The sequence below is a fragment of the Pseudomonas sp. B1-22 genome, from assembly GCF_050474425.1.
GTDB lineage: Bacteria > Pseudomonadota > Gammaproteobacteria > Pseudomonadales > Pseudomonadaceae > Pseudomonas.
The window spans coordinates 510,871-621,564 of record NZ_JBCHVH010000003.1 but is presented as its reverse complement, the minus strand read 5'-3'; the positions used below and the strand labels follow the sequence as shown (position 1 = coordinate 621,564).

The 110,694-nt window shown below is 66.2% G+C and carries 103 protein-coding genes and 1 pseudogene (2 of these 104 cut by a window edge); 55 read left to right on the top strand and 49 right to left on the bottom strand.

What is annotated here, in order from left to right; translation table 11 throughout:
• From selB to ACQ5BL_RS14735, 7 genes are all read right to left on the bottom strand, one after another.
• On the bottom strand, positions 1-1,667 hold the 5' portion of the coding sequence (gene selB, locus ACQ5BL_RS14765; RefSeq protein WP_243804523.1) for a selenocysteine-specific translation elongation factor. 400 nt of this gene lie to the left of the window's left edge; only the first 1,667 of its 2,067 coding nucleotides appear in the window; its start codon is at positions 1,665-1,667; its stop codon lies beyond the left edge, outside the window.
• Positions 1,664-3,070 carry an L-seryl-tRNA(Sec) selenium transferase gene (gene selA, locus ACQ5BL_RS14760; RefSeq protein ID WP_243804522.1) on the bottom strand — a complete coding sequence of 469 codons (1,407 nt, stop codon included), beginning with the start codon at positions 3,068-3,070 and terminating at the stop codon, positions 1,664-1,666. Before selA ends, selB begins: the two co-directional genes overlap by 4 nt.
• A gap of 195 nt (positions 3,071-3,265) precedes the next feature.
• Positions 3,266-4,198, bottom strand: coding sequence for a formate dehydrogenase accessory protein FdhE (fdhE, locus tag ACQ5BL_RS14755; RefSeq protein WP_243804521.1), 933 nt, complete (start codon positions 4,196-4,198; stop codon positions 3,266-3,268).
• 144 nt (positions 4,199-4,342) lie between these two features.
• A complete protein-coding gene (locus ACQ5BL_RS14750; protein ID WP_243804520.1) occupies positions 4,343-4,969 on the bottom strand; it encodes a formate dehydrogenase subunit gamma in 627 nt (208 codons plus the stop codon).
• A gap of 72 nt (positions 4,970-5,041) precedes the next feature.
• Complete coding sequence (gene fdxH / locus ACQ5BL_RS14745; RefSeq protein ID WP_243804519.1) at positions 5,042-5,974, bottom strand: formate dehydrogenase subunit beta; 933 nt, start codon at positions 5,972-5,974, stop codon at positions 5,042-5,044.
• An 8-nt stretch (positions 5,975-5,982) separates the two neighbouring features.
• Positions 5,983-9,060 carry a formate dehydrogenase-N subunit alpha gene (gene fdnG / locus ACQ5BL_RS14740; protein ID WP_243804518.1) on the bottom strand — a complete coding sequence of 1,026 codons (3,078 nt, stop codon included), beginning with the start codon at positions 9,058-9,060 and terminating at the stop codon, positions 5,983-5,985.
• A 186-nt stretch (positions 9,061-9,246) separates the two neighbouring features.
• Entirely contained in the window at positions 9,247-9,399 is a 153-nt protein-coding gene (locus ACQ5BL_RS14735; RefSeq protein ID WP_243804517.1) for a hypothetical protein, read from the bottom strand.
• A gap of 195 nt (positions 9,400-9,594) precedes the next feature.
• Between ACQ5BL_RS14735 and ACQ5BL_RS14730 the strand changes: the two genes are divergently transcribed.
• From ACQ5BL_RS14730 to ACQ5BL_RS14720, 3 genes are all read left to right on the top strand, one after another.
• On the top strand, positions 9,595-11,616 hold the full coding sequence (locus ACQ5BL_RS14730) for an NADPH-dependent 2,4-dienoyl-CoA reductase (RefSeq protein WP_243804516.1): 2,022 nt from the start codon (positions 9,595-9,597) through the stop codon (positions 11,614-11,616).
• Positions 11,617-11,695: 79 nt separating this feature from the next.
• Entirely contained in the window at positions 11,696-11,974 is a 279-nt protein-coding gene (locus ACQ5BL_RS14725; protein ID WP_243804515.1) for a type II toxin-antitoxin system RelE/ParE family toxin, read from the top strand.
• Positions 11,975-11,989: 15 nt separating this feature from the next.
• Positions 11,990-12,277: a HigA family addiction module antitoxin gene (locus ACQ5BL_RS14720; RefSeq protein WP_243804514.1), complete on the top strand. Its 288-nt coding sequence runs from the start codon at positions 11,990-11,992 to the stop codon at positions 12,275-12,277.
• 111 nt (positions 12,278-12,388) lie between these two features.
• On the opposite strand, the gene ACQ5BL_RS14715 is transcribed toward ACQ5BL_RS14720, so the two are convergent.
• A complete protein-coding gene (locus ACQ5BL_RS14715; protein ID WP_243804513.1) occupies positions 12,389-12,793 on the bottom strand; it encodes an SRPBCC family protein in 405 nt (134 codons plus the stop codon).
• Between the two features lie 90 nt (positions 12,794-12,883).
• On the opposite strand from ACQ5BL_RS14715, the gene ACQ5BL_RS14710 reads away from it, so the two are divergent.
• The 3 genes from ACQ5BL_RS14710 (at position 12,884) to ACQ5BL_RS14700 (ending at position 14,410) form a co-directional block, all read left to right on the top strand.
• Positions 12,884-13,333, top strand: coding sequence for a DMT family transporter (locus tag ACQ5BL_RS14710; protein ID WP_243804512.1), 450 nt, complete (start codon positions 12,884-12,886; stop codon positions 13,331-13,333).
• A 42-nt stretch (positions 13,334-13,375) separates the two neighbouring features.
• The gene (idi, locus tag ACQ5BL_RS14705) at positions 13,376-13,924 is read left to right on the top strand and encodes an isopentenyl-diphosphate Delta-isomerase (protein WP_243804511.1); all 549 of its coding nucleotides are present in this window, start codon (positions 13,376-13,378) and stop codon (positions 13,922-13,924) included.
• 84 nt (positions 13,925-14,008) lie between these two features.
• Positions 14,009-14,410 carry a YkgJ family cysteine cluster protein gene (locus ACQ5BL_RS14700; protein ID WP_243804510.1) on the top strand — a complete coding sequence of 134 codons (402 nt, stop codon included), beginning with the start codon at positions 14,009-14,011 and terminating at the stop codon, positions 14,408-14,410.
• A gap of 3 nt (positions 14,411-14,413) precedes the next feature.
• Here ACQ5BL_RS14700 and ACQ5BL_RS14695 read toward each other — a convergent pair whose 3' ends face one another.
• The gene (locus ACQ5BL_RS14695; protein ID WP_243804509.1) at positions 14,414-15,304 is read right to left on the bottom strand and encodes a hypothetical protein; all 891 of its coding nucleotides are present in this window, start codon (positions 15,302-15,304) and stop codon (positions 14,414-14,416) included.
• Positions 15,301-16,023 carry a hypothetical protein gene (locus ACQ5BL_RS14690; RefSeq protein ID WP_243804508.1) on the bottom strand — a complete coding sequence of 241 codons (723 nt, stop codon included), beginning with the start codon at positions 16,021-16,023 and terminating at the stop codon, positions 15,301-15,303. The genes ACQ5BL_RS14695 and ACQ5BL_RS14690 overlap by 4 nt, the downstream gene beginning before the upstream one ends.
• 172 nt (positions 16,024-16,195) lie before the next feature.
• Here ACQ5BL_RS14690 and ACQ5BL_RS14685 point away from each other — a divergent pair, with 172 nt between their 5' ends.
• The 3 genes from ACQ5BL_RS14685 (at position 16,196) to ACQ5BL_RS14675 (ending at position 18,834) form a co-directional block, all read left to right on the top strand.
• Positions 16,196-17,545, top strand: coding sequence for an MATE family efflux transporter (locus ACQ5BL_RS14685; protein ID WP_243804507.1), 1,350 nt, complete (start codon positions 16,196-16,198; stop codon positions 17,543-17,545).
• 97 nt (positions 17,546-17,642) lie between these two features.
• Positions 17,643-18,098 (top strand): DUF2214 family protein, encoded by a 456-nt coding sequence (locus tag ACQ5BL_RS14680; protein WP_243804506.1) that lies wholly within the window; start codon positions 17,643-17,645, stop codon positions 18,096-18,098.
• 118 nt (positions 18,099-18,216) lie between these two features.
• A complete protein-coding gene (locus tag ACQ5BL_RS14675) occupies positions 18,217-18,834 on the top strand; it encodes a hypothetical protein (protein WP_243804505.1) in 618 nt (205 codons plus the stop codon).
• Here ACQ5BL_RS14675 and ACQ5BL_RS14670 read toward each other — a convergent pair.
• The 3 genes from ACQ5BL_RS14670 to ACQ5BL_RS14660 are packed head-to-tail and all read right to left on the bottom strand — an operon-like array spanning position 18,825 to position 20,913.
• Positions 18,825-19,670, bottom strand: a complete 846-nt coding sequence (locus ACQ5BL_RS14670; protein ID WP_243804504.1) for an arylamine N-acetyltransferase family protein — start codon at positions 19,668-19,670, stop codon at positions 18,825-18,827. The two genes, ACQ5BL_RS14675 and ACQ5BL_RS14670, sit on opposite strands and share 10 nt — an antisense overlap.
• A gap of 23 nt (positions 19,671-19,693) precedes the next feature.
• Positions 19,694-20,176 (bottom strand): cupin domain-containing protein, encoded by a 483-nt coding sequence (locus ACQ5BL_RS14665; RefSeq protein WP_243804503.1) that lies wholly within the window; start codon positions 20,174-20,176, stop codon positions 19,694-19,696.
• Positions 20,173-20,913, bottom strand: a complete 741-nt coding sequence (locus ACQ5BL_RS14660; protein ID WP_243804502.1) for an NAD-dependent epimerase/dehydratase family protein — start codon at positions 20,911-20,913, stop codon at positions 20,173-20,175. Before ACQ5BL_RS14660 ends, ACQ5BL_RS14665 begins: the two co-directional genes overlap by 4 nt.
• A gap of 187 nt (positions 20,914-21,100) precedes the next feature.
• Here ACQ5BL_RS14660 and ACQ5BL_RS14655 point away from each other — a divergent pair, with 187 nt between their 5' ends.
• The gene (locus ACQ5BL_RS14655) at positions 21,101-21,661 is read left to right on the top strand and encodes an NADPH-dependent FMN reductase (RefSeq protein ID WP_243804501.1); all 561 of its coding nucleotides are present in this window, start codon (positions 21,101-21,103) and stop codon (positions 21,659-21,661) included.
• An 80-nt stretch (positions 21,662-21,741) separates the two neighbouring features.
• On the opposite strand, the gene ACQ5BL_RS14650 is transcribed toward ACQ5BL_RS14655, so the two are convergent.
• Together ACQ5BL_RS14650 and cbpA are read right to left on the bottom strand one after the other, a co-directional pair.
• Positions 21,742-22,044, bottom strand: a complete 303-nt coding sequence (locus ACQ5BL_RS14650) for a chaperone modulator CbpM (protein ID WP_243434417.1) — start codon at positions 22,042-22,044, stop codon at positions 21,742-21,744.
• Positions 22,041-22,997 carry a curved DNA-binding protein gene (gene cbpA / locus ACQ5BL_RS14645; protein WP_243804500.1) on the bottom strand — a complete coding sequence of 319 codons (957 nt, stop codon included), beginning with the start codon at positions 22,995-22,997 and terminating at the stop codon, positions 22,041-22,043. The genes ACQ5BL_RS14650 and cbpA overlap by 4 nt, the downstream gene beginning before the upstream one ends.
• A gap of 260 nt (positions 22,998-23,257) precedes the next feature.
• Here cbpA and ACQ5BL_RS14640 point away from each other — a divergent pair, with 260 nt between their 5' ends.
• Positions 23,258-24,694, top strand: coding sequence for a PLP-dependent aminotransferase family protein (locus ACQ5BL_RS14640; RefSeq protein ID WP_243804499.1), 1,437 nt, complete (start codon positions 23,258-23,260; stop codon positions 24,692-24,694).
• A gap of 248 nt (positions 24,695-24,942) precedes the next feature.
• Here ACQ5BL_RS14640 and speA read toward each other — a convergent pair whose 3' ends face one another.
• The 4 genes from speA to ACQ5BL_RS14620 all read right to left on the bottom strand — a co-directional run bounded on the left by speA (position 24,943) and on the right by ACQ5BL_RS14620 (position 29,558).
• A complete protein-coding gene (speA, locus tag ACQ5BL_RS14635; protein WP_207882458.1) occupies positions 24,943-26,856 on the bottom strand; it encodes an arginine decarboxylase in 1,914 nt (637 codons plus the stop codon).
• A gap of 258 nt (positions 26,857-27,114) precedes the next feature.
• A complete protein-coding gene (locus ACQ5BL_RS14630) occupies positions 27,115-27,486 on the bottom strand; it encodes a translation initiation factor Sui1 (RefSeq protein ID WP_243804498.1) in 372 nt (123 codons plus the stop codon).
• A 465-nt stretch (positions 27,487-27,951) separates the two neighbouring features.
• Positions 27,952-28,491 (bottom strand): NUDIX hydrolase, encoded by a 540-nt coding sequence (locus ACQ5BL_RS14625; protein ID WP_243804497.1) that lies wholly within the window; start codon positions 28,489-28,491, stop codon positions 27,952-27,954.
• 2 nt (positions 28,492-28,493) lie between these two features.
• A complete protein-coding gene (locus ACQ5BL_RS14620) occupies positions 28,494-29,558 on the bottom strand; it encodes a DUF2333 family protein (RefSeq protein WP_207882452.1) in 1,065 nt (354 codons plus the stop codon).
• Between the two features lie 286 nt (positions 29,559-29,844).
• On the opposite strand from ACQ5BL_RS14620, the gene ACQ5BL_RS14615 reads away from it, so the two are divergent.
• Complete coding sequence (locus tag ACQ5BL_RS14615) at positions 29,845-31,452, top strand: response regulator (protein WP_243804496.1); 1,608 nt, start codon at positions 29,845-29,847, stop codon at positions 31,450-31,452.
• A gap of 121 nt (positions 31,453-31,573) precedes the next feature.
• Positions 31,574-33,541 carry a methyl-accepting chemotaxis protein gene (locus ACQ5BL_RS14610; RefSeq protein WP_243804495.1) on the top strand — a complete coding sequence of 656 codons (1,968 nt, stop codon included), beginning with the start codon at positions 31,574-31,576 and terminating at the stop codon, positions 33,539-33,541.
• Between the two features lie 121 nt (positions 33,542-33,662).
• Here ACQ5BL_RS14610 and speB read toward each other — a convergent pair whose 3' ends face one another.
• Together speB and ACQ5BL_RS14600 are read right to left on the bottom strand one after the other, a co-directional pair.
• Positions 33,663-34,625 (bottom strand): agmatinase, encoded by a 963-nt coding sequence (gene speB, locus ACQ5BL_RS14605; RefSeq protein WP_243804494.1) that lies wholly within the window; start codon positions 34,623-34,625, stop codon positions 33,663-33,665.
• 97 nt (positions 34,626-34,722) lie between these two features.
• Positions 34,723-35,820, bottom strand: a complete 1,098-nt coding sequence (locus ACQ5BL_RS14600) for a polyamine ABC transporter substrate-binding protein (protein ID WP_430293174.1) — start codon at positions 35,818-35,820, stop codon at positions 34,723-34,725.
• Between the two features lie 110 nt (positions 35,821-35,930).
• On the opposite strand from ACQ5BL_RS14600, the gene ACQ5BL_RS14595 reads away from it, so the two are divergent.
• The 25 genes and pseudogenes from ACQ5BL_RS14595 to ureC all read left to right on the top strand — a co-directional run bounded on the left by ACQ5BL_RS14595 (position 35,931) and on the right by ureC (position 63,321).
• Positions 35,931-36,839: a LysR family transcriptional regulator gene (locus ACQ5BL_RS14595; protein ID WP_243804492.1), complete on the top strand. Its 909-nt coding sequence runs from the start codon at positions 35,931-35,933 to the stop codon at positions 36,837-36,839.
• A gap of 137 nt (positions 36,840-36,976) precedes the next feature.
• The gene (locus tag ACQ5BL_RS14590; protein ID WP_243804491.1) at positions 36,977-38,830 is read left to right on the top strand and encodes a protein-disulfide reductase DsbD; all 1,854 of its coding nucleotides are present in this window, start codon (positions 36,977-36,979) and stop codon (positions 38,828-38,830) included.
• A gap of 156 nt (positions 38,831-38,986) precedes the next feature.
• Positions 38,987-39,430, top strand: a complete 444-nt coding sequence (gene aroQ / locus ACQ5BL_RS14585) for a type II 3-dehydroquinate dehydratase (protein ID WP_207882439.1) — start codon at positions 38,987-38,989, stop codon at positions 39,428-39,430.
• Positions 39,431-39,454: 24 nt separating this feature from the next.
• Positions 39,455-39,922, top strand: a complete 468-nt coding sequence (gene accB, locus ACQ5BL_RS14580; protein ID WP_207882437.1) for an acetyl-CoA carboxylase biotin carboxyl carrier protein — start codon at positions 39,455-39,457, stop codon at positions 39,920-39,922.
• A 17-nt stretch (positions 39,923-39,939) separates the two neighbouring features.
• On the top strand, positions 39,940-41,289 hold the full coding sequence (gene accC / locus ACQ5BL_RS14575) for an acetyl-CoA carboxylase biotin carboxylase subunit (RefSeq protein ID WP_207882435.1): 1,350 nt from the start codon (positions 39,940-39,942) through the stop codon (positions 41,287-41,289).
• A 176-nt stretch (positions 41,290-41,465) separates the two neighbouring features.
• On the top strand, positions 41,466-42,344 hold the full coding sequence (gene prmA, locus ACQ5BL_RS14570; protein WP_243804490.1) for a 50S ribosomal protein L11 methyltransferase: 879 nt from the start codon (positions 41,466-41,468) through the stop codon (positions 42,342-42,344).
• A gap of 59 nt (positions 42,345-42,403) precedes the next feature.
• A pseudogene (locus tag ACQ5BL_RS14565) lies at positions 42,404-42,475 on the top strand (MJ0042-type zinc finger domain-containing protein); the annotation flags it as partial.
• A 426-nt stretch (positions 42,476-42,901) separates the two neighbouring features.
• A complete protein-coding gene (locus ACQ5BL_RS14560) occupies positions 42,902-44,086 on the top strand; it encodes a DUF3426 domain-containing protein (RefSeq protein ID WP_430293183.1) in 1,185 nt (394 codons plus the stop codon).
• Positions 44,087-44,308: 222 nt separating this feature from the next.
• On the top strand, positions 44,309-45,316 hold the full coding sequence (gene dusB, locus ACQ5BL_RS14555; protein ID WP_207882432.1) for a tRNA dihydrouridine synthase DusB: 1,008 nt from the start codon (positions 44,309-44,311) through the stop codon (positions 45,314-45,316).
• Positions 45,313-45,633, top strand: a complete 321-nt coding sequence (gene fis, locus ACQ5BL_RS14550; protein ID WP_026078947.1) for a DNA-binding transcriptional regulator Fis — start codon at positions 45,313-45,315, stop codon at positions 45,631-45,633. The genes dusB and fis overlap by 4 nt, the downstream gene beginning before the upstream one ends.
• A gap of 87 nt (positions 45,634-45,720) precedes the next feature.
• On the top strand, positions 45,721-47,322 hold the full coding sequence (gene purH, locus ACQ5BL_RS14545; protein ID WP_207882430.1) for a bifunctional phosphoribosylaminoimidazolecarboxamide formyltransferase/IMP cyclohydrolase: 1,602 nt from the start codon (positions 45,721-45,723) through the stop codon (positions 47,320-47,322).
• A gap of 218 nt (positions 47,323-47,540) precedes the next feature.
• Positions 47,541-48,830, top strand: coding sequence for a phosphoribosylamine--glycine ligase (gene purD / locus ACQ5BL_RS14540; RefSeq protein WP_243804488.1), 1,290 nt, complete (start codon positions 47,541-47,543; stop codon positions 48,828-48,830).
• 128 nt (positions 48,831-48,958) lie between these two features.
• Positions 48,959-51,748 (top strand): hybrid sensor histidine kinase/response regulator, encoded by a 2,790-nt coding sequence (locus tag ACQ5BL_RS14535; protein WP_243804487.1) that lies wholly within the window; start codon positions 48,959-48,961, stop codon positions 51,746-51,748.
• 336 nt (positions 51,749-52,084) lie between these two features.
• Positions 52,085-52,678 carry a MarC family protein gene (locus ACQ5BL_RS14530; protein ID WP_207882424.1) on the top strand — a complete coding sequence of 198 codons (594 nt, stop codon included), beginning with the start codon at positions 52,085-52,087 and terminating at the stop codon, positions 52,676-52,678.
• A gap of 237 nt (positions 52,679-52,915) precedes the next feature.
• Positions 52,916-54,184 carry an urea ABC transporter substrate-binding protein gene (gene urtA / locus ACQ5BL_RS14525; RefSeq protein ID WP_081515601.1) on the top strand — a complete coding sequence of 423 codons (1,269 nt, stop codon included), beginning with the start codon at positions 52,916-52,918 and terminating at the stop codon, positions 54,182-54,184.
• A 91-nt stretch (positions 54,185-54,275) separates the two neighbouring features.
• On the top strand, positions 54,276-55,862 hold the full coding sequence (urtB, locus tag ACQ5BL_RS14520) for an urea ABC transporter permease subunit UrtB (protein ID WP_243804486.1): 1,587 nt from the start codon (positions 54,276-54,278) through the stop codon (positions 55,860-55,862).
• Positions 55,863-55,986: 124 nt separating this feature from the next.
• Positions 55,987-57,066 (top strand): urea ABC transporter permease subunit UrtC, encoded by a 1,080-nt coding sequence (urtC, locus tag ACQ5BL_RS14515; RefSeq protein ID WP_243804485.1) that lies wholly within the window; start codon positions 55,987-55,989, stop codon positions 57,064-57,066.
• Positions 57,063-57,917, top strand: a complete 855-nt coding sequence (urtD, locus tag ACQ5BL_RS14510) for an urea ABC transporter ATP-binding protein UrtD (RefSeq protein WP_243804484.1) — start codon at positions 57,063-57,065, stop codon at positions 57,915-57,917. Before urtC ends, urtD begins: the two co-directional genes overlap by 4 nt.
• Before the next feature lie 172 nt (positions 57,918-58,089).
• A complete protein-coding gene (gene urtE, locus ACQ5BL_RS14505) occupies positions 58,090-58,788 on the top strand; it encodes an urea ABC transporter ATP-binding subunit UrtE (RefSeq protein WP_243804483.1) in 699 nt (232 codons plus the stop codon).
• A 77-nt stretch (positions 58,789-58,865) separates the two neighbouring features.
• Positions 58,866-59,318: a GNAT family N-acetyltransferase gene (locus tag ACQ5BL_RS14500; protein WP_243804482.1), complete on the top strand. Its 453-nt coding sequence runs from the start codon at positions 58,866-58,868 to the stop codon at positions 59,316-59,318.
• A gap of 280 nt (positions 59,319-59,598) precedes the next feature.
• Complete coding sequence (locus ACQ5BL_RS14495) at positions 59,599-60,432, top strand: urease accessory protein UreD (protein ID WP_243804481.1); 834 nt, start codon at positions 59,599-59,601, stop codon at positions 60,430-60,432.
• 1 nt (position 60,433) lies between these two features.
• Positions 60,434-60,736, top strand: a complete 303-nt coding sequence (gene ureA, locus ACQ5BL_RS14490) for an urease subunit gamma (RefSeq protein ID WP_207882408.1) — start codon at positions 60,434-60,436, stop codon at positions 60,734-60,736.
• A 43-nt stretch (positions 60,737-60,779) separates the two neighbouring features.
• Positions 60,780-61,286: a GNAT family N-acetyltransferase gene (locus ACQ5BL_RS14485; RefSeq protein ID WP_207882406.1), complete on the top strand. Its 507-nt coding sequence runs from the start codon at positions 60,780-60,782 to the stop codon at positions 61,284-61,286.
• Positions 61,283-61,588, top strand: coding sequence for an urease subunit beta (locus tag ACQ5BL_RS14480; RefSeq protein WP_243804480.1), 306 nt, complete (start codon positions 61,283-61,285; stop codon positions 61,586-61,588). The genes ACQ5BL_RS14485 and ACQ5BL_RS14480 overlap by 4 nt, the downstream gene beginning before the upstream one ends.
• Before the next feature lie 32 nt (positions 61,589-61,620).
• Positions 61,621-63,321: an urease subunit alpha gene (ureC, locus tag ACQ5BL_RS14475; RefSeq protein WP_243804479.1), complete on the top strand. Its 1,701-nt coding sequence runs from the start codon at positions 61,621-61,623 to the stop codon at positions 63,319-63,321.
• Between the two features lie 195 nt (positions 63,322-63,516).
• On the opposite strand, the gene ACQ5BL_RS14470 is transcribed toward ureC, so the two are convergent.
• The gene (locus ACQ5BL_RS14470) at positions 63,517-63,783 is read right to left on the bottom strand and encodes a DksA/TraR family C4-type zinc finger protein (RefSeq protein ID WP_207882400.1); all 267 of its coding nucleotides are present in this window, start codon (positions 63,781-63,783) and stop codon (positions 63,517-63,519) included.
• Positions 63,784-64,148: 365 nt separating this feature from the next.
• Positions 64,149-65,012: an isocitrate lyase/PEP mutase family protein gene (locus tag ACQ5BL_RS14465; RefSeq protein ID WP_207882398.1), complete on the bottom strand. Its 864-nt coding sequence runs from the start codon at positions 65,010-65,012 to the stop codon at positions 64,149-64,151.
• A 207-nt stretch (positions 65,013-65,219) separates the two neighbouring features.
• Here ACQ5BL_RS14465 and ACQ5BL_RS14460 point away from each other — a divergent pair, with 207 nt between their 5' ends.
• The 3 genes from ACQ5BL_RS14460 to osmE all read left to right on the top strand — a co-directional run bounded on the left by ACQ5BL_RS14460 (position 65,220) and on the right by osmE (position 67,263).
• A complete protein-coding gene (locus ACQ5BL_RS14460; protein ID WP_243804478.1) occupies positions 65,220-66,485 on the top strand; it encodes an Hsp70 family protein in 1,266 nt (421 codons plus the stop codon).
• Between the two features lie 129 nt (positions 66,486-66,614).
• Entirely contained in the window at positions 66,615-66,833 is a 219-nt protein-coding gene (locus ACQ5BL_RS14455; RefSeq protein ID WP_243804477.1) for a hypothetical protein, read from the top strand.
• 91 nt (positions 66,834-66,924) lie between these two features.
• The gene (gene osmE, locus ACQ5BL_RS14450; protein ID WP_243804476.1) at positions 66,925-67,263 is read left to right on the top strand and encodes an osmotically-inducible lipoprotein OsmE; all 339 of its coding nucleotides are present in this window, start codon (positions 66,925-66,927) and stop codon (positions 67,261-67,263) included.
• On the opposite strand, the gene ACQ5BL_RS14445 is transcribed toward osmE, so the two are convergent.
• Positions 67,260-67,694 (bottom strand): termination factor Rho, encoded by a 435-nt coding sequence (locus ACQ5BL_RS14445; RefSeq protein ID WP_243804475.1) that lies wholly within the window; start codon positions 67,692-67,694, stop codon positions 67,260-67,262. The two genes, osmE and ACQ5BL_RS14445, sit on opposite strands and share 4 nt — an antisense overlap.
• 111 nt (positions 67,695-67,805) lie before the next feature.
• On the opposite strand from ACQ5BL_RS14445, the gene ACQ5BL_RS14440 reads away from it, so the two are divergent.
• On the top strand, positions 67,806-68,261 hold the full coding sequence (locus tag ACQ5BL_RS14440; protein WP_207882392.1) for a GyrI-like domain-containing protein: 456 nt from the start codon (positions 67,806-67,808) through the stop codon (positions 68,259-68,261).
• Here the strand turns inward: ACQ5BL_RS14440 and ACQ5BL_RS14435 are convergent.
• Positions 68,255-70,339 carry an AsmA family protein gene (locus tag ACQ5BL_RS14435; protein WP_430293173.1) on the bottom strand — a complete coding sequence of 695 codons (2,085 nt, stop codon included), beginning with the start codon at positions 70,337-70,339 and terminating at the stop codon, positions 68,255-68,257. The two genes, ACQ5BL_RS14440 and ACQ5BL_RS14435, sit on opposite strands and share 7 nt — an antisense overlap.
• 432 nt (positions 70,340-70,771) lie before the next feature.
• Between ACQ5BL_RS14435 and ACQ5BL_RS14430 the strand changes: the two genes are divergently transcribed.
• Positions 70,772-71,269, top strand: a complete 498-nt coding sequence (locus ACQ5BL_RS14430) for a hypothetical protein (RefSeq protein ID WP_243804473.1) — start codon at positions 70,772-70,774, stop codon at positions 71,267-71,269.
• A 329-nt stretch (positions 71,270-71,598) separates the two neighbouring features.
• The gene (locus ACQ5BL_RS14425; RefSeq protein WP_207882389.1) at positions 71,599-72,045 is read left to right on the top strand and encodes a phage infection protein; all 447 of its coding nucleotides are present in this window, start codon (positions 71,599-71,601) and stop codon (positions 72,043-72,045) included.
• A 112-nt stretch (positions 72,046-72,157) separates the two neighbouring features.
• On the opposite strand, the gene ACQ5BL_RS14420 is transcribed toward ACQ5BL_RS14425, so the two are convergent.
• Positions 72,158-73,468, bottom strand: a complete 1,311-nt coding sequence (locus ACQ5BL_RS14420; RefSeq protein WP_207882388.1) for an MFS transporter — start codon at positions 73,466-73,468, stop codon at positions 72,158-72,160.
• A gap of 209 nt (positions 73,469-73,677) precedes the next feature.
• Between ACQ5BL_RS14420 and ACQ5BL_RS14415 the strand changes: the two genes are divergently transcribed.
• Together ACQ5BL_RS14415 and ACQ5BL_RS14410 are read left to right on the top strand one after the other, a co-directional pair.
• Positions 73,678-73,920 (top strand): DUF6868 family protein, encoded by a 243-nt coding sequence (locus ACQ5BL_RS14415; protein ID WP_243804472.1) that lies wholly within the window; start codon positions 73,678-73,680, stop codon positions 73,918-73,920.
• A gap of 103 nt (positions 73,921-74,023) precedes the next feature.
• Complete coding sequence (locus tag ACQ5BL_RS14410) at positions 74,024-74,239, top strand: hypothetical protein (protein ID WP_243804471.1); 216 nt, start codon at positions 74,024-74,026, stop codon at positions 74,237-74,239.
• A gap of 6 nt (positions 74,240-74,245) precedes the next feature.
• Here ACQ5BL_RS14410 and ACQ5BL_RS14405 read toward each other — a convergent pair whose 3' ends face one another.
• Positions 74,246-75,322 (bottom strand): fatty acid desaturase family protein, encoded by a 1,077-nt coding sequence (locus ACQ5BL_RS14405; protein WP_430293172.1) that lies wholly within the window; start codon positions 75,320-75,322, stop codon positions 74,246-74,248.
• A 14-nt stretch (positions 75,323-75,336) separates the two neighbouring features.
• Entirely contained in the window at positions 75,337-76,437 is a 1,101-nt protein-coding gene (locus tag ACQ5BL_RS14400; protein WP_243804470.1) for a ferredoxin reductase, read from the bottom strand.
• Positions 76,438-76,601: 164 nt separating this feature from the next.
• On the opposite strand from ACQ5BL_RS14400, the gene ACQ5BL_RS14395 reads away from it, so the two are divergent.
• The 5 genes from ACQ5BL_RS14395 to ACQ5BL_RS14375 all read left to right on the top strand — a co-directional run bounded on the left by ACQ5BL_RS14395 (position 76,602) and on the right by ACQ5BL_RS14375 (position 80,020).
• Positions 76,602-77,237, top strand: coding sequence for a TetR family transcriptional regulator (locus tag ACQ5BL_RS14395; RefSeq protein ID WP_243804469.1), 636 nt, complete (start codon positions 76,602-76,604; stop codon positions 77,235-77,237).
• A 279-nt stretch (positions 77,238-77,516) separates the two neighbouring features.
• Complete coding sequence (gene ureE, locus ACQ5BL_RS14390) at positions 77,517-78,017, top strand: urease accessory protein UreE (RefSeq protein WP_243804468.1); 501 nt, start codon at positions 77,517-77,519, stop codon at positions 78,015-78,017.
• 84 nt (positions 78,018-78,101) lie between these two features.
• On the top strand, positions 78,102-78,779 hold the full coding sequence (locus ACQ5BL_RS14385; protein WP_243804467.1) for an urease accessory protein UreF: 678 nt from the start codon (positions 78,102-78,104) through the stop codon (positions 78,777-78,779).
• Positions 78,780-78,789: 10 nt separating this feature from the next.
• Positions 78,790-79,404 carry an urease accessory protein UreG gene (gene ureG, locus ACQ5BL_RS14380; protein ID WP_243804465.1) on the top strand — a complete coding sequence of 205 codons (615 nt, stop codon included), beginning with the start codon at positions 78,790-78,792 and terminating at the stop codon, positions 79,402-79,404.
• A 43-nt stretch (positions 79,405-79,447) separates the two neighbouring features.
• Positions 79,448-80,020: a HupE/UreJ family protein gene (locus ACQ5BL_RS14375; RefSeq protein ID WP_243804463.1), complete on the top strand. Its 573-nt coding sequence runs from the start codon at positions 79,448-79,450 to the stop codon at positions 80,018-80,020.
• 197 nt (positions 80,021-80,217) lie between these two features.
• Here the strand turns inward: ACQ5BL_RS14375 and ACQ5BL_RS14370 are convergent, their stop codons facing one another.
• The 9 genes from ACQ5BL_RS14370 to amaB all read right to left on the bottom strand — a co-directional run bounded on the left by ACQ5BL_RS14370 (position 80,218) and on the right by amaB (position 90,985).
• Positions 80,218-80,982, bottom strand: a complete 765-nt coding sequence (locus tag ACQ5BL_RS14370) for an SDR family oxidoreductase (RefSeq protein WP_243804461.1) — start codon at positions 80,980-80,982, stop codon at positions 80,218-80,220.
• A gap of 514 nt (positions 80,983-81,496) precedes the next feature.
• Positions 81,497-82,420 (bottom strand): ornithine cyclodeaminase family protein, encoded by a 924-nt coding sequence (locus tag ACQ5BL_RS14365; protein WP_243804459.1) that lies wholly within the window; start codon positions 82,418-82,420, stop codon positions 81,497-81,499.
• Positions 82,421-82,516: 96 nt separating this feature from the next.
• Positions 82,517-83,233 carry an ABC transporter ATP-binding protein gene (locus tag ACQ5BL_RS14360; protein ID WP_207882371.1) on the bottom strand — a complete coding sequence of 239 codons (717 nt, stop codon included), beginning with the start codon at positions 83,231-83,233 and terminating at the stop codon, positions 82,517-82,519.
• A complete protein-coding gene (locus ACQ5BL_RS14355) occupies positions 83,230-84,102 on the bottom strand; it encodes an ATP-binding cassette domain-containing protein (protein WP_207882369.1) in 873 nt (290 codons plus the stop codon). Before ACQ5BL_RS14355 ends, ACQ5BL_RS14360 begins: the two co-directional genes overlap by 4 nt.
• On the bottom strand, positions 84,099-85,400 hold the full coding sequence (livM, locus tag ACQ5BL_RS14350; protein WP_243804670.1) for a high-affinity branched-chain amino acid ABC transporter permease LivM: 1,302 nt from the start codon (positions 85,398-85,400) through the stop codon (positions 84,099-84,101). Before livM ends, ACQ5BL_RS14355 begins: the two co-directional genes overlap by 4 nt.
• Positions 85,401-85,405: 5 nt before the next feature.
• Complete coding sequence (locus ACQ5BL_RS14345; protein ID WP_152226536.1) at positions 85,406-86,320, bottom strand: ABC transporter permease subunit; 915 nt, start codon at positions 86,318-86,320, stop codon at positions 85,406-85,408.
• A gap of 225 nt (positions 86,321-86,545) precedes the next feature.
• On the bottom strand, positions 86,546-87,679 hold the full coding sequence (locus ACQ5BL_RS14340; protein WP_207882364.1) for a branched-chain amino acid ABC transporter substrate-binding protein: 1,134 nt from the start codon (positions 87,677-87,679) through the stop codon (positions 86,546-86,548).
• Positions 87,680-88,080: 401 nt separating this feature from the next.
• A complete protein-coding gene (gene amaA / locus ACQ5BL_RS14335; RefSeq protein ID WP_243804457.1) occupies positions 88,081-89,364 on the bottom strand; it encodes an L-pipecolate oxidase in 1,284 nt (427 codons plus the stop codon).
• Between the two features lie 130 nt (positions 89,365-89,494).
• The gene (gene amaB / locus ACQ5BL_RS14330; protein ID WP_279577148.1) at positions 89,495-90,985 is read right to left on the bottom strand and encodes an L-piperidine-6-carboxylate dehydrogenase; all 1,491 of its coding nucleotides are present in this window, start codon (positions 90,983-90,985) and stop codon (positions 89,495-89,497) included.
• 119 nt (positions 90,986-91,104) lie between these two features.
• Between amaB and ACQ5BL_RS14325 the strand changes: the two genes are divergently transcribed.
• Both ACQ5BL_RS14325 and nadE read left to right on the top strand, forming a co-directional pair.
• Positions 91,105-92,001, top strand: coding sequence for a LysR family transcriptional regulator (locus tag ACQ5BL_RS14325; RefSeq protein WP_243804455.1), 897 nt, complete (start codon positions 91,105-91,107; stop codon positions 91,999-92,001).
• A gap of 98 nt (positions 92,002-92,099) precedes the next feature.
• Positions 92,100-92,927 (top strand): ammonia-dependent NAD(+) synthetase, encoded by an 828-nt coding sequence (nadE, locus tag ACQ5BL_RS14320; RefSeq protein WP_207882356.1) that lies wholly within the window; start codon positions 92,100-92,102, stop codon positions 92,925-92,927.
• A gap of 50 nt (positions 92,928-92,977) precedes the next feature.
• On the opposite strand, the gene trhA is transcribed toward nadE, so the two are convergent.
• Together trhA and azu are read right to left on the bottom strand one after the other, a co-directional pair.
• Positions 92,978-93,604 carry a PAQR family membrane homeostasis protein TrhA gene (trhA, locus tag ACQ5BL_RS14315; protein WP_207882354.1) on the bottom strand — a complete coding sequence of 209 codons (627 nt, stop codon included), beginning with the start codon at positions 93,602-93,604 and terminating at the stop codon, positions 92,978-92,980.
• A 121-nt stretch (positions 93,605-93,725) separates the two neighbouring features.
• Positions 93,726-94,172, bottom strand: a complete 447-nt coding sequence (azu, locus tag ACQ5BL_RS14310; protein WP_243804453.1) for an azurin — start codon at positions 94,170-94,172, stop codon at positions 93,726-93,728.
• A 369-nt stretch (positions 94,173-94,541) separates the two neighbouring features.
• On the opposite strand from azu, the gene ACQ5BL_RS14305 reads away from it, so the two are divergent.
• Positions 94,542-95,129 carry a TIGR00730 family Rossman fold protein gene (locus ACQ5BL_RS14305; protein ID WP_243804451.1) on the top strand — a complete coding sequence of 196 codons (588 nt, stop codon included), beginning with the start codon at positions 94,542-94,544 and terminating at the stop codon, positions 95,127-95,129.
• A 7-nt stretch (positions 95,130-95,136) separates the two neighbouring features.
• Here ACQ5BL_RS14305 and ACQ5BL_RS14300 read toward each other — a convergent pair whose 3' ends face one another.
• The 9 genes from ACQ5BL_RS14300 to ACQ5BL_RS14260 form a co-directional block, all read right to left on the bottom strand.
• The gene (locus ACQ5BL_RS14300; protein ID WP_243804448.1) at positions 95,137-95,571 is read right to left on the bottom strand and encodes a type IV pilin protein; all 435 of its coding nucleotides are present in this window, start codon (positions 95,569-95,571) and stop codon (positions 95,137-95,139) included.
• Positions 95,568-99,680, bottom strand: coding sequence for a pilus assembly protein (locus tag ACQ5BL_RS14295; protein WP_243804445.1), 4,113 nt, complete (start codon positions 99,678-99,680; stop codon positions 95,568-95,570). The genes ACQ5BL_RS14300 and ACQ5BL_RS14295 overlap by 4 nt, the downstream gene beginning before the upstream one ends.
• Positions 99,681-99,695: 15 nt before the next feature.
• A complete protein-coding gene (locus ACQ5BL_RS14290) occupies positions 99,696-100,229 on the bottom strand; it encodes a pilus assembly PilX family protein (protein ID WP_243804443.1) in 534 nt (177 codons plus the stop codon).
• Positions 100,226-101,026 carry a PilW family protein gene (locus ACQ5BL_RS14285; RefSeq protein ID WP_243804441.1) on the bottom strand — a complete coding sequence of 267 codons (801 nt, stop codon included), beginning with the start codon at positions 101,024-101,026 and terminating at the stop codon, positions 100,226-100,228. Before ACQ5BL_RS14285 ends, ACQ5BL_RS14290 begins: the two co-directional genes overlap by 4 nt.
• Positions 101,027-101,036: 10 nt before the next feature.
• Positions 101,037-101,549 carry a type IV pilus modification protein PilV gene (gene pilV, locus ACQ5BL_RS14280; protein WP_243804438.1) on the bottom strand — a complete coding sequence of 171 codons (513 nt, stop codon included), beginning with the start codon at positions 101,547-101,549 and terminating at the stop codon, positions 101,037-101,039.
• A gap of 250 nt (positions 101,550-101,799) precedes the next feature.
• Entirely contained in the window at positions 101,800-102,645 is an 846-nt protein-coding gene (locus tag ACQ5BL_RS14275) for a mechanosensitive ion channel family protein (RefSeq protein WP_207882337.1), read from the bottom strand.
• A gap of 110 nt (positions 102,646-102,755) precedes the next feature.
• Positions 102,756-103,880, bottom strand: coding sequence for an SO2930 family diheme c-type cytochrome (locus ACQ5BL_RS14270; RefSeq protein WP_243804436.1), 1,125 nt, complete (start codon positions 103,878-103,880; stop codon positions 102,756-102,758).
• Positions 103,877-105,121 carry a parallel beta-helix domain-containing protein gene (locus ACQ5BL_RS14265; RefSeq protein ID WP_243804434.1) on the bottom strand — a complete coding sequence of 415 codons (1,245 nt, stop codon included), beginning with the start codon at positions 105,119-105,121 and terminating at the stop codon, positions 103,877-103,879. The genes ACQ5BL_RS14270 and ACQ5BL_RS14265 overlap by 4 nt, the downstream gene beginning before the upstream one ends.
• A 188-nt stretch (positions 105,122-105,309) precedes the next feature.
• A complete protein-coding gene (locus ACQ5BL_RS14260; RefSeq protein WP_243804432.1) occupies positions 105,310-107,565 on the bottom strand; it encodes a YgiQ family radical SAM protein in 2,256 nt (751 codons plus the stop codon).
• A 197-nt stretch (positions 107,566-107,762) separates the two neighbouring features.
• Between ACQ5BL_RS14260 and ACQ5BL_RS14255 the strand changes: the two genes are divergently transcribed.
• Entirely contained in the window at positions 107,763-109,634 is a 1,872-nt protein-coding gene (locus tag ACQ5BL_RS14255; protein WP_243804429.1) for a GGDEF domain-containing protein, read from the top strand.
• Here the strand turns inward: ACQ5BL_RS14255 and alr are convergent, their stop codons facing one another.
• A protein-coding gene (gene alr, locus ACQ5BL_RS14250) for an alanine racemase (protein WP_243804427.1) crosses the window boundary here: on the bottom strand, positions 109,635-110,694 show its 3' portion. The gene runs 17 nt beyond the window's last position; the window shows 1,060 of its 1,077 coding nt (coding positions 18-1,077); its start codon lies off the right edge, out of view — the gene reads right to left on this strand; it ends in the stop codon at positions 109,635-109,637. It abuts the gene before it with no gap.

The following is a 110,694-nucleotide window of genomic DNA, read 5'->3' as shown; positions in this document are numbered from 1 at the left end:
CGGGCGAGTTTGCGCAGCAGCAGGCGCACGTCGCCCTCCTCCACTGCCAGCTCGCGGGCCAGGTCGCGTACCCAGGGCGGATCGAAAGCGCCAGCCAGCAATAGCGGTCGGACGCGTTCGTGCAGGCGTTCGTCGGCTTCGCCCAGTTGCACACGGTGGTCGGGCAGGTGCAGCCAGGGGCCGCTGCTGTCGATGCGCTGGTCGGCCAGGAGGCTTTCCAGCAGGGCGATGAAGATCGGGCGTTCGAGCTGCGAAAAGGCGTAGCGGCGCAGGCGGTCGCGGTCGGGGCCGAGTTCGTCGGGAGATTCGGTGTGAAAGCGCTGCAGGGCCTCGATCACCTGCTGTTGCAGGACCTTCCAGCGCTCGGCCGCGAACAAGCGCGGGCCGAGACGGGTGCTGATCTCGACCAGTTCCGCAGGCAGCTTCCAGCTCGCGCGCGGGCGGTTGAATTGCCGCGCCAGCAACGTCGGATCGAGTCCATTGCTGGCGTGCACCAGCAGGGTTGGCAAGGCACTTTCCAGGCTCTCGCCCTGCAAGGCGCGCAGTTGCTCCAGACGCTCCGGACTGCGACGGTTGCGCGCCGGGGCGAAGGGATCGAGCACCCGCCCGCCGCCAAGGGTGCGCTGGGCGGACTGGTCGCGCAGCACCAGGCGGTCGCCGTGGACAGCATGGCTTGGAGCATTCAGGACAAGCTGCGCGAAGGCATGCTCGCCGAGCTGCAGGCGCTCGCCTTCGAGCAGTGCGACGCGGCCAGTGATGTCCTGCGCGCCCAGGTGCACATGCACCGGAGTCCAGTGGGTGAAGGCGCGTGTCTCGCTGGGCAGCAGGTGCAGGTCGATATCGATGCGCGTGGTGGGTGCGTGCAGCTCCGGAGCGACCAACCAGTCGCCTCGGTGAATCTGGTCGAGGCTCAGGCGCTCGCCGGCGATATTCAGGGCTACGCGCTGACCGGCGTGGGCCTGCTGTGCCTCGCGGTTCTGTGCGTGCAGGCCACGCACTCGAACGCGGCGACCGGCATTGCCCAATAGCAACTCTTCACCGACACGGACGGCGCCGGCGAAGGCGGTTCCGGTAACGACGACACCCGCGCCACTGACACTGAAGGCGCGGTCCACCGCCAGGCGGAAACCACCGGCTGCGGCACGCTCATGGGTATCGCGCGCCGCTTCGGTGAGGGCGTCTCGCAGTGCGTCGATGCCCTCTCCGGTCACGCTGGAGACGGGGAAGATCGGCGCACCGCTCAGTGGCCCATCGGCAAGCAATTCCTGCACGTCGCGAGCTGCCTGCGTCACACGCTCGGCGGGTACACGGTCTGCCTTGGTCAGCGCGACAATGGCGCGGCGGATGCCAAGCAACTGGACGATGGCAAGGTGTTCGCGGGTCTGCGGCATCACACCGTCGTCGGCGGCCACCACCAGCAGCACCAGGTCGATGCCGCTGGCGCCGGCGAGCATATTGTGGACGAAGCGCTCATGCCCCGGCACGTCGATAAAGCCGGTGAGCGTGCCGTCGCCCCGCTCTGCTTCCAGGGCGGCATAGACGTAGCCGAGGTCGATGGTGATACCGCGCTCGCGCTCGGCCGGGCGACGATCACCTTCGATGCCGGTAAGGGCGCGCAGCAGGGAGGTCTTGCCGTGGTCGATGTGCCCGGCGGTGCCGACTATCACGCGTCACCCTCGGCAAGCAGCGGCAGTTGGGCGACGAAGCCGGGCTCGTCGTCGAGCTGGCGCAGGTCGAGCCAGAGCGCGTCGTCATCGATGCGGCCGAGTACCGGGATCGGCAGGCAGCGCAGGCGTTCCTCCAGGTCGAGCAACGCGCGGCCGCGCTGGCGCTTGGGTTGGTTCGGGCGCAGGCACAGGGCGGCGCTGGGCAGCCGAGCCACCGGCTGGGCGCCGCTGCCGATCATGCCCAGAGCGTCTTCTGCGGTGACGCTCCAGCCTTCGCCCAGCAGAGCCGTCAGGGCGGGAGCCAGGCGCTGAGCCTGGTTGCGGATATCGGCCTGCGGGCGGCTGAGCAGGCGCAGGCTGGTGAGGCGCTCGGCGAGGCGGTCCGGGTCGCGGTAGAGGTTGAGCACGGCCTCCAGCGCGGCGAGGGTCAGCTTGTCCACGCGCAGGGCGCGCTTGAGCGGGTTCTTCTTGATCCTGCCGATCAACTCTTTGCTGCCTAGGATCAGCCCGGCCTGCGGGCCGCCGAGCAGCTTGTCGCCGCTGAAGGTGACGATGTCGGCGCCGTCGCGCAGGGCTTCCTGCACGGTGGGCTCCTTGGGCAGGCCCCAGCGGGTGAGGTCGACCAGGGTGCCGCTGCCCAGATCCTCCAGCAGCGGCAGGCCATGGGCGTGGGCGATCTGCGCCAGCTGCGGGGTGGCGACGCTGGCGGTGAAGCCCTGCACGCTGTAGTTGCTGGTGTGCACGCGCATCAGCAGGCCGGCGCGCGGGCCGATCGCGGCTTCGTAGTCCTTGGCGTGGGTGCGGTTGGTGGTGCCGACCTCGACCAGCTTCACGCCGGCGTGGGACATGATGTCGGGGATGCGGAAAGCGCCGCCGATCTCGATCAGCTCGCCGCGGGAGATGATGCCTTCCTTGCGCGCGCCCAGGCTGTTGAGCGCCAGCAGCACGGCGGCGGCGTTGTTGTTGACCACGGTGACGGCTTCGGCGCCGGTCAGCTCGCGGATCAGCCCGGTGATGAGGTCGTCACGGTCGCCACGCTTGCCGGTGGCCAGGTCGAATTCGAGGTTGAGCGGGTAGCGCGCGGCCAACGTGATGGCTTCGATGGCTTCCTCCGGCAGCAAGGCGCGGCCGAGGTTGGTATGCAGCACGGTGCCGGTGAGGTTGAACACCCGGCGCACGCGGCTGGCGTGGTGCGCGGCGAGACGCTCGCCCGCGCGGCCGGCGAGCACGGAGTCTTCCAGTTCGACGGCGGCCAGTTGGCCATGGCGCGCGGGCTCGCGCAGCTCGTCGAGCAGGTCGCGCAGGGTCTTGAGCAGGGCTTCGCGGCCATAGCGCTGCTGCAGCGGCTGGCAGGCCGGGCTGCGCAGCAGGCGGTCGATGGAGGGCAAACGTACCGAGGTCATGGACGAACCTTGTGCTGGGGACGATGGCTGGAGTCAGTGTAGGGCGAATAACCGTTCGCGGTTATCCGCCGGCTGCCTCGACGTGAAGCCGACGGCGGATAACGCGTTCCGCGTTTGCTATGCCTTTGTAGGATGGGTGGAGCCCATGCTGTCGCGGCACGGAGCTTGATGGGTATCGCTTCGCTCCACCACATCCTACGAAGAGCCGCCTGGCGCCAGCAGCAGGTTCGGCGCGCTGCGCAGATAGCCGTCCTCGGCGAGGCGGATGTCCAGCGCGAGGCTGGCGAGGTCGTCGGCCTGGGCCTCGGCATGCTTGTCGTGCTGCAGGTAGAACTGCTTGAGGTAGGACTGGCAGCCGGGGCAAGTCTCGGCCTTGAGCGGCGCCTGGTCGCTGGCCACGCCTTCGCGCTGCAGCGAGTAGTAGGCCAGGCCCTTGCTCTCGGCGCAGTGGCTGCATTTGACCCGCACGTAATGCCATTCGCAGGAGCACAGCGAGCAGGACAGGTAACGCAGCCCGGCGTGCTTGCCCTGGCTGCGGATCATCCCCGCCACCGGCGGTGCGCCGCAGGCCGGGCAGAGGGTCTGGCTGTCGGTTTCCGCCAGGGTGTCGTCGGGCAGTTGCAGCAGCCACTGGCTGAAGGCGACTTGCAGCACGGCGCCGAGGAAGGGCACCAGCGCCGGCGGCAGCAGGTCGAACTGGCCGTTGAGCAGACCCAGGGCCCAGGCCTTGCGCTGACCTTCGTCGGCGCTGCGCAGGGCTTTCAACGCCTCGACGATGGCCGGGTTGGCCTTGGGCTCATAGGCATCGAGGAAAGCGTCCAGCAGCGGCAGCCAGGCGCCTTCGCGCACCAGCACTTCGTAGGCCAGCGGCGGCATGCGGTGTTCAAGACTACGGGCCAGTGCGGCGGCGTCCGGTCCCGGAAGCGGAAGCTTGCGGTCGAGCAGTGCCTGCTGGGCATCGCACACGCCAGCGATCAGTTCCAGGTAGCCCTGCAGCGGATTATCCGGCGCCAGTTCGCGCAAACGCGCGGCACGGCGGGTGAAGAGATCGGGGGACGGCAGATTGAACAGCGGCGGGATGTTGGCGGCAGCTTCGATCTGCCCGGGTTCGAGAATTCGGCCTGACACGCAGGACTCCTTGTTGATGGAGGTTCGGGGCCGAAAGAGCCCCTCACCCTAGCCCTCTCCCGGAGGGAGAGGGGACTGACTGTGCCGCATGAAAGTGACGGCGCGATGATCACCCTCCCCCTTGCGGGAGAGGATGCGGTTTTCTCAGTGGCCCTTGCCCTTTTCCACGTCCTTCAACCAGCCGTTGTGGTGTTTGCGCGCCCAGCCGCGGCTGACCCATCCATAGAGCATGGCGCCCATCGAGCCCTTCACCCAGATGCCGGCGTAGATGTGCACCAGGATGCTGCAGATGAGCACGAAGGCGGCGAAGGCATGCAGCAGCGACGCCAGGCGGATGAGGTCGATGCCGAAGAGGTGGCTGAAGTAGGCACGCCACATCACGAAACCGGTCACCAGCAGCACCAGCATGCACAGCAGCAGGGTCCAGAACAGCAGTTTCTGCCCGGCGTTGTAGCGGCCGACTTCCGGGAGGTTTTCCTCGCGGTTGGCGACCACGTCGCGCCATTGCTTGAGCCATTGCACGTCGCGCTTTTCCATCAGGTTGTGATGGGCGAAACGCACCACCAGCCCGAGGAAGAACAGGAACATCGCCACCCCGAGGAAGGGGTGCAGAATGCGCGTCCAGGGACCACCGCCGAACAGGTTGGTCAGCCAGAACATGGCCGGATGGAACAGCGCCAGCCCCGAGAGGCCGGCAAGGAAGAACAGGATGGCCACCATCCAGTGGTTGCTCCGTTCGTTGGCGTTGTAGCGCTGGATATCTTTCTTCATCTTTCGATCCTCGTAGCCCTCACCCCGACCCTCTCCCGCTGGGAGAGGGGGCAAAAGCGACTGCCAGGGAGGTCACGGGCGCTTACGCGGGTCATAGTCATGCACCGAAGGGTCGACCTTGTGCACCGGCGCCTCGGGATCTGCGCCGTCCGGTTCATCCTCCTCCACCCGGTTGGGGCCGGTGCGGGTGTAGTGGAAGAACCCGGCCAGCACCACGCCCGCCATGGCCAGCAGGCCCAGCGGCTTGGTGATGCCTTTCCACAGGCTGACCAGCGGGCTGATCGCCGGCTTGTCGGGCAGGCCGGCGTAGAGCGAAGGCTGGTCGTTGTGGTGCAGCACGTACATCACGTGCGTGCCGCCCACGCCTTCCGGGTCATACAGGCCGGCGTGCTCGAAGCCGCGCGACTTCAGGTCCTCGATGCGCTCGGCGGCGTGCTCCTTCATGTCCTCCTTGGTGCCGAAGACGATGGCACCGGTCGGGCAGGTCTTCACGCAGGCCGGCTCCATGCCCACCGCCACGCGGTCGGAACACAGGGTGCACTTGTACGCCTTGTGGTCCTTCTGCGAGATGCGCGGGATGTTGAACGGGCAACCGGTGATGCAGTAACCGCAGCCGATGCAATGGTCCTGGTTGAAGTCGACGATGCCGTTGGCGTACTTCATGATCGCCCCCGGGCTCGGGCAGGCCTTCAGGCAGCCCGGCTCGGCGCAGTGCATGCAGCCGTCCTTGCGGATCAGCCACTCCAGGTTGCCGGCCGGCGCTTCGTATTCGGTGAAGCGCATGACCGTCCAGGATTCCGCCGTCAGGTCGATCGGATTGTCGTAGGTGCCGTGGTTGTGGCCCACCTCGTCGCGCAGCTCGTTCCATTCCGAGCAGGCGACCTGGCAGGCCTTGCAGCCGATGCACTTGGACACGTCGATCAGCTTGGCCACTTCCTCCTCGCGCCGCACCGAGGGCATCGGTGTGGTGGTGGCGGAGCGGGCGTAGATGTCTTGGCTACTCATGCTTCACCTCACGCCTTTTCCACGTTGACGAGGAAGGACTTGAACTCCGGCGTCTGCGTATTCCCGTCGCCCACGAAGGGGGTCAGGGTGTTGGTCAGGTAGCCGTTGCGCGCGACCCCGGAGAAGCCCCAGTGCAGGGGGATGCCCACGTGGTGCACGGTCTTGCCGTTGACCTGCAGGGGACGGATGCGCTTGGTCACCACCGCCACCGCCTTGATGAAGCCGCGGTTGGAGGAGACCTTCACGCGGTCGCCGGCCTTGATGCCGAGTTCCTTGGCCAGCGCCTCGCCGATCTCCACGAACTGCTCCGGCTGGGCGATGGCATTCAGACGGCAATGCTTGGTCCAGAAGTGGAAGTGTTCGGTGAGCCGGTAGGTGGTCGCGGCGTAGGGGAACTCGTCGGCCTTGCCGAACAGTTCCATGTCGTTCTTGAACACCCGCGCGGCCGGACTGCTGATGGCCTGCGGATTCTTGTGCAGCGGGTTGATCCCGATGGGCGTCTCGAACGGCTCGTAGTGCTCGGGGAACGGGCCCTCGGCCATCTTGTCGACGGCGAAGAACCGCGCCACGCCTTCGGGGTTCATGATGAACGGATTCATCCCCGCTTCCGGCGCCACATCGACCTTGTAGTCGGGCACGTCGGTACCGCCCCAGGTCTTGCCGTTCCACCACACCAGGCGCTTCTTCACCGGGTCCCAGGGCTTGCCGCTGGGGTCGGCCGAGGCGCGGTTGTAGAGGATGCGCCGGTTGGCCGGCCAGGCCCAGGCCCAGCCCAGGGTCTGGCCCATGGCGTAGGGGTCGCTGTTGTCGCGGCGGGCCATCTGGTTGCCCAGTTGCGTCCAAGAGCCGGCGAAGATCCAGCAACCGCTGGCGGTACTGCCGTCATCGCGCAGCAGCGCAAAGCCCGGCAACTGCTCGCCGGCTTTCGCCAGGACCATACCGTTGGCCGGGTCGACCAGGTCGGCCAGGGCCTTGCCGTTGTACTCCTTGGCCAGCTCGTCCGGGCCGGGTTCGTCGGGTTTCAGGTAGCTCCAGTCCAGGCCGAGGATCGGGTCGGGGAACTTGCCGCCGTCTTTCGCATAAGCATTGCGCAGACGGTGGTACAGGCCGGCCATGATGGCGATGTCGGTACGCGCTTCGCCCGGCGGTTCGGCGCCCTTCCAGTGCCATTGCAGCCAGCGCCCGGAGTTGACGATGGAACCGTCCTCCTCGGCGAAGCAGCTGGTGGGCAGGCGGAACACGGTGGTCTGGATGGCCTTGCTGTCCACCTCGTTGAACTCGCCGGCATTGCGCCAGAATTCCGAGGTCTCGGTGGCCAGCGGGTCCATCACCACCATCCACTTCAGCTTGGCCAGCGCGGCGCTGACCTTGGCCTTGTTGGGGAAGGAGGCGATGGGGTTGAAGCCCTGGCAGAAGTAACCGTTGACCTTGCCCTGGTACATCATGTCGAAGTAGCGCAGCACGTCGTAGCCGGCGCCGGGCATGTCCAGTTTGGGCAGCCAGTCGTAGCACCAGTTGTTGTCCTTGGTGGCGGATTTGCCGAACCAGGACTTCATCAGGCTGACGTGGAACTTGGGATAGTTCTGCCAGTAGGACAACTGCCCCGGACGCAGCGGCTTGGCGGTGCGCTTGGTGATGTAGGCGTTGTAGTCCTGCTCGGCGTCGCCGGCCAACGTCAGGTAGCCCGGCAGCGAGTTGGACAGCAGCCCGAGGTCGGTCAGGCCCTGGATGTTGGAGTGGCCGCGCAGGGCGTTCATGCCGCCGCCGGGCATGCCGATGTTGCCCAGCAGCAACTGGACCATCGCGCCGGTGCGGATCATCTGCGCGCCCACCGAGTGCTGGGTCCAGCCCAGGGCGTACATGATGGTCATCACCTTGTCCGGTGCGGCGGTGGTGGAAATCTCCTCCCACACCTTGAGCATCATGTCCTTGGGCGTGCCGCAGATGTTGCTCACCACGTCCGGCGTATAGCGGCTGTAGTGCTGCTTCATCAGGTTGAACACGCAGCGCGGGTGCGCCAGGGTCGGGTCGACCTTGGCGAAGCCGTCCTCGCCCAGTTCGTACTGCCAGGAGGACTTGTCCGGGTAGGTGCGCTTCTCGGCGTCATAGCCGTTGAACAGGCCGTCCTCGAAGCCGAAGCCTTCCTTCACGATGAAGGAGACGTCGGTGTAGTTGTGCACGTACTCCTTCTGGTACTTGCCGTTTTCCAGCAGGTAGTTGATCAGGCCGCCGAGGAAGGCGATGTCCGTGCCGGTGCGAATGGGCGCGTAATAGTCGGCCACCGACGCGGAACGGGTGAATCGGGGGTCGACCACCAGCAGGCGCGCCTTGTTGTGCGCCTTGGCTTCGGTCACCCACTTGAAGCCGCACGGGTGCGCTTCAGCAGCGTTGCCGCCCATGATCAGGATCAGATCGGCATTCTTGATGTCGGTCCAATGGTTGGTCATGGCTCCACGGCCAAACGTCGGGGCAAGACTTGCCACCGTCGGGCCGTGTCAGACACGCGCTTGGTTGTCGAACGCCAGTAGTCCGAGGGAACGCACCACCTTGTGGGTGATGTAGCCCGCTTCGTTGGAAGACGCCGACGCGGCCAGGAAGCCGGTGGTCAGCCAGCGGTTCACCGTCTGGCCCTGGGCGTTCTTCTCGATGAAGTTGGCGTCGCGGTCTTCCTTCATCAGCTTGGCGATGCGGTCCAGCGCCTCGTCCCAGCCAATGCGCTTCCACTCGCTGGAGCCCGCCTCGCGGATTTCCGGGTACTTCAGACGGTTGGGGCTGTGGACGAAGTCCAGCAGGCCCGCGCCTTTCGGGCAGAGGGTGCCGCGGTTCACCGGGTGATCGGAATCACCCTCGATGTGGATGATGTTCTGCGCAACGTTCTTCGCCGCATCCCCCTGGCTGTACATGAGGATGCCGCAGCCCACCGAGCAGTACGGGCAGGTGTTGCGGGTCTCGACGGTGCGCGCAAGCTTGAAGTGGCGGATCTGGTCGGCGAATGCATCCGGGGGTGCCATCCCGAGTGCCGCCAGGCTCGATCCTCCAAGGCCCACGGCGCAGACCTTGAAAAATTGCCGACGGTTCATATCCATCGTGCGTCTCCTGATCAGGCAGCGTACGTCCGGGACATGGCCGGACCCTTGCTGCTTAAAAGATAGCCAAGCCGGGCCGATGCGCCAGCTTGAGCGGGGCAGACCATGCACGCTGGGGGTTTGCGGCGCATTGACGCGCGTCAGTCCGTCACCGGGAACGGACGGTGCAATACTCCCAAAGGGGAATCAGGGGTAGGCGCAGGAGAGGCTGCTGCCGTCGGGACGGCACACGGACTGCTGGTGGTCGGTCTGGAGGGATTCATGCAGGCCCAGCAGGGCCACCCCGACGAGAACCGCGAGCAGGTAATGGCGCGCATGTTTTCTTCTTATCGCTTTCATGACGTCCTCCGAGGATGGGTCACTTCAGCCTGCGATCGGGGCGCGAAGCCCTGCCATGGGAAAATTCTGCAACCGATACGTCTGGTGTCAACCGCTGGCTTGACCGAAATGCCCGAACGGCACGGCATTCGGGCCGTTCACCGACGCACGGCAAGCCAATAGGGTGAAGGGACCTCCAATGCCACGGTTGCGCCCATGTCCACAGCCTCGCCCTACCCTCACCTGCTCGCCCCGCTCGACCTGGGCTTCACCCAGCTGCGCAACCGCGTGGTGATGGGTTCGATGCACACTGGGCTGGAGGACCGCCTGTGGGATTTCGGCAAACTCGCCGCCTACTACCGCGAGCGGGCACGCGGCGGTGTCGGGCTGATCATCACCGGGGGCTTTGCGCCCAACCGCGAAGGCTGGCTGCTGCCGCTGGGCAGCAGCCTCACCAGCGGTCTGCAGGTGCCGGCGCACCGGCGCCTGACCCTGGCGGTGCAGCGCGAGGGCGGCAAGATCCTGTTGCAGATCCTCCACGCCGGGCGCTACGGTTATCACCCGCTGGTGGTGTCCGCCTCGCCGATCAGGTCGCCGATCAGCTGGTTCAGCCCGCGGGAGCTGTCCGAGCGCGGCATCCTGCGCACCATTGCCGCCTTCGTCCGCTGCGCGAAGCTGGCCCAGGCCGCCGGCTACGACGGCGTAGAGATCATGGGCAGCGAGGGCTACCTGCTGAACCAGTTCCTCTGCCCACGCACCAACCAGCGCGAGGATCGCTGGGGCGGCGACCTGGGCAACCGCATGCGCCTGCCGCTGGAGATCGTCCGGCGCATCCGCCGTGCAGTCGGCGAGCGCTTCATCATCAGCTACCGGCTATCGCTGCTCGACCTGGTGGAAGGCGGCAACAGCTGGGACGACGTGCGTACCGTCGCGCGAGCCCTCGAAGGAGCCGGCATCGACCTGCTCAACACCGGCATCGGCTGGCACGAATCGAAGGTGCCGACCATCGTCACCTCGGTGCCGCGCGCCGCCTTCGCCGAGGTCAGCGCGCGCCTGCGCCGCGAGCTGCGGGTGCCGGTGATCGCCAGCAACCGCATCAACACCCCGGAAGTCGCCGAACGCCTGCTCGCCGAGGGGCACGCCGACCTGGTGTCCATGGCCCGTCCGCTGCTGGCCGACCCGCAGTTCGTGGCCAAGGTCGCCGCCGGGCGCGCCGACGCGATCAATACCTGCATCGCCTGCAACCAGGCCTGCCTCGACCACGCCTTCGCCAACCGCCGCGCCAGCTGCCTGGTGAATCCACGCGCAGCTTTCGAGACCGAGCTGCGCTATCGCAAGGCGAAAGTGCACAAGCGCATCGCGGTGATCGGTGCGGGCCCGGCCGGGTTGTCCGCCGCCTGCGTGGCCGCCGAACGTGGCCACCGGGTGACGCTGTTCGAGGCCAGCGGGGAGATCGGTGGGCAGTTCAACCTGGCCAAGCGGGTGCCGGGCAAGGAGGAATTCAACGAGACGCTGCGCTACTTCGCCGTGCGCCTGCACGAGCTGGGCGTCGAGGTGCAGTTGGGCCGGCGCATCACGCGTGGCGAACTGTGCGGCGAGTTCGACGAAGTGATAGTCGCCACCGGCATCCGGCCACGCACGCCGTCGATTCCGGGGGGCACTCATCCCAAGGTACTCGGCTACCTCGACGTGCTACGTGGGGCACCGGTGGGCAAAAAAGTCGCACTGATCGGGGCGGGCGGCATCGGCTTCGACGTCGCCAGCTTCCTCCTCGCCGAACGCGACGGTCCGCAGCCGCTGGGGGAGTGGCTGGGCCAGTGGGGCATCGACCTGGACAACGCCACGCCGGGCGGGCTGATCCCGCCGATTGCAACGGTGCCACGTCGGGATATCTGGCTGTTGCAGCGCAAACCCGGCCAACCCGGCACCGGGCTGGGCAAGACCAGCGGCTGGGTGCATCGCGCGCATCTCAAACACCATGGCGTGCGGATGCTGGGCGGCGTGGAGTACCTGCGTATCGACGATGACGGCTTGCACGTACGCATCGACGGCCGGGAGCAGTGCCTGGCGGTGGACAACGTGGTCATCTGCGCCGGGCAGGAGCCGTTGCTGGAACTGCAACCGACGCTGGCGGCGGAGAACCTGCGCTACCACGTCATCGGCGGCGCCAACGTGGCGCGGGAGCTGGATGCCAAGCGGGCGATCCGCGAGGGGGCCGAACTGGCCGCTCGGCTGTAAGTTCGGAGCCTACAAGGCGGTAACTTCACACAAGCATCTCAGCTAGGGCGAATGTAATCTGTTAGATTACAGTCCAGCGATGATCAGGAGCTTCCGCCACAAGGGGCTGCGCGCCCTGTACCAGCATGGCGATCCTCGCGGAGTTAGGGCCGATCACGTGCCCAGATTGCAACGCATCCTCGCCGCACTGGATACCGCCAACAGCCCCAGGGACATGGACCTGCCCGGTTACCGCCTGCATGGACTGAAAGGTTCGCTGGCGGGCTACTGGGCCGTCAGCGTCTCGGGCAATTGGCGTGTGATCTTCCGCTTCGCCGACAGCGACGCGGAACTGCTGGACTATCTCGACTACCACTGACCGGAGGATCACAGCATGGCGATGCACAATCCGCCCCACCCCGGCGAAATCCTCCTTGAGGATGTGTTGCCGGAGCTTTGCCTGTCCGTGACGGCACTGGCGGCTCATCTCGGCGTAAGCCGCCCTCACCTGTCCAGGGTTCTCCATGGCCGCGCACCTGTCAGCGCCGATCTGGCCTGGCGCCTGGAACAGGCTGGCCTGTCCACTGCCCGCCACTGGCTGGCGATGCAGGCCGCCTACGACCTCTGGCAGGTCAGCCAGCAGGCGCACCCGCCCATTGCCCGATTACAAGCGGTGGCGTAAGCATTGTTGCAGAGCGCTTCGAACTCGACCAACGCGCCAACTGACGATCAGGGTTGATCGGCGTACAACCGCGAACGGTTGTACGCCCTACGGATGCGCTGAAACACCGGTCTATATCGATTCCAGCAACCCCTTGATCGCCTGCAAATCCTTCTCCACCCACTGTGCATCCCGCTCGAAAACGGCGTCGTCCATCTGCGGCTGGCGAAACAGCGTGAGCTGCAATTCGCAGCCATCGCCATTGGCGATCAGGCGCAGTGGGATGTGGATCGCCGGACTGTCCTCGGGCAGCACCGCATGGTCCAGCACGCCGAAGACATTGCGCGGCGAGAAGCGCACCCGTAGCGGACCCTGTGGCGTCTGCGCCAGCCACAGATCGCCCTCCAGTGGCTCGATCGAGTGGCACAGGCCCGACGCCCAGCGCGGGAAGTTCTGCGGCACGGCAAGAAAGTCATAGGCTTCGCCCCAGCGGCGCTCGATGCGGACGCTCAGGGTGCGGGAAGGCAAGGTGCTCATGGCGACTCCAGGAATCGGGCGGAGAGATGCTCCAGTCTGGTGCATACTAGCCGGCTGTCCTTTTCGCTTCGATTACCCAGGAGTCACTCCATGCCCACGCCGCCCTGGTGGATGTTCGTACTACCCCTGATCGCCGGCGCCTGCCTGCCCTTGCAGGCCGGCATCAATGGCCAGCTGGCCAAGCAGGTGTCCAGCGTACTGGCTGCCGCGCTGATCTCGTTCTTCGTCGGCATGATGGGCCTGCTGGTGCTGACCCTCGCCAACCGCGAATTCCCCAGCCTTACCGCCATGCGCGAGCTGCCCTGGTGGCAATGGTGCGGCGGCTTCCTCGGCATGTTCTTCATCTTCATTGCCGCCTTCGCCGCGCCGCGCGTGGGTGCGCTGATGTTCATGGTGCTGGTGCTCGCCGGCCAGCTGGGCATGGCCATGACCCTCGACCACTTCGGCTGGGCCGGCTTCCGCGAATCGCCGGTCAGCGGGCTGAAGATTGCCGGCATGGCCGCCATCGCCGTCGGCATCTGGATGATCCGCAAGGGCTGATAAGCTGGAAGACAGCGGACAGCACGCTCGCAGGAGAGTCCCATGACCGATATCCAGGTGATCCTGGTCGACGAACACGACAACCCGACCGGCACGATGGAGAAGCACGAGGCGCATCACCTGGGGCTGCGCCACCGGGCCATTTCGGTGTACCTGTTCAACCGCGCCGGCGAGCTGCTGCTGCAGCGCCGCGCGCTGGGCAAGTACCACTGCGGCGGATTGTGGAGCAACACCTGCTGCGGCCACCCGTACCCGGACGAAGCGGCGCAGCACGCCGCCGAGCGCCGGCTGCGCGAGGAAATGGGCGTACAGGTCCCGCTGCACAAGCTGTTCGAGTTCAGCTATCGCCTGGAACTGGCCAACGGCATGACCGAACACGAGTACGGCCACCTGTTCGGCGCCATCGACGAGCAGCGGCCGCAACCGGATCCCGAAGAGGCCGACGACTTCCGCTACATCGCCCTGCCCGACCTGGAAGCCGAGATGGCTGCGCACCCGGAGCGCTTCACGCCCTGGTTCCTCGTCTGCTATCCGAGCTTCAGGGACTACCTGCGCGACCACGGGGGACTCGCGGCCCTGCCGACCGTCTGAGGCCTCAGTTCGTCGAAAGGCCGCGCAATTCTTCGCGGCGGCCACTATGATGCGCGCCTTCGCACCACCCCGCCGAATGCCGCCATGAGAAAACCACCGCTGATCGCCAACGCCGAACTGGACCGCCTGGAAACCTGGGCCAAGTACACCTCGGGCCTGTGCAAGGACTGCAATGCCACCTGCTGCACCATGCCGGCGGAAGTGAACGTCAACGACCTGATCCGCATCGGCGTCGTCGACGAGTTCGAGCGCGACGAACCGGCGAAGAACATCGCCAAGCGCCTGCTGAAGGAAGGCATCGTCGAGCGCTTCAACCAGAAGAGCGGCATCTTCACCCTGACCCGCACCAGCAACGGCGACTGCTACTTCCTCGATCGCAAGACCCGCCTGTGCACCGTCTACGCCAAGCGCCCGGACACCTGCCGCAACCACCCGCAGGTCGGCCCGCGTCCCGGTTACTGCGCCTACCGCAAGAAAGCCGACTGATGATCAGGGCTGCAACGGCACCGGAATCGACTTGATCCAGCCGCGCAGACTGAGAAAGACCGGCGCCGACGCCAGCGCGCCGTTCCAAAGGCGGCCGCGCTCCACATAGCGATCTTCCCCCACTTGGTAGCGCAGGGTTTTCTCTGCCCCCAATTGGCCGGCGAAATGCTCGGTGTCCCAGTCGAGCAGCAGGACTCGCACCGTTTCCACGATGGTCGAATCCAGCGCCTCGCGATAGGCCTTGGCATCGCTGGCTGACCACTGGTCAAGGCAGTTCGTACTGCACTCCAGCGCCCGTCCCTGCACCTCGATGCGTCCCTGGTAGATAGCCTGGCGGCCGTGCATCAGTTGCACTTCGCTGACCAGTCTCAGGCTTCGCGAATCCTGGCTGAGCAACGCCTGCGGCTCGACACGCAGCTCGAAGGCGCCGGCACTGGAAATCGGCCGGTTGGCCTGGGCGAACGCCCGAGTGAAGCCCTCGGCAAATACCCCATCCAGCGCTTGAGCGTCCAGGGCAGCACGCAGCGGAGCAACGCGCTGTCGAGCCTCGTCCTGTCGGGTTCGCTTGAGCTCGCCCTGGCTGAGGTTGGCAGCCAGCGCCGTGCCAATCGCAACACCCAGCCCTACTCCCGCCCCGCCGCCAGCGTTGTTCGAGCTGTTCACCGACACCTGGATGTTCTGTGCCGCTGCGTTGCCGCGCTCGATGATGCCCGTGCCATCGTTGGAAACCGCACCCTGCAGCAGGCGCTCGGCGCCCGGCGCTACCGTCAGCGCGAAGGTTTGCCCGGACAGCAGGCTGCGCAGGTCGCCAGCCGCGCTAGGACGCAGCACCTTCTGCCCGGCACAGCCCGTCAGCAACAGACAGGCCAGCGCGATGCAGACTGTGCCTTTCATGGTTTCGCGACTGAGAGTTGCTGATCGCGGAATACGTCCAGCAGCTCCTGCTGGGTGGAGTCCAGTGCCTGGTAGAAGGCGTTGGTCAGGTTGGGGAACTCCGGCGCCTCGTCCCACTCGCCATCGGCGGCGCGGCTGAAGACCTTGGGCTGGTAGTACAGCATACGGTTGTCATCCAGATCGATGACGTAGGTGGTAACGACCACCTGGGCCACCGGCACGCTGGTGGGCGCCACACTGTAGTAGCTGCGCGTCGTGCCGACCGAAGCAAAGGAGAACAGCACCAGCTTGTCGATCTGTTTCTGCGCCTTGAGCGGCTGGAAATCCTTGGCGGTGAAGCCAGTCTTCTCCGAGGAGACTTTCTTCATCGTCTCCAGGTTCAGCGGCTCGTCGAGCTTGACGACGGTATAGCCCTTGTCCTGAAGGATGGTGGAGACCTGCTGGGGAATCTCGCGCAGCGAACTGGCATCCCAAGTCTCTACCTTGGCTCGCAAACCCGAGGCCATTCCGCTGTTCACCGCATAGTCGAGCAGGCCTTGCTGGCCTGTCAGGAGGACAGTGGGTGCAGGAATCTGGGTATAGGCAACACCGATGCGTTCCTGTTTTTCGATCCAGAATGCCTGGTCCATCGGAACCGGGGGCTGCGGGGTGGCGCAGCCGGTCAGCAGGGCGAGGCAAAGCAGCGGCAGCGCCAGCAGGGCGCGGCAGAATCCATTCATGACTATTCCTTGATCGACATCTTCCGGCGAGGTGCCTGGAAATCGGCGCCGACCTTACAGTAGCCAAACGCCATCATGCAATATTCCGCCAACAGATCGACGTCAAATAATTTGCGGAACGGCATCACAGAGCGTTGGCTCGCTATACTGCGGGCCTGCTCAGGAGCCCCGCATGAATCCCCTGCTCGAAGCCTGGCGTCACCAGCCGACCCACCGCCGCGTCTGGGCGCTCGCCGCGCCGATGATCCTCTCCAACGTCTCCGTGCCCCTGGTCACCCTGGTGGACAGCGCGGTGATCGGCCATCTGCCGCACGCCCACCAGTTGGGCGCGGTGGCCGTCGGCGGCGGGCTCTACACCCTGCTGGTGGGCGTGCTCGGCTTCCTGCGCATGGGCACCACCGGCTTCGCCGCCCAGGCCGCCGGCCGCAGTGATGGCGGCGCGCTGCGGCGGATTCTCGGTCAGGGCTTGCTGCTCGCCGTGGGCCTGGCGCTGCTGCTCGGGCTGCTGGCGGTGCCGCTGACCGATCCGGCACTGGCGCTGATGCGGCCGTCCGCCGAACTCGATACGCTGGCCCGGCAGTTCTTCCATATCCGCCTGCTCGGCCTGCCGGCGGCGCTGGCCACCTACGCGCTGGTCGGCTGGTTCCTCGGCACCCAGAACGCGCGTGCGCCACTGGCGATCCTGCTGACCACCAACCTGATCAACATCGCCCTCGACCTGTGGTTCGTGCTTGGCCTGGAATGGGGCGTGGCCGGCGCCGCGCGGGCCTCGGTGATCGCCGAATGGAGCGGCGCCCTGCTCGGCCTGGCGCTGACCCGTGGCGCCCTGCTGCGCTACCCCGGCCAGCCGGACTGGTCGCGCCTGCGCGCGTGGATGAGCTGGCGGCCGCTGCTGATGGTCAACCGCGACATCTTCATCCGTAGCCTGGCGCTGCAGGGCGTGTTCTTCCTGCTCACCGTGCAGGGCACGCGCCTGGGTGATGCCACGGTGGCGGCCAATGCGCTGCTGCTCAATGGCCTGATGATCACCTCCTACGCCCTCGATGGCCTCGCCCACGCAGTGGAAGCCCTCTGCGGCCACGCCATCGGCGGCCGCGACCGCACCGCGCTGCGCCGCTCGCTGGTGGTGGCCTGCGGCTGGTCGCTGATCGCCAGTCTGTTGTTCGTGGCCTTCTTCACCTTCGGCGGGCATCTGTTCATCGCCTTGCAGAGCGACATCCCCGAAGTGCGCGCCACCGCCGACCAGTACCTGCCCTACCTCGCCTGCCTGCCGCTGATCGGCCTGTGGAGCTACCTGCTGGACGGCCTGTTCATTGGCGCCACCCGTGCCCGCGAGATGCGCAACGCCATGCTCCTGGCCTGCGCTGCCAGCCTGCCGCTGGGCCTGCTGCTGCAACCGTTCGGCAATCACGGCCTGTGGCTGACCTTCCTGTGCTTCATGCTGCTGCGCGGATTGATCCTCGGGCTCTACGCCTGGAGGCTGACGCGCAACGATGCCTGGCAGGTGCCCGCCGGAGCCTGAAAATGTGGACCGTGCGCTGGCACGCGCGGAGGCTGCCCTCTACAGTGCCAGGCACCGCGCATTCGCGCCCCAAGGCCCCACCAGAAGGACCCGTCCCATGGCCCAAGCCATTGCCGCCTACCTGCATTACCTGTCGATCTTCGTGCTGTTCGCCCTGCTGGTGCTGGAGCACCGCCTGTTCCGCCTGCCGCTGGACCTGGAACGCGCGCGCAGCCTGATCGTCGTCGACATCGCCTACGGTGCCTGCGCCGGCGTGGTGCTGCTGACCGGCGCGGCGCGGGTCATGTGGTTCGCCAAGGGCCCGGAGTACTACCTGCACAACAGCCTGTTCCACGCCAAGATCGGGCTGTTCGTGCTGGTCGCGCTGTTGTCGATCCTGCCGACCATGACCTTCCTCAACTGGCGCAACGACCTCAAGGCCGGCCGGGTCCCGCAGATCAACGCGCGCCAGTGCAAGCTGGTGACCATGACTATCCGCCTGGAACTGCTGGCCCTGCTGATCCTGCCCTTGCTGGCCACGCTGATGGCGCGTGGTTACGGAATGATCGGCTGATGCCGGCACGGACCTGATCAGCACTGTCCGACCAACCTTCGGGACAACTCCGATCCCGGCGTCCCCCTGATCCAGGGATGCTCCTGCGCAGCTCACCGAACTGCCGCAGGACAGTCCCATGCACGCCCCCACCGCCCGCCTCGCCCTCGCCGGCTCGCTTGCCCTTGGCCTGACCGCCTGCGCGAGCAACGACTTCACCCTTGAGGCGGACCTGCCCGGCGATTTCAAGTTCACCGGCGATGCCCTGTACGTCGCCACGGTGAACAGCGCCTGCCCCCAGCAGAGCCGGCACCGCCTCTTCGAAACCGCCGGCAATGGCGAGCGGCCACGGCGCATCAGCTTCGTGGTACCGCTCAAGCAGAAGCGCGAGGGATGCAACCTGGAACTCAGCGGCATCAGCATCGAGCTCGATGGCAGTTCACTGCCGATCTACTCCGACAGCAATCGCGCCGACGTCGCACTGGCCGGCCTGGTCGTTCGCGACCGGCTGCCCGCCGGGGAGCCCAGCATGCCTCGCGAGGGCACGCTGATCTTCGACGGTCAGTGCCGCTGGGGCGTCCCGGCGGACGGCGCCGTCCGAACCTTGCAGTGCCACGCATCCGATCTGCAGGGGCACTGGTTCGAAGGCGCCCCTGGCGGTGTGCTACAGCGTGATCAATTGGCCGGGCGCACCGTGCGCCTGGCCATCGCCATGCCGGCGGAACCGACCGAACTGGCCGGCGCCGCTCATCCCTGAGCCGCGAGCAATTGCGCCAGGCGCTGCCGCAGTGCCGGCATATCACGTTCCGCCGGCCATAGGCGGAAACGCTCACGCAGCACCGCCAGCAACTCGTCGGCATCCTCGATGCTGCGCTGCTCGACCGCACCGTCGGCGTTACGCCGGTTGAACTGGCCATTGAGCAGCGACAGGCGCGCACCGTCCTCGCTGATTGCCACGCGCAGGGACAGACGGAACACGCTCTGTGAATGGGTCGAGGTGTACCAGTTGCGCATGGCGTAATCGATCCATAGCTGCGGCTGCAGGGTGAAGCGGTACAGCGTCTGCCAACCGGAGCTGGAGCGCGTCGCCATCTCGATCTCCCCATCGAGTGCGCCGGTCAGGCGCCAGCCGCCGGGCAGTTCCTCGTTCAGCCGCAGCGGCAACGCACGGGGCGATGCGGGGCCGCCGAAGCCGATGTCCACCAGGAACACGCCTTCGGCCAGGTCGACCCGCAGCAGCAGGTGCGACTGCGGGGTCAGCGGCGCATCGGCCGGCAAGCCCCAGCGTACCCGGCCGACCAGCAGCGTCACCCGGTAGTCGAGGCTGGTCAGCAGGCGGGCGAACAGGCTGTTCAGCTCGAAGCAGTAGCCGCCGCGACGCTGCTCCACCACCTTGGCGAAGACTGCCTGCGGATCGATGTTCACATTCTTTTCCAGCAGCACGTCGAGGTTCTCGAACGGCAGGTGGTGCAGAGCAGCGCCAATCAGCCGGTCGAGATTCGCCAGGGTCGGTTCCGGGCGCTCAACCGGCAGGCCGATACGGGCCAGAGTGGCGTCGAGCTGGGCGGTGCTGAAGGGGGTAAGCGGGGTCATGCGAGTCTCCTTTCGCAAAGCATTCAATGTTGGGGTTCCGGGATCAGCAGCGGGCCGCAGTGCTCGTCGCTGATGATCACCGCGAGCAGCCGGGCCGGCTCGCTCGCGCTGGGATTCTCGGCGAACAGGTGCAAGTCGCCAGTGGGTTCGAACCAGGTTTCCCCCGCGCCGTAGGTCCGCGCCGGCAGGCCCTGCATCTGCGAGCGCACCTGGCCGCTGACCACGATAGCGGTGACCGCGCCGGGGTGCCGGTGTGCGGGGGTGAAGCCGTTGGGCGGGAAGTCCACCCGCAGCGTGGTGACGACCTTGCCAGGCATCTCCGCCAGAGGCTCGCAAGACAGGCGGCTGACCTGGGTGCTCGGCCGGGCACTGGCCGAGTGCTGCACGTGACTGTCGGCCAGTTGTACCAGCGGACGCGACCAGGGTTGCCAGAGCAGCGCGCCGGCCGTCACGGCGGCGGCCAGCAGCAGTCCGGTACGGACCTCGCGGCCCAGCGCGGGGTTCACGGACGAGTTCCTTGCAGGCGGAAGCCGGGCTGCCAACCCAGGCGGTGGCGGGCCTTGGCCGAACTCACCTCGATGTCCTGCTCGGCGATGTTGTAGCAACCCCGCACGCCCCACTCCAGCGCCAGCAACGCGGCGTGGGCGGCGTCATCCACATGCACGGCCAGTCGCGGGTCCGGCGCATCGCTGCCGGTGCCCGGTCCGTAGAGACGGCCGTAGCGCAGGACGATGCCTTCCATCGGCGCCGCGCCGAGCACGGCGGACTCCAGCGCGGCCACACCGCCGACACTGACGGCGCGGCTGCCTTCGGCCGCCAGGTCCAGGGGTTGCTCCTCGTGCAGCGGCAGCTCGCCCGGCGCATAGGCCCAGGCGATGCTCTGCGCCACCATGCGCTCGACGCCCGCGGCCAGGGCGGCGGCCACCAGGTTGGCGGTGCCCTCGCGGCGCAACCGGGCATTGCGCGGCTGGGCGGCGGGCATTTGCGCCGGGTCCAGCCCCGCCGGCAGATCGGTGAGCTGATGAACGACCCAGCGCGGCTGGAACGCCCGCATCGCGCCCTGCAACGCGTCGGCGTCGTAGACATCCAGCACCATCGCCCGGGCGCCCGCCGCCTCCAGTTCGGCGGCGCGCTGTGGCGAACGACTCACGGCGAGTACCTGGTAGCCGCGCTCCAGCAGCAGCGGCAGCAGGCGCTTGCCAATGGCGCCGCTGGCGCCGGCGAAGAACACTTTCATGCACATGATCGACCTCGAAAGGCTCGGGTGGCTCGGTTGGGTGGAGAATGGGGCCACTCTAGGGCCGCCATGCCCCAGCCAACAGAGCCAAGACCACGCAAATCAACTGGGACATGACCGTGCGAAGGCGCGGGCAAAGCCGCCACCATCGTCTATAACAAACGGCTCAACACCCGTTCTTGAAGGAGTCGTCATGAGCCAAGTCTTCGATGTCGCCGTAGTCGTCGGCAGCCTGCGCAAGGAATCCCTGAACCGCAAGATCGCCAAGGCCTTCGTCCGGCTGGCGCCGTCCAACCTGAAGCTGGAGATCGTGGAGATCGGCGACCTGCCGCTGTACAACGAGGAGCATGACAGCGCCACGCCACCGGCCAGCTATACGGCCTTCCGCGAGCGCATCCGCCGCGCCGACGCCGTGCTGTTCGTCACTCCGGAGTACAACCGCTCGGTACCCGGCGTGCTGAAGAACGCCATCGACGTCGGCTCGCGCCCCTATGGCAAGAGCGCCTGGAACGGCAAGCCGTGCGCGGTGGTCAGCGCCTCCCCGGGCGCGATCGGTGGCTTCGGCGCCAACCATCACCTGCGCCAGTCGCTGGTGTTCCTCAACATGCCGGTCCTGCAGCAGCCGGAAGCCTACCTGGGCGGCGCCGGCAGCTTCTTCGACGAGACCGGGCAACTGTCCGAAAAGACCCAGCCCTTCCTGCAAAGCATCATCGACGCCTTCGCCCGCTGGATCGAGCAGAACCAGCCGCGCTGAAACAACAGTGCGCCGGCCCTTGCGAGCCGGCGCACATCGTTCACTCCAACGAGCTGCGGCAGGGCGAACGATCGCCTGCCTCAGTCCTCCAGCAGGCGCGCCAGGCGCTGGCGCAGGTAGCGATTCTCCGCGCGCAGCGCGTCCACTTCATCCAGCAGGCGCAGGGCCAGGGCGATGCCCGGCCAGTCCAGCTCGAATTCGCGACGCAGGCGTACGGCGCGGCGCACCACGCCGACCGCCTGGTAATCGAACACCCAGTGGCCACCGCGTTGCTCGCAGGGCTCCACGATGCCCACCTCGACGATCTCGACGAGCACGTCGCGGGGCAGGTTCACCGACTGGCAGAGCTCGTCGAGGTCCACCACCATCACTGTCGTCGTCATGCGCGTTTCCCCCATTCGGCGCGGGGATCGAAGGCCGCCTTGGCAGCCAGTTCCTCCCAGAGTTTACGAGTCGCCTCGTCGGCGTTCTTCGGCATCACCACCTTGAGCACGGCGTAGAGATCGCCGGGCGCGGCATCGCCCTTGTTCGGCAGGCCCTTGCCCTTGATCCGCAGGCGCTGCCCGGCCTGGCTCGACGCGGGAATGCCGAGGTTGATCCGGCCACCCAGGGTCGGCACTTCCACCTTGGCGCCCAGCGCGGCTTCCCAGGGCGCCACCGGCACGGTGACGACCAGGTCGCGGCCATCGACGTCGAATACCGGGTGCGGCACCAGGCGGATCACCAGGTACAGGTCGCCCGCCGGCCCGCCGTTGATACCCGCCGCGCCTTGCCCCTTCAGGCGAATGCGCTCGCCGTCGGTGGTGCCCACCGGGATCTTCACGTTCAGGGTCTTGCTCTGCGGCGGCAGCTTGCGGCCGTACTCGTCGTAGCTGGGCAGGCTGAAGCTGATCGGCCGGCTCTCGCCGGAGAGGGCTTCCTCGAGGAACAGCGGCACTTCCATTTCCACGTCCTGGCCGCGGTGGGCGCGCGGCTGACGAGCACCACCACCGGCTCCGGCGCGCGCACCGAAGATCTGCTCGAAGAAGTCGCTGAAATCCTGCTCGTGCTCCGGCGGCGGGCCGTCGAAGCCACCGCGCGGCTGCCAGCCGGGCGGCGCCTCGAACTGCGGTCCCTGCTGGCCGTATTTGCGCAGCTCGTCGTACTCGGCGCGTTTCTCCGGGCTCTTGAGCACTTCATAGGCCTCGGAGACTTCCTTGAAGTGCGCCTCGGCGTCCGGCTCCTTGCTGACGTCCGGGTGGTACTTGCGCGCGAGCTTGCGGTAGGCGGTCTTGATCGCCTTCTCGTCGGCGTCGGGGGCTACCCCCAGGGCCGCGTAGTAATCCTTGAATTCCATCGGTATCGGTCACTCCTCACATGCGTTGGACCTGTCGGCGCCTGAATACGAGGGGATCACGCAGGCAGCCGAGGCCGCTGCGCGCACAGCGAGGCGAACAGGAGGAAAAAGCGGGTCGTGCCATACAGATGGAGGCGGCTTCCCCGTTTTTCAACACTCCCGAAAGCCTAGACGCTGATCCTGCCGCGCATTGGACAAGGCGACCTGATACCGGTCATGGCATAGTCATTCTCCTTGCTTCACTACTGAATGATCAGGCCATGACCACGCCCATCGACGCGATCCGCCAGCCGCTGGACCCCGGCCTGGCGCTGCCGATCTACCGCCAGCTCTACGAGCGCATCAAGGACGCCATCGCCCGCGGCGCGCTGCGCCCTGGCGAGCGCGTGCCGCCGGTGCGCGGGCTGGCCGGCGAGCTGGGCGTGGCGCGGGGTACGGTGGAGCTGGCCTACCAACTGCTGACCAGCGAGGGTTACCTGCAGGCGCGAGGGCCGGCGGGCACGGTGGTTTCGCCGCAGCTTGCCGGGCGGACCTCGCCCGCCCCGACCGTGGTGCTCGACCCGGCCACGGTGGAACGCAGCCTGCCCGGCGTGATCGCCCATGGCCCGGCCGTCAAACCACTGCAGCTCGGCCTGCCGGCACTGGACGCCTTCCCCCGCGCGCTGTGGTCGCGCCTGTGCGCGCGCCGACTGCGCCAGCAGAGCGCGACGGCCCTGGCCTATCCCGAGCCTTGTGGCTACGGCCCGCTGCGCGAGGCGGTGGCGGGTTATCTGGGTATATCCCGAGGGATCGTCTGCGATCCCGCGCAGGTGTTCATCTGCGCTGGCTACCAGGGCGCGCTGGACCTGATCAGCCGCACCCTGCTCGAACCCGGCCAGGGCTTCTGGCACGAGGACCCGGGCTACCCGCGCGGCCGGGAACTGCTGCGCCGCGCTGGCGGCGTGCCCGTTGCGGTACCCGTGGATAACGACGGCCTGCAGGTGGAAGACGGCATCGCCCGCGCGCCGGACGCCCGCTTCGCCCTGGTCACGCCGTCACAGCAGAGCCCCACTGGCGTCGCCCTCAGCCTGCCACGTCGGCTGGCCCTGCTGGACTGGGCGGAACGCGCGGACGCCTGGATCATCGAGGACGACTATGACAGCGAATACCGCTATGCCGGTTTCCCCTTGCCAGCGCTGAAGAGCCTCGACCGCACGGGCCGCGTGCTCTACACCGGCACCTTCAGCAAGGTGCTCTATCCGGCGCTGCGCCTGGGCTATCTCGTCGTCCCGCCGGCGCTGGTGGAAGATTTCGTGCGCAGCCAGCAGGTGTTCGCTTCCGGCTGCGCCGAACTGTTGCAGGCGACGCTGTGCGACTTCATGCAGGAAGGTCACTTCGCGCGCCATCTCAAGCGCACCCGCGTGCTCTATGCGCAGCGTCGACAGTGGTTGCGCGCGGCGTTGCAAGCGCGGCTGGGCGAGCGCCTGCGATTTGCCGACACGCCCGGCGGGTTGAACCTGATCGGTACGGTGCAAGGCGACGACCTCGCCATCGCCGCCCGCGCCCATGCCGACGGGCTGGGTCTGCAGGCACTGAATGCCTGGTGTGTGGAAGCGAAACGCGAACCGGCGCTGGTGATGAGCTTCACCAATGTGGTGGATGAATCGATGGCGTCGCGATTGGCGGAGCGAGTGGGACAAACGATGGGCCCCTTGTAGGAGCGAGCTTGCTCGCGAATGGCGTTTCCCGGCGACATCGGTGTTGGGCGGTTCGCGAGCAAGCTCGCTCCTACAGAAAGCAGATGTGGAAGCGCGAGCGCTTATACGCCGTACGATACTCCCCTGTAGGAGCGGGCCATGCCCGCGATCGCGCGCATGGCGAGCTCCTACGATCAGCTCCGGTGCACCGGCAGGAAATAAAAAGCCCCGCCGAAGCGGGGCTTTCATCCTGCGAACGCCGTTGTCCGTCAGGACGACAGGTAAGCCGAACGGGTCAGCCCCAGGCGCAGCGCGTCGAGATACTGCGTACGCTCGCGCGCGGTGAGCTTGGCCCCGGCAACCTTGTCGCGGTAGTGGGTCATCAGCTCCTCGGGCGACAGGTGCACGTAGCGCAGCATGTCCTCGATGGTGTCGTGGGTCTCGATGCCGGCGTGGTAGTAGCTGCCGTCGGCGTTCTGGTAGACGTTCACCGAGTCGGTGTCGCCGAACAGGTTGTGCATGTCGCCGAGGATTTCCTGGTAGGCGCCGACCAGGAAGGTGCCGATCAGGTAGTCCTCGCCTTCCTTCACGTCGTGCACCGGCATGCTGGTCTCGATGCTCTGCTCGTCGACGTACTGGGTGATCTTGCCGTCGGAGTCGCAGGTCAGGTCCTGCAGCACCGCGCGGCGGGTCGGCTCCTCGCCCAGGCGGTGGATCGGCAGGATCGGCAGCACCTGGCCGATGGCCCAGGTGTCGGGCAGGCTCTGGAACACCGAGAAGTTGCAGATGTACTTGTCGGCCAGCTTGTCGTTCAGCTCGTCGAGCACCTGGCGGTGCGAACGCTGGTGCGCCTTGAGCTGGTTGTGCAGGCGGCGGCAGATGGCGAAGTAGCACTGTTCGGCCAGGGCCTTCTGCGCCAGGCTGATCTTGCCCTCGGCGTACTGCGCGGCGGCATCGCTCATGTAGTGGGTGGCGCGCCAGTAGGTCTCGGTGACCATCTCGGCCTCGGTCGGGCCGAGCAGGTCGGCCAGCCACTGGACGATTTCCGGCTGTTCGGCCAGGTCGGTGATCTTCGGCACTTCGTCGTTGTGGCGCTCGACGTCGGTGACCTGGGTGATCAGCACCGCGTGGTGCGCGGTCAGCGCGCGGCCGCTCTCGGAGAAGATGTGCGGATGCGGCAGGCCCTGCGCGTCGCAGAATTCCTTGAGCATGCCCACCACCACACCGGCGTAATCGTCGATGTCGTAGTTGATCGAGCTGGCGTTGCGCGAGTGGGTGCCATCGTAGTCCACACCCAGGCCGCCGCCGACGTCCACGTGGTCCACCGGCAGGCCGAGGGCGCGCAGTTCGCCGTAGTAGCGGATGGCTTCCTTGAAGCCGTGCTGGTAGTCGGCGAGATTCGCGATCTGCGAGCCCATGTGGAAGTGCAGCAGGCGCACGCCCTGGTCCAGGCCAGCACCGCGGAAGCGCTCGACCACCGACAGCAGCTGCGCGGCGGACAGACCGAACTTGGCCTTCTCGCCACCGGTGTCAGCCCACTTGGAGGAGGCCAGGGAGGACAGGCGCACGCGCAGGCCGACCTGCGGCAGCACGCCGACGTTGGCGGCCTCCTCGATCACCAGCTGCACCTCGGATTCCTTCTCGATCACGATGAACACGTTGTGGCCGAGCTTCTGCCCCATCAGCGCCAGCTTGATGAACTCGCGGTCCTTGTAGCCGTTGCAGACGATGGTGCCGCCCTTGGGCGCGAGCGCCAGCACGGCCATCAGCTCGGGCTTGGAGCCGGCCTCCAGGCCGATGGAGACGTTCTGGGTGGCGATGATGCTTTCCACCACCGCTTCCTGCTGGTTGACCTTGATCGGGTACAGCGCGGTGTAGCGGCTGCCGTATTCCAGACGCGCGATGTTGGCGTCGAAGGCGCCGGTGAGCTTGCGCACGCGGTCCTGCAGGATGTCCGGGAAACGCACCAGCAGCGGCAGCGACAGGCCGGCTTCGCGCAGCTGGTCGACCAGCCCGTGCAGATCGATCGGCTTGGCATCGGCGCCCTGCGGGCGAACTTCCACGTTACCGGCGTCGTTGATGGCGTAGTAGCCCGCGCCCCAGTGGCGAATTCCGTAGATGCTGCGGCTGTCAGCCACGGTCCAGTTGCTGCCGTCGTCTTTGCGGGTCCGTCTAGCGGCCATGCGGGGTGGTCTCCTCAAGTGTCTCGAATGAATGCAGGCGCCCGCCCGGCGAGCGGGTGAGTCGTCAAAGCCTAGTCGGCTGGTGTGACGTTGCCGTGTTGACCGCCAGCGTTGGCGGTAAGTTTAGGTAAATCCGACGATGCGCCCAGGGCGCGCCGAAAAATCTCCCATCTAGGGAAAGGGCTTGCCGGCCATGCACAGCATGCGCATTGCCTGGAACCCGTTCTCTACAGGGGAGCGTCTCTTGAGTGAGACGGCTCAGCCGCCGGACTTCTTCGCCTTGAGACCGCGCTTGGTCAGCTCTTCGAGCAGCAGGTCGACGTGGTCGCCCTGGATCTCGATGATGCCGTCCTTGAGCGCGCCACCCGTGCCGCAACGCTTCTTCAGCGCGGTGGCCAGGTCCTTCAGCGCATCGGCCGCCAGCGGCACGCCGGTCACCGTGGTCACGGTCTTGCCACCGCGGCCCTTGGTTTCACGACGCACGCGAGCGATGCCATCGCCGGCCGGAATTTCGGCCTGCTTGCAGATGCACGCGGCAATGGGCTGATTGCAGTCCGGGCAGTGCCGGCCGGAATCAGTGGAATAGACGAGCCCGCCGAGGGCGGACAGGGAGGATGCTTTCTTGACCACCGGGCTTTATTCCCCAGGATTGGCCTCTAAGACACTGTTCATGGTTGGCTGCGCGTCGGCGGTACTGCGTTGGAAACCGTCTCGGGATGCTCATTTACTGCCGTAAACTCCGCTCCCTCGGCGCTTTCCGCCTTGTACCGCTCTAGCTCGCCCCCCCTGAACCGGTCTTGCCGGCCAGGTCAACGAATGGCCGGCTGGCGCCGACCGCGACGCCCCACTCAGGCAGGGGCTGCGCAATTCCCGGCGGAGGACCCGGCCGGAAAGGTCGCGCAATGTACCAGCATTGCCGGCAAATGCTAAGAGCAGAAATGCGTCATTGATCGGTGGTTTGGCGACATGCGCCCTCTGAATGGCATGTGGAAGTCGGATCGAGCGATCGCGGACAGAGTCCGCTCCTACGCCAGGGTCAGCATCTGGGTAGGAGCGGACTCCGTCCGCGATGTGTCGGGGTCCGCTCCGGGCCCCTCAGAAACTAACCAGATACTTACGCAACGCCACCAGCGAATCCGGGCAGTACGGCGTGCCGGCCTTCGCCTCGGCCAGCACCTGGTGCGGATCGATGAAGCGCGCTTCCATCACCTCTTCCGGTTGCAGCCTGAGCGGCGCATCGGAGACCGCGGAAAACACCGCGCACCAGAGGCGGTTGTCCGGCTGGTCGAAGAAGAACGAACCATGCTCACGCAACTCGACGCCGGAAATGCCCAGTTCCTCTTCCAGCTCGCGGGCGGCGGACTCGGCGTAGCTCTCGTCCGCCAGCACCATGCCGCCGGCGGCCGGGTCCCAGTAGCCGGGATAGATCGCCTTGCTCAAGGTCCGGCGGTGCACGCACAGCTCGCCGGCCGTGTTGAACAGCAGGATGAAGGTGCCCCGGCCGATCAGCCCGCGCTCGCGCAATTCCGCGCGCGGCAGGCTGCCCCTGAGTTCGTCGTCCCGGTTGACCCAGGCGACCAACTCGGCGTCCGAAGCCGCCCGGTGGGCGGCTTCCTTGTCGCTGATCCCGTCCATCGTCAGCCCTGGGCCAGCAGCTGACGCAGGTCGATGATCGCGGCGTTGGCGCGGGAGATGTAGTTGGCCATCACCAGCGAATGGTTGGCCAGCACACCGAAGCCGCTGCCGTTGAGCACCATCGGGCTCCACAGCGGCGCCTGGGCGGCTTCCAGCTCGCGGATGATCTGGCGCACGCTGACGGTGGCGTTCTTCTTCGCCAGCACGTCGGCGAAGTCCACCTCGATGGCGCGCAGGATGTGCGACAGCGCCCAGGCCTGGCCACGGGCTTCGTAGAACACGTTGTCGATCTGCAGCCAGGGGGTTTCCTGCAGCTCTTCCTCGACCTGCGGCGCCTCGCCCGGCACCACCGGCGCGGTGGGCTTGATGTTGGTGTTGAGCTTCACCCGGCCGACACTGGCCGAGAGGCGCTGGGACAGCGAGCCCAGGCGGGTGGAAACGTCACCCAGCCAGTTGTTCAGGCTGTCGGCGCGGCCATAGAACTGCGCACCGGCAGGGTCGGCGGAGAGGCGCGCCAGGTAGCGGTCCAGCGACTTGATGCCTTCGGCGTACTCCGACTCGGAGGACGGCAGCGCCCAGCTCTTGTTGTCGAAGTTGAAGCGCGGCTCGGCGCGAGCCAGGTCCGCGTCCTCGGTGGACTGCGACTGGGAACGGGCGAAGTCCTTGCGCAGCGCGCGGGACAGGTCGCGTACCTGGACCAGGGCGCCGTACTCCCAGCTGGGCATGTTGTCCAGCCAGACACCCGGCGGGAAGATGTCGTTGGAGAGATAGCCGCCCGGCTTGTTCAGCAGCGTGGCAACCACTTCCTTGAGGGTTTCCACCGTGGTGTAGCCGACCACCATATGCCGACCGGCGCGCTCGGCCGCGGCCTGGGCGTTCTGCTGCACGGGGAAGAGGTCAGGTTCCTGGCTCCAGTACCAGCCGATCACACCGCAGATCAGCAGGTAGACGCCCAGCAGGCCACCGAGAACACGGCTCAGCCAGGGCCCGCCGAAGTAGGCGCGTACGTCGTCCACCGAGTCATCGACGCGATCGCGCACGGAGCCGCGTTTCTTCCAATTCCACATGGCAAAGTCCTTAGCATCACGAAAACGAGAGGGGTTGGACCCGATTCCGCCCCGGGGGTGCCCCGGCGAAACGATCCTGCCGCGCAAGCATGCCGCACCCGGCGGCTCAGCGCAGCCCACCCTGCGCATGGTGCGCGGTAACGTCGCGAATTACAAAGTGCATGTCGTTTGACCGACGGCACTGTTATTGCCATTCAGGATTGGTAGCATAGGGCCATCATTGTGTCTCACGGCAGAAACACTTCACTCGCACGCCCCAAACCACGGACTGATAAAGAAGCGCGCCATGACCGAGCTCGACGATCCGCCCCTCGACCGCCTCAAGCATCACTTCGCCCAACGGGTGATCCACCAGGCCCGCCACCTGCTGGAGGTCTGGCAGCGCCTGTCGCGCTCGGAGTGGAGCAGCGACGGGATGGCCGAGCTGGCGGAGGCCTGCCTGCTCCTGCAGCGCTACGCCGAACGTTTCGGGCAGGCCGAGCACGTCGACCTGGCCAGGGCTGTCGACCAGTGCCTGCGCGCCGTGCAAGATAACCGGGGGCGCCTCTCCAGCGGGCTGATCACCGAGCTCAACGGCCTGATGCAACGCCTCTCGCGCACCGGCCTGCGCCATGGCGACCAGTACGAGCAGACCGTCCTGCCGCCGCTGCGCAAGCCGGTCTACCTGGCCCTGCAGGACCAGGAGCGCGCCGAGCGCCTGGCCCAGCAGCTGGAGTTCTTCGGCATGGCCGCACAGTGCTGCGAGAACGCCAACGCCTTCCGCGCCGCCATGGCCGAGCGGCATCCGGCGGCCATCGTCATGGAGATCACCTTCGCCGGCATGGGCCTGACGCTGGCCCACGAGGCCCAGGCGGGTCTCAAGCAGAAGTTGCCGGTGCTGTTCTTCAGCCACGATGAAACCGACACCCCGACTCGCATGGCCGCCGCCCGCGCCGGCGGCCAGGACTTCTTCACCGGCGCGCTGGACGCCTCCGCCGTACTGGAGAAGATCGAGACCCTGAGCCGCGTGTCGCACTACGAGCCCTTCCGCGTACTGATCGTCGAAGACTCCCGGGCCCAGGCCACGCACACCGAGCGGGTCCTCAACAATGCCGGCATCGTCACCCGCGCCCTCACCGCACCGCTGTCGGTGATGGCCGAGCTGGCCGAGTTCCAGCCGGACCTGATCATCCTCGACATGTACATGCCCGAATGCCTGGGCACCGAGCTGGCCAAGGTGATCCGCCAGCACGAGCGCTATGTCAGCGTACCGATCATCTACCTGTCCGCCGAGGACGATCTGGACAAGCAGCTCGACGCCATGAGCGAAGGCGGCGACGACTTCCTCACCAAGCCGATCAAGCCGCGCCACCTGATCGCCACCGTGCGCAACCGTGCCGCCCGCGCACGCAGCCTGCAGGCGCGGATGGTGCGCGACAGCCTCACCGGCCTGTACAACCACACCCATACCCTGCAACTGCTCGACGACGCCCGCTTCCGCGCGCGCCGCGAGGGCCGGCCGCTGACCTTCGCGATGCTCGACATCGACCACTTCAAGCGGGTCAACGACACCTTCGGCCATCCCATGGGCGACCGGGTGATCAAGAGCCTGGCGCTGTTCCTCAAGCAGCGCCTGCGCAAGACCGATCACATCGGCCGCTACGGCGGCGAGGAATTCGCCGTGGTGCTGCCCGATACCGACGCCGACACGGCGCGCAAGGTCCTGGAGGACATCCGCCAGCGCTTCGCCGAGATCCATTACCCCGCGCAACCCGGCGACCTGAGCTGCACCTTCAGTTGCGGCATCGCCGAACTGGGCGAGGAGATGGACAGCAAGACCCTGGCCAAGCAGGCCGACGAGGCGCTGTACCGGGCCAAGCACGCTGGACGCAATCGGCTGGAAGTGTTCGGCTGAGCCCTGCGCGGCGCTCTGCCGCGCTATTTACCGACCAGATACTGGCACCTTGTCATTAGCCGGTAACGAAACTGCAATAGGGTCATGACTCGCCGTTTTCCGCTGTCGGTCGAGACCTGCCATGCGCCTCAAGCTGCTGACCAACCTCAACACCTTCCTGCTCCTGCTCGTGTGCCTCGCGCTGGGCGCCACCCTGTGGTGGTCGCAGCGCGCGCTGGAGCGGCCCTTCACCCTGATGGACCGCTACCTGGAACTCTCCCAGGACTTCGAGCGCAAGGTCTCGCAGAACATCCAGGCCTACCTCGCCAGCGGTGATGCGCTTAAACAGAAGGCCGCCCAGCAGGCGCTGGACGAACTGGCCGCGGAGCTTCCGCAATTGCCGGAGAGCCTCGGGCAGCTCCTGGGCCGGAGCCTCGACGAACTGCACCAATTCAGCGGCAACCAACTGCTGGCGGCCGGCAAGCTGGCCGGCGATCCGCAGGGTCTGCTGCTGCAAGCCGAGCGCGACCTGCTGGCCGCCCTCGACCAGCTCGGTGCCTATGCCGACGCCAGCCAGAACCCCGCCGCCGCCGAGTACCGCGCCCCGCTGCTGCAGGCCGGCCTGCACCTCACCCGCCTGGCCCATGCCCGCGCCAAGCTGGTGGAAAGTGGCAACCCCGCACTGGCCCAGGACATCCAGCGCGAGCTCGACAGCCTGCGCCAGCTTGCCGAGCGCATCGACGCCCTGCCCCTGCTCGGCGTCCTGCAACAGCAGGCGTCGGCCTCCGACGACTTCGCCGCGATGATGGGCCTGGACACCCAGCCCGCTGCCGAACAGCAAAGCGAGGACCGTGGCGTCGGCCTCAAGCGCGACCTGGCCGGCGTGCTGCGCCGCTATCCCGATGAACTGGACCGCACCCGCCAACTGATCGCCCAGCGCCAGGAGCTTGCCACTGCCACTGCCCAGCGCCTGGGCGCCGTGCAGCAGGCCCTGGCGACCCTGGAGCCACAGGTACGCGAGGAGCGCTCGAAGATCCAGGCGCAGGTGCGGTTGATCCAGGGCGCGCTGATTGCCCTGATCCTCGCCACCGCGCTGCTCATCGACACCTTGCAACGACGTCTGGCGCGCGTGCTCGGCCAACTGGTCCCGGCACTGTCCACCTGGGCCCGTGGCGACTTCAACCAACCCATCGCCCTGGCCACCCGCACCCACGACCTGGTGGAGCTGCAGGAATCGCTGAACCGCCTGCGCGACTTCCTCGGCACCCTGGTCGGCACCATCCACCAGCGCGCCGAGGAAGTGGCCGGCAGCAGCCGCGCCCTGGCCGAGCTCAGCGGCGGCCTGCACGCCGGCGCCGAGCGCCAGGCCAGCGACACCGGAGAAATCCGCGATGCGCTGGGCCATATGGAAGCGGCCATCCAGCAGGTGGCCGGTGACGCCAGCCAGGCGGCTTCGGCCAGCCAGGCCGCCGGCGTAGCGGTGGAACAGGGGCAGCGGGTGATCGGCAACAGCCTGAGCGGCATGCGCGCGCTGGTGGACGAGGTGCAGAGCAACGCCCAGGCCATCGAGAACCTGGCCGAGGAGTCGGCCACCATCGGCAACGTGCTGGGGGTGATCCGTTCCATCGCCGAGCAGACCAACCTGCTGGCGCTCAACGCCGCGATCGAAGCGGCCCGTGCCGGCGAACAAGGCCGAGGCTTTGCAGTGGTCGCCGAGGAAGTGCGCTCGCTGGCCCTGCGCACCGCCGGCGCCACCGAGGAAATCCAGCAGCTCACCGCACGCCTGCAGCAGGCTGCGCGGCAGTCGGTGGAGGCGATGCGCAGCCAGGTCGAACACGCCGAAGTCACCGCCAGCCAGGCCGGCGCCGCCGAAGGTGCGCTGGACGAGGTGGTGGAAGCCATCCGCACCATCGCCAGCATGGCCGAGCGCATCGCGGAAGGGTCGGCGCAGCAGAGCGGCGCGGTCAGCGAGATCCGCTCCCATAGCGAGCGTATCCACGCACTGGGCAGCGAGAACCTGCGCCTGATCGGCCAGGGACGCAGCCAAGGCGAGCAGTTGCAGGAGCTGGGCGGTGCGTTGCACACCGCGGTGCGGGCGTTCCGCGTCTAGCGAACTCAACCTGTAGGAGCGCGCCATGCGCGCGATCGCGGGCATGGCCCGCTCCTACAAGGAAGCGCCGGAGTTCGGCCTGTAGGAGCGAGCTTGCTCGAGATCGCTCATCAGAGCGGACTCAGCGCTCGCCCAGCTTGTGCCGCGCCGCATACAGGCAAACCATCTCCATCGCCAGGGTCGCGCCGGCCAGGGCGGTGATCTCGGCGTTGTCGTAGGGCGGCGCCACTTCCACCACGTCCATCCCCACCAGGTTGATCCCGCGCAGCGCACGAAGGATCTCCAGCGCCTGGTGCGAACTCAGCCCGCCGCAGACCGGCGTGCCGGTACCCGGAGCGAAGGCCGGGTCGAGGCAGTCGATGTCGAAGGTCAGGTACACCGGGTTGTCGCCGACCCGCGCGCGGATGCGTTCGGCGATGGCCTGCGGCGAATGGCGGTGCACCTCGCGGGCATCCAGCACCTGGAAGCCCATCACATCGTCGTTGGTGGTGCGCAGGCCGACCTGTACCGAGCGCGACGGATCGACCAGCCCGTCGCGGGCCGCATGGTAGAACATGGTGCCGTGGTCGATGCGCTGGCAGTCCTCGTCGGGCCAGGTATCGCTGTGGGCGTCGAAGTGGATCAGCGACAGCGGGCCGTGCTTCTTCGCATGGGCCTTGAGCAGCGGGTAGCTGATGAAGTGGTCGCCACCCAGGGTCAGCAGCGCGCAGCCGGCATCGAGGATGCGGTTGGCGTGGGCCTCGATGGCCTCCGGGGTTTCCTGTGGTACGCCGTGGTCGAAGGCGCAGTCGCCGTAGTCGACCACGGCCAGGTGATCGAAGGGATCGAACTCCCAGGGGAAGTGCCGGGCCCAGGCCATCTGCACCGAGGCGGCACGGATGGCGCGCGGGCCGAAGCGGCTGCCGGGACGGTTGGTGGTGGCGGTGTCGAAGGGCACGCCGCTCACCACCAGGTCCACACCGCGCAGGTCGCGACTGTAGCGGCGGCGCATGAAGCTGGTGACGCCGGCGTAGGTGGACTCGGCGGCGGTGCCGTAAAGGCTGTCGCGGGTGATGGCCTGGTCGTTGTCGTGGGCTTGGTCCATGGCGTTCTCGTCGTAGTTATCGGTTGGTCACGGTATCGGCCTGTAGGAGCGCCCCATGGGCGCGAATCGCGGGCATGGCCCGCTCCTACAGGGAGGTTCAGGTACGGGTGCGGAACGAGGTCCACAGGCGGGTGCGCTCGCGCTGCTGCTTCAGGGTCAGCAGCTGTTCGCCGAACAGCTTCTGGCGCACGGCGGCCGGCGGGTAGATGTCCGGATCACCCGCCACATCGGCCGACAGCAGCGGCGTGGCCTTCTGGTTGGCGTTGGCGAAGTACAAGGTGTTGGTCAGCTCGGCGATGGATTCGGGGCGCAGCATGAAGTCGATGAAGGCGCGGGCTTCCTGCGGGTGCGGCGCGTCCGCCGGAATGGCCATGGTGTCGAACCAGATCAGCGTGCCCTCCCTGGGAATCCGGTAGATCACCTCGAACGGCTTGTTCGCCTGCTTGGCCTGGGCTGCGCCCATCAGCGCATCGCCGGTGTAGGTCAAGGCAACGCAGAGGGTGCCGTTGGCCAGGTCGTTGATGTGCTTGCCGCTGGCGACATAGCGCACATTCGGCTGCAACTGCTTCAGCAGGTCGCGAACCTGGGCAAGATCGGCCGCGTCGGTGCTGTAGGGCGGCTTGCCCAGGTAGTTCAGCGCCACGCTGATGACTTCCTGCGGCGAGTCGATCAGCGAGATGCCGCAGTCGGCCAGGCGCGAGGCGTATTCGGGCTTGAATAGCAGGTCGAGGCTGTCCAGCGGGGCATCGGGAATACGCTTGAGCACCGCTTCCTTGTTGATTGCCAGGCCGACGGTGCCCCAGGTGTAGGGCACGCCGAAGCGGTTGCCCGGATCGATGGAAGCCAGCTTGGCCAGCAGCTCCGGGTCGAGGTTGGCGAAGTTCTTCAACTGCGCACTGTCCACCGGCTGCACGGCCTTGGCCTGGATCGCCCGGGCCAGCCCGCTGCTGGCGGGGAACACCACATCGTAGCCGCTGGCGCCGGTCATCAGCTTGCTGTCGAGGACCTCGGCGCTGTCGAAGGTGTCGTACTTCACGCGGATGCCGGTCTCGGCCTGGAAGCGCTTGAGCGCATCGGCGCCGACGTAATCCGCCCAGTTATAGAGGTTGAGCACCCGCTCCTGCGCCTGCAGGGGCAAGGCCAGGGCCGCGAGCAACGCCGTGAAAGGAGCCCAGAAGAACGCACGCATGATCATCGCCTCGGGTTTGTTGTGGTTATGGGGCGAGCATGACGGGGGCTTTACTTTGTAAAAATACAAAGTTAATTACTTTGGCATTATCAATTCACAATGATTGGACCCGGCCGATGCTCAGCCAACTGCGCGACCTCGACCTGCAACTGCTGCGCCTGTTCGTCACCGTGGTCGAGTGCGGCGGCTTCAGCGCGGCGCAAGGCGAACTGGGACTGAGCCAGCCGAGTATCAGCATCCAGATGGCCAGGCTGGAGACGCGCCTGGGCTACCGCCTGTGCGAGCGCGGCAAGGGCGGCTTCCGCCTCACGCCCAAGGGCGAACACCTGCTGCAGGCAACCCGCCGGCTGTTCATCGCCATCGAAGGTTTTCGAAACGAGGCCCACGGAGTCGCCGACAAGCTGCTGGGCGAGGTGCGCCTGGGCCTGTCCGAGGCCCTCGACGAACGGGTGCTGGCGCAACTGTCCGAAGCGGTCCGGCGTTTTCGCCGGCGCAACGAGGCGGTGACCCTGGAACTGGTGACCACCACGCCCGCCGAGCTGGAACGTCTTCTATTGCAGGACCGCCTGCACCTGGCCATCGGTTACTTCGCCGGCACCCAGTCGGCACTGGAGCATGTCGAGCTGTTCAGCGAGCCGCAGGGGCTGTACTGCGGGGTCGGGCATCCGGCCTTCACCGAGAAGAACCCCACGCGCGAGTCACTGGCCGATGCCGACCAGGTACTCCATCCCTACCGCTTCATCGCCGCCGACGAGCCGCTGCAGACCACTCGCAGCAGCGCGCGCTGCGAACAGGTGGACGGCAGCCTGGCATTCGTCCTCTCCGGCGCGCACCTGGGCTACCTGCCCAGGCACGTCGCCCAGCCCTGGATCGAGCGCGGCCAGTTGCGCGAGTTGCTGCCGGACGAACTGGGCTTCGACGTGGCCTTCAGCCTGACCCGCCACCGCGGCCGCCACCCCGGCGACGCGGAACAGGCCTTCGCCAGCGACCTGCTGGAAGCCTTCGGCCACCCCGCGGCCGATTGACGCAGCCGATGAGAGGGAGCATCCGCGCCCCGAGAACGGTCCGCTCATCTCTTGTCACAGCTCATCCGGCGGCACCACGGGCCGCGCCGGACGCTTTCCGCTATCATGCCCGCCACTTTGTAGTCCGCGAGATGTCCATGCGCCGCCTGCTCACCCTGCTCCTGCTCCTGGTCGCCCTGCCCGCTTCCGCCGGCCTGTTCGACAAACCCGCCGACAAGGGCGGCTTCGCCGTCGGGCAACCGACCAAGGGTGATTTCCTGCCGGTGGCCGAGGCCTTCCGCGTCAGCGTCGAGGACAGCGACAGCCAGCAGGTGAAACTGCGCTTCATCAATGCCGACGGCTACTACCTCTACCAGCACCGTTTCAGCTTCAAGGTCGAGCCCGCCGACAGCGGCGTGACCGTGGGCGAGGTGAAGCTGCCGCCGGGCAAGCAGCACCATGACGACTACTTCGGCGACACGGTCGTCTACTACGCCATCACCGACCTCGACGTTCCGCTGAACAACCCGCAGCACAAGCCCTTCACCCTGGTGGTGAGCTACCAGGGCTGTGCCGACAAGGGCCTGTGCTACGCGCCGGAAACCACCCGCCTGCGGATCGCCGACGGCCAGGCCGCCAGCGTAGTCACCGCAGCCGCGGCCAGCAGTAGCACCGCCAAGGCAGCCACCGGCGACAACCCGTTGGCCAGCCTGCTGGGCGACCATGAGCCGGGCAAGATCAAGAAGCTCGGCCGCGCCCTGGTGATTTTCTTCCTCCTGGGCCTGGCGCTGACCTTCACCCCCTGCGTGCTGCCGATGCTGCCGATCCTCTCCGGCGTGGTCCTGCGCGGGCGACCGGGCGGCATGCGCGGCCTGGCACTGTCGCTCGCCTATGTGCTGCCGATGGCGGTCTGCTACGCGGTGCTCGGCACCCTGATGGGCCTGTTCGGCGCCAAGCTCAACCTGCAGGCGATGCTGCAATCGCCCTGGGTGCTGGTGCCCTTCGCGGCCTTCTTCGTGGTCTTTGCCATCGCCATGTTTGGCGTGTTCGAACTGCGCCTGCCGGGCTTCGTGCGCGAACGCCTGGACAACATGGCCAACAACACCCGCGGCGGCTCCATCGCCGGCGCGGCAACCCTGGGCGTGCTTTCCAGCCTGCTGGTATCGCCCTGCGTCACCGCCCCGCTGGCCGGCCTGCTGCTCTATATCAGCAGCACCGGGGACGCTGTCGGCGGCGGCATGCTGCTGTTCTCCCTGGGCCTGGGCATGGGCACCCCGCTGGTGATCTTCGCCGTCGGCGGCGGCGCACTGCTGCCCAGGAGCGGCGCCTGGATGAACGGCGTGCGCAACGTCTTCGGCGTGATGCTGCTGGCGGTGGCCATCTGGATGCTCGAGCGCCTGGTCGCTGGCCCGGTGGCGCTGACCCTTTGGGGCACGCTGGCCGGCGGTGTCGCGATCGCCATGGGCACCCTCGAACTGGGACCGAAGAAGCCGCTGCAACGCGCCGGCCAACTGTTTGGCCTGATGCTCCTGGTCTACGCGGTGGTCGCCTGGACCGGCGCACTGCGCGGCGAGTCCGACCCGATGCACCCGCTGGGCCGCAGCACGCCGGGCCTGCATGCCGGTCCGCCGACCTCGACACCCGGCGACTGGCAGAACATCACCACCCCCGCCCAGCTCGATGCCGCCCTGGCCAGCGCCCAGGCCGCCGGGCGGCCGGTGCTGCTGGACTGGTACGCCGACTGGTGCATCAGCTGCAAGATCATCGAGCGCCAGGTACTGCCGACGCCGGAAGTCCAGGCGCAACTGCCCGGCTTCGTCCTGCTGCGCTTCGACATGACCGCCAGCACCGAGGAACAGCGCGCCCTGCTCGACCGCTTCAACCTGTTCGGCCCGCCCGCGCTGCTGTTCTTCTCGGCGAAAGGCGACGAATGGAGCGATCTGCGCATCATCGGCGAAACCGATGCCGCCACCCTCGCCGAACGCCTGCGCCAGGCCACTTCCCGCGGCTGAGTGATTCGGCCCCTGGCACTGCAATAGTTTTGCCGTAATCGGCTGGCAACATGCCGACATCTACGGCAAAACCTGCATGACTGGACAGTCACGCCAGCTTTCCGGCATAGTCCCGCCCTATCTTTTTCCGCCTAAGAGAAGGACAACAGCATCCAGATGGCGACCTTACTGGTACTGCACGGGCCCAACCTCAACCTGCTGGGCACCCGCGAGCCCGACAAGTACGGCTCCGTCACCCTCGAGCAGATCAACCAGGACCTGGAGCGCCGCGCCCGCGAGGCCGGCCACCACCTGATGCACCTGCAGAGCAACGCCGAGTACGAACTGATCGACCGGATCCACGCTGCGCGTAGCGAAGGCGTGGACTTCATCCTCATCAATCCGGCCGCGTTCACGCATACAAGTGTCGCTCTACGTGACGCATTGCTCGCAGTGAGCATCCCATTCATCGAAGTGCACCTTTCCAACGTGCACAAACGCGAACCTTTCCGGCATCACTCCTACTTCTCCGACGTGGCGGTAGGGGTGATCTGCGGTCTGGGCGCCACAGGCTACCGCCTGGCCCTGGAATCCGCCCTTGAACAACTTGAACGCCCGTGACCTCACCTGGGAGAGCGAACACTGATGGACATCCGTAAAGTCAAGAAACTGATCGAACTGCTCGAAGAATCCGGTATCGACGAGCTGGAAATCAAAGAGGGCGAAGAGTCCGTACGCATCAGCCGTCACAGCAAGACCGCCGCCCAGCCGATCTACGCTGCCGCCCCGGCCTACGCTCCGGCACCTGCCGCAGCCGCTCCGGCCGCCGCAGCTCCGGCCCCGGCTGCCGAAGCCGCTCCGGCTGCACAGGCGCTCAACGGCAACGCCGTGCGTTCGCCGATGGTTGGCACCTTCTACCGCGCGGCCTCGCCGACTTCCGCCAACTTCGTCGAAGTCGGCCAGAGCGTGAAGAAAGGCGACATCCTGTGCATCGTCGAAGCCATGAAGATGATGAACCACATCGAGGCTGAAACCAGCGGCGTGATCGGTCAGATCCTCGTGGAGAACGGCCAGCCGGTCGAGTTCGACCAGCCCCTGTTCACCATCGTTTAAGCCGCGGAGAGCCTGCGATGTTGGAAAAAGTACTGATCGCCAACCGCGGCGAAATCGCGCTGCGCATCCTGCGCGCGTGCAAGGAACTGGGCATCAAGACGGTGGCCGTGCACTCGACCGCCGACCGCGAACTGATGCACCTGTCGCTGGCCGACGAAGCGGTCTGCATCGGTCCGGCCCCGGCTGCGCAGTCCTACCTGCACATCCCGGCGATCATCGCCGCGGCCGAGGTCACCGGCGCCGTGGGCATCCACCCCGGCTACGGCTTCCTGGCCGAGAACGCCGACTTCGCCGAGCAGGTCGAGCGCTCGGGCTTCACCTTCATCGGCCCGAGCGCCGACGTCATCCGCCTGATGGGTGACAAGGTGTCCGCCAAGGACGCCATGAAGAAAGCCGGCGTTCCGACCGTACCGGGCTCCGACGGCCCGCTGCCGGAAGACGAAGAGACCGCGCTGGCGATCGCCCGCGAGGTTGGCTACCCGGTGATCATCAAGGCCGCCGGTGGCGGTGGTGGTCGCGGCATGCGCGTCGTGCACAACGAGGAAGACCTGATCAAGTCCGCCAAGCTGACCCGCACCGAAGCGGGCGCGGCCTTCGGCAACTCGATGGTCTACCTGGAGAAGTTCCTGACCAACCCGCGTCACGTGGAAGTCCAGGTGCTCTCCGACGGCCAGGGCAACGCCATCCACCTGGGCGATCGCGACTGCTCCCTGCAGCGCCGTCACCAGAAGGTGCTGGAAGAAGCCCCAGCCCCGGGCATCGACGAGAAGGCCCGCGCCGAAGTGCTGGCCCGCTGCGTCCAGGCCTGCGTGGAGATCGGCTACCGTGGCGCCGGCACCTTCGAGTTCCTGTACGAGAACGGCCGCTTCTACTTCATCGAGATGAACACCCGCGTTCAGGTGGAGCATCCGGTGTCGGAGATGGTCACCGGTATCGACATCGTCAAGGAGATGCTCAGCATCGCCTCCGGCAACAAGCTGTCGATCAAGCAGGAAGACGTGGTCATCCGTGGCCATGCGCTGGAATGCCGGATCAACGCCGAAGACCCGAAGACCTTCATGCCCAGCCCCGGCAAGGTGAAGCACTTCCACGCACCCGGCGGCAACGGCGTGCGCGTGGATTCGCACCTGTACAGCGGCTACGCCGTACCGCCGAACTACGACTCGCTGGTGGGCAAGGTCATCGCCTACGGCAAGGACCGTGACGAAGCCCTGGCGCGCATGCGCAATGCCCTGGACGAGCTGATCGTCGACGGCATCAAGACCAATACCGAGCTGCACAAGGATCTGGTCCGCGACAAGGAGTTCTGCAAGGGTGGCGTGAACATCCACTATCTGGAGAAGAAGCTGGGCATGGACAAGCACTAAGCCTGTCCCGCTCCTCCTCGCTCCAGCACAAGGGCTGCCTCCGGGCGGCCCTTGTGCTTTGCGGCTCCCGTACGCTGGCATGGCAAGGTGCCGTACAGTAAGCTTGCCGCCTTTATCTGCGGGCCGCCCAGGCGGCCCGTTCTATTTTCGCGTCCAGCAGCATCGAGGTACCCGCCATGCCCTGGCTTCAAGTCCGACTCGCCATCACCCCGGAACAGGCGGAAACCTACGAAGATGCGCTGCTGGAAGTGGGCGCCGTCTCGGTGACCTTCATGGATGCCGAAGACCAGCCGATCTTCGAGCCGGACCTGGGCACCACCCCGCTGTGGAGCCATACCCATCTGCTCGCGCTGTTCGAGGCCGATACCGACGAGACCGCGCTGGTCGCCCACTTGTCCCTGCTCACCGGCGGCGAGCTGCCGCAGCACCAGATCGAGCGCATCGAGGACCAGGACTGGGAACGCAGCTGGATGGACAACTTCAAGCCGATGCGCTTCGGCCGCCGCCTGTGGATCGTCCCCAGCTGGCACGACGCGCCGGAGCCGGACGCGGTGAACCTGCTGCTCGATCCGGGCCTGGCCTTTGGCACCGGCACCCATCCGACCACCTCGCTGTGCCTGCAATGGCTCGACGGCCAGGATCTGGCCGGCCAGTACGTGCTGGACTTCGGCTGCGGCTCGGGCATCCTCGCCATCGCTGCGCTGCTGCTGGGCGCCGAGCGTGCCGCCGGCACCGACATCGATCCGCAGGCGCTGGAAGCCTCGCGCGACAACGCCTCGCGCAACGGTATCGACCCGGCCAGCTTCCCCGTCTACCTGCCCGCTGATCTGCCAAAAGAGCCGGCGGACGTCCTGGTGGCGAACATTCTGGCCGGTCCGCTGGTCACATTGGCAGAGCAGCTCACCGGACTGGTCAAGCCCGGTGGCCGCCTGGCCCTCTCGGGCATCCTCGCCGAGCAGGCCGAGGAAGTGCGCGCAGCCTATGCCGCCGCCTTCGACCTCGACCCGACCGCCGAGCAGGAAGGCTGGATCCGCATCACGGGTCGCCGCCGCTGACTGCCCGACGAACGGGCCTTGGGTTAGACTAATCGTTTGTTTTTTCGCCGGACCGCCGCATGAGCGACAGCTTCATCACACAGTGCCCCCATTGCCAGACACGCTTCCGCGTCAACTCGGCGCAATTGGGCGCGGCCAGCGGTGCCGTGCGCTGTGGCACCTGCCTGAAGGTCTTCAACGCCCCGCAGAACATGCTGGGCGAACCGACGCAGGCGCCGATCCTGACCGACGTGGCCCCACCGCCCGCCAGCCCGCCGAAGCCTGCTCCGGCGCCCGCACCCGTGGCCGAAGCGGTGGCATCAGCCCCCATTCCCAGCGTGCCGGAGCCGTCTCCGGCGCCGGCCGCCGCAGTTGCCGCCGCAGCCCCGGAACAACCGAAACCCTTGCCCGTCCCCGGCACCGCCACCCTTGGCTGGCCGCTGGCTCCCCACGCGGCGCGACACTCCAGTGATGTCGCGGAAAAGCCTGCCATCCCGGAACCCAAGGTAGAAATCAAACCCGAGCCCCTGCCGGAGTTCCGCCCCGAGCCAGCCCCCGCCATCCCGGCGGCCCAGACCATCCCGGCAGCGCCGCTGACCCCGCCGCCTGCACCACCCTCTGGCCCCGGCGAGCCGGCCAAGACCGAAGCCGCTCAGGCCCCGGCGAAGAAAGACGAAACGCTGTGGATCCACGACGACCTCGACCTGGACAGCCTCAACCTCGATGAAGAGCTCGCCAAGCTGGACGAGTTCGAGCTGTCCCAGGAATTCCTCAGCATCGATCGCGCGCCCGCTCCCAGCGAGGCCCTGCAGGTCAGGCAGGACGAGAAACGCGATCCGCACGACGAGCGCTGGGCCGAAGCCCTGCTGCAGTCGGAACAGCCCGGCGGCAATCGCGCCGCCCGCCAGGAGCCCAGCCTCGGCCAACTGAAGGACGACGAACCGGAAGAACCCTCGCCCAGCGCCCGCCTCGCGGCCGACGAGGAGCCTGAGCCCGAACCCGAGCAAGAGATCGAGCAAGAGATCGAGCAAGAGCAGGTCGAAGAACCCCGGATCGCCCCGGCGCCGCTCGGCGTCGTCGATGAGGACGAGGAAAGGCTGCCCACCTTCAGCGCCCGGCGCGACGATGACGAGCCCGAGCAGGCCGAGGACGACCACGACGACGAACCGGTCGTCGAGACCCGCGCCGACAGCCGCCGCGCCGAGCCCGCGCTGCACAACGACGGCCTGCACGACCTGAGCGACGAGCCGCTGCAACTGGACTGGCAGAAGCCCAAGCGTCACTGGGGTCGCCGCCTGTTCTGGCTGCTGCTGGTGCTGCTGGCCCTGGCAGGTCTCGCCGGACAGTACGTCATCTACCACTTCGAGGAGCTGGCCCGCCAGGACCAGTACCGCCCCTGGTTCGCCCAGGCCTGCCCGGAACTGGGCTGCACCCTCCCCTCCAAGGTCGACGTGGATCAGATCCGCAGCAGCAACCTGGTGGTACGCAGCCATCCGGACTTCAGCGGCGCCCTGGTGGTCGACGCGATCATCTACAACCGCGCCAACTTCTCGCAGCCCTTCCCGCTGCTGGAAATGCGCTTCGCCGACCTGAACGGCCAGCTGATCGCCAGCCGCCGCTTCAAGCCCAGCGAATACCTCTCGGGCGAACTGGCCGGGCAGAGCGAAATGCCGCCGCAGACGCCGATCCATATCTCCCTGGACATCCTCGACCCGGGTCCGAAAGCGGTGAACTACAGCCTGAGCTTCCACTCGCCGGAGTGATCCGGCGGGTAGCTCAAAGCGCCTGAGAGCGCCAGTTCCGCTCGTCTTCCTACCCTGGGTGATAAGCCCCGGGCTGTTCAGAATTTATCCAAATTCGCCTTTATCCGGTCACCGAGAGCGGGTATCATGCCCTCCCTTTTTTGCTAGCACCGGTGGCAGGCCCCGAAACGCACCCGCGAGTCTTGTAGCGCGCGGCGCCTCGGTGTTCCCGCCCCATTAACCATGGAACTCAGGTCGGTGGTACGCATCGGCTCCTACACACTGCCCAACAGACTGATCCTGGCCCCGATGGCCGGCGTCACCGATCGTCCGTTCCGCCAGCTGTGCCGCCGCCTCGGCGCCGGCATGGTGGTCTCGGAAATGGTCACCAGCGACGTCCGCCTGTGGAACAGCCGCAAGTCGCGCCTGCGCCTGCAGCACGACAACGAAGATCAGCCCCGTTCGGTGCAGATTGCCGGCGGTGACCCGCAGATGCTCGCGGAAGCCGCCCGCTGCAACGTGGAGCTGGGTGCCCAGATCATCGACATCAACATGGGCTGTCCGGCAAAGAAGGTGTGCAACAAGGCCGCGGGTTCCGCGCTGATGAAGGATGAACGGCTGGTAGCCGAAATCCTCGAGGCGGTGGTCGCGGCAGTGGAGGTTCCCGTCACCCTGAAGATTCGCACCGGTTGGGACCGGTCGAACAAGAACGGCGTGACGGTGGCGCGGATTGCCGAGCAGTCGGGCATCCAGGCGCTGGCGGTCCACGGCAGGACCCGTGCCGACCTCTACACCGGCGAAGCGGAGTACGAAACCATCGCTGCGATCAAGCAGGCGGTTTCCATTCCGGTCTTCGCCAACGGTGATATCGATTCGCCGCGCAAGGCACGGCAGGTGCTCGAGCTGACCGGGGTGGACGCCCTGCTGATCGGCCGCGCCGCCCAGGGCAGGCCCTGGATCTTCCGCGAGATCGATCATTACCTGGGCACCGGCGAAACACTGCCGGCGCCGAGTCTGCACGAAGTGGAGAGCATCCTGCTCGAACACCTCGCTGCATTGCATGCGTTTTATGGGGAAGACATGGGTGTGCGAATTGCCCGCAAGCACGTGGGCTGGTACCTCGCAACCCTGCCGGGTGCGGCGGAGTTCCGCACCCAGTTCAATCGTTTGCAGGACACGGATGCACAAAGCGCCAGCGTCAGGCAGTTCTTCGCCGAGCGCCACAATAACGGAGAAGGGGTGGCCGCATGACAACGATGACCGAGACATTAGTGAGTGGAATGACACCCGTGAGCGACAACGCCAACCTTAAACAGCACCTGACCACTCCGACGCAGGAGGGCCAGACCCTCCGCGACAGCGTGGAAAAGGCACTGCATAACTATTTCGCCCATCTCGAAGGGCAGCCGGTCACGGACGTGTACAACATGGTGCTTTGCGAAGTCGAAGCGCCGCTGCTGGAAACCGTCATGAACTATGTGAAGGGTAACCAGACCAAAGCCTCGGAACTGCTGGGCCTGAACCGCGGAACCCTGCGCAAGAAACTCAAGCAGTACGACCTTCTCTGACCACGGTGGCAGGCGCTGGGCCGCGACCGAACGGTCGCCCGGGCCCTCGCCTGACGCCGGAAGCCCGTAGCCTTTGTGGAAGCCGTTATGACCGACCAAACCACCCGCCTGCCCATCCGCCGTGCGCTGATCAGCGTTTCCGACAAGACCGGCGTCGTCGATTTCGCCCGTGAGCTGGTAGCCCTTGGCGTGGAGATCCTCTCCACCGGCGGCACTTACAAGCTGCTCAAGGACAACGGCATCGCCGCCGTGGAAGTGGCCGACTACACCGGCTTCCCGGAAATGATGGACGGCCGCGTGAAGACCCTGCACCCGAAAGTCCACGGCGGCATCCTCGGCCGTCGCGACATCGACGGCGCGGTGATGGAAGAGCACGGCATCAAGCCGATCGACCTGGTTGCGGTCAACCTGTACCCCTTCGCCGCCACCGTGGCCAAGCCGGGCTGCACCCTGCCGGACGCCATCGAGAACATCGACATCGGCGGCCCGACCATGGTCCGTTCCGCGGCGAAGAACCACAAGGACGTCGCCATCGTGGTCAACTCCACCGACTACGAAGGCGTCATCGCGGCCCTGAAGGACGGCGGCCTGACCTACGCCCAGCGCTTCAACCTGGCCCTCAAGGCGTTCGAGCACACCTCCGCCTACGACGGCATGATCGCCAACTACCTGGGCACCATCGACCAGAACGCCGAAACCCTGTCCACCGAGAACCGCCTGCAGTTCCCGCGCACCTTCAACAGCCAGTTCATCAAGGCCCAGGACATGCGCTACGGCGAGAACCCGCACCAGAGCGCGGCGTTCTACGTCGAGGGCGGCGAGGCCAGCGTCTCCACCGCGATCCAGCTGCAGGGCAAGGAACTGTCGTTCAACAACGTGGCCGACACCGACGCCGCGCTGGAGTGCGTGAAGAGCTTCGTCAAGCCGGCCTGTGTCATCGTCAAGCACGCCAACCCGTGCGGCGTGGCCGTGGTTCCGGAAAACGAAGGCGGCATCCGCAAGGCCTATGACCTGGCCTACGCCACCGACACCGAGTCGGCCTTCGGCGGCATCATCGCCTTCAACCGCGAGCTGGACGGCGAGACCGCCCAGGCCATCGTCGAGCGCCAGTTCGTTGAAGTCATCATCGCCCCGAAAGTCTCCGAGGCCGCCCGTGCCGTGGTCGCCGCCAAGGCCAACGTGCGCCTGCTGGAGTGCGGCGAGTGGCCGGCCGAGCGTCCTGCCGGCTGGGACTTCAAGCGCGTCAACGGTGGCCTGCTGGTGCAGAGCCGCGACATCGGCATGATCACCGCCGATGACCTGAAGATCGTCACCCAGCGCGCCCCGAGCGAGCAGGAAATCCACGACCTGATCTTCGCCTGGAAAGTCGCCAAGTTCGTCAAGTCCAACGCTATCGTCTACGCCAAGAACCGCCAGACCGTCGGTGTCGGCGCCGGCCAGATGAGCCGCGTGAACTCCGCCCGCATCGCCGCCATCAAGGCCGAGCACGCCGGCCTGGAAGTGAAGGGCGCGGTCATGGCGTCCGATGCCTTCTTCCCGTTCCGCGACGGCATCGACAACGCCGCCAAGGCCGGCATCACCGCGGTGATCCAGCCGGGTGGTTCGATGCGTGACAACGAAGTGATCGCCGCTGCCGATGAAGCCGGCATCGCGATGGTCTTCACTGGCATGCGCCACTTTAGGCATTAACCGGGACGGCCGCACTGTAGCGGCCGTCTGCTGCGTTGCGGACGACTTCGCCAATGCTCATTGCCAATAGGCAACTCCGCTTGTCGAAGCCGTCCGCGCCTTGCATCCAGCCACTCCATTGCGCCCTCGCACAGGCTGGAAAAAAGCTCTCGTAGGTTGGGTGGAGCGAAGCGATACCCAACAATCCGGCCAAGCCGGAACAGTTCAGGAGATTTCCAATGAACGTACTCATCATCGGCAGCGGCGGTCGCGAGCACGCGCTGGCCTGGAAGGTCGCGCAGGATTCGCGGGTGCAGAAGGTCTTCGTCGCGCCGGGCAATGCCGGCACCGCCACCGAAGCCAAGTGCGAGAACGTCGCCATCGACGTGCTGGCCCTAGAAGAGCTGGCCGATTTCGCCGCGAAGAACGTGCAGCTGACCATCGTCGGCCCCGAGGCTCCGCTGGTCAAAGGCGTGGTCGACCTGTTCCGCGCCCGCGGCCTGGACATCTTCGGCCCCACCGCCGGCGCCGCCCAGCTGGAAGGCTCCAAGGCCTTCACCAAGGACTTCCTCGCGCGCCACAAGATCCCCACCGCCGACTACCAGAACTTCACCGAAGTCGAGCCGGCGCTGGCCTACCTGAAAGAGAAAGGCGCGCCCATCGTGATCAAGGCCGACGGCCTGGCCGCGGGCAAGGGCGTGATCGTCGCCATGACCCTGGCCGAAGCCGAAGACGCCGTGCGCGACATGCTCGCCGGCAACGCCTTCGGTGACGCCGGTTCGCGCGTGGTGATCGAGGAGTTCCTCGACGGCGAGGAAGCCAGCTTCATCGTCATGGTCGACGGCCAGAACGTGCTGCCCATGGCCACCAGCCAGGACCACAAGCGCGTCGGCGACGGCGATACCGGCCCGAACACCGGCGGCATGGGCGCGTACTCCCCGGCTCCGGTGGTGACTGCCGACGTGCACCAGCGCGTGATGGACGAAGTGATCTACCCGACCGTGCGCGGCATGGCCGAGGAAGGCAACGTCTACACCGGTTTCCTCTACGCCGGCCTGATGATCGACAAGAGCGGCAAGCCCAAGGTCATCGAGTTCAACTGCCGCTTCGGCGACCCGGAAACCCAGCCGATCATGGTCCGCCTGGAATCGTCCCTGGTCCTGCTGGTCGAGGCCGCCCTGGCCAAGGCGCTGGACAAGGTCGAGGCCACCTGGGACCCGCGTCCCACGGTGGGTGTCGTGCTGGCCGCCGGCGGCTACCCGGGCGACTACGCCAAGGGTGACGTCATCGAAGGTCTGGACGCAGCCGCCCAGCTCGACGGCAAGGTGTTCCACGCCGGTACCGCGCTGAAGGACGGCCAGGTCGTCACCAGCGGCGGCCGCGTGCTGTGCGCCACCGCCATCGGCCCGAGCGTGTCCTCGGCCCAGGAGCAGGCCTACCGCCTGGCGGAGAAAATCCGCTGGAACGGCTGCTTCTACCGCAAGGACATCGGCTATCGCGCCATTGCCCGCGAGCGTGGCGAGGGCTGATGCCCCGTCGCCGGAGGCGTTCGATCACGACGCCTCCGGCAGCCACTCATACTCGCGCGCCCGTGTGGATTACGGCCTTTTGCGCACTTGGCTATAATCGGGCCACTCACTACCGAAGGGACTTCGCCGTGCGCCGGCTCTGGACTGCCACAGGACTCCTCGTCAGCTTGCTGCTGGCCGCCCTGGTCTGTGTTCCGACCTTTGCGGCAAGCCAGGACCCCGGCTGGTCGCAGCTCCACGACAGCGACGCCCGCCTGCAGCTGCAGGACATCCTCTCCCCGCGCTACAGCACCCTCTTCAGCCCACTCGACATCGACGACCTGCATGCCCCCGCCGGCCCCGGCGCGACCTGGCTGCACTATCGCCTCCCGGTCAGCGAGTCGCCCCAGCAACTGCGCGTCTTCGCACCCAGCCTGGACAGTTTCGAACTCTTCATCGTCCACGGCCAGACGCTGCTGGAGCAGAAGAGCGCCGGCAACCTGTCGCCCGTGCAACGCCCGCTGCTGAGCAGCGATATCGTCCTGCCGCTGCGCAGCGCCGCCGAGCCCCTCGACCTCTACCTGCGCCTCACCTCCAGCCAGCCGCTGCGGCCCAACATCAGCATCGAGGACGCCAGCCAGCCGAGCAACGAGCAGCGCCCGCTGCACTTCGGCATCCTGATCGGCTGCCTCGCCATGCTGCTGGTCTACAACCTCGTGCGCTTCGGCTACACCCGCGTCGCCAGCGGCCTGTGGCTCGCCGGCGTGCACGTCAGCCTGCTGCTGGCCTGCCTCACCCTGTTCGGCCTGCTCAGCCCCTGGTACGGCGTGCACCAGTCCTGGCAGCCGCTGACCGCCCAGCTCAGCCTGGTGCTGACGCTGTTCTGCGCCCTGGGCTACACCGCCAGCTTCTTCCGTGACCTCACCCCGCGCCTGCCGCTCAAGCGGTTGCTGCTGGGCGGCACCGCCGGGCTGCTGGTGCTGGGCGCCGCGCTCCACCTGCTGCTCGCCTTCCCGCTCAGCGACCTGGTCTATGGCCTGATCACCCTGGTCACCCTGGGCATGCTTTCGGTGGCGCTCTACTACTGGACCCACTCCTACCAGCCCGCCCGCCTGTTCGCCGTGGGCATGGGCCTCTTCGTCCTGGTCTGGTGCCTGAGCCTGCCTTCGCTGCTGGGCTACCTGCCGACCCGCGCCGAATGGCTGGGCAGCGGCCTGCTCGGGCTCAGTGCGCTGGTCGGCTTCCTGCTCAGCCTCGCCCTCGCCGAGCGCCAGCGCAAACTGCAGAACGAACACTTCGCCGCCAGCCGTCAGCGCGCCGCCAGCGTTGCCGAACTCAAGGCCAAGGGCGATTTCCTGGCCAAGATCAGCCACGAAATCCGCACCCCCATGAACGGCGTACTGGGCATGACCGAGCTGCTGCTCGGCACGCCGCTGTCGGCCAAACAGCGCGACTACGTGCAGACCATCCACAGCGCCGGCAACGAGTTGCTGGCACTGATCAACGAGATCCTCGACATCTCCAAGCTGGAGTCCGGGCAGATCGAGCTGGACGAGGTGCAGTTCGACCTTGGCGCCCTGATCGAGGACTGCCTGGCGATCTTCCGCGCCAAGGCCGAACAACAGCGGGTCGAGCTGATCAGCTTCACCCAGCCCAAGGTCCCGCGCATCGTCAGCGGCGACCCGACGCGCCTGCGCCAGGCCGTGCTGAGCCTGCTGGACAACGCCTTCAAGCAGACCGACGAAGGCGAAATCCTGCTGGTGGTCGCCCTCGATGGCCCGCAGGATCGCCCGCGCCTGCGCATCGCCGTGCAGGACAGCGGTCGCCCGCTGGAAGACGAAGACCGCCAGGCCCTGCTCACCGCCGAGCTGCACAGCCGCGACTTCCTCTCCGCCACCCGCCTGAGCAGCCGCCTCGGGCTGATCATCGCGCGCCAACTGGTTCGCCTGATGTCCGGCGAATTCGGCATTGAAAGCGGCGATGGCGACTCCGGCAACCTGCTCTGGCTGAGCCTGCCGCTGGACCCGCAGCAGTTGCAGCAGCCCAACGCCGACCTGGACAGCCCGCTGCAGGGCGCGCGCCTGCTGGTGGTGGACGACAACCAGACCTGCCGCAAGGTGGTGGTGCAGCAGTGCAGCGCCTGGGGCATGAACGTCAGCGCCGTCTCCTCCGGCAAGGAGGCGCTGGCCCAGCTGCGCACCAAGGCGCACCTGCGCGAGTACTTCGACGTGGTCCTGCTCGACCAGGACATGCCCGGCATGACCGGCATGCAGCTGGCGACTAAGATCCAGGAAGACCCGAACCTCAATCACGACATCCTGCTGATCATGCTCACCGGCATCAGCAATGCGCCGAGCAAGATCATCGCCCGCAACGCCGGGATCAAGCGCATCCTCGCCAAGCCCGTGGCGGGCTACACCCTCAAGGCGACGCTCGCCGAGGAACTGGGGCAGCGTGGCCCGAGCGGCGTGAGCAACTACCTGCAGCCTGCCGCCGAGCCGGCACCTGCCGTGCCGCCCAGCGATTTCCGCATCCTGGTGGCCGAGGACAACAGCATCTCCACCAAGGTCATCCGCGGCATGCTGAGCAAGCTCAACCTGCAGCCGGACACCGCCAGCAACGGCGAGGAAGCCCTGGCCGCAATGAAAGCCACGCAGTACGACCTGGTGCTGATGGATTGCGAGATGCCGGTGCTCGACGGTTTCTCCGCCACCGAGCGTCTGCGCGCCTGGGAAGCCAACGAACAGCGCCCGCACACTCCGGTGGTGGCGCTCACCGCACACATCCTCAGCGAGCACAAGGAGCGCGCGCGGCTGGTCGGCATGGACGGGCACATGGCCAAGCCGGTGGAGCTGTCGCAACTGCGCGAGCTGGTGGCCTACTGGGTCGGCGAGCGCGACCGACGCCTGCGCCAGCAGAGCGACGCCTTGCCGTCCTGAGGCGGAGCGTTATACGCCCTACGCACTGAGGACGGCTTTTCGTAGGAGCGGACTCCGTCCGCGATCGATTCCGCATCGCACCGCAAACCTATCGCGGACGAAGTCCGCTCCTACGTCACATCCAACGCCCACGCCGGACTCAACCTGTAGGAGCGGGCCATGCCCGCGATCGCGCCCATGGGGCGCTCCTACAGGGAGCCTGGCGCGGCGAATGGCAATCGCGGACGGAGTCCGCTCCTACGCTCAAGGACATTTCTCCCGCAACGCCCCACCCGCTATGCTGTGCCCAGCCACGCCCTGGCGCGTGAGACCTCTCAATCCGGACGAGTTTCCCCCATGCATGTGTTGTCCAGCGTGTACCTGAAGATGCTGGTGCTCTACAGCCCCTTCTTCGTGCTGTCCTGCTTCATCAGCCTGAGCCGCGGCTTCGGTCCGCGCGACCGCAAGAAGATGGCCTGGCGCGTAGCCCTGGCGGCGCTGATCGCCAGCGTGCTGCTGTACCTGTTCGGGCGCTACATCTTCACCCTGTTCGGTATCACCGCCGACGCCTTCCGCATCGGTGCCGGCTCGGTGCTGTTCATCTCCGCGCTGGGCATGGCCCAGGGACGCTCGACGGTGCAGAGCGACAACGTGCAGCAGGACGTCACCATCGTCCCGCTGACCATCCCGATCACCGTCGGCCCCGGCACCATCGGCGCGCTGCTGGTCATGGGGGTGAACCAGGAATGGGAAAACAAGCTGCTGGCCATCGCGGCGATCTTCCTCGCCTGCCTGACCCTGGGCATCACGCTCTATCTCTCCGACAAGATCGAAAAGATCCTCGGCGAACAGGGCCTGCAGATCGTCAGCCGGCTGATGGGGTTGTTCGTCTGCGCCCTCGCCGCGCAGATCATCATGACCGGCGTGCGCGGCTACTTCATTCCGCAGTAATGCGCACCATTGGGGAGCGCCGTGCGCCAAAGCGCGTTCGGCGCACCAAAGCCGCGCACTGAAAAACCTCCCACTTACGACAGAAAATCGCGCCCAGCCCATCTGCGCCAAGGCTTTTGCCTGTTTGGCACGGATGCTGCGATGGCAGCTTCGATCCCGCTCGGGGATCGCCCCATTCCCGGGGAAGCTGCCGCACCGGCAACTCCCCGCCCCTGGATAGCCAAGGAGGCTGCCGCGATGAAACGTCGTCCGCTGTTGAAAAGTACGCTGGCCATGAGCGCCCTGCTGCTCACCGGTCTGTTCCCGTTCAGCTCCCAGGCCGCCGAGACCATCAAGGTCGGCATCCTGCATTCGCTGTCCGGCACCATGGCGATTTCCGAGACCTCGCTCAAGGACATGGCGCTGATGACCATCGACGAGATCAACGCCAAGGGCGGGGTGAACGGCAAGAAGCTCGAAGCGGTGGTGGTCGACCCGGCCTCCAACTGGCCGCTGTTTGCCGAGAAGGCGCGCCAGCTGCTGACCCAGGACAAGGTCGCGGTGGTCTTCGGTTGCTGGACCAGCGTCTCGCGCAAATCGGTGCTGCCGGTGTTCGAGGAGCTCAACGGCCTGCTGTTCTACCCGGTGCAGTACGAGGGCGAGGAAATGTCGCCCAACGTCTTCTACACCGGCGCGGCGCCGAACCAGCAGGCCATCCCGGCGGTGGAATACCTGATGAGCGAGGACGGCGGTGCCGCCAAGCGCTTCTTCCTGCTGGGCACCGACTACGTCTACCCGCGCACCACCAACAAGATCCTGCGCGCCTTCCTGCACAGCAAGGGCGTGGCCGACAAGGACATCCAGGAGGTCTACACGCCGTTCGGCCACAGCGATTACCAGACCATCGTCGCCGACATCAAGAAGTTCTCCGCCGGCGGCAAGACCGCGGTGATCTCCACCGTCAACGGCGACTCCAACGTGCCCTTCTACAAGGAACTGGCCAACCAGGGCCTGGAAGCCACCGAAGTACCGGTGGTGGCCTTCTCCGTGGGCGAGGAAGAACTGCGCGGCATCGACACCAAGCCGCTGGTGGGCAACCTGGCCGCGTGGAACTACTTCGAATCGGTGAAGAACCCGGAGAACAGCAAGTTCGTCGCCGACTGGAAGGCCTACGCCAAGGCCAAGAACCTGCCCAACTACAGCACCGCCGTGACCAACGACCCAATGGAGGCCACCTATGTCGGCATCCACATGTGGGCGCAGGCCGTGCAGAAGGCTGGCAGCACCGATGTGGACAAGGTCCGCGAGGCCATGGGCGGGCAGACCTTCAAGGCGCCGTCAGGCTTCACCCTGACCATGGACAAGACCAACCACCACCTGCACAAGCCGGTGATGATCGGCGAGATCGAAGACAACGGTCAGTTCAACGTGGTCTGGAAGACCCCCGAGCCGATCCGCGCCCAGCCGTGGAGCCCGTTCATTCCGGGCAACGACAAGAAGCCGGATTACGCGGTGCGCAGTAACTGATCTTCCTGAGAGCGCCCTCTCCCCGCCCCGTCCCTTCGGGATTGACGCCGGGGAGAGGGAATCCCCGACTCCAGCGTGCCGGGAACTGCCCATGCCCACTGCCTTGCTTCACCTGCTCCGCCTCTGCGCCCTCGCGCTGACCGCGCTGCTGCCGCAGCTCGCCTTCGCCAGCGCCGCGCAGGAGTTCGCCAGCGCGGACAACGACGCTCGCGCCCAGTTGCTCGAACAATGGGCCGCCGCGCCCGATGCCGACCGTCTGCCGTTGCTGGAAGCCATCCAGACCGGCCGCCTCGCCGTCGACGCCCAGGGCCATGCCTTCGTCCTCGGTGACGCCGGACAATACCAGCCCGCGGACGGCGGCGCCGCGCCGGTCGGCGAGCCCGACAAGCTGCGCCTGAACAACCGCCTGCGCGGCCTGGTGAATACCGCCATGGCCAGCCACCGGCTCGTTGCCGACAGCGCCGACGTGCGCCTGGACGCCGCGCACCAGTTGCAGAAGAGCGCCCGTCCGGCGCAACGCACGCTGCTCGAATACCGCCTCAACGAAGAGTCCGACGACGCCGTCAAGGCCGCGCTGCAACTGGCCCTGGCCAATCTGCAGCTGGCCGACCCGGCTCCGGCGGTGCGCCTTTCCGCCGTGCGCCTGCTGGGCGAATCCGGCGATCCGCAGGCACGTACCCGCCTGGAAAACCTGCTCGATCCCGCCGTCGAACCCGACGACTCGGTCCGCACCGCCGCCGCCACCAGCCTCGGCCAGGTCAAGCGCCGCCTGCTGATGGGCGACCTGCTCGGCCAGGCCTTCAGCGGCCTGTCGCTCGGCTCGATCCTGCTGCTCGCCGCCCTCGGCCTGGCGATCACCTACGGCCTGCTCGGGGTGATCAACATGGCCCACGGCGAGATGCTGATGCTCGGCGCCTACTCCACCTACGTGGTGCAGTTGCTCTGCCAGCGCTACGCCCCCGGTCTGCTGGAGCTTTACCCGTTGCTCGCGCTGCCGGTGGCCTTCCTGGTCACCGCCTGCATCGGCATGGCGCTGGAGCGCACGGTGATCCGCCACCTCTACGGCCGCCCGCTGGAAACCCTGCTCGCCACCTGGGGCATCAGCCTGGTGCTGATCCAGTTGGTGCGCGTGCTGTTCGGCGCGCAGAACGTCGAGGTGGCCAACCCGGCCTGGCTGTCCGGCGGCATCCAGGTGCTGCCCAACCTCGTGCTGCCATGGAACCGCATCGTCATCATCGGCTTCGCGCTGTTCGTGCTGGCGCTCACCTGGCTGCTGCTCAACCGCACGCGGCTGGGCCTGAACGTCCGCGCCGTCACCCAGAACCGCAACATGGCCGCCTGCTGCGGCGTGCCGACCGGCCGCGTGGACATGCTCGCCTTCGGCCTCGGCTCGGGCATCGCCGGCCTCGGTGGGGTGGCGCTGTCGCAGGTCGGCAACGTCGGCCCGGACCTGGGCCAGAGCTACATCATCGACTCCTTCCTGGTTGTGGTGCTCGGCGGCGTCGGCCAGCTCGCCGGCAGTGTCCTCGCCGCCTTCGGCCTGGGCGTGGCGAACAAGATCCTCGAACCGCAGATCGGCGCTGTGCTGGGCAAGATCCTGATCCTCGCGCTGATCATCCTGTTCATCCAGAAACGTCCGCAGGGGCTCTTCGCTCTGAAAGGGAGGGTCATCGATTGATGAACACACCAATGTCTGAAGTGAATGCTCTTCGTAGGAGCGAGCTTGCTCGCGAACCCGCCCAGCTCCGACGCCGCCGGGAACTCCGTTCGCGAGCAAGCTCGCTCCTACAGGTAACTTGCCGATGAACCAGCCACTCACCGTGACGGCCGCGCAGAAGGCCGGCCCGAAACTCACCGCCGGGATCGTCGGCGCCGCGCTCGTCGCGCTGCTGATCCTGCCGCTGCTGCACCTGCTGCCGGAGAGCCACACGCTGCACCTCTCCGCCTACGGGCTGACGCTCACCGGCAAGATCCTCTGCTACGCCATCGTGGCCCTGGCGCTGGACCTGGTCTGGGGCTACGCCGGCCTGCTGTCGCTGGGCCACGGGCTGTTCTTCGCCCTGGGCGGCTACGCCATGGGCATGTACCTGATGCGCGAGGCCGCCGGCGACCAGTTGCCAGCCTTCATGACCTTCCTCTCCTGGACGGAGTTGCCCTGGTACTGGGCCGGCACCCAGCACTTCCTCTGGGCGCTGTGCCTGGTGGTGCTGGCACCCGGCCTGCTTGCGCTGGTGTTCGGCTTCTTCGCCTTCCGCTCGCGGATCAAGGGCGTGTACTTCTCGATCATGACCCAGGCGCTGACCTTCGCCGGCATGCTGCTGTTCTTCCGCAACGAAACGGGTTTCGGCGGCAACAACGGCTTCACCAATTTCCGCAGCATCCTCGGTTTCCCGATCACTGCGCCGGGCACCCGCGCGGCGCTGTTCATCGCCATCGTCCTGCTGCTGGCAGCGAGCCTGGCCATCGGCTTCGCCCTGGCGCGCAGCAAGTTCGGCCGGGTGCTCACCGCCCTGCGCGACGCGGAGAACCGGCTGATGTTCTGCGGCTACGACCCGCGCGGCTACAAGCTCTTCGTCTGGACCCTGAGTGCCGTGCTCTGCGGCCTGGCCGGCGCGCTGTTCGTGCCGCTGGTGGGCATCATCAACCCCAGCGAGATGTCGCCGACCAACTCCATCGAGGCCGCCGTCTGGGTCGCCCTCGGCGGGCGCGGCACGCTGATCGGCCCGCTGCTCGGCGCAGGCGTGGTGAACGGCGCGAAGAGCTGGTTCACGGTGGCCTTCCCCGAGTACTGGCTGTTCTTCCTCGGCGCGCTGTTCATCATCGTCACCCTGTACCTGCCGCGCGGCATCCTCGGCCTGATCAAGCGGGAGAAAGAGCAATGAGAGCAGTCCCCCACCTGATGCTGGAACCGGCCTACGATCCCAACCGCGATCCGGGCGCCAGCCGCGATGCCATCGGCATCGGTTCGAGCGCCAGCGGCCAGCTGGACGTGCGCCACGGCACCATCCTCACCCTGGAAGACATCAACGTCAGCTTCGACGGCTTCCACGCCCTGCGCGACCTCACGCTGTACATCGGCGTCGGCGAACTGCGCTGCATCATCGGCCCCAACGGCGCGGGCAAGACCACGCTGATGGACGTGATCACCGGCAAGACCCGCCCGGACAGCGGCAAGGCCTTCTTCGGCGAAACCCTCGACCTGACCCGCATGAGCGAGGTGGAGATTGCCCAGGCCGGCATCGGCCGCAAGTTCCAGAAGCCCACGGTGTTCGAGGCGCTGTCGGTGTTCGAGAACCTGGAGCTCGCGCAGAAGACCGACAAGTCGGTGTGGGCGAGCCTCCGGGCGAAGCTCTCCGGCGAGCAAAAGGACCGTATCGAGGAAGTGCTCGGCACCATCCGCCTGCGCGAGTCGCGCAACCGCCCCGCCGGGCTGCTCTCCCACGGTCAGAAGCAGTTTCTGGAGATCGGCATGCTGCTGGTGCAGGAGCCGCCACTGTTGCTGTTGGACGAACCGGTGGCGGGCATGACCGACGCCGAGACCGAGTTCACCGCCGAGCTGTTCAAGTCCCTCGCCGGTCAGCATTCGCTGATGGTGGTGGAGCACGACATGGGCTTCGTCGGCAGCATCGCCGACCACGTCAGCGTGCTGCACCAGGGGCACGTGCTGGCTGAGGGTTCGCTGGAAGACGTGCAGGCGAACGAGCAGGTCATCGAGGTTTATCTGGGGCGGTAGCTCCGGATCGGCCGCACTCGCACCCGCGTCTGCGGCGTTGCCGGACACTTCCCCCATGCTCATTGCCAGTCGGCAACTCCGCTGGGTGAAGCGTCCGGCGCCTTGCATCCACAGGCGCGATCACGGCCTTTTACAACGGCGCTCTCAAAGCAAAGAGCCTAGGAACCGATCCATGCTGCAAGTCGACAAACTGCACCAGTACTACGGCGGCAGCCACATCCTGCGTGGCCTGTCGTTCGACGCGAAGATCGGCGAGGTCACCTGCCTGCTCGGGCGCAACGGCGTGGGCAAGACCACCCTGCTGCGCTGCCTGATGGGCCTGGTGCCGGCCAAGGACGGCAAGGTCAGCTGGGAGGGCAAGCCGATCACCGGCTTCAAGCCGCACCAGCGCGTGCATGCCGGCATCGCCTACGTCCCGCAGGGGCGGGAAATCTTTCCGCGCCTGACGGTGGAGGAGAACCTGCTGATGGGGCTGTCGCGGTTCAGCGCTGGCGAAGCCAAGGCCGTGCCCGAGTTCATCTACGAGCTGTTCCCGGTGTTGCGGGAGATGAAACAGCGCCGCGGCGGCGACCTCTCCGGCGGCCAGCAGCAACAGCTTGCCATCGGTCGCGCGCTGGCCAGCCGACCGCGCCTGCTGATTCTCGACGAACCCACCGAAGGCATCCAGCCGTCGGTGATCAAGGAGATCGGCGCGGTCATCCGCAAGCTCGCCGAGCGCGGCGACCTGGCCATCCTGCTGGTGGAGCAGTTCTACGATTTCGCCGCCGAACTGGCCGACCAGTACCTGGTGATGTCCCGCGGCGAGATCGTCCAGCAGGGGCGTGGGGCGGACATGGAAAGCGACGGGGTGCGCGGGCTGGTGGCGATCTGAGGCGACCTGTCACTGGCGGATGACGGCAGCGGGTGGCACGCTGCCAGTCCCCGTATTGGTATTTCCTGGAGCCCGCCATGCCGATCACCCTGCGCCCCGCCGTCAACGACGACGCCGGATTCGCCGCGGTCTGCGTGGCGGCGGCCTACGCCCAGTGGATACCCAGGCTGGGCCGCAAGCCAGGGCCGATGCTGGATGACTACCACGCGGTGATCGCCGAGGACCGCGTGCTGATCGCCGAGCAGCATGGCGCACCGGTCGGCCTGCTGGTGATGCGCGAGACCGATGAGGGCTTCCTGCTCGACAACATCGCCGTACTGCCCGAATGCGCCGGCCAAGGCATCGGTCGTGTGTTGCTGGTGCATGCCGAGGAAACCGCCGCGCAGCTGGGCTACCCGTCGCTGTACCTCTACACCAACGAACGCATGGTGGAGAACATCGAGCTGTACGCGAAGAACGGCTACCGGGAATACGCGCGCAAGGTGGAGAACGGCTTCCGCCGGGTGTACATGCGCAAGCAGCTGGGCTGATTGATCTCGCGGCCTGGCGGCCCCTTGTAGGAGCGCGCCATGCGCGCGATCGCGGGCATGGCCCGCTCCTACAGGAAGACTCCGCACCAATGCGGTGCGTCGAATACCTTGATGCACCGCAACCGCGCCCATACCTGACCGATTGGACAAACCCTTGCATCGGTTCGAAACGCCGGCCCCGCGCGGCCTTCAGCGCAAACGAAAGATATCGCGCACTATCCTGGCGCGTCCCGGCACGCCGATTGCTCTGTCCCGTGCATCCTTCGTTTCGAAGCTGCCCATGAACGCACCGGCCACTCTCTTCCACCCCGCCTGGCACGCCGAGCTGGAGCTGGCCTACGCCCGCATCGGCGACAGCACGCGGCCGGTCACCCGGCGCCATCTCGGACCTTTGCGGGTGCAGAAGCACCTCTACGCGGAAGGGCCGCAGGTCTGCCAGCACATCGTCGTGCACCCGCCCGGCGGCATCGCTGGCGGCGACACCCTGAAACTCGACATCCACGCCGGCGACGACAGCTGGGCGCAGCTCACCAGCCCCGGCGCCGCCAAGTGGTACCGCGCTGGCTGTCCGGCGAAGCAGTTGTTGGATATCCGCGTCGGCCCCGGCGCCACGCTGGAATGGCTGCCGCAGGAAACCATCGTCTACTCCGGCGCGCAGACCGAGCTGACCACCCGCATCGACCTCGAAGCGGATGCCCGGCTGTTCTACTGGGACGTGGTCGCCCTCGGCCGCCCCGCCAGTGGCGAGCGCTTCGACCACGGCTACTTCGCCGCCGCCCTGGACATCCGCCGCGACGGCCAGCGTCTGTGGCACGAACGCCAGCGCGTCGCCGGCAACGACCGCCTGCTTGACTCACCCATCGGCCTCGCCGGCCATCCGGTGATGGCCACGCTGATCGCCAGCGGGCAGATCGATGCGGCGCTGATCGAAGCCTGCCGCGCCATCCCCTGCCAGGGCCACGGCAATCTCACTCAACTGCCCGGCCTGGTCATCGCCCGTTGCCTGGCCCATGAGGCGCTGCACGCCCGCGCCTGGCTCATCGAACTCTGGCGCCGGCTGCGGCCCGCGCTGCTCGGCCGCGAGGCCGTTCCGCCACGAATCTGGAGCACCTGAGATGGACCTGACGCCCCGTGAAAAAGACAAGCTGCTGATCTTCACCGCCGGCCTGGTCGCCGAGCGTCGCCTCGCCCGCGGCGTAAAGCTCAACTACCCGGAGGCCGTGGCACTGATTTCCGCCGCCCTGCTCGAAGGCGCGCGGGATGGCCAGACGGTCGCCGAGCTGATGCACTACGGCACCACGCTGCTGACCCGCGAACAGGTGATGGAAGGCGTACCGGAGATGATCCCGGAGATCCAGGTGGAAGCCACCTTCCCCGACGGCACCAAGCTGGTCACCGTGCACCAGCCCATCGCTTGATGCCCCGTTCCGCTTTATTCGCCCTACGAAAGAAGGAACCGACATGCTCATCCGCGACGCCAGCCAAGCCGACCTCGGCAGTCTGCGCGACATCTACAACGACGCCGTGCTCAACACCACCGCCATCTGGAACGAGGTCGCCATCGACCTGGAGAACCGCCGCGCCTGGCTGGAATTGCGTGCGCAGCAGGGCTTCCCGGTGCTGGTGGCCGAGGATGGGGGTGAAGTGGTGGGCTACGCCAGCTACGGCCCGTGGCGCGCCTTCGACGGCTTCCGCGAGACGGTCGAGCATTCGGTCTACGTGCGCGCCGACCAGCGCGGCAAGGGCCTAGGCCCGCTGCTGATGCAGGCGCTCATCGAGCGCGCCCGCGCCCAGGGCCTGCACGTGATGGTCGCGGCCATCGAGAGCGGCAACACGGCGTCGATCCGCCTGCACGAGCGCCTGGGCTTCCTCACCACCGGGCAGATGCCGCAGGTGGGCCAGAAGTTCGGCCGCTGGCTGGATCTCACCTTCATGCAACTGATCCTCGACCCAAGGAGTTCCCCATGATCCCTGGCGAATACGACATACAGAGCGGCGAGATCGAACTCAACGCCGGCCGCCGCACCCTTGCCCTGACGGTGGCCAACAGCGGCGATCGGCCGATCCAGGTCGGCTCGCACTACCACTTCTTCGAGACCAACGACGCGCTGCTGTTCGACCGCGACGCGGCGCGCGGCATGCGCCTGAACATTCCGGCGGGCACTGCGGTGCGCTTCGAGCCGGGGCAGAGCCGCGAGGTGGAGCTGGTGGAACTGGCCGGCGAGCGGAAGGTTTACGGGTTCGCCGGGCGAGTGATGGGCAGCCTCTGAGCGCCCGCGGGAAAACAGCCAAGGAGCGCTGGATGAAAATCAGCAGACAAGCCTATGCCGACATGTTCGGCCCCACAGTCGGCGACCGCGTGCGCCTGGCCGATACGGGCCTGTGGATCGAAGTGGAGCAGGACTTCACCGTCTACGGCGAGGAAGTGAAGTTCGGCGGCGGCAAGGTCATCCGCGACGGCATGGGCCAGGGCCAGCTGTGCGCTGCCGAGGTCGTCGACACCGTCATCACCAACGCGCTGATCCTCGACCACTGGGGCATCGTCAAGGCCGACGTGGGCCTCAAGCATGGGCGTATCGCCGCCATCGGCAAGGCCGGCAACCCGGACATCCAGCCCGGCGTGACCATCGCGCTGGGCGCCAGCACCGAAGTGATCGCCGGCGAGGGCATGATCCTCACCGCCGGCGGCATCGACACGCACATCCACTTCATCTGCCCGCAGCAGATCGAAGAGGCGCTGATGAGCGGGGTCACCACCATGATCGGCGGCGGCACCGGGCCCGCCACCGGCACCAATGCCACCACCTGTACCTCCGGCCCGTGGCACATGGCGCGCATGCTCCAGGCCGCGGACGCCTTCCCGATGAACATCGGCTTCACCGGCAAGGGCAATGCCAGCCTGCCGCTGCCGCTGGAGGAACAGGTGCGCGCCGGCGCCATCGGCCTGAAGCTGCACGAGGACTGGGGCACCACGCCTGCGGCCATCGACAACTGCCTGTCCGTGGCCGACCGCCTCGACGTGCAGGTGGCGATCCACACCGACACCCTCAACGAATCCGGCTTCGTCGAAACCACCCTCGCCGCCTTCAAGGGCCGCACCATCCACACCTACCACACCGAAGGCGCCGGTGGCGGCCACGCGCCGGACATCATCAAGGCCTGCGGCTTCGCCAATGTGCTGCCCAGCTCGACCAACCCGACCCGGCCCTTCACCCGCAACACCATCGACGAACACCTGGACATGCTCATGGTCTGCCACCATCTGGACCCGAGCATCGCCGAGGACGTGGCCTTCGCCGAGTCGCGCATCCGCCGCGAGACCATCGCCGCGGAAGACATCCTCCACGACCTCGGCGCCTTCAGCATGATCAGCTCCGACAGCCAGGCCATGGGCCGCGTCGGTGAAGTGATCACGCGCACCTGGCAGACAGCCGACAAGATGAAGCAGCAGCGCGGCGCGCTGGACGGCGACGGCGCGCGCAACGACAACTTCCGCGCGAAACGCTACATCGCCAAGTACACCATCAACCCGGCGATCACCCATGGCGTGGCCCATGAAGTGGGCAGCATCGAAGTGGGCAAGCTGGCCGACCTGGTGCTCTGGCGCCCGGCTTTCTTCGGCGTGAAGCCGAGCCTGATCCTCAAGGGCGGCGCCATCGCCGCGAGCCTGATGGGCGACGCCAACGCGTCGATCCCCACGCCGCAGCCGGTGCACTACCGGCCGATGTTCGCCAGCTTTGGCGGCAGCCGCCACGCCACCTGCCTGACCTTCCTCAGTCAGGCCGCATTCGACGCAGGCGTGCACCACGAACTGGGCCTGCGCAAGACCATCGGCGTGGTGAAGGGCTGCCGCAGCGTGCAGAAGACCGACCTGATCCACAACGCCTACCTGCCGCACATCGAGGTCGATGCGCAGAACTACCAGGTGCGCGCGGACGGTCAGTTGCTGTGGTGTGAACCGGCGGAGGTGCTACCGATGGCGCAGCGGTATTTTCTCTTTTGAGGCAGGACACTTCCGTGCTCGGCCACGACGCAACGAGAGCGGGGGTGGGCGGATCGAGGTCGAACAGGCCGCCGGCAGCGTGCTGGTGCCGCTGAGGTCAACCGTGCTCTTGTAGTAGGAGCGCGCCCCGCTCCAACGTGCAAAAACAGAAAACGGCACTTTCAGGCGCCGCTTTCATGATCGGACCGAGGCATTTCAGCGCAACTGGCTGTCCTTGCTGCCGCGTCGGTTGTAACCGGAATAGGCCGCCTGCTCCTTGTCATGCTCGGCCTGGCAGTTCACGCACAGCCGCACGCCGGGGACGGCCTTGCGCCGCGCCTCAGGGATCGACGCATCGCACTCCTCGCAATGCGTCAGGCTCTCACCCTTGGGCAACTGGTTGCGCGCCCGTGCGATGGCGTCCTCGATGGTGCTGTCGATCTGTTCCTGAACCGCTCCGTCGTTTGCCCAGCCACTGGCCATGGCGACCTCCCGTGGAATCTTCAAGTGTCCTGACGATATGCAGCTCGCCGGCAGGGAATGCAAGGGTGATGGCGCGCGAAGCGACGAGTGCGTCGTTGACGAAGGAATTGGCGTGGCGGGAGGTGCGGCGTCTACCGGGAAGGAGAACGAGGGGGATGCGACACGCATCAAGGCATTGCAGAAATTGATCGACAACGGTTGGCGGCACTACCCGCCGGTGCCAGCCGGGACTCCCTGCTCTCGCGCTGGACATACCTGCGCAAGGCGGAGAAACCCGAAGGCACTCTGCTCTATCCCTTCAACGCCCAGGTCGGATACCTGCCGGCGCAACTGCCGCCAGGCCGAGCGGCACGGGACAGGCAGTTCTACTCTTTGACTTCCATGTATTCCCGCGCCCAGATCTGGTACTCCTCGGGCAGGGTGTATTTCTTCGCCAGCTCCGACGCGGTGAGGTCGGAAGCATGCACGCCGCGTTGCTCGCGCAGGCAATCGTAGGTGGCCTTGATCGCCGCGAAGTAGGCAGCATGGCCGTCCACCACGATACGCACGCCCAACTCCGCCAGGCGCTGGTCATCGCGCAGCGCCGGGTTGCCGTAGGACACCAGCATCAGCGGCACGGAGAGGTGGCGGGAGATCGCCTCCAGGTGGTCGAAGTCGCGGATGCCGACCATGCAGATGCCGTCGGCGCCGGCAGCCTGGTAGGCCAGGGTGCGGCGGATCACGTCGTCCACTTCCAGCACTTCGGCGTTGGTCCGGGCGATGATCGCCATGTCTTCGTCGATGCGCGCCTCGATGGCCGCGCGGATCTTGCCTACGCCCTCTTCCACCGTGATCAGGTCGGTGGACTTGCGGCCGAACTGCGCCGGCAGCAGGGTGTCCTCGATGGTCAGCGCAGCCACGCCGGCGCGTTCCAGTTCAACCACGGTGCGCATGGTGTTCAGGGCGTTGCCGTAACCGTGGTCGGCGTCGGCGATCACCGGCAGGCGGGCGACGCGACCGATGCGGGTAGCCTGCTCGACGAACTCGCTGAGGGTGATCAGGGCGAAGTCCGGTGCCGCCAAAACTTGTAGTGAAGCTACAGAACCACCCAGGATGCCTACCTCGAACCCCAGATCCGCGGCGATACGCGCCGACATCGGATCGAACACCGAAGCGGTGTGGTAGCAAGCGGAAGAAGTCAGTAAGGCGCGGAATTCCTTGCGCAATTCGTGGAAGGAGGCTCTGTGCATGGCGGGGTCCAACTACTTATACGGGGTGGGAAAGAAAAAATCAGTGGGCAACAACTCTTGTAGGAAAACTACAGGAACACAATGTAGCAAAACTACAAGCTACTCCCCAAGCCCCTTTACCACCATTGTTTCCCGACAGATACCCTGGCTTTCCCAGCCTGCTCGCGTAAACTGCGCGGCCGTTTTTTCTCCGGACACCCGCGCACCATGTTCCAGACCACTGCGGCCCGCGCCCTGGGCATCGACTTCGGCACCTCCAACTCCACCGTCGGCTGGTGGCGCCCGGACACCGAACCGCTGATCGCCCTGGAAGACGACAAGATCACCCTGCCCTCGGTGATCTTCTTCAATGTCGAGGAACGCCGTCCGGTGTACGGCCGCCTGGCCCTGCACGAATACCTGGAAGGCTACGAAGGCCGCCTGATGCGCTCGCTGAAAAGCCTGCTGGGCTCCTCGCTGCTCAAAAGCGAGACCACCGTGCTGGGCAGCGCCATGCCGTTCAAGGATCTGCTCGGGCTGTTCATCGGCGAGTTGAAGAAGCGCGCCGAAGGAGTCGCCGGCCGCGAATTCGATTCGGTGGTGCTGGGCCGTCCGGTGTTCTTCGTCGACGACGATCCCAAGGCCGACCAGGAAGCCCAGGACACCCTGGTGGCCGTGGCGCGGAAGCTCGGCTTCAAGGATGTCTCCTTCCAGTACGAACCGCTGGCCGCGGCCTTCGACTACGAGCGCAGCATCCAGCGCGAGGAACTGGTGCTGATCGTCGACATCGGCGGCGGTACCTCGGACTTTTCCCTGGTGCGCCTGGCGCCGGAGCGCCGCGAAGTGGCCGACCGCCACGGCGACATCCTCGCCACCGGCGGCGTGCACATCGGCGGTACCGACTTCGACAAGCAGCTCAGCATCCAGGGCGTGATGCCGCTGTTTGGCTACGGCAGCAAGATGAAGAGCGACGCCTTCATGCCGACCAGCTATCACCTCAACCTCGCCACCTGGCACACCATCAACGCGGTCTATGCGCAGAAGTCCCAGCTGGCGCTGCAGAACATGCGCTACGACATCGTCGACGCCACCGGCATCGACCGCCTGTTCAAGCTCATCGAGCAGCGCGCCGGCCACTGGCTGGCGATGCAGGTGGAAGCGAGCAAGATCGAGCTGTCCGACAGCCAGCAGCGCGACATCGACCTCGCGCGCATCGAACCGGGCCTGGTGGCCGAGCTGAGCCGCGCGCTGTTCGAAGGCGCCATCGGCCCGCTGCTGGAGCGCGTACGCGGCAGCATCGGCGAGCTGCTCAATTCCGCCGACGTGGACCCGGCGCGGGTCGACACGGTGTTCTTCACCGGCGGCTCCTCCGGCGTGCCGGCGTTGCGCCAGAGCGTGGCGGCCATGCTGCCCAACGCCCGTCATGTCGACGGCGACCGTTTCGGCGGGATCGGCAGCGGCCTGGCCATCGAGGCGATGAAGCGCTACGGCTGAGCAGCCCCGATGGCCCCTTGTCCGCAAGGACCGGGGCCATCGACACGCGCGGATTGAGCCGGAGCGTACTGACGCCGGCCGCGCCTTGCGCTAGCGTTGAAGAGTCACCACCTCACGCTGGATACCGCCATGCCCCTCCTTCGTCTCGCCGTCCTCACCAGCCTGTACTGCGCGCTCACCGCCTGCGGCCTGGGCGAAACGGCCGCCACCGCCACCACTGCCGCCAGCCTCCAGGCCCAGCAGGCGCAACAGGCCCAGCAGCAGATGCAACAGCTCAAGCAGCAGGTCGATCAGGTCAATGCACAGGAACAGCAACGCCTGGACGACGCACTGAAGGACGCGCAATAGGGCAGTTTTCTCGAACGCTCGCCCGCGCCGCCACTCCAAATTGTGCAAGTGCGTTGCTCAACCCCAGCCGCTTCAAACCAAGGAGAGCACCATGGACAAACGATCACTGCTGGCCTTGCTCATGCTGGCATCGCTGGCGGGTTGCGCCTCGAACACCAAGGTGCAGAACCCGGTCAATTACGTCACCTTCCGCGACGCGCCGCTGGTGCACGACGTCGACAAGGGCATGAGCAAGGAACAGGTGCTGCGCATCGGCGGCACGCCCTCGTCCACGCAGACGCGCGCCAAGGGCCTTGGCAGCTGCAATAGCTACATCCTCAACAAGGACGGCCAGCAGCAGGCCTACTACATCAGCTTCGACAATACCGGCAAGGTCGACGGCAAGGGCTTCATGACCTGCTCGGAACTGGAGCATCGCGAAAGCAATTAGCCCCGCCGGCCCTCCTCCTGAGGGATGAGGGCCGACTTCCGCCACTCAGCGCAGAGCGCCTCGATCAGCTCGTCCTTGCGCATGCGCCAGCGACCGCTGATGCCCTTGCGCCTGGCCCGTTCGAGCAGCTGCTCGCGGGTCAGTTCCGCCAGCAGTGCCAGGCTTCGCCCGCCAGCTTTGGCTGAGACGCCCTTGCGGGTCTTCGCCGCACGCCGCGCAGAAGCGCTGCGGGCCACCGCCCTGGCGCCCTCGCTCTTGCGCTGGCCGCCACCACCCTTGCGCTCGCCACCGCCGGCCTGGCGGTTGACCGTGGCCCAGGCCAGCGCCTCGGCCTCCTCGCGGCTCATGCCCAGGTGCCGATAGCTCTCTTCGATGTGCGCCGCCTTGCGCTTCTGGCTCGCGCTGTACAGGCTCTTGTCTCCACGTGGCATGACGATCTCCTTGTTCGAAGGTCTACCGAGAGTGGACCGGCCCTGCGCGGAAATATTCACTCCGATGCGCCGCCGTCTATCATGCGATCACCCAGCAAGGAGCCGCACACCATGAAACACAGGATCGTCGAGTTGCCCGCCTTCACCGTGGTGGGCATGGACTACCGGGGCAGCGCCCCCGGCGACAGCATCGGCCAGCTCTGGCAGCGCTTCCTGCCGCGCGAGCATGAAATCAGCGCCAACCCGCAGGACAAGCACGCCTATGGCGTGTGCGCCCAGCTGCCGGGCGGCGAATTCCACTACATCGCGGCATTGCCGGTGAAAGCCGACGCCGAGGTCCCCGAGGGCATGCTGAAGTTCGAGGTGCCGGCGCAGAAGTACGCCGTGTTCACCCACGTGGGCCCGGTACAGGGGATCGCCGACAGCTTCCAGGGCATCTATTCCAGCCTGCTCGGCCGCCTCGGCCTGACCCCGCGCAAGGGCATCGACCTGGAACGCTATACCGAGCGCTTCCTCGGCCCGGAGAACCCGGCCTCGGAAACCGACCTGTACGTTCCGATCTACTGACGCTTGCCGGGCGCCGGCGCCTTTGCCGGCTGCTTCATCTGCTGCAGCAGCGGCCCGCACTGGTTCTCGTCCTTCTGACTGGGCGCTACCAGGGCGAGCAGGGCCGCCGCCGGCGCAAAGGCCACGCCCAGCGCGACCATCCCCGCGCCGCGCAGCACCAGCGGCCCGCTGTGCACCCCCGCACGGGGATTCTTGAAGGTGCCCTGGACGTAGAGCGGCGAACGCAGCGAGAAGATGCGCAGCCCCTTGCTCTCGGGAATCACGTCAAGGTCCAGTTGCTCGGTGGCGAAGTTGGCGGTGCCCTGCACGTTGATGATGGCGTTCTCGGTGTCGAACACGAACACCCGGGGTTCCGCCAGGCCCTTGGTGATACCGACGTCGGCGGCAGCACAGTTGATCTTCACCTCGTCGTCGCCAAACATCTTGGCCACCACGTAGTTGCCGACGTTGAGGCCGGCGATCTCCATCAGGCCCTTGCTGATCCGTCCGTCATTCATCAGCAGCTTCATCTGCCCGTTGGCGCCGCCGAGGATGCTCGCCACCGAATTGCCGGTGCCGCTGAGCGCGGCATCGCCATTGAGCTCGCCAAGACTGGTCTGCATCGGCGCGAAGCTGGGGAACAGTTGCTTGAGCTTGAAGCTGCGCGCCTTGAGCTCGACGCGGCTTTGCATGGGCGTCTTGCCGCCGTCCAGGCGGATGTGCGAATCCAGGGTGCCGCCGGCCACGCCGAAGCGCAGCGGCTCCAGGGTGAGCAGGCCATCGTCGAGCACCAGGTGGGTGTAGAGATCGCTGAGCGGCAGCTTGTCGCTGTGCACGATGCGCTTGCCGGTGAACTCCACGTCGGCGTCCATCGCGCGCCAGCGCTCGGTGCGGAACTCTTCCACCGGCAGCACCTTGTCCGCCGGCTGGCGGGTGGCCTGGCCACGCGCCTGCTTGGCCTTGTTCGAATCCGCGCCGATCAGCGGGCCCAGGTCGACCATCCGCAGTTGTTCGGAGCGCAGCTTGCCGGAGAGCTTCGGGCGTGGCGGGTGATTGACGAATACCAGGCTGCCGTGGAGATCGCTGCCGCCGACCTTGCCGTTGAAGTCGTCGTAATGGAAGGTCGCGCCGGCGGGGTCCTTCAGCTGCGCGCTGAGGCGGCCGTCGGTCTCGTAGGCCGGGGTATCGGGCAGGGTCACGCCGGTGAGCGGGAACAGGTTGGCCATGCTGCTGCCGGCCAGCTTCAGGCGCAGGTCGAGCGCGCCGAGGTTGAGCGGGTCGGTCAGTCTGCCGACCACGCTGGCACGGGTGCTGCCAGCAGTGATATCCGCCTGCACCGGGAAAGGCCTGGCGGCATCCTGCAGGGCCAGCATGCCGCCCACCTTGCCCGAGCCGCTGAGCGGCAGCCCCTTGTACTGCCCCTTGAGCTTCCAGCCGAACACATAGTCCTGGGTCTGTGCCGCGTCCGCCCCGGCCAGCGCCTTGCCGGCCAACTGGCCAAAGGGCACCGGCTTGCCAAGCGGGTCCACCAGCAATTCCAGGCGGGTCTTGAGGCTCTGGTCGTCGAGAGTGATGCGGCCCTTGTCGAAGCCGATCTCGCCGATATCCAGCTTCCACGGCGAGGGTTCGGGGTTGGCCTCCGTCTCTTTCTTCGGCAATTCGAACGTCCAGGTCGCGCGGCCATCGGCCAGGCGCAGCAGGTCGGCGCTGGGGCGGGTGAGGATGATCTGCGGGATGCTCACGGTCTGCCAGAGCAGCGGCAGCGGGGCCAGGCGGAACTCGACCTTTTCCAGGCTGGCGAACTGTGTGGCTGACGTCTTGCCGGAAGCCCAGTCGGGATTGCCCAGGGTGATGTCGGCAGCGCTGAAATGCGGCCAGGGCACCAGCGCGCGCCAGCCACCCTCCTCCGGCTCGGTGCGCCAGAGCACCTGCAGGTCGCCGTTGATGGCGAAGGGGCGCCCCAGTTCGGCGCTCACCTTCTCGTTGATCATCGGCTTCACCTGATTCCAGTCGAAGGTGGCGATGAAGACCAGCAGGGCCGCAAAGAAGGCGACGATGCCGGTAAAGGTCCAAAGGCAGATTTTCCGGCCGCGCGTCATACGTGAACTCCCTGGTTGCCGCGTCGGTGAAAGGCCTGGCATCCCCGCGCCAGACCCGCTGCATGGTTTGCGATGAAAGCACGGACCAAGGCAGCCCGCCGCGCCGGCATTCTCCCTCGGCCCGTGAAGTTGGACCACCGATTGCGGGGTAAATCTCCCGCGATCGACAGCGAAGGAGCCGCAAAAGGGCGTTCCAGAGTGCCTCCCAGCCAATTAATCCATTAATTAGATATTAACGATAGCACCGATAATCGACATCAAAGCCATTGATACAAGTCATTAAATAAAACTAACTAACTGTTTTTAAACGACTAAATAAACAATCATCGACATCGATACAGACTATCTTCCGGCATCGTTTTTCAATCGATTATCCAGAACTGATACTGAGTCCGTGTCCAACGAACTCCCCACTCTTTCTGGAGCCGAATCATGAAACGCACTCTCGTACTTGGCTTTGCCCTCTCCGTACTTGCCGCCAATGCCGCCTTCGCCGGTACCCAGCAGGAATCCCCGGCGGTGAACGCCAGCCAGGTTCAGATGCTGGTCCAGGACGGTGCCGAACGCACCCTGGATCAACAACAGAAACAACTGGACGCGGCCAAGGCCCGCATCGCCGAGAACGGCTCCAGCCAATCGATCGACCGTCTGCACAAGCAGCTGGGTGTTGCCGAGAATGGTTCGAGCCAGTCGGTTGACCGCCTGCATCAGGAAATGAACGTGGCCGAAAACGGCTCCAACCAGAGCGTCGACCGCCTGCACAAGGAACTGGGTGTTGCCGAGAACGGCTCCAGCCAGTCGGTTGATCGCCTGCACCAGGAAATGAACGTGGCCGAAAACGGCTCCAGCCAGACCATCGACCGCCTGCACGGCAACATGGTCGCCGAGTCCGGTGGCGATACCGTCTTCGACGCCCATCTGAAGGCCTGATCCACGCAGTACGCCGCAAGGCGACAGAAAAGCCCGGCCATGCCGGGCTTTCTTATGCCCTTCCGCTCTCAACGGCAGCAGCGCTATCAGCATGGGCAATTCAGCGTCCTAACGACATCCTGCCCGCCCCACCGGATGCACTCCCTGAAAGCGCCGTTCCAGAGCGCTTTTCGTCGTTCCATCAGCGACAGCGATAGTAGAAATTAGCCGGCTAAATAATCGATGACGTTGATCCACTCTATTGAGGTACATCGTTTTTAAATCGATTAATCCGAAGGGAAAATGAACCCGTAGCCAAGAACTTCCTCCCCCCTTCGGAGCCACTTAAAATGAAACGTCAGATCGCCCTCAGCCTTGCACTCACTTCCCTGATGACTGCCAGTGCCGCCTTCGCCGCACCGGCCATCCTGAACAACGGCCCGCGCGCCACCCACCAGCACGAACACCAACTTCAGCAGCAGAAAGTTGAAGATCACGTTGCTGCCAACGGTTCCGAACGCACCATCGACCGTCTGCACAAGCAGATGGGTGATGAAGCCCGCGTCGCCGACAATGGCTCCGAGCGCACCATCGACCGCCTGCACAAGCAAATGGGTGACGAAGCCCGCGTTGCCGAAAACGGTTCCGACCGCACCATCGACCGCCTGCACAAGCAGATGGGTGATGAAGCCCGCGTTGCCGAGAATGGTTCGGAGCACAGCGTCGATCGCCTGCACGACAACATGGTTGCCGAGTCCGGTGGCGACACCGTCTTCGACGCTCACCTGAAAGTCTGATCTACGCCGCAAGGCGACAGAAAAGCCCGGCTCATGCCGGGCTTTCTTATGTGTGCCGCCCGCATCGGGGAGGCATTTTCTAGGAGGCAGGTACCGAGGCAGGCCCGGCCAGTCAGCCCCTGGTTTCGGGGCCGTCCGGCGCGCCGTCGGAGCGGCCGATGGTGGGCGGCGCTTCCACCACCAGCTCCTCCGGCACTTCCTCGACACGCGGATCGAGCGCTGCGGACATCGGGCTGACGGTGTCGGGCATCGGCACATGGTGCAGCGGCGCCTCGTCGACGCGATGCAGATCGGTGACGCGGCGGGGCTGCACCCAGAAGATCAGCAGCAGCGCATAGGCCGACACCAGCATGTAGAACATGCCTGGGCCGAAGTGGCGCATCATCGCGCCGGCGAACAGCGGGCCGATGCAGGCGCCGACGCCGTAGGTGGTCAGCAGCATCGCCGAAAGCGCCACGCGGCGCGGCTGTTCGACGTGGTCGTTGGCCAGCGCCACTGCCAGCGGATAGAGGGTGAACAGCAACATGCCGGTGACGAAACCGTTGGCCAGCAGCAGGTGATACGGCAACTGCACCAGCCCCCACATCGGCACGGCGGCGACGCACAGCAACAGCGCATTGCCACGGATCAGCCAGCTGCGGTTCATCCGGTCCGACAGCCAGCCCAGCGGCCATTGTGAACAGAAGCCGGCGATGATGCAGATGCCGACGAACAGGCTCGACTGCGAGGTATCCAGGCCGTTGCGCGCCGCATACACCGGCGCCAGGCCGTAGAAGGCGCCGATCATCAGGCCGGCGACGAAGATGGTGCCCAGCGACTGCGGCACGCGCTTCCAGAAGAAGCCGATCTCCAGCGGCGCGGCCACCAGCTTGGCTGGGTGCACCCGGCGGGTCAGCGCCAGCGGGATCAGGCACGAGGAGAAGCAGATGGCGACCAGCAGCAGCGGCTTGTAGTCCAGCGCCGGGCTCAGCGCCAGCAAGCCCTGGCCGACCACAAGGCCGGCATCCACCGCCACCATGTAGCCGGCGAACACCTTGCCGCGCTGGCGCGACTCGGCCTGCTCGTTGAGCCAGCTCTCGATCACCATGTACTGGTTCATCATCACCGCACCCATCACGAAGCGCAGCACGACCCAGACCTCCAGCTGCGAGACTAGCGCGTGGATCAGCACGATCACCGTCGCCAGGCCTGCGCACGCAACGTAGGAACGGATGTGGCCGAAGCTGGCGATCAGCTTGTGGCCGAACTTGCCGCCGCAGACCAGGCCGAAGTAATAGGCGGCCATCAGGCCACCGACCCACAGGTCGCCCACCCCTTCCTGGGTCAGGCGCAGGCCCATGTAGGTGGTGAACAGGCCGGAGCCGGCGAGCATCAGCAGCGTGGCGGTATAGAGCGCGGGAAAGGTGACGAGCGGGCTGAACATGGCGGGTCCGGCAGGCGATTCGAGGGATGGGGTAGGTTGGCAAGGCGCCGCCAGCGACCGGCAGGCGCCCGATATCGGACAGCTCCGGCGTGGCAAAGATCACATTGTGGCGCCCCGGGCATTATCACCATCACCCCGCTCTGCCGCCATCACGGTGAAACCATCGGTCGGCGGCTCTCTCCAAACGGGAAAGAGCCCGGAGATTTGCCATGACACCCGCCGACCTCAAGTCCTTCCTGCTCTACTGCACCCTGATCAACTATGTCGTCCTGCTGATCTGGTTCGCCGCCTTCAGCCTCGCCCACGACCGCTTGTACCGCCTGCACTCGCGCTGGTTCGCGATTTCCGTCGAGCGCTTCGATGCCCTGCACTATGGCGGCATGGCGGTGTACAAGATCGGCGTACTGCTGCTGAACCTGGTACCGCTGATCGCCCTGTGCCTTCTGTACTGACACCGCGCCACGCGACGAATGACCGCCCATCCAATAGCCAAGTGCTGAAATTTATTGGAAATGTTCATGTCGTAGGGTGCACGCAGTTTGAAGGAGATCCCCCGTGCACCACGCTACTCGCAGCCTGCGAAAAACCCTCGACGCCGTTGCCGCCAACAACGAAGCCACGGCGCTGGAAGTCATGCGGGCCGTCGATCAGGTCCAGGACGACCTGCTGCGGCAGAAGTTGCTCAAGTCCATCCATCACCTCAACCAGGACGCCGCCGAGCTGCGCGCCCTGCGCGAGGAAATCAACGCGCCGCAGAGCCGGCGCGCCTGATCCGTCTCAGACGGCCGTCGCGGCACTGGGCAGACGGTAGATCCAGATCCGCCGGATGACCGTGGCGAATTGCGCGGACAGCCTGCCGCTGTTGTAGGTCTGTCCGTAGCGCGCGGCAATCTCGCGCACATGGCGCGACAACTCGGCGTAACGGCGTGCCGGCAGGTCGGGGAACAGGTGATGTTCGATCTGGTGGCTGAGGTTGCCGGTGAGAATGTGGAACACCTTTCCACCTTCCAGGTTGCTCGACCCGCGCAACTGGCGCAGGTACCAGTGGCCGCGCGTCTCGTTCTCCAGCACCTGCGGCGGGAACACCGCAGCCTTCTCGGTGAAATGGCCGCAGAAGATCACGGTGAAGGTCCACAGGTTGCGTAACAGGTTGGCGATCACATTGCCCAGCAGCACCGCGCCGAAGGCACCGCTGAACAGCCCCAGCAGCGGGAATACCGCGTAATCCTTGAGCCACTGGCGGCCCACCTTGGCGTTGAACTGGCGCAGCAGCGGGCGCAACTCCTCCTTGCTCATCCGTCCCTTCACGTACTTGTCCAGGCGCAGATGCTGGATCGCCACGGCGTACTGGAACAGCAGCGCCTGGAGGGTTACCCACAGCGGCTGCCAGCGGTAGAAGGGCTTCCACTTCTGCTCGGGGAACAGGCGCACCACGCCGTAGCCGACGTCGTCGTCCTTGCCCAGCACGTTGGTGTAGGTGTGATGGATGTGGTTGTGGGTGTGCCGCCAGAAATCCGAAGGGCCGACGATGTCCCACTCATAGGTACGCCCGGCGAATTCCGGGTCGTTCATCCAGTCGTACTGGCCATGCATGACGTTATGGCCCAGCTCCATGTTCTCCAGGATCTTGCCCAGCCCGAGCAGGAAAGTGCCGAGCAGCCAGGTGGGCGGGAACCAGCCGGCCATCAGCAGCAGGCGTCCGCTCCAGCAACAGAAGCGCACCGCCGCGCGGATGCGGCGGATATAGCGGGCATCGGTTTCGCCCAGATCATGCAGGGTGCGCTGGCGCAGGGCGTCCAGCTCGGCACCGAAGGCCGCCAGCTCGGCGGCGGACAGGTCGCGGTCGTCGCGCATGGAAGCTCCTTGAGTCAGAGATCGAGGGTCAGGTCGCCCTGGGGCGCGCTGACGCAAATGCGGATGGGTTGTCCCGGCTCGCTGAACAGCTCGCCGCTGCGCAGGTCGCGCACGCAGCCGCTGACCAGGATGCAGGTGCAGCTGGCGCAGACGCCCTGGCGGCAACCGTGGGCCGGGCGCAGGCCGCTGGCTTCGGCCTGCTCCAGCAGGCTGCGACGGCTGTCGCCAGATACCTCCAGCGCGCTGCGGGCAAAGCGCAGGTTCACCGATCTGGCGGGCTCGCCCTCGTCCCAGCTCGGCGGGCTGAAGCTTTCCAGCTGAAGGCTGCGGCTGCTCGCTTCGAGCGTCTGGCGCACGCTGTCGACGAAACCGCCGGGACCGCAGGCCAGTACGTGGCGCTCGCCCAACGCCTGGACATGCTCAGGATGAAAACGCCCACGCAGCTCACCGTCCACCGGCGCATCACCGCTCAATGCCCAGCGCAATTCGAGGTTCGGATACTGCTGGGCGAGCGCTTCCAGCCCGTCGACGAATGCCTTCTGGCCGCGCTCGCGAACGTAATGCAGCAGCGTCACCGGCCCGATGTAGCCGCGCACCAGCGCTTCACGCAGCAGGCCGAGCAAGGGTGTCAGCCCGCTACCGGCCGCCAGCAACAGCACGCCCTGCTCGTCCTGCGGCCAGCTCAGGTCGCCGTCCACCGGCCCCAGCTCCAGCATCTCGCCCACACACAGCTGATGCAGCAGGTAGGAGGAAACACGGCCGCCCGGCTGCAGCTTCACCGCGAATTCCAGGCAACCATCCTCGGCAATGCGGGTCAGGCTGTAGCTGCGGCTGCAACGCACGCCCTCACGCTCGACGTACAACTGCACGTGCTGGCCGGGCCGCGCACCACACCAGTTGGCATTGGGGCGCAGGCGCAGTTCGAGCATGTCGTCCGCCACCCACTGCCGCGCCTCGACCCGCGCGTAGACCCGGTCGAGCGCCCAGCCGCGATGGCACGCCCGCAGCAGCGCATCGACATCCGACTCGCGCAGCCACTGGCCACGCACCAGGGCGCGCAACGGCACGAGCAGCGGCCGGATCAGGCGCAGGCCGGCGAAGGGAAGAAACGACATTCACAACACCAAATAGTAAACATGTGTTCACTAAAATCTCACGCGCGGGCATTTTCAGTCAACACATGTTCACTGGATTGCACAGTAACTTCCCCGGCACCGACCGGCATTTGTTAGAGTGCCTGCGCTCTCGTCCTCGCCTTCGCCATGGATCGCATCGCCGTATGTCCACTCCCCGCGCCGAACAGAAACAACAGACCCGCCAGGCCCTGATGGATGCCGCCCGGAGCCTGATGGACAGCGGTCGCGGCTTTGGCAGCCTGAGCCTGCGGGAAGTGGCGAAGACGGCGGGTATCGTGCCGGCGGGCTTCTACCGGCACTTCACGGACATGGACCAGCTCGGCCTCGCGCTGGTCGCCGACGTCGACGAGACCTTCCGCCAGACCCTGCGCGTGGTACGGCGCAACGAATTCGAGCTGGGCGGCGTGATCGAGGCGTCGGTGCGCATCTTCCTCGACGCAGTCAGCGCCAACCGCACCCAGTTCCTCTTCCTCGCCCGCGAGCAGTACGGCGGCTCGCTGCCGATCCGCCAGGCCGTGGGCGAACTGCGCCAGCGCATCACCGACGACCTCGCCGCCGACCTTGCGCTGCTGAACAAGCTGCCGCACCTGCAGGCGCAGGACCTCGACGTGATCGCCGACCTGGTGGTGAAGACGGTGTTCGCCACCCTCCCCGAACTGATCGACCCGCCGGCCGACACCCTGCCGACGCACCTGTCGCCCGAGGCCAAGGTCACCCAGCAACTGCGCTTCATCATGATCGGCGCCAAGCACTGGACGGGAATCGGTTCGCGGCCCTGACGAACTCTCCTACGCACTGACCCGAGCGCCGGGTTTCCCTGTAGGAGCGAGCTTGCTCGCGAACCAACCCCGCAGCGGACTCTGTTCGCGAGCAAGCTCGCTCCTACAAAGCACACCTGCCCCGCCTTGGTGCGCACCGTTTTCATGCGCACCATCCTTGCGCGCACGCACCATTACTGACCGTTCGGACAACCGCTCCAGCCCGCGCCAGCACTGACGCCGCCCCGCACTGGCAAGCCCCTTGCTGTAGCACCGCCATTGCTACTGCCGGACACTGCCATGCTGGTCATCCATCAACGAATCGAACCCCGTGCACACTGGGACGCCGAGCTGCGCCTGAACTACGAGGCGCGCAGCAAAAGCCGCCTGCGCTGCTTCACCCGCAGCGGCGAGGACGTCGGCCTGTTCCTCGAACGGGGCCAGTCGCCGCTGGCCGATGGTGAATGCCTGCTGGCCAACGATGGGCGCGTGGTGCGCGTCTGCGCAGCGCCGGAAAAGCTGCTCCACGTGACCTGCGCCAACGCCCGCGAGCTGAGTCGCGCCGCCTACCACCTGGGCAACCGCCACGTCGCGCTACAGGTCGGCGAGGGCTGGCTGCGCCTGCTCGACGACTACGTGCTCAAGGCCATGCTCGACCAGCTTGGCGCCACGGTGGAGGCCATCGAAGCGCCTTTCCAGCCGGAGCACGGCGCCTACGGCGGCGGGCATCACCACTCGCATCACGGCGAGGAAGAATTCAACTATGCGCCGAAGCTGCACCAGTTCGGAGTGCGCGTGTGACTCCGTGCCGGCTCATCCCCCTCACCCCAGCCCTCTCCCTCAGGGAGAGGGGGCCAATCGACAGGCACGGGCAGGCTGTCGCTCATGACTGACTCGTCAAGCCTCTGGTCGCTCCTGCGCCTGGCCAGTCCGCAGTTGCCCATCGGCGGCTACAGCTATTCCCAGGGCCTGGAAAGCGCCATCGACCAGGGCCTGGTGAAGGACGCCGACAGCGCCCGTAGCTGGCTCGTCGATCAGTTGCACCTGAACCTCGCTCGCTTCGAAGGCCCGCTGCTCGCCGAACTGCTGCAGGCCGCGCAAAGCGCCGACTGGGAAGCCCTGCGCGATGCCGTTGAACGCCATCGCGCCAGCCGCGAGACCCGCGAGCTGGGCCTGGAGAACCGGCAGATGGGCTTCTCCCTCGGCCAGTTGCTCGAAGCGCTGCCCGAGCTGGACGAAGCCGCGCGCCAGTGGCTCGCCGGGCAGGCCGAACCGTCCTTCGCCGCCGCCTGGGCGCTGGCCGCCCGCGCCTGGGGGCTGTCCCCGGAGCAAGCCCTGGGCGCCTGGCTGTGGAGCTGGCTGGAGAACCAGTTGGCAGTGTTGATGAAGACCCTGCCGCTGGGCCAACTGGCCGCGCAGAAGCTCACCTCGCAATTGCTCCCCGACCTCGACCAGGCCTGCCGCACCGCGCTCGCCAACCCGCCAGCGGGCGGCGCTCCCTTCGGCCTGGCGCTGACCTGCATGAACCACGAAACCCAATACAGCCGTCTGTTCCGCTCCTAGGAGAACTGCCATGAACTCTCAACCTCTTCGCGTCGGCATCGGCGGCCCGGTGGGCTCCGGCAAGACTGCCCTGACCCTGGCGCTGTGCCGCGCCCTGCGCCAGCGCTACAACATCGCCGTGGTCACCAACGACATCTACACCCAGGAGGATGCGCAGTTCCTGGTACGCAACGAGGCGCTGGAGCCGGAGCGGATCATCGGCGTGGAAACCGGCGGCTGCCCGCACACGGCAATCCGCGAGGACGCCTCGATCAACCTGGAAGCCGTGGACCAGCTCAACCGCCGTTTCCCCGGCCTCGACCTGATCCTGGTGGAATCCGGCGGCGACAACCTCTCGGCCACCTTCAGCCCGGAGCTTTCGGACCTGACCCTCTACGTGATCGACGTGTCTGCCGGCGACAAGATCCCGCGCAAGGGCGGGCCGGGCATCTGCAAGTCCGACCTGCTGGTGATCAACAAGATCGACCTGGCCCCGCTGGTAGGCGCCTCGCTGGAGGTGATGGATCAGGACGCCACACGCATGCGCGGCGACAAGCCGTTCGTGTTCAGCAACCAGAAGACCGGCCAGGGCCTGGCCGAGATCATCGCCTTCATCGAACGCCAGGGGCTGCTGATCGCGGCCTGATCGCCCCCTACGACAGACGACTACAAGACCAAGGAGCGACACCATGAACCTGCGCAAAGCCCTCTACAGCGTCGCGCTGTTCCTCACCCCAGCGGTGGCCTTCGCCCATCCCGGCCACGGCGACCACGGCCTGATCGCCGGCCTCGCCCATCCCATCACCGGCCTCGACCACCTGCTGGCGATGTTCGCCGTCGGTCTCTGGGCGGCGCAGCAGCAGGGCACGGCACGGCTGGCGCTACCCTGCACCTTCGTCGCGGCGATGCTGGTCGGCGGGCTGCTGGGCTTCGAGGGAGTGCAGATGCCGTTCATGGAGACCGGCATTGCCGCCTCCGTGCTGGCGCTGGGCCTGTGCGTGGCGCTGGCGGTGCGTCCGCCGCTGCTTTTGGCGATGGGCGCGACTGCACTGTTTGCCCTCGCCCATGGCGTGGCCCACGGGCTGGAGCTGCCGGAACTGAGCAGCCCGTGGCTGTATGCCACCGGCTTCGTCGGCGCGACTGCCGCGCTGCACGCGGCGGGTTACGGCATCGTTCGTCTGCTGCCGCAGGCCGCGGCGCCGCTGGTGCGTTTCGCCGGGCTGGCTTCGGCGGGTGCCGGCGCCTGGCTGCTCGCCGGCTGACCTGCTCGCTTCTACAAGATCAACAGCCCCTCACCCTAACCCTGGCTGCGCGCCCCGCTCCTCAAGCGGGAGAAGGGACCGTTCGGCGCAAGTTGAAACCTCGGTGTCAGCCGGTACGGACGGCTCCCTCTCCCTCTGGGAGAGGGCTGGGGTGAGGGCGAAATCCCGGCACGGACACCCCAGAGTGCGACGGTGCATCAGCCCTTGCGATGCACCGCAAACCCCGCCCACGCCTGGCTGACCGGCATCAGCTCCAGGGTGTTGATATTGATGTGCGGCGGCTGGTTCATGATCCAGTGGATGGTCTCGGCGATGTCTTCGGACTGGATCGGCTCGGCGCCGGCATAGGTCTTGTCGTACTTCGCCTGGTCGCCGCCGAAGCGCACCAGGGAGAACTCGCTCTCGCACATGCCCGGCTCGAGATTGGTGACGCGCACGCCAGTGCCCTGCAGGTCGCAGCGCAGGTTCAGGGAAAACTGCTCGACGAAGGCCTTGGTCGCGCCATAGACGTGGCCGCCCGGATAGGGCCAGTGGCCGGCCACCGAACCGAGGTTGAGGATGCTCGCGCCGCGGCCATAGGCGATCAGGCGCGGGAGCAGCAGCCGAGTGGCGTACATCAGGCCCTTGATGTTGGTATCCACCATGGTGTCCCAGTCATCCAGCTCGCAGTTCTGCGCCGGGTCGGCGCCCAGCGCCAGGCCGGCGTTGTTGATCAGCCCGCGCAGTTTGGCGAACTTCTCCGGCAGGGTGTCCACCGCCGCAGTCATCGCTGCGCGGTCACGCACGTCGAGCACCAGCGGCAGCACCTCGGTCTGTGCCGAAAGCTCTTGAGCCAGCGCCTTCAGGCGCTCCTCGCGACGGCCGGTGATCACCAGCGACCAGCCATCGCGGGCGAAGCGGCGCGCACAGGCTTCGCCAAAGCCGGAAGTGGCGCCGGTAATGAACAGGGTGGGAGTGGTCATCGCAGAAATCCTCTTGCTGGGCGCCGCCGTCGCCGGTGCATGCCGGAAATTCGTGCCGCGCGCGTTCTTGTCGGTCGGTCGAGCATAACAGCCCGAATCCGCCACGTTGCGTTACAGCCGTGCTGGATAAAACCCGCACAGCCGCGTGAAAGCCCCATGGCTACGGGCTCGCCGCGAGTTGCGCCCACCTTGTCCACAGGCTGCTCCACGGAATCTGTGGGCAAGCGCGGCGGCGCATTTTCGCTGGACGAATTTCGAACGCCGCGCCGCAGCCCGCGCCAGCACTGTGCCGGAGAAGTTCTTCCCAAGGTTATCCACAGGTCTTTCAACGGCTGGCGTGGACAACCGAATGCCGCCGGGAACTTTTCCGGAAGACCTCAACTGTCCATCCATACAGGCTTTCAGGGCGATAGAGCAGAAATCAGCCGGCCTTCGCGGAGCCCCTGAACACGGGGCTTGCGATGATCCGCCCAGACCTTATCCACAGGCCGGCCCACAGATTTTCTGGACAACCTCAGGTTACGAGCAAGCGCGCCGCAATCAGGTCTTCCAGTGCATAACCCACCGACTTGAAGAGGGTGATCTCGCTGTCGTCCTTGCGCGCGCCACGTCCCTGCAGCAGGTCGGCAAGCTGGCAGTGGATGGCGCTTTCGTCGATCACGCCCTCGCCCATGGGGATCAGCAGATCGCCTGCCTCCTCCAGCGCACCTTCGCGGGTATCGACGACGATCCGGGCGCGACGCACGGCCTCGCTGTCCGTCTCGCGCATGGACGGCAGGAAGGCGCCGACCAGATCGAGGTGGCAACCCGAGCGCAGCCATTCGCCGTGCACGATGGGCTCGCGGGAGGTGGTCACGCAGCTGATGCAGTCCGCCGCCGCGACAGCGCCGCGCAGCTCGGCGCAGGCATGGGCCGGATAGCCTTCGTCCTGCAGGTGTTTCACCAGGGCATTCACCTTGTCGTCGTGGCGGCCCCAGATGGCGATGTCCTCGTACTCGCGCACCGCGCAGTGAGCGCGGACCATGTGCGGAGCGAGGGTACCGCTGCCGACGATCAGCAGCCGGCGCGCATCGCGGCGCACCAGGTAGTCGGCGGCCAGCGCGGAGGTACAGGCGGTGCGCCGGGCGGTCAGTTCGGAGGCTTCGAGCATGGCCAGCGGGCGGCCGGTTTCGCCATCGAACAGGCAGAACAAGGCGGCCACCGCCGGCAGGTTCTTCGCGCCGTTGCCGGGGAACACGGTGACCAGCTTGACGCCGATGTCCTGCCCCGGTCGCCACACCGGCATGGTCAGCAGCGAGGCGTTTTCCGGCAGCGCATGGCAGCCGCGTACGGGCGCCTCGCACTCGCCGGCCAGGCCCTGGCGCAGCGCTTCGATCAGTTGTGGATATGCCAGGCGTGCGGCGACGTCGGCGTTGGTGAGGAAGCGGAGGTCTTGCATGAGAACCTCGAAGGCAGATGGCGAATGTCCCCGTAGGAGCGGGCCATGCCCGCGATCGCGCCCATGGGGCGCTCCTACAGGGGAGCGAGGACGAGCTCAGTGCCCGCCGAGATAGGCGTTGCGAACCTCCTGGTTGCCCAGCAGCTCCGCCCCGGTGCCGGTCAGGCGGATCTCGCCGTTGACCATCACGTAGCCGCGGTCCGACAGCTTCAGCGCATGGTTGGCGTTCTGCTCCACGAGGAACAGCGTCATCCCGCTCTGCGCCAGCTCGCGCAGGGTCTGGAAGATCTGCTTGACCACGATGGGCGCCAGGCCCAGCGAAGGCTCGTCGAGCAGCAGCAGCTTGGGCCGGCTCATCAGCGCGCGGGCGATGGCGAGCATCTGCTGCTCGCCGCCGGACATGGTCATGGCCCGCTGGTTGCGCCGCTCCTTCAGGCGCGGGAACAGGTCGAACATGCGCTCCATGTCCTCCTGGGCGTGGTCCATGCCGACGGGAATGGTGCCCATCAGCAGGTTCTCCTCCACCGTCATGTCGGGGAATACCCGGCGCCCCTCCGGCGACTGCGCGATGCCGTTGGAGGCGACGTAGTGCGCGGACTTGTGGCGGATGTCCTGGCCCTTGTAGAGGATCGCGCCACCGGCCGCGCGCGGCTGGCCGAAGATCGACATCAGCAGCGTGGACTTGCCCGCACCGTTGGCGCCGATCAGCGCCACGGTTTCCCCTTCGTTGACGGTCAGCGAGACTTTCTTCAGCGCCTGGATCGGCCCGTAGAACACATCCACATCACGGAATTCCAACATCGGCGCCGTCATGCCAGCTCCTCTTCGTCCGCGCCGAGATAGGCGGCGATTACCTTGTCGTTGTGGCGAATCTCAGCCGGCGCACCACGGGCGATGACCACGCCGTGGTCGAGCACGATGATGTGGTCGGAGATGTTCATCACCATCCCCATGTCGTGCTCGATCAGCAGCACGGTGATCCCGTGGTGGTCGCGCAGGTAGCGCACGATGCGCGCCAGTGCCTGGGTCTCGGCCGGGTTGAGACCGGCGGCGGGTTCGTCCAGGCAGATCAGCTCGGGCCGGGTGCACATGGCGCGGGCGATCTCCAGGCGGCGCTGCTGCCCGTAGGACATCTCGCCGGCCAGGCGGTTGGCGCAATCCACCAAGTCCACCACTTCCAGCCAGTAGAAGGCGTGGTCCAGCGCTTCGCTTTCCGCGCGGCGGTAGCCGGGGGTGTTGAGCACGCCGGCGATGAGGTTGCGGTTGACGAACATGTGCTGGGCCACCAGCAGGTTCTCCACCACCGACATCTCGCGGAACAGCCGGATGTTCTGGAAGGTGCGCGCCAGCCCCGCGCGGTTCACCAGGTGGGTGCCACCGAACATCTTGTAGTAGAGACGGTTGCCGAACTGCGCCGGGTTGACGAAGTCGCTGCCCTGGAACGGCTGGCCGAGCACCTTGATCACGTCCGTGGTGCTGCCCTGGGTGTTGAGCAGGATGTTGCCGCCGGTGGCCTTGTAGAAACCGGTCAGGCAGTTGAACACCGTGGTCTTGCCGGCGCCGTTGGGGCCGATCAGCGCGGTGATGGAACCGCGCTCCACGTCGAGGTTGACGTCGTTGAGCGCCTTGATGCCGCCGAAGTGCATCATCAGGTGCTCGACGCTGAGGATCTTATCGCTCATGGCGCCACCCCCTTGCGTACGGCGAAGCCGGTTCGGCTGATGCGGATCAGCCCGCGCGGTCGCCAGATCATCATCAGCACCATGAGGATGCCGAACAGCAGCACCCGGTAGTCGGCGAAGCTGCGCAGCAGTTCCGGCGCCACGGTGAGGACGAAGGCGGCGATCACCACGCCCACGGTGGAGCCCATGCCGCCGAGCACCACGATGGCGAGGATCAGCGCCGACTCGAAGAAGGTGAAGGACGACGGGTTGACGAAGCCCTGGTAGCTGGCGAAGAACACGCCCGCCAGACCCGCGGTGGACGCGCCGAGCATGAACGCAGAGAGCTTCACCAGCACGTGGTTCAGGCCCATGGCGCGGCAGGCGATCTCGTCCTCGCGCAGCGCTTCCCAGGCGCGGCCCACCGGCATGCGGGTCAGCCGGTGCTTGATGTAGAGCACCAGCAGCACCACCACGAAGAGCACGGCGTAGATGAACACGAACTTGAGGTTCTGGTTGTAGTCGATGCCGAGGAACTCGTGGATCGGCGTGCCGCCCTCCTTCGCCCGGCGGCCGAACTCCAGGCCGAAGATGGTCGGCGAGGGCACCGGCATGCCGTTCGGGCCGCCGGTGAAGGACAGCCAGTTGTTGAGGATCAGCCGGATGATCTCGCCGAAGCCGAGGGTCACGATGGCCAGGTAGTCACCGTGCATCCGCAGCACCGGGAAGCCCAGCAGCGCCCCCGCCATCGCGGCGGTGAGGGCCGCCAGCGGCAGGACCGTCCAGAAGCCCAGGCCGAGGTAGTGGTAACCCAGCGCGAGGCCGTAGGCGCCGATGGCGTAGAAGGCCACGTAGCCCAGGTCGAGCAGCCCGGCGAGGCCGACCACGATGTTCAGCCCCAGGCCCAGCAGCACGTAGATCAGCCCGAGGATGATCACGGTGAGCAGGTACTTGCTGGCGAAGAACGGGAAGATCACCGCGGCGACGATCAGCAGCGGGACGATCCAGCGCAGGCGCGTCTTGTAGCCCGGCTGCAGCACGGTGATGCCCGAGTCGGAGCTTTCGAAGCGCTCCATCACGCGTGCACCGGCCGGGGTCTGCAGGTACAGGCTGAGCAGCAGGCGACCGATCATCACGGCGCCGACCATCCAGGCCAGGCGAACCGGTTCGAGGTTGAAGCTGTAGCCATCGAGCACCACGCCGACGATGGGCCCGAACACCACCAGGGCGATCAGGCCGGAGAGAAGGGTATCGACGAGGCTCTTCTTGATATCGATGCGCGCGGTCTTCGGCGCGGCGGTGGTCTGGGAAGCGGCCATCATGCTCACACCTTCGATACCTGGGGACGCCCCAGGAGCCCTTGCGGTCGGAAGATCAGGATGGTCACCAGCAGGCCGAAGGCGAACACATCCTTGAAGTCGGTGTTGATCATCCCGGAGAACTGCGCCTCGGCCACGCCGAGGATCAGCCCGCCGAGCATGGCGCCGGGCAGCGAGCCGATGCCGCCGAGGACCGCGGCGGTGAACGCCTTGATGCCGATGATGAAGCCCGCGTAGAAGTCGAAGGTGCCGTAGTTCATGGTGATCAGCACGCCGGCCAGCGCGGCCATGGCGGCGCCGATGACGAATACGTAGGAGATCACGCGGTCGGTGTTGATCCCCAGGATCGAGGCCATCTTGCGATCCTGCTGGGTGGCGCGGCACATGCGCCCGAGCTTGGTGTACTGGATCACGTAGGTCAGCACGGCCATGCCGACGAAGGCGGCGATGAGGATGAACACCTTGGTGTAGGTCAGCTGCACGAAGCCTTCACCGACGTGGAACTTCAGCGCGCCGTCGAGCAGGGTCGGCACGCCTTGCTGGCGCGGGCCCTGGGATAGCTGCACGTAGTTCTGCAGGATCAGCGACATGCCGATGGCGGAGATCAGCGGCGCCAGGCGCGTGGAGTTGCGCAGCGGCTTGTAGGCGATGCGTTCGATCACCCAGCCGTACAGCCCGGTGATGCAGATGGTGAAGACCAGCGTGCCGAGGATCAGCAGCGGGAAGGATTCGAGGCCGAAGAACGTCAGCAGCGCCAGGGCGACCGCCGAGAGGTAGGCGGAGATCATGTACACCTCGCCGTGGGCGAAGTTGATCATGCCGATGATGCCGTAAACCATCGTGTAGCCGATGGCGATCAGCCCATAGACCGACCCGAGGGTCAGCCCGTTGATCATTTGCTGGAGAAAGATACCGTCCACGATTGGGTACTCACACAGACAGGGCAGGGAAGGCGGGCGGCAAGCGGGCTGAACGGCTCGTGACCGTCGCCGGGCGAGCGCCGACCTGCGGGGATGCCGGCACCGCTCGTGGCGGCGCCGGCAGGTCGGAGCGGGTGTTCGGCAGCTGTCCGGATGCGCATGTCCCCGGCCAGCCCGTGCAGGAGCAGGCCGGGGTGTTGCGAACCGAGGACAGCGTCCGGACGCTTACTTCTGTTTTTCCAACTGGTGGTATTTGCCCTTGTCGTCCCACTGATAGACGACGTAGTCGGAGACCTTCAGGTCGCCCTTCTCGTCCCACTCCTTCTTGCCCATCACGGTTTGCACCGGGTTGGTGTGCAGCCATTTGCTGGCCGCCTGGGGATCGTTCTTGCCGGCGCCGTTGAAGGCGGCGGCGAGCGCCTGTACCGAGGCGTAGGCGTACAGGGTGTAGCCTTCGGGCTCGAAGCCGCCGGCGCGGAACTTGTCCACCACGGCCTTGCCGTCCGGGATCAGGCGCGGGTCGGCGCCGAAGGTCATCAGCACGCCCTTGGTGTACTGCGGGCCGCCGGCGGTGGTGACCAGTTCGTCGGTGACGATGCCGTCGTCGGAGAAGAACACGGTGGTCAGGCCCTGCTCGCGCATCTGCCGTACCAGCGGGCCGGCTTCCGGGTGCAGGCCGCCGAAGAACACCACTTCCGCGCCCGAGGCACGGATCTTGGTGACCAGGGCGTTGAAGTCCTTCTCACCGCGGGTCAGGCCTTCGTAGAGGACTTCCTTGACGCCCAGCTTGTTCAGCTGCGCCTTGGTTGCATCCGCCAGACCCTGGCCGTAGGTGTCCTTGTCGTGGATCACCGCGACTTTCTTGGCCTTCAGGACGTTGACGATGTAGTTGCCGGCGACGATGCCCTGCTGGTCGTCACGACCGCACATGCGGAACATGCCGGCAAGGCCGCGCTCGGTCACCTTCGGGTTGGTCGAGCCGGGGGTGATGGTGATGATGCCGGCCTCGTCATACACCTCGGAGGCGGGAATGGTGTTGGACGAGCAGAAGTGGCCGACCACGGCGATGGCCTTGTCCTGGTCGACCAGGCGGTTGGCGACCGCTACGGCCTGCTTCGGCTCGCAGGCGTCGTCCGCCTTCACCAGCTTGATCTTCTCCCCGTTCACACCGCCGGCGGCGTTGATTGCGTCGGCGGCGGCATTGGCTCCCCGCCAATACTGTTCGCCGAACGAGGCGTTCGCCCCGGTATGCGGTCCTGCGACCCCGATTACGACATCAGCCTCTACAAAGGAAGACATGCCAAGCGCGGTGGTTACCGCCAGGGCCAGAAAGCCTTTTCTGAAAATCTTCTGCGACATGGAGTTTTGCTCCTGAGGGTTTTTGTAATGGCGCACGAACTAATGTTGGCGATTTTTCTGATTACGCGAGCTATCGACAGCAAGCCGCGTGCCATTCGTTTTTGTTATTAACCAAGTCCTACAGCAAAAACAGCCAGAGCTGGCAGGCATCAGTGCTAGACACGTGCAACCCACCCAAAACCGAAGGTGCAACCACATTATCGAAAAGGCGCAACCCTCCTTCCCGTGAGCTGACACATCCAGCCACCACAGGCGCAACCCCATCCGTAACCTTCGCTGTCACCGAACTGCACATCCCCGGTGCAGACCCGTCGGGGTAACGCACCATAAGAGGCTAGACCAAAGTGCAGAGAACGTTGGGGCAGACGCGGCGGGAGGCCCCCGCCCACGCATCGCCGGGTTCAGATCACCACCCGCAGGCACTGCCCGGCGTGGTAGAGCGAGAAGCCCGCTTCGTACAGACGACTACGCAGACCGGCGGCGGAAATTTCCTCCATCGGCCGTAGCGGCATCGGCAGGACGCTGGCATCACCGCCCAACAGGAAATCGGCGAAGGCCTTGCCCACCACCGTGCCGGTGGTGACGCCACGGCCGTTGTAGCCGCTCATGGCGACCAGCCCCGGCGCCGGCTCGAACAGACGCATGAGGTGGTCGGGGGTGAAGTCGATGCAGCCGGTCCAGGTGAACTCCCATTCCACCTTGCCCAGCCTGGGGAAGTAGTGCTGCTGGATGCGGTCGGCCCAGCTTTTCAGGAACCACTCCGGCTTGCCGGTGCCCTTGCCGAGGCTGCCGAGCAGCAGGCGGCCATCGGCGTCGCGGCGAATGCTGCTGAGTACCTGGCGGGTGTCCCAGGAGCCCTGCCCGCCCGGCAGGATGCGCGCCGCTTCCGCGCCCTCCAGCGGACGCGAGGCGACCTGATAGTAGTATCCGGGGAAGAAGGTGCGGCGCAGCTCCGTCCACTCGCCTTCGGTGTAGGCGCTGGAGGCGATCACCACCTGTTCGGCGGTGACCACGCCGCCCTGGGTGATGACGTTCCAGGCGTTGCCCACGTGTACCAGCCCGACCACCGGGGAGTGGTGGTAGAGCTCACCGCCGAGGCCGACCACCGCACGGGCCAGCCCGCTGACGTAGGCCATCGGGTTGAGGGTACCGGCGCGGCGGTCGAGCAGCGCACCGGCGATCCTGCTGGTGCCGCAGGCTTCTTCGCATGCCGTGCCGGTCAGCAGCTCGACGGGCGCCCCGCGACGGCCCCATTGCTCGCAGCGGCTGCGCAGGTCCGCCAGGCCACGGGCGTTGTGCGCCATGTGCAGGGTGCCTTCGCGGCGCGCCTGGCAGTTGATGGCGTATTTGTCGATCAGGGAGAACACCAGGGACGGTGCGTTGCCGAGCATGCGGTTGACCCGCTCACCGACTTCCGCGCCGAGGCCCGCTTCGATCTCGTCCGGCGGAATCCACAGGCCGGCATTGACCAGCCCGACGTTGCGCCCGGAACCGCCATGCCCGGTGGCATGGGCCTCCAGCACGCAGACCGTCTGATCCTTCTCCAGCAGATGCAGCGCGGCGGACAGGCCGGTGATCCCGGCGCCGATGACACACACATCGACCTTGCGATCCCCGCGCAACGTCGGCGCTTCCGGACGTTCGGGGGTCAGGTATTCCCACAGACACTCTTGGCGAAGCGACATCCAGCGATCCTTCTACGCGAACCTTTGTGAATGACTCGGTACTGCGTGCTCTTCGTAGGAGCGAGCTTGCTCGCGAACAAACCCCGCTGCGGAGCTGTTCGCGAGCAAGCTCGCTCCTACAAGGGCGTCCTCAATCGAACACTATGCCCTGGGCCAGCGGCAATTCCCGCGAGTAGTTCACGGTGTTGGTCTGCCGGCGCATGTAGGCCTTCCAGGCGTCGGAGCCGGATTCGCGGCCGCCGCCGGTTTCCTTCTCGCCGCCGAAGGCGCCGCCGATCTCCGCGCCGCTCGGGCCAATGTTGACGTTGGCGATGCCGCAGTCGCTGCCCACCGCCGAAATGAAGGCTTCCGCCTCGCGGATGTCGGTGGTGAAAATGCACGACGACAAGCCTTGCGGCACGTCGTTGTTCAGCGCCACGGCGTCGTCGAAGTTCTTGTACGGCACCACGTAGAGGATCGGCGCGAAGGTTTCGCTGCGCACCACGTCGCTCTGCTCGGGCATCTCGACGATGGCCGGCGACACGTAATAGGCGTTGGGGAATTTATCAGCCAGTTGACGCTCGCCGCCGAACACCACGCCGCCCTCCCCGCGCGCCTGCTCCAGCGCACCCTGCATGGCCAGGAAGCTGCGCTCGTCGATCAGCGGGCCGACCAGGTTGCCTTCCAGCGGATGGCCGATGCGCACCTTGGCGTAGGCGGTCTTCAGGCGGCTGACGAATTCGTCCTTCACCGACTCGTGGGCGATCAGCCGGCGCAGCGTGGTGCAGCGCTGCCCGGCGGTGCCGACGGCGCTGAACAGCACGGCGCGCACGGCCATGTCGAGATCAGCACTGGGCGCGAGGATCATGGCGTTGTTGCCGCCCAGTTCGAGGATGCTGCGGCCGAAGCGAGCCGCTACGCGCGGGCCCACCTCGCGCCCCATGCGGGTGCTGCCAGTGGCGCTGACCAGAGCGACGCGCGCGTCGTCCACCAGCGCTTCGCCGGCGCTGCGATCACCGATCACCACCTGGCTGAGATGAGCCGGGGCGTCACCGAACTTGCTCAGCGCACGCTCGAACAGCGCCTGGCAGGCCAGCGCGGTGAGCGGAGTCTTCTCCGACGGTTTCCACACCACCGAGTTGCCGCAGACCAGCGCCAGCGCGGTGTTCCACGACCACACGGCAACCGGGAAGTTGAAGGCGCTGATCACACCGACCACGCCCAGCGGATGCCAGGATTCGCGCATGTGGTGACCGGGGCGCTCGGAGGCGATGGTCAGGCCATAGAGCTGGCGCGACAGGCCGACGGCGAAGTCGCAGATGTCGATCATCTCCTGCACTTCACCCAGGCCTTCCTGGGTGATCTTGCCGGCTTCCCAGGACACCAGCTCGCCCAGGGCCGCCTTGCTCGCCCGCAGTTCCTCGCCGAACAGGCGCACCAGCTCGCCACGACGCGGCGCCGGTACCTTGCGCCAGGCGTCGAAGGCGTGGGCGGCGCGGCCGATCTTCTGCTCCACCTCGGCGGCGCTTTCCAGGCGCACCGCGCCCAGGCGACTGCCGTCGACGGGAGAATGGATGACCTGATCGCCACCAGTGACCAGGCGGGCGTCGACGCCGAGGGATTCGAGCAGTGCGGAAATCATGCGGACTCCTGATTGGGTTCAGAACCAGTTGGAATGCCAGCAGTAATAAACGGCTTGCCTGGGCACAACAAACGACGTTTCCTATGCACATCATTCCGTAAATTCATGAACCGCCCTCCATGCTGAGCAAACGCCACCTGCCGTCCATGACCGCCCTGCAATGCTTCGAAGCGGTGGCGCGGCACCTGAGCTTCACCCGTGCCTCCGAAGAGCTGAACCTGACCCAGAGCGCCGTCAGCAAACAGGTGGCGCAGCTGGAGGAAATGCTCCAGCACCTGCTGTTCCGCCGCGTGCGCCGCCGCCTGCAACTGACGCCGGCGGGCGACCTGTACCTGGTGGAAGTGCGCAAGATCCTCACCCAGGTAGAGATGTCCACCCACTACCTGCTGTCCTACGGCGGCGAAACCCAGGTGCTGCGCGTGGCGACGCCGCCCACCTTTGGCGCACGCTGGCTGATCCCGCGGCTGAACGGCTGGCGCCACCGCCACCCAAACATCCATCTCGACCTGCGCCAGGAGCTGGAACCCAGCGACCTGCTGCAATCGCGCTGTGACATCGCGTTCTTCTTCGGCGCCGGAACCTTGCCCGGGGCGGAGTGCATGCACCTTTTCGGCGAGGAAATGGTGCCGGTGTGCTCGCCAGCCATCCTGCCGGAGAAGCCCCTGAGCGACCCCACCCAATTGGCCGAACTGGTCCTGTTGCAGAACGCCACCCGCCCGGAGGCCTGGCACGAGTGGTTCCTGAGCCTGGGCAAGCACAGCGAACACAGCTACCACGGCCCGCGCTTCGACACCTTCTACATGTGTATCCGCGCCGCTCAGGCCGGCTGCGGCGCGGCGCTGCTGCCGCGCTTCCTGGTCAGGGAGGAGCTGGACGAAGGCAAGCTGGTCATCGCCTGGGAGCATGGTCTGGCCAGTCGCAGCGGGTATTACCTGGCGTACCCCGAGCATGCCGCGGCGGTGCCCAAGGTGCAGGCCTTCGTGGAGTGGATCCAGGCGCGCCTGACAGCGCCCTGATTGGCGCAATTGACCATCGACCCAGCGCAACCGACGCTGGTATTTTTCCTGCATTCCAACAGGCATCGGCCTGTCACTGTCCGGATCGAGGTACATCCATGAAAGCCACCCAGCAAGCCATCGCGACCGAGCTGAATGTCCAGCCGCCGTTCAAGGGCCCGGACGACGTCCAGGCGGAAATCCAGCGCCGCGTGCGCTTCATCCAGGATTGCCTGAAAGGCTCGGGCATGAAGACCCTGGTGCTGGGCATCAGCGGCGGCGTCGACTCGCTCACCGCCGGCATGCTCTGCCAGCGCGCGGCGGAAGGCCTGCGCGCCGAGACCGGCGACCAGAGCTATCGCTTCATCGCTGTGCGCCTGCCCTACAACGTGCAGGGCGACGAGCATGACGCCCAGGAATCGGTGGACGTCATCGCCCCGGACGAGCGCCACACCGTGAACATCGGCCCGTCGGTCCAGGCGCTGGCCGCCCAGACCCTGGCGCTGGAGGGCCTGCCCGCAGGCACCCGTGACTTCGCACTGGGCAACACCAAGGCGCGCGTCCGCATGGTCGCCCAGTACACCATCGCCAACGCCCGCCAGGGCCTCGTCGTCGGCACCGATCATGCCGCCGAAGCGGTGATGGGCTTCTTCACCAAGTTCGGCGACGGCGCCTGCGACCTCGCCCCGCTCACCGGCCTGGTGAAGAACCAGGTGCGCACCATCGCCCGCACCCTCGGCGCGCCGGAAAACCTGGTGGAGAAAGTGCCCACCGCCGACCTCGAAGACCTCGCCCCCGGCAAGCCGGACGAGCACTCCCACGGCGTGACCTACAAGGAAATCGACGCCTTCCTGCACGGCGAGGACGTCAGTCAGGAAGCCTTCGACATCATCGTCCGCACCTTCGAGAAGACCCGCCACAAGCGCGCGCTCCCCACCACGCCGTAATCAGTCATGGCGCGGGAGCCCTCCCGCGCCAGCCATTTCCCGGCGCCAGCTCAGCGCGCCGGAATGACGTAGCGCCAGATAGCGATGAAGTGCAACAGGCTGCCGGCGATCACGAACAGGTGCCAGATGCCGTGCCAGTGGCGGAAGCGGCTGTCGTAGGCGAAGAAGATGATGCCGATGGTGTAGCAGGCGCCGCCGCCCACCAGCCAGGCGAAGCCGGCACCGCCCAGCGCCCGGTACAAAGGGCCGACGGCGATCAGCACGATCCAGCCCATCACCGCATAGATGATGATCGACAGCACCCGCGCCTCGGAACGCGGCTTGATCTCCTGCAGCATGCCGATCACCGCCATGCTCCAGACGATACCGAACAGGGTCCAGCCCCAGGCCCCCTTGAGCGTCACCAGGCAGAACGGCGTGTAGCTGCCGGCGATCAGCAGGTAGATGGACAGGTGATCGAGCTTGCGCAGGATGACCTTCGCCCGTCCGCGCACGCTGTGGTACAGCGTGGAGATGCTGTAGAGCAGGGTCAGCGTTGTGCCGTACACCGCCACGCTGACGATGCGCAGCGGCTCGCCGAGCAGGCTGGTGGCGACCAGCAGCCAGATGCCGCCGACCAGCGCGGCGACGGCGCCGATCAGATGGGTCCAAGCATTGAAGCGTTCACCGTGATACATGGCATCCCCCCAACTGCGGATTCGACCAGAAACACCCTAGCTTTGTTGCATGAAAGAAAAAGCCCGACCTTGAGTCGGGCTTTTCGTATCGCCGGATCTTCGTACCAGGACGAGGCCGGGATTACTTGAGGGTCAGGGTGCCCTTCATCATGGCCGAGTGGCCCGGGAAGGAGCAGAAGAAGGCGTACGCATCGCCAGCCTTGAGCTTGGACACATCGAAGGTCACCGAGTCCTTCTCGCCGGAACCGATGATCTTGGTGTGGGCGATCACGCGGGTGTCGCCGTCCTTGATGTAGTTCTTGTCCAGGCCGGCGGCCATGCCGTCGGTCACTACGCCCTGCATGTCGGCGGCGGTGGTCAGCACCCAGTTATGGCCCATGACGTTCTTCGGCAGGCTGCCGGGGTGGGACAGGTTGACGGTAAAGGTCTTGCAGCTCTTGTCGACGCTGATGGCGTTGGTGCTGAACTGCATCTGGTCGTTGCCCTGGATGTCCACGGAGCATTCGGCGGCCAGCAGCGGAGCACTGAACAGGCCGAGCAGGGATACAGCAGCGAGTTTACGGAACATACAAGCCTCCTAGGCAGGTTGGGCGGAGAAACCTGAAGGGAAGACTGCCCGATGAGCGGTCGAGTTCCCCTGATCCAGGTCAACGGCACACAGGCGGTTGACCACGACGCAAGTCTCAAAATATCTATCGGCCCCATCCGGATCATCAACGAGGCAGATCAGCGCACCCCGTCTAGCATAGACCCCACACCCCGGCACCACAGGAATCCGCGCCATGAAACGTCCCTCCCTGCTGCAAACCCTGCTCGTCAGCTATGCGCTCGCAGCCTCCGGCGGCGGCGGTCAAGCCGGCTGAAATCCGTTGCGCAAGGCTTGGTCGCTCCCGCGCCAGCCGCTACCCTGACGGCCTTGATCATGTGGGAGCTTTCCATGTCCTTGCGTTCCATCTGCGTATTCTGCGGCGCCAGCCCCGGCGCCACTCCGATCTACCAGGAAGCCGCCGAAGCCCTCGGTCGTCATCTGGCCGAGCGTGGCATCCGCCTGGTCTACGGTGGCGGCGCGGTCGGCCTGATGGGGATGGTGGCCGACGCCGCGCTGGCGGCGGGCGGAGAAGTCATCGGCATCATTCCGCAGAGCCTGAAAGAGGCGGAAATCGGCCACAAGGGCCTGACGCGCCTGGAGGTGGTCGACGGCATGCACGCCCGCAAGGCACGCATGGCCGAGCTGAGCGATGCCTTCATCGCGCTGCCGGGCGGCCTGGGCACGCTGGAAGAGCTGTTCGAAGTCTGGACCTGGGGCCAACTCGGCTACCACGGCAAACCGCTGGGACTGCTGGAAGTGAACGGCTTCTATGAGCCGCTGCTGACCTTCCTCGACCATCTGGTGCAGGAGCGTTTCGTCCGCCCGCAGCACCGCGAGATGCTCCAGCGCGCCGGCACCCCGGCCGAACTGGTCGACGCCCTGCAGGCCTGGACACCTTCGGCGGCGCCCAAGTGGGTGGACCGCAACCCGACCTGAGCCAGCCTCAGCGCCAGCATTCGGCGGCATCGCCGGCCGCCGAATGCTGTTCCCCCTGGGCATTCAGGCTCAGCGCACCGCAGCGCAGGTCCTGCGCCTGCGTACCTTGCGGCGTGACAGTGAGCCAATAGCCGCCCTCCTCCGCACCTCGCTCGACGGTGAGGAGGTACTTGCCTCCGGTGGATTCAGCCCCCTTTACCGTCACGCGTGGCAGCCCCAGTCTGGCCAGCTCGGCGGTCGCCACGATATAGCTGTTGTTCTGGGCGAAGTAACGCTCCTGCCGTACCGCCGCATCGAGCAACAGCGCCTGCCCCTCGGTGCGGTTGGCGCGCAGGACATACTGCCGATAATTGGGGTAGGCGATTGCCGCCAGAATGGCGGCGATGGCAACCGCCAGCATGAGCTCGACAAGGGTGACGCCCGCTTCCCGGGACCTTCTCATTTCACGGACTCCGGCATCTGCGTCCAGGTCTGGCGACCGCTCAGTTCACCGAGAGCGAGCTTGTGCTGCTTGCCACTGGCGTCGAACAACGAGTCGCCGCTGAAGGTCACGCCCCCTGCGGCAATCGGAATGCTGCTGGGGACCTTTCCGCCCACCCGATCCTGGTCATCCACCTTGCCGTCACCATTCAGGTCGAACACCGGGAACAACGTCGCGCCTCCCGTATTCGCGCCAAGCGCCAGCAGATTGCCCTCCAGGCCGGGTGAACAAGGATCGGCATTGGGCGTCACAGTCGCGACCTGAAGCAGGTTTCCCCGCACCTTGGGCGCGGTGATGACCCGCTCGCCCAACAGGCGATTACCCACCTGAAGGTCCAACACCCAGCCGGAGTCCCGCGTCCAGTCGATGGGCTTCTGACTCGCCCTGCGGCTCCCTACCGGGCTCCTGGTATCGAGGGTTTGCGTGAGCAGGTCGGTGCGGGTGAGAGGCCGGGTCGTCTTCGCGGCACCGCCATCCGTCTGCTGGTCCCAAATGCCGTAAACCGATTGCAGCGTGCTGGAGACCTTGTCACCGGCGGTGAAATAACGGCCGGTGCCGAAGTAGACCATCAGCCCCTTGCCGGACGGATGCTTCATGAACGCGGGGGCAGCAGTGATCGGTTGGACGGCTGGGTCCGACTCGCTGACGGTCGTGTGATACAGCGGCTTGTTGCCGAAGGAGACGGCGAAGCGGACAGCGCTCACCACCGACGTAGCGCTCAGCGCGTCGCCGGCCCCCGCATCGATCAGGTCGAATCGCCACAGATTGCCGCGCAAATCGCCTGCGTAGGCATAGTCGGCGATGCCATCGCCGTTCACATCCGCCGCACTGACCGCCGAAAGGCCATTGGCCCCGCTTTCCGATGTCGTGAGCCTGGCCAGCAAGTGCCCCGTGGCGACATCGAGCAGGAGCAGGCTGGCCTTTCCATCACGCCCGCCGTAGCCATTCCCCAGCAGCACTGCCCACTGGCCGCTGTGCAGGCGGGCGATCACCGGCGCGTAGAGCGTGTAGCCCAGCTCGGGATCATCCTGCGCGGTGAACTCCCACAGCAACGAGACGGCGTCGGGATCGGTAATGTCCAGGGCAAAGACTCCGCGCCCGCCAACCCCCAGCGCACCGACCAGCACCCTGTGCCAGGTGCCGCCGAAATACACGTCGGACACGGCCGGCGAGCCATCCACGTAATAGCGGTGATGCCCAGGCTCACTGGCGTAGCGGCGATCAGTGAGGATATGAAGGTTGGGGATGACCGGGGTCGGGACGTAAGCGAAGGTTTCCACCCCTGACTTCGCATTGAAGGCGTGCAGCATGCCGTCGTTGGCACCGACATAGACCTGGTCATCCCGCCTCGTCTGTGCCGAGGCGAACGCCCGGTAATCTCCGCTGCCACCGTCAAGAGCCTCGGCAACGCCCACCAGCAACGCCGCCTTGCTGCCCAGGACAGGAACCGAATTGACGATGTCGCCAATCAGGCTGGTGCGCGGGCGGTACAGCTCCACATGGCGAGTGTCACCCTTGAGGAAGTTCACGCGGGAGGTGTCCAGCTGGTCCTGCAGACCTGCCCCGGCAAAGCGTCGGCCGGCCAGATGCTCGAAGGTGAAGTCCTGCAAGCCGTTACCCGAGGCATTCGCCATCAGGATTTTTCGCTCGCTCCACCGGGGCAATCGCTCGCTGGCTTTCCACTCCAGTCTCGGCGTCTCGGAACTGCCGGCCCCGGGTACGACTCGCTTGAGCAGGTCACCGCCCCAGGTGCCGACATCCAGTTGCGTGCTGTACAGCTCGAATCCGTCCTCGCCCCGCTCCTGCTGCGAAACGATGGGCGCAGTGATGGCGGCATGGCCGTGCAGGATCGGGCTGAGCGCTCGGGACATTTGCGCCTTGAGCTGGGCGGCATCGACCAGTTGGAAGTAGTTGTCCGGGGTGCCGGGCTTGCGCGAATCCCACTCACCGTCGACCGGCAGGGACGATCGACTGGCATCGAAGCCGCCCCACTTGGCTGCGTACCAGAGTGGGTCCCGCAGCGGGGTGACCTGCTTTTGCCTGTCCGGAATGAACGTCCGGGTCGGGCCGCTGGCTTGCAGTGCCGGGCAGGCACTACCGAGCGGCCTGCACTCGCCAGCCCAACGCCCGGAGGGTGTGTCCAGCGGATCGCTGAGCACATCGCCAGCCGATACGTCGAGATAGATGCCGTCCTGCGAGGTTCCGGCCAGCGTGTATCCCAGGTGCAAGGCCCGCCCCGTGCTGCCACGCTCCACATTCAGGGTGACGCTCAGCGTGTTGTCCACATTGACCCTGGCGTTGTACAGCACCACGGCTTCATCCTCGAAGGCCACACGTAACGCCACTTCCGGACGACCGCCGTTCACCTGCGCGGACTGCTTCTGCCCCGGCAGGTTATGCATCGACTGCGCGAAGAAAGCGCTCACAGAAGCCAGCACGGAGGGCCTGCCTGGCGATAAGGCCTTGCCGAAGGGAATCAGGGTGACCATGCCTTCGCCTATCGGTATCCGGATACCGGGCATGGGTGAAGAGAGAGCAATGGCGAAGGTCGTGACCGGCAGGCCGGTCGTGGTGATGGGGTGCAGGTTGCCGTAGTAGGCGACACTGGCGGCGTTGTAGGTACCTTCCCGGGTCGGCTCCTCCGGCAATCCGCGCAGGCTGCCGAAGCCGCTCGCCAGCTTGGCGGTCGGGGCCGAATCGGTGGCACTGCTGCTGACCTCTCCGATGGCGACCCGCTGCGTGGCGCTGCCCGTCTCGTGATCCCAGAGGATCTTTCCCGACGCCGAGACATCCAGCGCCGCCAAGCTACCACTTGCCTGACCGAGCGAGCCGAAAGGGCTGCCCGGAAGCTGCGAGTCATGACTGGGACTCGCATCGCTGACGAGCGTAAGCAAGGGCGGCGAGCAGCGGTGGGCAAGCTCCGACCGGTACGGGTCGCTCCACTGCGCAGGATGATCGGCGGATGCGGGACTTGCAGCACCGCTGAAGTAACGCAGCCCATCGAGCATGATCCCGCCCAACGGATTTGCACTGCCCGAGCAGTTCGCCGTGCCGCACAGCGTGCGCAACCCATCGAGACTGGAGAGGATTGCCTGCTTGGTATGAGCCCCGTCTTTCCCCGTTACGCCGAAGATCCCGGTCTGCGCATCGACCTCATCCGCAAAGGAACCGATGGCCTTGCGCAACACGCCGCCCGGCAGGTCCCGCGTGCCAGTGCCCATCATCAAACCGAAGTACATCTGGTCGTCTTCGCCGTACTCCTGCAGCAGTCCCGTCGGCTTGTAATGTTTGCTCGGGTACTGCTTGCAGTTGCTTTCCAGCAGCCCTGGAACACACACCTTGACCCTCACGGCGAAGTCGATCGGGGTGATGTTCTGCCCCTGCTCCCCCACGGCTGGCCCGCGCCCGGGCCAATCCCAGACATGCAGATTGGCCAGTTCCGGTAGAACGCTCAGGTAGGTGGCGCCATTCACCAGGACACGGCTATTGGCGAACAGCGTGCGATTCGCCCCGTGCGGCGCAGAGAAGGGGGTGTAGTCCGCGAGGTCGAATCCGGCGTCCGTCGTACCGGTGTATTCCTTGCCCCAGGCAAGGGCGCCCTCGGGAACGAACGAGCGCTCCAGAACCGTCTCGTCTTCGCTGTCCGTAGCGCGATAACCACCATAGAGAACCTTGCGCAACGCATCGGCCCGCGAGGTGGTCAGGTAGTTGAGAAAGTCCCCGCTCCAGCGACCGGCGCTGTTTCTGCAGACCTTGTCAGCGGTGAACGCGACCGGCACGAACACCTGCTCGCCGCTCGCGTACCGATAGCACTTCCCGGAGTCGAAATAGCCGTAATGGTCGGTTGCCGGATCGTAGCCGCTGGCATCGCTTGCGGCATCGTAGGCGGGAAGAAACAGCTTCTGATCCAATCCCACCACCAGCAGGTTCAGTGGCGGCATGGAGGGGCTGACGAACAGCGGAGTCTGGGCAGGCGCAGTTCCGGTCGCCGGAACCGTTTCCTCTGCCGCACAACCCGCCGCCGCTAAAAGCCCGGCCAGCAGCCCGAGTCCGTATCGATACGGGGTCATCGGCAGCCTCCCTGCTCAATCATCATGGTGCCTGGCATACACCGAGCGCAGCTTCTGGCTGCCCTTGCCGGCGCAATCGCCCGCACAGCTGTTGACCTCGTACAGGAAGGTCCCGCCCTTGCCTCCCGCCGTGCACTCTGTGCTGACGCAGTCGGCCCCGCCGCCGATCAGCGCCACGTACCATTTGACGGGCTGGTTCCTTGAGCCGGTTTCGGTGGCGACTTCATCGCCTTGTGCAAAGCGTGGAGCGCTGTAGCCGCCGCTGTGCGCGGCATCGCGGTAGGGCATGCACATCTGCCGGGTGCAACTCATGACCCGTGCATTGAGCGATGCGGCCGAGTAGGCGCCCAGGCGTTCCTCGGCCACGCGCAGTCCCGTTTCGGCGTCATTGAACAAGCGCTGCTGCGCGGCCGAGTGACCGGCAATGCGCGATTCGACCACGGCGCTCCTGACGCCCGACAAGGCCAGCATCGTCATGATCAGCAGGAGAATCAGCGCTACGAACAGCGCTGCTCCGCGCTGGGAAATCGGTCCGCCCGGCAGCTTCATGGCATGAGATTCCTCAGCATGACGGCCCCCTGGATGACCTGGTACAACTGGCCGGAATCGCCGGAAACCGCGGAGGGCTCCGCACCGGTCAGCAACTTCCAGTCGGCGACAGCCGCGGCCTTGCTGACGGCATCCCGAAGCGTCTTGCCGCTGCTGCGCAGCAAAGCCTTGTAGCCCACCCCGACCACAGGCTGTCCATCGTCGGGCGAGCCGCCGATGTACCGGACCAGCCCCCTTGGTCGCGCGTCGCTGGCGACCGCCACCTGGAAGACCAGATCGACCAGTCCATCCACCAGCGCCTCATCCCCCTGGGCACTGGCGCAACGCAGATCACCGCTGCTGCCCAGGTAGATCTTTTCGACGAAGACGAAGTGGGTGCTGGCATAGGGCTCGGCAAGCTCCGCAAGGTTGGGTGCCCGATTGCCCAGGCAGTCACGCTCCAACCTGTCGCGCGGCTGATAGCGAATGCACAGCGCCGACCGACCCACGTACTGCACCGCCTGCCCTGGCGCAAAGCTGCAGCCCTTGACGATGCCCCCGGAGGTTCCACTGAACGCAGCCTCCATGTCCTGCCCCAGCGGGTTTCTTCGGTAACCGGCCCTGCTCAGTTCCTGTTGCAGGAACTGCGACACGAAGCGCCGGCTCTCCTGGTTCTGCAACTGCCCTTGCTGGAAGAGGTAGGTGCGCTGGTTGTCCAGGTAGACCTGAGTGATGCCCAGCACCAGAAAGCTGCTCAACACAAGGGCAATCATCAACTCAACCAGGGACAGTCCACCCTGAAACCGCGTGCCTTCCATGGCTCGCCTCCTAGATCCGGGTACGCAATCGATAGCGGCAGATCGGCTCCGCCGGATTGTCGGCCTTGGCATCCAGGCACTCTCCTGGCCTGACCGTCCAGGCCAGTTGGATCTCCAGCAGCTCCCCCGTAGCGGTGCAACGGTTTTCCCCGGCCGATCGACAGACATGGAACTCATCGACCAGCAGTTCCCTGGCACCCGGCAACAACGCACTCGCCCGCTGTGCCCAGCACGCCAGTTGCTGGTCAGCGGCATCGGGGGTGTTCGCGCAGGTAGTAGGTGCACCGGGGAAGCTCGCACCGGCCGTCTTGAGATAGCCCGCCGGAACCGCCTGGCCACCGCTCCCCAGGCGAATCATCTCCACCAGGTCATTGGCCAGCGCGGCCGCCGTGTTGCGCTGCGCCGAATCCTGGATGTACTGCAGCGCGCGCCCCTGCAGGGTGACCATCCCCAGTATCCCGATGCAGGTCAGCACGACCGCCACCAATACCTCGATCAGGCTGAAACCGAGCGCGTCCTTCATGGCTGTCCCTCGCACAGGGTGAATCACCGGATGCAGGTAGCCTGCGACGGCAAGGCAGCTCGGGTCAGTCAGACGAGGATGTCGTTTGAGGGTGATTTGTCCGTGTCGCGTGAAAAACAAATCTCATCGAGCGGAAAGATCGGTACGGGAAGACCGAGTCCGCATTCCCCATGTCGGTGGTTGGAACGGGGAAGCGCTGGACATAAAAAAACCGCCCCATAGGGGCGGCACAAGGGATTGAATCGAACGCTTACTGAGTCTGCTGCACGATCACCGTCTGCGCCGGCATCGGCGCCGGGAAATCGGTGCCCAGGGCGTCCTTGATGGTGCGGTTGGTGTCGAAGTAGACCTGCCAGTAGCTGTCGTTATGGCAATACGGACGCACCGCCAGCACCGGGCCGACCAGGTTGAATTCGAGGATCTCCACGTCCACCGGCGGGTCGCTCAGTACATTGGGAATTGCCGCGATGCGCTGCTTTAGCACGGCAATCGCGGCCTGGTAGTCCGCCGCGCCGGACAGCTGGGCCTTCAGCTCGACACGACGGAAGGGGTTGTGGCTGTAGTTCTGGATGGTGTCGCCGAAAATCTTGTTGTTGCCTACCAGGGTCAGCACGTTGTCCGGGGTGTTGATCGCGGTGACGAACAGGCCGATCTCCTTGACCGTCCCGGTGACGCCGCCGGCGGTGATGAAGTCGCCCACCTTGAACGGCCGCAACACGATGATGAAGCCACCCGCCGCGAGGTTCGCCAGCAGGCCGGACCAGGCCATGCCGATGGCGACGCCGGCCGCTGCGATGAGGGCGGCGATGCTGGTGGTCTGCACACCGAAATAGCCGAGGATGCCGATCACCAGGAGGATGTTCAGGGTGACCGTGATGAAGGAGCCGACGTAGCGCAGTACCGTCGGGTCCACGCTCTGCCGGGAGAGCGCCTTTTCCACCATGCTCACGGCCATGCCGATCAGCCATCGGCCGATCACCCAGAAGGCGATGGCCGCGAGAATCTTGATACCGAAGGCGAATGCGTACTGCGAAACCGTCGCCCACAGCGCGTTGATCTTCTCCGTACCCACATTGATGATGTTCGTATCTTCCATGGAAGCGCACCTGCGAGAGAAAGGGACCAGATGAAAGCTAGCACGGCCCCAGCCGTTTGCTCGCCGCAACGCGCAGCCCAGAGCCCTGGCGGGCTCCGGGGCATTTTTCGCTAGCAGTTGCCGGGCAGTGAGCTGATCCAGCGGTTGAGCATTTCCAGCCCCTCGCGATGCACCAGGCCACGGCCCAGCTCGGGCATCATGTCGCCGGGTTTGTCGCTGCCGACGCGGTAGCTGAGCACCGACTTCTCCGGGCTGCCGGGGTGGATGTCTTCCAGCCGCCCGCCGGTGCCGCCCCCCGCCGCCACCGGCGGTTTGCAGACACCGTAGGCGATGGAGACCGGCGTGTGCGGGTCGAGGTACAGGCCCGAGGTTCGCGCCGCGCCCTTGGGGTTGTGGCAGTGCGAGCAGTTGGCATCGAGGTAGCTGCGCGCCTGTTTTTCCAGATCCTCACCGGCGCGCGGATGACCCCACAGCGCGTTCTGCGGCACCTGCGCCAGCGCCGGCAGGCCCTTGAGGAAGCCGCGTGCCTGCCAGTGCTGCAGCTGGTTTTCATTGCCGCCTGCGTAGGCGAAGTCCCGATTCAGGTGGCGCGCCTTGGGCCCCAGCGGGGCGATGCCCGCGCCCTTCTGCTCGGCATGGCATTCGGAGCACTGGTTGGCATCGGGGACCATGTAACTGAAGGTGGCCTTCTTGCCGCCCTCCCCGGTCAGCTCCAGCGCCTGCGTGTCGCCGGCCAGCTCCAGACGCGCCTCGCGCTGGTCCTTGTCCCAGACGTAGGGCAACGCGGTCCAGCCATCCTTCTGCCGCACCAGCACGCGGGTCTCCACCAGGCGGACCTTGGCGAGGTCGAGCCCGGCCTTGGGGTCGCGGTCGTCCTGGCTGTTCTGCAGCAGGTTGCCCTGGGCGTCTTTCGGGTAATAGAAGGTCTTGGTCAGCACGGTGCCGACGGGGTAATCGAAGCGATCCTCGGCATACTGCGCGGACTGCCCTTCGGGCATCCAGACGGTACGCAGCTTGTGCGCGTAGTCGGTGAACAGCGGGGTGTTCAGGTCATAGGGCAGCACTTCGGCGACCGGCGCCAGGTGACCGTCCGCCAGGTGCAGCATGCCCCAGCCACTGAGCTTGGCGGGGTAGTCGTCGCCCTCGGGCTGATAACGCGGCTTGCTCTCCTGCCCGCACCCGACCAACCCAACGGCCAGGGCGAGCGACAACAGGAACGAAGCGTGTCTGGTCATGCCTTGCCGCCCTTCTCGCCCAGGCCGGCCTGCTCGATCTTCGGCAATGGCTGGAGCTTGCACTGGTGCACGCTCATGTCGGTGCTGATGTTCTTGTAGCCGTTGGGACCGTCGACGTTGACGATGCCGGCGTTGCCATTGTCGATGCAGATCGACAGCGCCTCGGGCAGCTTGCCGTCGACCAGTTTCTTCGAGTTGAAGTAGCCGTCCCAGAGGATGTCCGGCAGGCGGCCGTTGAGGCCGAACTTGGCGACCTTCAGCGCCTTGAGCTCCATGTGGTCGGGGCTGTCGCCGCCGGGGCCGAAGGTGTTGCCGTGGATGTAGATGCCTTCGGGGTAGGGGTCGAAGTTCGGCTGGGTCGCCTTGTCCGAATAGTTGGTGCTGAAGTAGCTGCTGATGATGACGTTGGCGGTTTTGTGGTTGCCGATCTTGTTGTCGAAGATCTCCACGTCGTCGTTGGAGTTCACCACCACGCCGGAACCGGCCGGCACGCTGGCCACCGGAGTGCCCTTGTGGCCGAAGTTATCGTGGTTGTTGCCCTGCACGTCGTTGTTGAAGACCCGGGTGCCGCGCCCCGGCTGCTGCAGGTTGGGCATGTTGAACACGAGGATGCCGCCGGTGTTGTCGGTGGCGACGTTGTTGTAGACGTCGGCGCCGATGGTGTTCTCGATCTCGATGCCGGCGACGTTGCGCTCGGCGCGGTTGTTGCGCACCACCACGTTGCGCGACTGGCCGACGTAGATGCCCGAGTCGGAGGCGCCGATGGCGACATTGCCTTCGAGCAGGGTGTTCTCGGTCTGTACCGGGTAGATGCCGTAGCCGCCGTTGTCGGTGGAGGCGCCGTTGGTCCATTCGGTGCGGATGTTGCGGATGACGATGTTCTTGCCGCCGATGACCTTCAGGCCGTCGCCCTTGGTGTCCTCGATGGCGAGGTTCTCCAGGGTGAAATCGGAGGCGTCGACGAACAGGCCTTCGGCGCCAGCCTTCTGGTTCTTGAAGTTGAGGATGGTCTTGTCCATGCCGGCGCCGCGAATGGTCACGCCGTCCACTTTCAGGCTCAGGCTGCGGTCGAGGTGGTAGGTCCCCGCCGGGATGTCGATGACGTCGCCGGCCTTGGCCTTGATCAGGCGGGCCTGCAGGTCTTTCTGAAAGTCAGTGCTGACGGCGGCGGTTTTCCCACCATCACCGCAGGCGGCCAGGGCGACGGAGACGGCGATCAGGGACAAGCAAGCGAGACGCATGGCGGGGCACTCCAGTCTTGTTCTTATGATTCTGGAACTATAGTGCCAAGTAATTTCCGTGGGTAGCCCCCGGAAGCAGAAAACCCGCGCCATTCGCGGGCTACAGCGCGGCGACCGGTTGGCCACCCCCGAAATAGACAGGCCCCGCAATAGCGGGGCCTGTCTGCATCACGCGGCGAAACTCAGGATCAGCGCGGAATGTTCGGCTGGCGCTTGGTGCTGCGCTTCTTCCCTTTGGCATAGCCGATGGCCTTGCCTTCCTCGGCCTTGTTCCACGGCTTGGAACCATCGCTGGCGCGCGGCGGCAGGCCGGTGTGCTGGGTCAGCAACGGCTTGCCGGTCTTCTTGCTGCCTACCGGGGTAGAGTTCTTGCGGCGCGCGCTCTGGTAGCCGCCATCGCCGGTCGGCTGGTGCGTCGGGATGAGCTGGTGCTTGCCGTTGCCGATCAGGTCGGCGCGGCCCATTTCCTTCAGCGCCTCGCGCAGCATCGGCCAGTTGTTCGGGTCGTGGTAGCGCAGGAAGGCTTTGTGCAGGCGGCGACGGCGCTCGCCCTTGACGATCTCCACGCCATCGCTCTTGTAGGTGACCTTGCGCAGCGGGTTCTTGCCCGAGTGGTACATGGCCGTGGCGGTGGCCATGGGCGACGGGTAGAAGGCCTGCACCTGGTCGGCGCGGAAGCCGTTGCGCTTGAGCCACAGGGCGAGGTTCATCATGTCCTCGTCGCTGGTGCCCGGGTGCGCGGCGATGAAGTACGGGATCAGGTACTGCTCCTTGCCCGCCTCCTTGGAGAACTTCTCGAACATGCGCTTGAAGGCGTCGTAGGTACCGATGCCCGGCTTCATCATCTTCGACAGCGGGCCTTCTTCGGTGTGCTCCGGGGCGATCTTCAGGTAGCCGCCGACGTGGTGCGTCACCAGCTCCTTGACATATTCCGGGGACTCCACGGCCAGGTCGTAGCGCAGGCCCGAGGCGATGAGGATCTTCTTCACCCCCGGCAGGTCGCGGGCGCGGCGGTACAGCTGGATCAGCGAGGAGTGGTCGGTGTTGAGGTTCTCGCAGATGCCCGGCCAGACGCAGGACGGCTTGCGGCAGTGACGCTCGATCTCCGGGTCCTTGCAGGCGATGCGGTACATGTTCGCGGTCGGCCCGCCGAGGTCGGAGATGACGCCGGTGAAGCCCGGTACGCGGTCACGGATTTCCTCGATTTCGCGGATGATCGAGTCTTCCGAGCGGCTCTGGATGATGCGGCCTTCGTGCTCGGTGATGGAGCAGAAGGTGCAGCCGCCGAAGCAGCCACGCATGATGTTCACCGAGAAGCGGATCATCTCGTAGGCCGGGATCTTCGCGCCGCCGTACTCGGGGTGCGGCACGCGGGCGTACTGCAGGCCGAAGACGTAGTCCATCTCCTCGGTGGTCAGCGGGATGGGCGGCGGGTTGAACCAGATGTCGGTCTCGCCGTGACGCTGGACCATGGCGCGGGCGTTGCCCGGATTGGTCTCCAGGTGCAGCACGCGGTTGGCGTGGGCGTAGAGCACCGGGTCGCTCTTGACCTTCTCGTAGGACGGCAGGCGGATCACCGTGCGCTCGCGCTCCAGGCGCGGGTGCGGCAGCAGCTCGACGACCTTGGCTTCGTTCGGGTCGTCCTGCTCGCCCTTCTCCTGCTCGATGGCGCAGGCGGCGGTGTCCTGAGTGTTCACGTAGGGGTTGATGATCTTGTCGATCTTGCCCGGACGGTCGATGCGGGTGGAGTCCAGCTCGAACCAGCCCTCGGGGGTGTCGCGACGGACGAAGGCGGTGCCGCGCACGTCGGTGATCGACTCGATGGACTCGCCGGCGGCCAGGCGCTGGGCCACTTCCACCACGGCGCGCTCGGCGTTGCCGAACAGCAGGATGTCGGCCTTGGCATCCATCAGGATCGAATGGCGGACCTTGTCCTGCCAGTAGTCGTAGTGCGCGATGCGGCGCAGCGAGGCCTCGATGCCGCCAAGCACGATCGGCACGCCCTTGTACGCCTCGCGGCAGCGCTGGCTGTAGACCATGCTGGCACGGTCCGGGCGCTTGCCGGCGTTGCCGCCAGGGGTGTAGGCGTCGTCGGAGCGGATCTTCCGGTCGGCGGTGTAGCGGTTGATCATCGAGTCCATGTTGCCGGCGGCGACGCCGAAGAACAGGTTCGGCTTGCCCAGCTTCATGAAGTCGTCTTTCGACTGCCAGTCGGGCTGGGAAATGATCCCGACGCGGAAGCCCTGGGCTTCCAGCAGGCGGCCGATGATGGCCATGCCGAAGGACGGATGGTCAACATAGGCATCGCCGGTGACGATGATGATGTCGCAGGAATCCCAGCCGAGCTGATCCATCTCTTCCTTGCTCATGGGCAGGAACGGCGCCGGGCCGAAACACTCGGCCCAGAACTTGGGATAGTCGAACAGCGGTTTGGCGGCTTGCATCACGGGCACCGGGGTATCTCGAATAGGTATCGCGGAAAAACGCGGGCGCGAAATATAGCACAAAAAGTGTACAAATCCGACCAGTGAACTCAGATTTAACCCGCGGGCGCTCGCTCGCCAGTGCCATCATATGGCTATACTCCAGCCACCATCCGCAGTAGGTGCCGGGATACCCCAAGGCACAGGGAGTGCGTGCCGTGCGTCATGTTTTCGTGCTGGTGCTCGCGCTGCTGGTCGGCCAGGCCGCCGCAGTCGAGCTGGACTCATATGCCAGTGGCACCTGGCTCAATGGCAGCCTGGAACTCCTCGAGGATCGCAGCGGCGGGCTGTCGTTCGACGAGGTGCAGCGCAGCCGCGACTTCGTTCCGGCCAATGGCCGCACCAGCGTCGGCCAGAGTTCCAGCACCTGGTGGCTGCGCCTGGACCTCGACCGCCGGCAGACGCCGCCCGGCGGCTGGTGGCTGGAAGTGGACGCGGTCAACCTCAAGGACCTGCGCCTGTACCTGCCCGACGAACAGGGGCGCTACGTCGAACGCCTCTCCGGCGAATCGGTGCCCTTCTCCGCCGGCCGCGACCGTGGCTACCGGCGTCCGGTATTCCACCTGCCCGAGGGCGCCGGACCGCTGCGGCTCTACCTGCGCACCTATGATCCCGCCGGCAACTCCTTCCCGCTGCGCGTCTGGTCACTGGACGACCTGCAGGACCACCGCGCCGACACCAACCTGTTCCTTGGCGTAGTCTATGGCCTGATCACAGCGCTGCTGTTGTACAACCTGTTCATCCTGCTGACCCTGCACGACCGCGCCTATCTCTGGTACGTACTGACCACCGCCGCGGCGCTGCTGTTCAGCCTCGGCATGACCGGCCACGGCTTCAAGTACCTCTGGCCCGAGCACGCCGTGCCCTGGTGGCTGGACCGCATCACCCTGCCCTCGCTCTGGGGGCTGTGCGTGCACCGCTTCACCATCACCCTGCTGCAGACCCGCCGGCACGTGCGCTGGGCGCACCACCTGCTGAACCTGAACTGTGTCTTGTACCTGCTCACCATCCTCCTCGGCGCACTGCAGCTACGCGGCGCCGCCAGCTGGATGCTGGTGGTGGTCACCCTTATCGGTGTACCGGCAGCCTTGGGCGCGGCGCTGACGCGCTGGCGCCAAGGCTCCCTGCCCGCCTTCCTCTACCTGCTCGGCTTCGGCCTGGTGCTCGGCAGCGTGAGCATCTCGGTGATGCGCGCCCTGGCCGTGGTGCAACCGCAACCGACGACCACCTACATCTTCCCGATCGCCGTCGCCATGGAGTCGGTGCTCTTCTCCTTCGCCCTCACCTCGCGCATCCGCAGCCTCAAGCGCGAGCGTGCGCAGGCCGTGGAACAGGCCAACCGGGAAAAGAACGCGCGCCTCTCCATGATGCAGAGCGCGCAGCAGGACCTGGCCAAGGCCGTCGCCGAACGCACCGCCGAACTGACCCAGAGCAACCAGCTGCTGCGCGAACGCGAAGCCCAGCTGCAACACGCGGCGCACTACGACCCCTTGACCGGCCTGCCCAACCGCCGCTTCCTGGTCGAACACGCCGAACAGGCGCTGGAGCGCGCCCAGCAGAACGGCGAGACCCTGGCGCTGATGCTGATCGACCTCGATCACTTCAAACCGATCAACGACACCCACGGCCACGATGCCGGCGACTTCATGCTGCAGAGCGTCGGGCACCGCCTGCGCCAGTGCGTGCGCGCCAGCGATTGCGTGGCGCGGCTGGGTGGTGATGAGTTCGCCGCCCTGATTGCCGGCCCGGATGCCGAAGGCCACGCCCGCGAAATCGCCAGGCGCCTGCTCAACGAGCTGTCACGCCCGGTGCAGTTCGACACGCTCGAACTGCGCATCACCCCCAGCATCGGCGTCGCCATCTATCCGAGCCACGCGATGCAGTTCAGCAAGCTGTACAAGGCCGCCGACCAGGCGCTGTATGACGTGAAGGGCAATGGTCGGGCGAGCTATGCCATCGCCAACGAAGGTGCCGGCGAAGGCAGCGAACTCTGGCAGGACAGCAGCCAGACCTCGGAGGACCGCGTCTGATCAGCTGCAGTAGCGGCGTGGTACGCGCGCGGTGACCTTGGTCAGCAGCTCGTAGCCGATGGTCCCGGCATGGCTCGCCACCTCGTCCACCGGGAGATTCGCCCCCCACAGCTCGACCGGATCGCCGACTGCGGCATCGGGCAGATCGGTGAGGTCGACGGCCAGCATGTCCATCGACACCCGGCCCGCCAGCGGCACTCGCTGTCCGCGCACCAGCACCGGGGTTCCGCTCGGCGCATGACGCGGGTAACCGTCGGCATAGCCGCAGCTCACCGTGCCGATGCGCGACGGGCGCTGCGCCACCCAGGCCGCGCCATAACCGACGCTTTCCCCCGCCTGCACCTCACGCACGGCGATCAACTGTGCTTCCAGGCTCATCGCCGGGCGCAGGCCCAGTTCGGCCGCGCCGATGTCGGCGAAGGGTGTGGCGCCGTAGAGCATGATGCCGGGGCGAATCCAGTCCATGTGGGCGGCGGGAATGGTCAGCACGGCGGCGGAGTTGGCCAGGGAGCGCAGGTCGAAGTCCAGGTCGAGCACACTGAGGAAGCAGGCCACCTGGTCTTCGGTCAGGTCGTCACCGCGCAGGTCGGCGTTGGCGAAGTGGCTCATCAGGTTCAGGTCGGCCACTTGCGGCGCCTGGCGCAAACGCGAGTGCCAGTCACGCAGTGCCTCCGGCGAGAAGCCCAGGCGGTGCATGCCGGAATCCAGCTTCATCCAGACGTTCAACGCGCTCGGCAGTAGCGCGGCGAGCAGTGCCTGGGCCTGCTCCGGCCCCTGCACCGCCACATCCAGGCGCAGCTGTGCGGCGATCAGGTATTCGTTCGGTTCGAAGCAGCCTTCCAGCAGCAGGATGCGGGCATCAGCGTGCAGCGCGCGTACTTCCGCGGCTTCCTCCAGGCAGGCCACGGCAAAGCCATCGGCCTCGTCGTGCAGGCTGCTGACCACCTCCCGCGCACCATGCCCGTAGGCATTCGCCTTGACCACCGCGAACGCCTGGCGGCCCGGCGCGCAGCGCTTGGCGACGGCGTAGTTGTGGCGGATGGCGGAAAGATCGACGGTG

Excerpts from the sequence above, each read along its gene's own strand:
- selA (WP_243804522.1), bottom strand. The coding sequence starts at position 3,070 with ATGACCTCGGTACGTTTGCCCTCCATCGACCGCCTGCTGCGCAGCCCG.
- ACQ5BL_RS14750 (WP_243804520.1), bottom strand. The coding sequence starts at position 4,969 with ATGAAGAAAGATATCCAGCGCTACAACGCCAACGAACGGAGCAACCAC.
- fdxH (WP_243804519.1), bottom strand. The coding sequence starts at position 5,974 with ATGAGTAGCCAAGACATCTACGCCCGCTCCGCCACCACCACACCGATG.
- ACQ5BL_RS14735 (WP_243804517.1), bottom strand. The coding sequence starts at position 9,399 with ATGAAAGCGATAAGAAGAAAACATGCGCGCCATTACCTGCTCGCGGTT.
- ACQ5BL_RS14730 (WP_243804516.1), top strand. The coding sequence starts at position 9,595 with ATGTCCACAGCCTCGCCCTACCCTCACCTGCTCGCCCCGCTCGACCTG.
- ACQ5BL_RS14725 (WP_243804515.1), top strand. The coding sequence starts at position 11,696 with ATGATCAGGAGCTTCCGCCACAAGGGGCTGCGCGCCCTGTACCAGCAT.
- ACQ5BL_RS14720 (WP_243804514.1), top strand. The coding sequence starts at position 11,990 with ATGGCGATGCACAATCCGCCCCACCCCGGCGAAATCCTCCTTGAGGAT.
- ACQ5BL_RS14715 (WP_243804513.1), bottom strand. The coding sequence starts at position 12,793 with ATGAGCACCTTGCCTTCCCGCACCCTGAGCGTCCGCATCGAGCGCCGC.
- ACQ5BL_RS14710 (WP_243804512.1), top strand. The coding sequence starts at position 12,884 with ATGCCCACGCCGCCCTGGTGGATGTTCGTACTACCCCTGATCGCCGGC.
- idi (WP_243804511.1), top strand. The coding sequence starts at position 13,376 with ATGACCGATATCCAGGTGATCCTGGTCGACGAACACGACAACCCGACC.
- ACQ5BL_RS14700 (WP_243804510.1), top strand. The coding sequence starts at position 14,009 with ATGAGAAAACCACCGCTGATCGCCAACGCCGAACTGGACCGCCTGGAA.
- ACQ5BL_RS14695 (WP_243804509.1), bottom strand. The coding sequence starts at position 15,304 with ATGAAAGGCACAGTCTGCATCGCGCTGGCCTGTCTGTTGCTGACGGGC.
- ACQ5BL_RS14690 (WP_243804508.1), bottom strand. The coding sequence starts at position 16,023 with ATGAATGGATTCTGCCGCGCCCTGCTGGCGCTGCCGCTGCTTTGCCTC.
- ACQ5BL_RS14685 (WP_243804507.1), top strand. The coding sequence starts at position 16,196 with ATGAATCCCCTGCTCGAAGCCTGGCGTCACCAGCCGACCCACCGCCGC.
- ACQ5BL_RS14680 (WP_243804506.1), top strand. The coding sequence starts at position 17,643 with ATGGCCCAAGCCATTGCCGCCTACCTGCATTACCTGTCGATCTTCGTG.
- ACQ5BL_RS14675 (WP_243804505.1), top strand. The coding sequence starts at position 18,217 with ATGCACGCCCCCACCGCCCGCCTCGCCCTCGCCGGCTCGCTTGCCCTT.
- ACQ5BL_RS14670 (WP_243804504.1), bottom strand. The coding sequence starts at position 19,670 with ATGACCCCGCTTACCCCCTTCAGCACCGCCCAGCTCGACGCCACTCTG.
- ACQ5BL_RS14660 (WP_243804502.1), bottom strand. The coding sequence starts at position 20,913 with ATGTGCATGAAAGTGTTCTTCGCCGGCGCCAGCGGCGCCATTGGCAAG.
- ACQ5BL_RS14655 (WP_243804501.1), top strand. The coding sequence starts at position 21,101 with ATGAGCCAAGTCTTCGATGTCGCCGTAGTCGTCGGCAGCCTGCGCAAG.
- ACQ5BL_RS14650 (WP_243434417.1), bottom strand. The coding sequence starts at position 22,044 with ATGACGACGACAGTGATGGTGGTGGACCTCGACGAGCTCTGCCAGTCG.
- cbpA (WP_243804500.1), bottom strand. The coding sequence starts at position 22,997 with ATGGAATTCAAGGATTACTACGCGGCCCTGGGGGTAGCCCCCGACGCC.
- ACQ5BL_RS14640 (WP_243804499.1), top strand. The coding sequence starts at position 23,258 with ATGACCACGCCCATCGACGCGATCCGCCAGCCGCTGGACCCCGGCCTG.
- speA (WP_207882458.1), bottom strand. The coding sequence starts at position 26,856 with ATGGCCGCTAGACGGACCCGCAAAGACGACGGCAGCAACTGGACCGTG.
- ACQ5BL_RS14625 (WP_243804497.1), bottom strand. The coding sequence starts at position 28,491 with ATGGACGGGATCAGCGACAAGGAAGCCGCCCACCGGGCGGCTTCGGAC.
- ACQ5BL_RS14620 (WP_207882452.1), bottom strand. The coding sequence starts at position 29,558 with ATGTGGAATTGGAAGAAACGCGGCTCCGTGCGCGATCGCGTCGATGAC.
- ACQ5BL_RS14615 (WP_243804496.1), top strand. The coding sequence starts at position 29,845 with ATGACCGAGCTCGACGATCCGCCCCTCGACCGCCTCAAGCATCACTTC.
- ACQ5BL_RS14610 (WP_243804495.1), top strand. The coding sequence starts at position 31,574 with ATGCGCCTCAAGCTGCTGACCAACCTCAACACCTTCCTGCTCCTGCTC.
- speB (WP_243804494.1), bottom strand. The coding sequence starts at position 34,625 with ATGGACCAAGCCCACGACAACGACCAGGCCATCACCCGCGACAGCCTT.
- ACQ5BL_RS14600 (WP_430293174.1), bottom strand. The coding sequence starts at position 35,820 with ATGATCATGCGTGCGTTCTTCTGGGCTCCTTTCACGGCGTTGCTCGCG.
- ACQ5BL_RS14595 (WP_243804492.1), top strand. The coding sequence starts at position 35,931 with ATGCTCAGCCAACTGCGCGACCTCGACCTGCAACTGCTGCGCCTGTTC.
- ACQ5BL_RS14590 (WP_243804491.1), top strand. The coding sequence starts at position 36,977 with ATGCGCCGCCTGCTCACCCTGCTCCTGCTCCTGGTCGCCCTGCCCGCT.
- aroQ (WP_207882439.1), top strand. The coding sequence starts at position 38,987 with ATGGCGACCTTACTGGTACTGCACGGGCCCAACCTCAACCTGCTGGGC.
- accB (WP_207882437.1), top strand. The coding sequence starts at position 39,455 with ATGGACATCCGTAAAGTCAAGAAACTGATCGAACTGCTCGAAGAATCC.
- accC (WP_207882435.1), top strand. The coding sequence starts at position 39,940 with ATGTTGGAAAAAGTACTGATCGCCAACCGCGGCGAAATCGCGCTGCGC.
- prmA (WP_243804490.1), top strand. The coding sequence starts at position 41,466 with ATGCCCTGGCTTCAAGTCCGACTCGCCATCACCCCGGAACAGGCGGAA.
- dusB (WP_207882432.1), top strand. The coding sequence starts at position 44,309 with ATGGAACTCAGGTCGGTGGTACGCATCGGCTCCTACACACTGCCCAAC.
- fis (WP_026078947.1), top strand. The coding sequence starts at position 45,313 with ATGACAACGATGACCGAGACATTAGTGAGTGGAATGACACCCGTGAGC.
- purH (WP_207882430.1), top strand. The coding sequence starts at position 45,721 with ATGACCGACCAAACCACCCGCCTGCCCATCCGCCGTGCGCTGATCAGC.
- purD (WP_243804488.1), top strand. The coding sequence starts at position 47,541 with ATGAACGTACTCATCATCGGCAGCGGCGGTCGCGAGCACGCGCTGGCC.
- ACQ5BL_RS14530 (WP_207882424.1), top strand. The coding sequence starts at position 52,085 with ATGCATGTGTTGTCCAGCGTGTACCTGAAGATGCTGGTGCTCTACAGC.
- urtA (WP_081515601.1), top strand. The coding sequence starts at position 52,916 with ATGAAACGTCGTCCGCTGTTGAAAAGTACGCTGGCCATGAGCGCCCTG.
- urtB (WP_243804486.1), top strand. The coding sequence starts at position 54,276 with ATGCCCACTGCCTTGCTTCACCTGCTCCGCCTCTGCGCCCTCGCGCTG.
- urtC (WP_243804485.1), top strand. The coding sequence starts at position 55,987 with ATGAACCAGCCACTCACCGTGACGGCCGCGCAGAAGGCCGGCCCGAAA.
- urtD (WP_243804484.1), top strand. The coding sequence starts at position 57,063 with ATGAGAGCAGTCCCCCACCTGATGCTGGAACCGGCCTACGATCCCAAC.
- urtE (WP_243804483.1), top strand. The coding sequence starts at position 58,090 with ATGCTGCAAGTCGACAAACTGCACCAGTACTACGGCGGCAGCCACATC.
- ACQ5BL_RS14500 (WP_243804482.1), top strand. The coding sequence starts at position 58,866 with ATGCCGATCACCCTGCGCCCCGCCGTCAACGACGACGCCGGATTCGCC.
- ACQ5BL_RS14495 (WP_243804481.1), top strand. The coding sequence starts at position 59,599 with ATGAACGCACCGGCCACTCTCTTCCACCCCGCCTGGCACGCCGAGCTG.
- ureA (WP_207882408.1), top strand. The coding sequence starts at position 60,434 with ATGGACCTGACGCCCCGTGAAAAAGACAAGCTGCTGATCTTCACCGCC.
- ACQ5BL_RS14485 (WP_207882406.1), top strand. The coding sequence starts at position 60,780 with ATGCTCATCCGCGACGCCAGCCAAGCCGACCTCGGCAGTCTGCGCGAC.
- ACQ5BL_RS14480 (WP_243804480.1), top strand. The coding sequence starts at position 61,283 with ATGATCCCTGGCGAATACGACATACAGAGCGGCGAGATCGAACTCAAC.
- ureC (WP_243804479.1), top strand. The coding sequence starts at position 61,621 with ATGAAAATCAGCAGACAAGCCTATGCCGACATGTTCGGCCCCACAGTC.
- ACQ5BL_RS14470 (WP_207882400.1), bottom strand. The coding sequence starts at position 63,783 with ATGGCCAGTGGCTGGGCAAACGACGGAGCGGTTCAGGAACAGATCGAC.
- ACQ5BL_RS14465 (WP_207882398.1), bottom strand. The coding sequence starts at position 65,012 with ATGCACAGAGCCTCCTTCCACGAATTGCGCAAGGAATTCCGCGCCTTA.
- ACQ5BL_RS14460 (WP_243804478.1), top strand. The coding sequence starts at position 65,220 with ATGTTCCAGACCACTGCGGCCCGCGCCCTGGGCATCGACTTCGGCACC.
- ACQ5BL_RS14455 (WP_243804477.1), top strand. The coding sequence starts at position 66,615 with ATGCCCCTCCTTCGTCTCGCCGTCCTCACCAGCCTGTACTGCGCGCTC.
- osmE (WP_243804476.1), top strand. The coding sequence starts at position 66,925 with ATGGACAAACGATCACTGCTGGCCTTGCTCATGCTGGCATCGCTGGCG.
- ACQ5BL_RS14445 (WP_243804475.1), bottom strand. The coding sequence starts at position 67,694 with ATGCCACGTGGAGACAAGAGCCTGTACAGCGCGAGCCAGAAGCGCAAG.
- ACQ5BL_RS14440 (WP_207882392.1), top strand. The coding sequence starts at position 67,806 with ATGAAACACAGGATCGTCGAGTTGCCCGCCTTCACCGTGGTGGGCATG.
- ACQ5BL_RS14435 (WP_430293173.1), bottom strand. The coding sequence starts at position 70,339 with ATGACGCGCGGCCGGAAAATCTGCCTTTGGACCTTTACCGGCATCGTC.
- ACQ5BL_RS14430 (WP_243804473.1), top strand. The coding sequence starts at position 70,772 with ATGAAACGCACTCTCGTACTTGGCTTTGCCCTCTCCGTACTTGCCGCC.
- ACQ5BL_RS14425 (WP_207882389.1), top strand. The coding sequence starts at position 71,599 with ATGAAACGTCAGATCGCCCTCAGCCTTGCACTCACTTCCCTGATGACT.
- ACQ5BL_RS14420 (WP_207882388.1), bottom strand. The coding sequence starts at position 73,468 with ATGTTCAGCCCGCTCGTCACCTTTCCCGCGCTCTATACCGCCACGCTG.
- ACQ5BL_RS14415 (WP_243804472.1), top strand. The coding sequence starts at position 73,678 with ATGACACCCGCCGACCTCAAGTCCTTCCTGCTCTACTGCACCCTGATC.
- ACQ5BL_RS14405 (WP_430293172.1), bottom strand. The coding sequence starts at position 75,322 with ATGCGCGACGACCGCGACCTGTCCGCCGCCGAGCTGGCGGCCTTCGGT.
- ACQ5BL_RS14400 (WP_243804470.1), bottom strand. The coding sequence starts at position 76,437 with ATGTCGTTTCTTCCCTTCGCCGGCCTGCGCCTGATCCGGCCGCTGCTC.
- ACQ5BL_RS14395 (WP_243804469.1), top strand. The coding sequence starts at position 76,602 with ATGTCCACTCCCCGCGCCGAACAGAAACAACAGACCCGCCAGGCCCTG.
- ureE (WP_243804468.1), top strand. The coding sequence starts at position 77,517 with ATGCTGGTCATCCATCAACGAATCGAACCCCGTGCACACTGGGACGCC.
- ACQ5BL_RS14385 (WP_243804467.1), top strand. The coding sequence starts at position 78,102 with ATGACTGACTCGTCAAGCCTCTGGTCGCTCCTGCGCCTGGCCAGTCCG.
- ureG (WP_243804465.1), top strand. The coding sequence starts at position 78,790 with ATGAACTCTCAACCTCTTCGCGTCGGCATCGGCGGCCCGGTGGGCTCC.
- ACQ5BL_RS14375 (WP_243804463.1), top strand. The coding sequence starts at position 79,448 with ATGAACCTGCGCAAAGCCCTCTACAGCGTCGCGCTGTTCCTCACCCCA.
- ACQ5BL_RS14370 (WP_243804461.1), bottom strand. The coding sequence starts at position 80,982 with ATGACCACTCCCACCCTGTTCATTACCGGCGCCACTTCCGGCTTTGGC.
- ACQ5BL_RS14365 (WP_243804459.1), bottom strand. The coding sequence starts at position 82,420 with ATGCAAGACCTCCGCTTCCTCACCAACGCCGACGTCGCCGCACGCCTG.
- ACQ5BL_RS14360 (WP_207882371.1), bottom strand. The coding sequence starts at position 83,233 with ATGACGGCGCCGATGTTGGAATTCCGTGATGTGGATGTGTTCTACGGG.
- ACQ5BL_RS14355 (WP_207882369.1), bottom strand. The coding sequence starts at position 84,102 with ATGAGCGATAAGATCCTCAGCGTCGAGCACCTGATGATGCACTTCGGC.
- livM (WP_243804670.1), bottom strand. The coding sequence starts at position 85,400 with ATGGCCGCTTCCCAGACCACCGCCGCGCCGAAGACCGCGCGCATCGAT.
- ACQ5BL_RS14340 (WP_207882364.1), bottom strand. The coding sequence starts at position 87,679 with ATGTCGCAGAAGATTTTCAGAAAAGGCTTTCTGGCCCTGGCGGTAACC.
- amaA (WP_243804457.1), bottom strand. The coding sequence starts at position 89,364 with ATGTCGCTTCGCCAAGAGTGTCTGTGGGAATACCTGACCCCCGAACGT.
- amaB (WP_279577148.1), bottom strand. The coding sequence starts at position 90,985 with ATGATTTCCGCACTGCTCGAATCCCTCGGCGTCGACGCCCGCCTGGTC.
- ACQ5BL_RS14325 (WP_243804455.1), top strand. The coding sequence starts at position 91,105 with ATGCTGAGCAAACGCCACCTGCCGTCCATGACCGCCCTGCAATGCTTC.
- nadE (WP_207882356.1), top strand. The coding sequence starts at position 92,100 with ATGAAAGCCACCCAGCAAGCCATCGCGACCGAGCTGAATGTCCAGCCG.
- trhA (WP_207882354.1), bottom strand. The coding sequence starts at position 93,604 with ATGTATCACGGTGAACGCTTCAATGCTTGGACCCATCTGATCGGCGCC.
- azu (WP_243804453.1), bottom strand. The coding sequence starts at position 94,172 with ATGTTCCGTAAACTCGCTGCTGTATCCCTGCTCGGCCTGTTCAGTGCT.
- ACQ5BL_RS14305 (WP_243804451.1), top strand. The coding sequence starts at position 94,542 with ATGTCCTTGCGTTCCATCTGCGTATTCTGCGGCGCCAGCCCCGGCGCC.
- ACQ5BL_RS14300 (WP_243804448.1), bottom strand. The coding sequence starts at position 95,571 with ATGAGAAGGTCCCGGGAAGCGGGCGTCACCCTTGTCGAGCTCATGCTG.
- ACQ5BL_RS14295 (WP_243804445.1), bottom strand. The coding sequence starts at position 99,680 with ATGACCCCGTATCGATACGGACTCGGGCTGCTGGCCGGGCTTTTAGCG.
- ACQ5BL_RS14290 (WP_243804443.1), bottom strand. The coding sequence starts at position 100,229 with ATGAAGCTGCCGGGCGGACCGATTTCCCAGCGCGGAGCAGCGCTGTTC.
- ACQ5BL_RS14285 (WP_243804441.1), bottom strand. The coding sequence starts at position 101,026 with ATGGAAGGCACGCGGTTTCAGGGTGGACTGTCCCTGGTTGAGTTGATG.
- pilV (WP_243804438.1), bottom strand. The coding sequence starts at position 101,549 with ATGAAGGACGCGCTCGGTTTCAGCCTGATCGAGGTATTGGTGGCGGTC.
- ACQ5BL_RS14275 (WP_207882337.1), bottom strand. The coding sequence starts at position 102,645 with ATGGAAGATACGAACATCATCAATGTGGGTACGGAGAAGATCAACGCG.
- ACQ5BL_RS14270 (WP_243804436.1), bottom strand. The coding sequence starts at position 103,880 with ATGACCAGACACGCTTCGTTCCTGTTGTCGCTCGCCCTGGCCGTTGGG.
- ACQ5BL_RS14265 (WP_243804434.1), bottom strand. The coding sequence starts at position 105,121 with ATGCGTCTCGCTTGCTTGTCCCTGATCGCCGTCTCCGTCGCCCTGGCC.
- ACQ5BL_RS14260 (WP_243804432.1), bottom strand. The coding sequence starts at position 107,565 with ATGCAAGCCGCCAAACCGCTGTTCGACTATCCCAAGTTCTGGGCCGAG.